Source organism: Microbacterium sp. zg-Y625, from assembly GCF_030246925.1.
In the GTDB taxonomy this organism is placed as follows: Bacteria; Actinomycetota; Actinomycetes; order Actinomycetales; family Microbacteriaceae; genus Microbacterium; species Microbacterium jiangjiandongii.
Genome location: NZ_CP126740.1, coordinates 1 through 113399, shown reverse-complemented (window position 1 = coordinate 113399; position 113399 = coordinate 1). Strand labels below are relative to the sequence as shown.

Here is a 113399-nt window from a genome sequence, read left to right as displayed (position 1 = left end):
CAGCCAGCACGCCCGTGGACACGTCGACGGTGTTGGCGGCGGGGAGCTTCGTGACCGCGATGGTCAGTGCCGGCTCGCCGTCCACGCGCGAGATCGAGGTCTGCGGGTCGGTCTCTTCGGCGACGGTGGCGACGTCCGCGATCGTCACGGTGTCGGCGCCGAACTGGTCGGCCTCGGTGGGCACGAGGGGCAGCTGCCCGATCTCCTCGACGGAGGAGATCTTCGCCCCTGTCTGCACGGTGAGGGTCTTGTCGGCTTCGGTGATGCCGCCGCCGGGGAACAGCACGCCGTTCTGGTCGAGCGCGTCGCGGATCGCCTGCTCGCTGAAGCCCGCCTGCGCGAGAGCCGCCTGGTCGGGCGTGATGGTGATGCGCTGGCCGACCCCACCCACGACCTCGGCCGCGTTCACGCCGGCGACATCCTCGAGGTCGGGGATCACCGTCGACTCCAGAAGCTCCTGGATCGCCGCCTCGTCGTCGTAGCCGGTCACCGCGAGCTGGATCACCGGGAGGTCGTCGATCGAGAGGCTGAACACCTGCGGATCGACCGATTCGGGCAGCTGCCCCTCGATGCGGTTGATCGCCTGCACGATCTTCTGCTCGGCGGTGGCGAGGTCGGTGCCGTAGGCGAACGAGGCCTGGATGATGGACGCGTTGGTGGTGCTCGTCGCCGTCGTGGACTCGAGGCCGGGCACGCCCTGGATCGCCGTCTCGATGGGGGTGGAGACGTCGTTGGAGACGACCTCGGGCGAGGCGCCCGGGTAGGTCGCGACGACCGACAGCGCGGGGAACTCGATCGAGGGGATCAGTTCCTGCTTGAGGTTCGTCAGCGCGAGGCCACCGAAGACAGCCGCGACAATGGTCACGAGGGCGATGAGCGCGCGGTTCTTGAGGCTCAGGACGGCGAGGTTGGACACGGGCTGCCTTTGCGAGCGTGGGGTGCGGGGCTACAGGATGCCGCGAGCGCGGCCGATACGCGGATGTATCGAGTCTCAGTATCCCACGCGCATCCGGGGCCGGTCACTGCGGGAGGAGGCCCCCGACGACCATGCCGGTCGCCGCGCCGACCACGGCGAGCGCGGCGGTGGCGACCAGGTTGATCAGCGCCCAGTCCCTTCTGCCGCGCTGGGCGAGCAGCACCGCATCGACGCTGACGGCACTGAAGGTGGTGAAACCGCCCAGGAGACCCACCCCGATGATCGCCCCCCACTCCGGCGAGACGAGCGCGCCGAGCCCGAGCACGAACCCGAGCGCCAGGGAGCCCGAGACGTTGACGAGCAGGATGCCGAGCGGAAACGCGTCGGTGCGCCCACGCATGACCGCGGCATCCACCGCATAGCGCGCTCCTGCGCCCACCCCACCGGCGGTGACGAGAGCGATCAGGTCCCACATGCTCATGCCGTGGCCTCCACCCCGTGCCGCGCGGCCACCTGCCTGCGCCCGATCACCAGGCCCCACGCGGCCGCCGCCGCACCGCCGGCGATCGTCACGGCAGCCAGCAGCATTCCGGTGACGGGCGCCGCCCCGAACACCTCCACCGTCTGCACCGCGAAGGCGCTGTAGGTGGTGAACCCGCCCAGCACGCCCGTGCCCGCGAAGGCCCGCAGCCGCGGCCGGCGCTCTCCGAGCCGGCCGACGAGCCAGCCCAGCGCGAGAGAGCCGCTGACGTTGACGAGCATCGTCACGCACGGCACCACCAGCGGGTGCACATCGGGGCCCCACGGCACGACGAGCGCCGCGCGGGCCGCGACGCCCAGGGCGCCGCCGAGCATCACCAGTGCAAGCGTCACCCACGAGAACCGTGCCACGCGCTCAGGCTAGGGAACGCTCTGCAGGATCAGCGCGCGGATCGCCGACTCCGGCGAGACGGAGGTGTCCAGCAGCTTTCCGGCCCGGTAGCGACGGAAGACCCGCGGGTCGATGTAGGAGCCGCGTGCCACCGTCGGGGTGTTCCCCAGCGCATTCGAGGCGCGTTTCACCGCGAGGACTTCGGCGCGCTTGCGGTCGCCCTTCTTGTCCACCGTGCCGATGCGGGCGAGCGTGTCGGCCGCGATGACCGTGCCGCGCAGAGTGCGGAAGTCCTTGGCGGTGAAGTCGCCGCCGGTGAGCGAGCGCACGTAGGCGTTGACCTCCTTCGGCGTCAGCGGCTGGCGTCGTCGGCCGCGATCCCAGGACAGCAGCGGCGACCCGGCCCTCCCGGCGGTCAGCAGTGTCAGCACGGCAGCCAGGTCTGCATCGTCGAACTCGATGAGCTGACGCTTTCCGCTCTTGCCGGGAAAGCTCAGCGTGACAGTGGATCCGTCCACGGTCGCATGACGGCGCTGCAGAGTCGTCAGCCCGCGGTTGCCCGTGCGCGCGAGATGCCTCTCCGACCCGATGCGCACCGCCGCCTGGTCCAAGAGGCGGAACGCCGCCGCCAGCACACGCTCACGACTGAGACCCTCCCCGCGCAGCGCGGCGGTGACACGTCCGCGTGCCCGCGGCAGCGCCTCGGCCAGCAGCAGGGCGCGGGCGTACTTGCCCTTGTCTCGCTTGGGCGCCCAGTCCGCGTGGTACAGATACTGGCTCCGCCCGGCCTCGTCGACACCCACCGCCTGGATGTGCCCGTTCGGGGCGGCACTGATCCACACGTCGCGCCAGGCCGGCGGGATCACGAGCGCGAGGATGCGCTCCCGGTCCTCCGCGCTGCACGGTTCGCCCTGGTGATCCACGTAGCGGAACCCCCTGCCCGAGCGCACGCGCCGAATGCCGGGATCGACCCCGGGCCGAACGCGCCGTAGGCGCGGCACCGTCAGTGGTTGCGGAGCATGTCGATCAGCTCCGCCTTGCGCTTGCCGGAGTAGCCCGAGAGCCCGAGCTCCTTCGCCCTGCCCCGGAGGTCAGCGACCGTCCAGTCGTCGTAATCGCCCGACGACCCACCCCGCTTGCCGACGCTCGCCCGACCGTCGCGGGCGGCGGCGTTGGAGATGCGCGCGGCCTTCTGCTTCGACGCTCCGTCCTCGCGCAGCTCTTCGTACAGCTCGGTATCCTTGAGACTGTTCGCTCCTCGGCCCTGCGGCATGTCGCCTCCTCGTCAGCGGGTCCCTCGACGGTAGGGGCTGGCGGATCGGCCTGCAGGGGGTTGACAGCGGGCGCGCGCACGTTCTAGCAGTCCCGCGAAGCGCTCGTCAAGACTTCGTCGGCGAACACACAGGGTGGCTAGCGTAAAGTCGAGCGCTGACCCGCGCCTCAACACCCGCTCCCCGGTGGGTGGTGGGAGACATAGCAAGGAGCCCCCATGAACATCGCACTTCTCATCATCATCGTCGTCGCCATTGTGCTGGCCATCGTCGGTGGACTCACCGAAGCGCTCAGCTGGCTGCTCTGGGTCGCCCTGATCGTCGGTGTGATCGCACTGATCGCATTCCTGTTCCGCGTGATCAGCGGCAACAAGAAGGTCTGAGGCAGCACCCCAGACGAGGGCCCGGCGCGTATCGCGCCGGGCCCTCGTGGCGTTCCGGGGTCAGAGCGTGCGCTGCGCGTACACGCGCAGCGCGTCGCGCACGAGCTCCGCGCCGGGCTGACCGCCGTAGTTCGCCGCGAACCGCGCGTCCGCGACGTACATCTCTCCGAGGCCGGTCACGTACCCCTTCAGCTGGTCTGGCGCCGTCGGCGCGCCGGGAACGCCGGTCAGCCAAGCGATGTGACGGGCCGCCAGCTGCTGCGCCTCGTCGGATTCCGGTGGGATGCCGCGCGTCGCGGCATCCGTCCAATCCGCACCCAGACGTGACGTCTCGCGCTGCCACTGCGCCCGCTCGTCCGCGTCGAGGCCCCGCCACCACGTGTCGCTCTGCGCATACGCGTCGGATCCCCAGCGCTCCACCACTTCGGATTCGTACTGCGTGTGGTCGAACCCGTCGAACATGTCCTGTGCCATGAGCTGTTCACCTCCTCTCAGTACCTCGATGGTCGATGCGACCGCCGCGATCTGCCGCGTCAGCCTCCCCTGCTCCTGCCGCAGCAGCGCCAGGTGCGTCTCGAGCGCTTCCTGCTCGTCCGCCTGGCGGGCCAGCACGTCGGCGATGTCCGAGAGCCCGAGCCCCAACTGCCGCAGCAGCAGGATGCGCTGCAGTCGCACCAGTGCCGCCTCGTCGTAGCGGCGGTAGCCGTTCGAGCCGACGCTCGACGGGGCGAGGAGGCCGATGTCGTCGTAGTGCCGCAGCGTGCGACTGGTGGTGCCGGCGAGCCGGGCGACCTCCTGAATGGACCACTCCATGACCTGCTCCTCCCTTCCACATCGACGGTAAGGGTTGACGCTGCGTCAAGGTCAAGCCCGCCGCAACCGGGGATTCTGCACGAGCGGACCTCTGGCGGGATCGAGATATATCGTGTTAGCCTCGCCGCGAACGCGATATATCGCGCCCCCGAACCCAGGAGCAGACATGGCCATCGAGAAGTGGATCATCCACCCCGGCGAGACGCGCGTGATCGATGTCGCCGACGTACGGCAGCTCAAGGTGGGCCTGGTCGGCGGGCAGGTCGACATCGTGGCCCACGACGAGCCGGGTGTGCGCATCGAGGTGCATGGCGTCACCGTGAAGGATCTGCGCATCGAGGCGACGGACGGCGCGCTCGAGATCGACCACCCGCAGCTGCGGTGGGACAACTTCGTGCAGGTCTTCCGCAACTTCGGCGCCGGGGGCCCCAAGGCCGAGGTCAGCGTCGCCGTCCCCCGGACCGTGGCCCTCACCCTGGGTGTCGTCAGCGCCAGCGCCCTGGTCAGCGGGCTGCGGACCGACGCCCGACTCAACACCGTGTCGGGCGACATCATCGTCGACGGCTTCGAGGGTGACCTCTCCGTCAACGCGGTGTCGGGCGACACGCAGATCCGCGGCCTCGTGGGCGCGCTCAGCGCCAACAGCGTATCCGGTGACATCGCGGCATCCGGGTCGCTGCGCACCGCCACCGTCGACACGGTGTCGGGGGCGATGATGATCGACTCCACCGGTCCCACCGAAGCCGTCACCATCAACACCGTCGCCGGCAACGCCACGGTGCGGCTCGACCCCGAGGTCGCCGCCAACTACGCGGTGCGCAGCGTGAGCGGCACGGTGCTCGTCGACGGCGTCACCCGCTCCGGCGGCGGCGGGGTCGGTGTCAACTTCACCGGGTCGACCGGCGAACTCAGCGGTTCGTTCGCCGACGTGCGCGCCCGCACCGTCTCGGGCGACGTCACGGTGCTGCGACGCCCGACGGCCGCCCCGGCCGACGAGGTGTCCTCCGCTCCGGACGCGGAGCAGTGGTGATGCCTCCCGTCTTCTCGCACGGCGACCTGCGCCTGTACCTGCTGAATCTGCTCGCGGAGGGGCCGCGCCACGGCTACGACCTCATTCAGGCGCTCTCCGACCGCACCGGGGGCACCTACACCCCCAGCGCCGGCACGGTGTATCCGCGACTCGCGAAGCTCGAGGAGGAAGGTCTGGTCACGAAGTACGCGGACGGTCGCAAGACGGTGTACGAGATCACCGACGCCGGCCGGGCCGAGGTGACCGCACGCGCCGGAGACCTCGAGGGGATCGAGGAGGGGTTGGCCGACAGCGTGCGCCTCATCGCCGATGAGGTGCGGGGCAACGTGCGCGAGGCCATGCGGAGCCTGCGCGCCGACCTCGCCGCCGCCGCCCGGACCGACCGCGCCTCGGCGACGCATGAGCCGGTCGACGACTCCCGCGCGGAGAGCAGGGCGCAGCTGCATCGTGCCGATGCCGCATTGACCGACTTCCGCTCACGCGTGCGCAGCAGCTTGCGCATGCACGTCGCCCGCGGCGGCGCGGTGCCGCCGGACCTCGTCGAGGACCTCACCGCCTCGCTCGACGCCGTGGCCCGCGACGTCACCCGCGCGCTGGGTGAGTGATCAGGCCTCGGGCCAGAGCTCCTCGTCGTCGCGAACCGGTTCGTCCAGCGGAACGACGAGGATCGGGCGATGCTGCCGGTGCGCCAGCCGCGCGGCGACCGATCCGGTGAAGAACTCACGGATCGACTCGCCGATGCCGCGGCGGCGCGTGCCCACGACGATGAGGCGCGCGTCGGTGCGGTCGGCCAGGTGCTTCATGGCCAGCGCCGGGTCGCCGACCAACTGGCGCACGCACCAGTCGACCCCGCTGCCCGCCAGGGCGGCCGTCGCAGCCGCGGTCACCGCAGCGAGGTCGCCCTCGCCGGTGGCGATGTTGAGGTCCAGTGGGGCGGAGTGGACGTAGCCGTCCGGATCCTCATAGGTCACGAACCGCGTCACGTCCACGTGCACGACCACGAGTGGCGCCCCGAGCAGCCCGGCATAGCGGGCCGCCTCCTTCAGGACGCGGGACGGCTGCCCGGGAATCGCGCCCACCAGGACGGCGCGTTCGGGTGTCGCATCCGCGGACTCATCGGCCATGGCGTCATCGCCCCTTCCCCCACAGGCCGGGCACGGGGCTCCGTGGTACCCTGAATGCTACTCTTCCCGGCGATCGCCGGATCGTGATTACGTCGGGCTCAGTCGCACAGCCCGCGGCTCAGACAAATGAGGGGGTCTCGCATGGGGCGTGGCCGTCAAAAGGCGAAGCACACCAAGATCGCCAGGGAACTCAAGTCGTTCAGCCCGAGCGTGAACTACGCCGCGCTCGAGCGTGAACTGGGGCACCCGGGCGATGACCAGAACGAATACGTCGACAAGTGGGCGGACCAGTACACCGACGAGTACGAGGGCGAGAAGGCATAGGCCCCCTCACCAGGGGCCGTGCCGCCTTTCCCAGTGCTCTTCGATCGTGCGCGCGCGCGTGATCACGTAGCCGGCGGGGATCGCGGCCACGATCACGCCCACGAGAACCCACAGGGGCGCCGTCCAGGCCCCCGTGACGTCGTGGAGCAGTCCGATCGCGAACGGGAACACCGCGGCGATCGCGTAGCCGATGCTCTGCACGAACCCGCTGAGCGCGACCGCCGTCTCGTGACTGCGGGTGCGCAGCCCGAGCAGCACCAGGATCATCGGGAACAGCAGCGGCGCCGCTCCGAGCAGCGCCACCCAGACCACCGGGGCGGCGGCGGGCGCGAACAGCAGGCCCAGCAGCCCCGTGACTCCTGCACCCACGGCCACGGCGATCAGCACGCGCTCCGCCCGCAGCCGCGCGACCAGCAGCGGGACGACCATCGACGCCGGCAGGCCCATCAGCGCGAACAGCGACAGCAGCGCCCCGGCCGCCTGCGGAGTGACGCCCGCAACGTCGATGAGGATGGTCGGCAGCCACCCGAACGACGTGTAGGCCAGCGTGGACGACACCGCGAAAGCGACGGCCAGCGCCCACGCGAGCGGCAGTCGCCACAGCCGGGCGAACAGGCCGGCGGTGGGCACCGGCACGTCGTCGCCGTCGGCACCCGGTGGCACCCGCGCGCCGCGCGCCAGCATGAGCACCCAGGGCACGGTCGCCACGACGGCGAACACCGCCCACGCTCCCAGCGACACGCGCCAGCCGGCGAGTTCGGCGAACGGAACGGCGACCAGCGGCGGGGTGAACGTCGCGACCGCCATCGTCGTGGTGTAGACGGCGGTGAGAAGCCCCACCCGGTGGGGGAAGTACTTCTTCACCAGCGGCGGCACCAGGATGTTCCCGACGCCCACCCCCGCGAATACCAGCGCGGTGGCGGCGAGGAGCGTGAGCGAATCGACCGCGAAGCCTCGCGCCACGAGACCCACGGCGACCACCACGATCGCGGCCACGGCCACGCGCTCGAGCCCGAACCGACGCTCGAATCGCGGGGCGAGCAGCCCGAAGACGGCGAAGCACACCGGCGGCGCGGTGCCGATGAGCCCCAGCAGGGGCGCGGGCAGCGTGAAATCGCGCGAGATGAGCGAGACCAGCGGCGACAGCGAGGCCACGGCGCTGCGCAGCGAGAATGCGAAGAGCACGATCCCCACGAGAGCCAGCGCCCCGCCCGGCCGCAGCGGGTGGAACGACGACTCCTCCGCCGCGGAGCGCGTCAAGAGACCTGCGTGCCCTCGACCCAGGCGAGGTACTCGTCCGAGACCGTCCCGGTGACATAGCGGCCGTCGAAGCAGCTCATGTCGAGATCGTCGAGGTCGGACCCCTCCAGGATGGCGGCCTTGAGGTCCTCCACCTCCTGGTAGACGAGGCGGTCGCACCCCAGCTCCGCGGCGATCTCGGGGATCGTGCGGCCGTGCGCGACCAGCTCGTGACGGGACGGCATGTTGATGCCGTAGACGTGCGGATAGCGCACCGGAGGGGCGGCCGAGGCGAAGGTCACCGTCTTGGCGCCGGCATCCCGCGCCATCTGGATGATCTCCTTCGAGGTCGTCCCCCGCACGATCGAGTCGTCGATGAGCAGCACGTTCTTGCCCTTGAACTCGCTCGACATGGCGTTGAGCTTCTGGCGCACGCTCTTCTTGCGCACCGCCTGCCCGGGCATGATGAACGTGCGGCCGACGTAGCGGTTCTTGTAGAACCCCTCGCGGTACTCGAGCCCCAGCTTGCGCGCGACCTGCATGGCGGCAGGGCGGGCGGAGTCCGGGATCGGCATGACGACGTCGATCGAACCCTCCGGGGTGTGCTTGGCGATCGTGTCGGCAAGGCGCTCGCCCATGCGCAGCCGGGACTCGTATACGGCGATGCCGTTCATGATCGAGTCGGGGCGGGCGAGATAGACGTACTCGAACGAGCAGGGCGCGAGCTTCGTCTCGGCTGCGCACTCCCGGGAGTGGAGCACGCCGTCGAGGTCGATGAAGACGGCCTCGCCGGGGAGCACGTCTCTCACGACCTCGTAGTCCCCGTTCTCGAGCACGAGCGACTCGCTCGAGACGATCCACTCGTCCTGCCCGGCTGCGGTGCGCCGGCGCCCGAGGATGAGGGGGCGGATGCCGAAGGGGTCGCGGAAGGCCAGCAGGCCGTAGCCCGCGATGAGGGCGATGGCGGCATACGAGCCCTCGACGCGCTCGTGCAACCGGGTGACGGCGGTGAACACGTCGTCGGGACTCAGCCGGTCGCCGTGGATCGTCTGCTGCAGCTCGTTGGCGAGCACGTTCACCAGCAGCTCGGTGTCGGAACTGGTGTTGAGGTGGCGCCGATCGGTGCGGAACAGCTCCTCGCTCAGCTCACGGGTGTTGGTGAGGTTGCCGTTGTGCACGAGCACGATGCCGTAGGGGGCGTTGACGTAGAACGGCTGCGCCTCTTCCTCGCTGGAGGCGGTGCCCCTCGTGGCGTAGCGCACGTGGCCGAGGCCGATGGTGCCGAGGAGGGTGCGCATGTCGCGGGTGCGGAAGGCCTCGCGCACCATGCCGCGCTGCTTGTTCATGTGCACGACGCCGCTGGGCTCCGCCGTCGCGATGCCGGTGGAGTCCTGACCGCGGTGCTGCAGCAGCAGCAGGGAGTCGTAGATGTCCTGATTGACCAGGGCGTGGCCGACGATGCCGACGATTCCGCACATGGGGTGTTATTCCGCTCCCTGCTCGCGGTACGAGCCGACCAGGCGCACCGCGCCGCCTTCGACGCCCTTGGCGCCCTGTTCGTAGTCGCCCTCCGGGAGCGCGGTGTCGTGCACGACGCCGACCTGCCAGGTGGGGATGCCCGCTGCGGTGAGAGCGGATGCCGCGGCATCCGCTCGCTCTGCCGCCACGACGGCGAGGAAGCCGACGCCGAGGTTCCAGGTGCCCTCGGTGGCGGTCAGGTCGAGGTCGCCGAGGTCGGCCAGCACGCGGAAGACCGGCGGGGGGCTCCACGTGGCCCGATCGACGTCGACCCAGGTGCCCACCGGCAGCACCCGTGCCAGGTTCGCGGCGATGCCGCCGCCGGTCACGTGGCTGAGGGAGTGCACCGCGTCGCCGAAGTCGGCGGCGAGCTGCAGCAGCGGCGTCGTGTACAGGCGCGTGGGCTCCAGCAGCACCTCGCCCCACGTGGTGCCGAAGTCGGCGGCGTTGTCGCCGTATCCGATGCCGGCGCCGGCGACGATGTGGCGCACGAGCGAGTAGCCGTTGGAGTGCAGGCCGCTCGAGGCGAGGGCCAGCACGACGTCGCCTGCGCGCACCCGCTCGGCGCCCAGCACGCGGTCGGCTTCGACGACACCGGTTGCCGCGCCCGCGACGTCGTAGTCGTTGATGCCCAGGAGCCCCGGGTGCTCCGCCGTCTCGCCACCCACGAGCGCCGTGCCGGTCTGCGCGCAGCCGAGCGCGATGCCCTTGACGATGTCGGCGATGCGGTCGGGGACGACCTTTCCGCAGGCGATGTAATCGGTCATGAACAGCGGCTTCGCGCCGACCACGACGATGTCGTCGACCACCATGCCGACGAGGTCCAGTCCGATGGTGTCGTGCTTGTCGATGGCCTGCGCGATGGCGACCTTCGTGCCGACCCCGTCGGTGCTGGTGGCCAGCAGGGGCTTGGTGTACCCGGTGAGCGCGCTGGCGTCGAACAGGCCGGCGAAACCACCCACCCCGCCCAGCACTTCCGGGCCGTGCGTGCGCTTCACGGCCGCCTTCATCAGCTCGACGGCGAGGTCGCCCGCGGCGGTGTCGACACCGGCGGCGGCGTAGGGATTGTGGGAGGGAGAGGCCACGCGTCCACCCTACCGGCGCGCGGCGGGGTGGCAGCGCGCATGACGCTGCCTGCAGAGATCCAACCGCCCCTCGGGCGGGCCGCCACCTACAATGGCCGCATGGTCGCGGGGGCTCCGGAGTGGGTGGTGCGCGAAGACGCGAGCCCGACGGTTCTCGTCGCCCTCGCCGTGCGCCAGCTGCTCGGCATCCGTTCGCCCGACGAGCTTCCGCCGCTGCGGAACCTGCCTGCGGCATCCGTCGCGCGCAGCGACCTGTCCCAGGCCGCGCTCGAGCGGCAGTGGCGGGAGTTCTGGGCGCTGACGGTGGAGCCCCTCGCCCACCCGTCCCCCGTTCCGCTTGACCTCGTGGACGGCTTCGGCCTGCTGGCCGCCCTTCCGACGGAGGGGTTCGACGAACTGCGCGACGCGATGATGCCGCACGCCGGCGCCGCCGTCGCCTACGCCGACTCCGCCCACAGCCGCTATCGGGCCGACGCCACCGCCGGTGCGCGCGTGTCGTATCGGGCCTACGCGGGGGCGATCGCCGAGCATGAGCGCCGGGTCGGGCGCCGCGCCCACTCGTTCGAGCTGAACGTGCAGGTGCTGCCCCTCGCCCAGCGCGGCGTGTGGTGGATCGGCTCACTCACGATCGCCGTCACCGACGGGCTGCGGGGTGACGTCGTCGCCTTCGACGCGGCGATCCACCCGATCATCGCCGAGCTGGCCTGAACCCGGTTCGTCAGTCCTGGGTGCGGATGTGCTCGTGCTCGATCCGCACCTCGCGGGTGCGCTTCGCGAGCACCCGGTCGAGGATGACCGCCACGATGCCGCCGACGGCGATGCCGATCGGCACGCCGAAGAGGGCGAGGAAGCCGAACACCTGAGTGGGGGTGTAGACGACGCCCGTGGCGGCGCTCTGCTCGGTGGTCCCCCCGTCGAACGCGAACGTCAGGATCAGCGCCGTCAGCAGACCCAGGGCGGCACCGAGCCCGATGAACACCGCGAACTTGGGGGTGCGGCGCACGCGTGCGGTCTCGGTCATGGTTCCATTGTCGCACCGCAGGGCCGGAGCGGGATCGGGATCGGGATCGGGATCGGGACGAGCCTCGGGCCGCCGGGGCGACCGCGATGCGATGGCCGGTGCTCAGGGGCGCAGCGGCAGCAGCGCCGACAGGTCGGCACGCGTCCCCGAGGCGTGGATACGGCCGGCCGCCGCGGCATCCGCCCATTTCTCGGCGCCCGTGGCGAGGGCCACCCAGGTGTCGGCGTCGGTCTCGACGACGTTCGGCGGCGTGCCGCGCGTGTGGCGCGGGCCCTCCAGCACCTGCACGGCCCCGAAGGGCGGTACCCGCACCTCGACGGAGTTGCCCGGTGCCTTCTCCGCCAGCAGCTGCAGCAGGTAGCGCACCGCCGTCGCGCGGTCGGTGCGAGACGGGGACTGCGCTGCGGCGAGCGCGGCGAGCGCGGCGCGTCCGGCGTCGGTGCTGATCTTTCGCGGCATGCGGCCACGGTACTCCCGCGGCGGACGAGCCCCTCTCGCTAGGCTGGCCCGGTGAAGATCCTCGTCCTCGGTTCGGGCGCGCGCGAGCACGCCATCATCCTCGCCCTGCGCGCCGAAGAGGCCGGGCACGAGCTGTTCGCCGCCCCCGGCAACGCCGGCATCGGCGCCGACGCCACCCTCGTCGACCTCGACCCGGCCGATTCCGGTGCGGTCACGGTCTACGCCAACGAGAACGCCATCGACCTCGTGGTCATCGGCCCCGAAGCGCCGTTGGTCGCGGGCGTCGCCGACGCGCTGCGCGAGCGCGGCATCCCGGCCTTCGGCCCGGGCAAGGCGGCGGCTCAGCTCGAGGGCTCCAAGACGTTCGCCAAGCGCATCATGGATGCCGCGGGCGTGCCGACCGGCCGCGCCGTGCGGGCCCGCACCCTCGCCGAGGTGGAAGCGGCCCTCGACGAGCTGGGGTCACCGCACGTGGTGAAGGCCGACGGCCTGGCCGCGGGCAAGGGCGTCATCGTCACCGAGGACCGCACGGCCGCCCTCGAGCACGCCGCGGCCTACCTGCCGGGCGGAGCGGTGCTCGTGGAGGAGTTCCTGTCGGGGCCGGAGGTCTCGCTCTTCTTCGTCTCCGACGGCGACCGCGTCGTGCCGCTGTCCCCCGCGCAGGACTACAAGCGCGCCCACGACGACGACGCCGGGCCCAACACCGGCGGCATGGGGGCGTACTCGCCGCTCCCCTGGCTCGCCGGCGCCTTCGGGGGCGAGGAGGAGTTCGTCGCCGAGGTGACGCGCACCGTCGCCCAGCCCGTCATCCGCCAGCTCGACGCCGAGGGCACTCCCTTCATCGGCCTGCTCTACGCCGGCCTCATCCTCACCGAGGAAGGCGTGAAGGTGATCGAGTTCAACGCGCGCTTCGGCGACCCCGAGACGCAGGTCGTGCTGGCACGGCTGGCGACCCCGCTGTCGTCGCTGCTCATGGCCGCGGCCTCGGGCCACCTCGAAGACGAGCCCGCTCCGGCCTTCGCCGAGGCGGCGGCGGTCACCGTGGTGCTCGCCAGCGAGGGCTATCCGGCAGAGCCCGTGACCGGGCGTGCGATCACCGGGCTGGATGCCGCGGCATCCGTCGAGGGCGTGCACCTGGCCCATGCCGCCACCGCAGAACGCGACGGCGAGCTCATCGCCACCGGCGGACGTGTGCTCAACGTCGTCGCCCTCGGCAACACCTTCTTCCAGGCCCGCGAGCGCGCGTACGAGGCGCTCGGGCGCATCGGGCTGGAGGGTTCGCACCACCGCACCGACATCGCCCTGCGCGCCGTCGAGGGCTGACGCCTCGGATCAGCGCCCGCCCCCGCGTCTGTCGAGCGCGGTTCGCGTTATCGTTGCGCGAATCGTCGAATGGCCGGGGGGCATCGGGTGGCAGAGCGCATAGGAATCATCGGGGGCGGAATCGTCGGGGTCGCGCTCGCGCGCCTGTTGGCGCAACGGGGTGCGGCGGTGACCGTGCTGGAGAAGGAAGCCCGGCTCGCGGAGCACCAGACCGGGCGCAACTCCGGCGTCGTCCACGCCGGGCTCTACTACGCGCCGGGGTCGCTCAAAGCGACGCTGTGCGCGGCGGGCCGGGTGTCGATCCGGGAGTTCTGCGAGGAGAAGGGCCTGCCGTACCGCGAGGTCGGCAAGCTGGTCGTGGCCGTGGACGAGACGGAACTGCCCGCGCTGGCCGAGATCGAGCGCCGCTCCGTCACGAACGGGGTGCCCGATCTCGTGCGCATCGACGACGCGGCCCGCCTTCGGGAGATCGAGCCCCACGTGGCGGGGGTCGCCGCCGTCCACTCGCCGCACACCGCCGCCGTCGACTACGCCACCATCACCGAAGCCATGGCGCAGGACGTCCGCGCCGCCGGCGGTGAGATCCGCCTGGGGCATGAGGTCACCGGCATCCGGATCGAGAACGGATCCGTGCGTCTCATCACGCCCGTGTCGGACCACGTCTTCGACCGCGTGATCGCCTGCGCCGGGCTGCAGTCCGATGTGGTGGCCCGGCTCGTCGGCGCGGACCCCTCGCCGAAGATCCTCCCCTTCCGCGGCGAGTACTGGGAGCTCGCGCCGGAGCGCGCGGACCTCGTCAACGGCATGATCTACCCCGTCCCGGACCCGCGGTTCCCCTTTCTGGGCGTGCACTTCACCCGCGGTGTCTACGACAACGTCCACGTCGGCCCCAACGCCGTGCCCGCCCTCGCGCGGGAGGGATACACGTGGCTGCAGATCTCCCCGAAGGACACGTGGGAGTCGCTGCGGTGGCCGGGGGCGGCATCCCTCGCCAAGCAGCACTGGCGCATGGGCGTCGACGAGATCAGCAGCTCGCTGGTCAAGCCGCTGTGGTTCCGAAAGGCCCGCCGCTTCGTGCCGGAGCTGCGGATGCGCGACCTGACCCGCAAGACCGCCGCCGGCGTCCGCGCGCAGGCCTGGGGGCGCAAAGGCGAGCTTCTCGACGATTTCGCGGTGGACCAGGTCGGCCCGGTCACCGTGCTGCGCAACGCGCCGTCACCCGCCGCGACCAGTTCGATCGCGATCGCCGAGTACCTGGTGGAGCACTACCTGTCGGCGCCGGTGGGATAACCCGCGGCGGCGGCCTGTTTCAGCTGGCCCGGCGGGTCTTTTGAGGAGTTGCGACCTCATCGCGATCGTCACCGGCCCGGGGTGCCCCCCACGGGCCCGTCGGGTGCCATGCTCGGGGCATGGCGAACCGACTTGTGACCACGTTGCGGCGCGCGCTGGCGCCGGTCACCCGCACGAAGACGTTCCGCCGCATCGCCCCGCGGGCGCTGCCGGTGGCCGAGCGGGCGCTGAAGCGCGTCACCGGCGGTCGACTGATCGTCTCGGGGATCCTCGTGCCCTCCCTCGTCCTGCAGACGACGGGAGCGAAGAGCGGGCAGCCGCGCGAGACGCAGCTGATGTACACGCCCGACGGCCACGGCGGCGGGATCGTCGCCGGCACGAGCTTCGCGCGGGAGCGGCATCCCGCCTGGACGGCGAACCTGCGCGCGCATCCGGATGCCGAGGCGGTCGTCCGCGGCCGGCGGTACCGGGTGCACGCCGAACCGATCCCCGACGGCGAGCGCGACGCCGCGTGGGCGCTGATCGAAGCCCAGTGGCCGGGCTACCGGCAGTACGAGCGGGACTCCGGGCGCACCGTGCGCCTCTTCCGGCTGACGACCGACGCCACGCCGTCGCCCTTCACCGGGCGCCTCTAGCGCGGCACAGGCGCCGGTCGCCGCAGGAACAGCACCGCGACGACGCCGAGGAGCAGCACCCCCGCCGGCAGCAGGATCGCCTGGCCCATGGCCGCAGCGAACCCCGCCACGGCCTGCGGAGGCAGCGCCCCCGCGCCCAGGCCCGCGCCGGCCTCCGCCCCGTCCATGCCCGGCAGGTTGGCCTCGAGACGTCCCTGCATCACGGCGGCGATCGCCGCGGAGCCGAGCACCGAGCCGATCGTGCGCATGGTGTTGTAGACACCGGAGCCGGCTCCCGCCTGACGCGGGTCGAGGTTGCGCGTCGCGGTCGTTGCCAGCGGGCCCCACAGCCCCGACTGCCCGATGCCCATGAGGGCGGCGGGGAAGAGGAACATCCACGTCGGGGTGTCGGGGGTCATCAGCGACGAGTACCAGACGAGCGCGGTCGCCACCGCGATCATGCCGGGCACGAGGAGCAACCGCGGGTCGGTGCGGTCCAGCAGGCGTCCCGCCAGGGGCGAGAGGATGCCGGCGGCCACCGCCGTCGGCACGAGCAGCAGCGCCGCCTCGGTGGGCGTCTGGCCCCGGGCGAGCTGCAGGTAGAACATGAACGGCAGCGACATGCTCGCCGCCATGAACCCGACGGCGGTGATCCCGATGCCCGCCACCGAGAAGTTGCGGTCGCGGAACAGCGACATCGGCACGAGCGCCTCGCTGCGGGTGCGTGCCTGCTGGGCCACGAACAGCGCCAGCACGACCAGGCCCGCGACCAGCAGCATCCACACCGTCACCGGACCCCAGATGGCGCCCCAGTCGTAGTGCTCCGCCTCTTGCAGCGCGAAGACGATGAGGAAGAGGGCCACGGCGCTGAGCAGCACGCCGAGCATGTCGAACCGGTGCGGATGGGTCGGCAGCTTCGGCACCAGCATCCATGCCAGCACGAACCCCACGACGCCCACCGGGAGGTTGACGAAGAAGATCCACTCCCAGCCCAGGCCGTCCACGAGAACACCACCGGCGAGCGGGCCGACCAGCATCGCCACGCCCGAGGTCGCGCCCCACAGCCCCATCGCGGCCCCGCGGCGATCGGCGGGGAAGGTGCGGGTGATGACGGCCATCGTCTGAGGCGTCATCAGGGAGGCGCCGATGCCCTGCAGCGCGCGGGAGGCGATGAGGCCGTCGAGGGTGGACGACAGCCCGCACCCGAGCGAGGCCAGAGTGAAGACGGCCAGCCCGATCAGGTAGATGTTCTTCGGGCCGAACCTGTCGCCGAGCCGGCCCGTGATCAGCAGCGGCACGGCGTAGGCGAGGAGGTAGGCGCTGGTCACCCATACGACGTTGTCGAGGTTGCCGCTGCCGGGATCGAGGGCCGCTTTGATCGCGGGATTGGCGACCGACACGATCGTCGTGTCGACGAGGATCATGAAGAAGCCGATCACCAGCGCCCACAGCGCCGGCCACGGGCTCGCGCCAGGCGGGGTCGGAGCTCGCCCCACGTCCCGGCGAGCGTGGATGTCGGATTCGGTCACGCCGTCAGCCTCTCTCCGCGGTCGCCGCGGTGCGGGGAGACTCTACGCCTGCCGACCGACAGCGGGGCGTGGCTCCCGTCCCGCGGCTGTGGATATTCCATCGGTGTCGTGTCTCGCGCGACTCTTCCCAGTGTCGTAGATATGTACTAGACTCAACGCCATGGAGAACGGACTCCGAGACATCGCCACAGCACTCGACGTGCTGGTCGCTGCCGGTGCAGACAGGCCACCCGCGTCGCTGACGCCAGGCGAGCTGATCGCGGTGAACGACGCCTTCGGAGCCCTGCGCCGCAGGGTGGATGCCGCCTTCGCCCCGGTGGCCGCCGAGATCGCCCGCCAATCCCGTGCCGAGCTGGGCAAGGACTCGCTCGCGAAGAAGCAGGGTCACCGGTCTCCCACCGCGCTCATCTCGGCGACGACGGGTTCGACGGCCGCCGACGCGGTGCGCCTGGTGCAGGTCGGCGAAGCCACCGCACCGCGCGTGACGCTCTCCGGCGAGCGCCTTCCCGCCAAGCACCGTCACGTGGCCGCCGCCGTGGCATCCGGTGAGCTCGGCATGTGGGCGGCATCCGCGATCATCACCCTTCTGGACCGTGTGTCGCTGCGCGCCGATGCCGGAATCCTCGACGCGATGGAACAGCGGCTCTCCGCCATGGCGCCGGGCCTGCGCCCCGATCAGCTGGGCACGCTGCTCGCCCACGCCGAGGCCCACCTCGACCCGGACGGCGTCGAGCCGCGCGAGACGGAGCGGCGCGGCGAGCGGAGCCTCACGATCCAGCAGCGCGACGGGATGGTCGTGCTGACGGCGAAGCTCGACGCCGAGACGGCGGCGCCCGTGAAGGCCGCCATCGAAGGGATCGTCACCGGGGTCCTCCGCCGCACCGAGCACGCCGACGACGTCGAGAAGGACCGGCGCAGCGTGCGTCAGATGCAGGCGGACGCCCTGGCCGACGTGTGCCGTCACGCGCTCGGGTGCACGCAGCTGCCGACCCTTCCCACGGCCACCGTCATCGTTCGGATGGATCTGGACGCCCTCAGGGACGGCGTGGGAACGGCGACCGTGGACGGCATCGATCACCCGCTCTCCGCCGCTGCGGCGCGACGGCTGGCCGCCGAGGCGGAGATCATCCCCTGCGTCCTCGGTGGCGACAGCGACATCCTCGACTGGGGACGCGCCAGGCGGCTGTTCACCGTGGCGCAGAAGCTGGCACTGGGCGAACGCGACGGCGGCTGCGCCTCGTGCGGCGCTCCCTCAGCGCGGTGCGTCGTGCATCACATCCGATGGTGGGCACGAGACGGCGGGGCGACCGACCTCGGCAACGGCATCCTCCTGTGCGTCGGATGCCACCATCGCATCCACGACGACGGCTGGAGCATCGAGGTCGAGGGGGCGGGGACACGGGCGAAGGTGTGGTTCGTCCCACCGGTATGGCTTGATCCGGCGCAGACCCCGCGTCTCGGTGGCCGACATCGCTACGACCTCGCCAGTTGACGACCCCCGGTGCGAGCGGCGGCCTACGTCCGTCGATAATGGGCGGGTGACCTCCCCCGAGCTGCCCGGCTGGCGCCACGTCTATTCCGGCAAGGTGCGCGACCTGTACGTCCCCTCCGCCGCCACCCCCGGGTCGGCGGATCGGATGCTGGTGGTCGCCAGTGACCGCGTGAGCGCGTTCGACCACGTGCTCGAGCCCGGCATCCCCGGCAAGGGGGTGCTGCTGACCACGCTGAGCCTCTGGTGGTTCGATCAGCTCGCCGGCGGCGACGGGGGCCGCGGCATCCCGAACCACTTGGCGGCGACGGCCGTGCTCGGCGACGACGACGAACCGCACTCGCTCGTGCCCGATGCGGTCGCCGGGCGCGCCATGGTGGTGCGCTCGCTCGACATGCTGCCGGTGGAGTGCGTCGTGCGCGGATACCTCACCGGCTCGGGGTGGAGCGAGTACCAGGCGCAGGGGACGGTGTGCGGCATCCCGCTGCCCGCCGGCCTCGGCGACGGAGACCGCCTGCCCGAGCCGCTCTTCACCCCGGCGTACAAAGCCCCGATGGGCGAGCACGACGAGAACATCTCGTTCGAGCAGACCGTGGAGCTCGTCGGACGCGAGCGCGCCGAGGAGCTGCGGGCGACGTCGCTGGAGATCTACGCCCGGGCTGCGGCCACCGCCGAACGGCACGGCCTCATCCTCGCCGACACGAAGTTCGAGTTCGGCCTCGACGCCAAGGGCGTGCTGACCCTGGCGGACGAGGTGCTGACCAGTGATTCGTCGCGCTACTGGGATGCCGCGGCCTGGCAGTCCGGCACGACCCCCGCCGAGCGCATGGCGAGCTTCGACAAGCAGATCGTGCGCGACTGGCTGGCGGCCCACTGGGACAAACAGGGCACTCCGCCGGCGCTGCCGGCCGACATCATCGAGCGCACCGCCGCGCGATATCAGGAACTGCTGGAGCGACTCACGGGAATCTGACGTCACACACGCAGGACTTCACAGGTTTTTCCCAGATAATGGGATTCGTCTTCCCCCCTGTTCTTCTGACCCGAGGAGTCCCATGGCAATTTGGCGCCTGCACGGTGATGGCCGCCACGTCGAACGCGGAGCCGTCGTCAAGCCCGAAGAACGTCTGAGCTGGGGCGCGACCGTCGCCATCGGCGCACAGCACGTCGTGGCGATGTTCGGCGCCACCTTCCTCGTGCCGATCCTGACCGGCTTCCCGGTGTCGACGACCCTGCTGTTCTCCGGGCTCGGCACGCTGCTGTTCCTGCTGATCACGAAGAACCGCCTGCCCAGCTATCTGGGGTCGTCGTTCGCCTTCATCGCGCCGATCACGGCGCTGAACAGCGGCCAGGCGCTGGAGACCCCCCAGCAGCTGACGCAGGCGCTCGTGGGCGTCGTCGTTGCCGGCGTGTTGCTGGCCGCGGTCGGCTTCGTCGTGCAGGCGCTGGGCACCGGGTGGATCGAGAAGCTCATGCCGCCGGTCGTGGCGGGCTCCATCGTCGCCCTGATCGGGTTCAACCTCGCGCCCGCGGCCTGGAACAACTTCACGCTGCAGCCGGAGCTCGCCACGATCACCCTCGTGGCCGTCGTGCTCTTCAGCGTGCTCTTCCGCGGGTTCCTCGGGCGCATCTCGATCTTCCTGGGCGTCATCGTCGGCTACCTCGTGGCAGCCTTCACCGGTCAGATCGACTTCACCTCGGTCAACGAGGCCGCGTGGATCGGGCTGCCGGAGTTCCACCTGGCCGGTCTCACCGACCCCGCCGCGTGGGCGCTCGTGCCGATGTTCCTGCCCGTCGTGCTCGTGCTCATCGCCGAGAACGTCGGCCACGTGCGCGGTGTCGCCACCATGACCGAGGACCCCTCGATCAACAAGCACACCGGCCGCGCGCTCATCGCCGACGGCGCCGCGACGGTGCTCGCGGGCGGCTTCGGCGGTTCGGCGACGACCACGTACGGCGAGAACATCGGCGTCATGGCCGCCACCCGCGTGTACTCGACCGCGGCGTACTGGGTGGCCGGCACCGTGGCGATCCTGCTGGCGTTCTCCCCGAAGATCGGCGCGCTGTTCAACACGATCCCCGCCGGCGTGCTCGGTGGTGTGACCACGGCGCTGTACGGCCTCATCGGCGTCATCGGCATCAAGATCTGGGTCGACAACCGCGTGGACTTCTCCCGCCCGGTGAACCAGTACACCGTCGCGGTGTCGTTCATCATCGCGATCGCCGGCTTCACGATGGACTGGGGCTCGCTGCAGTTCGGCGCCATCGTGCTCGGCACGGTCGCGGCGCTGGCGATCTACCACGGCGGCAATGCCATCGCCCGCTGGCGCCGCACCGGCGCCGACGACGGCGGCCCCCTCCCCGCCGTCGGCCAGCTGGGCGGCGACCTGCAGGAGTAGCGCGCCCCGCGCGCGCTCCGGCGCGAACCGTGAGACCGCATCTGGCGGCCGAGACAGTGGTTGTTTCCCCACGTCTCGGCCGCCAGTTGCGGTTTCAGCGACGAGGGGCGGCGAACCGCCCGGGTCAGGCGGAGTCGCGCACCACGAGCTCGGTGTCGAGCATCGTGACGTGCTGCGGCCGGCCGCCGTTGAGCAGGTCGAGCAGGATCGACGCCATCCGCTCCCCCTGCGCGTAGGACGGCTGTCGAACCGTCGTCAGCGCCGGCGTCACCGTCGTGGCGACGGGCGAGTCGTCGAAGCCGACGATGGCGATGTCGTCGGGCACCCGGATGCCGGCGCGCGCGAGCACGGTGAGCGCGCCGCGGGCCATGAGGTCGCTGGCGACGAAGACCCCGTCCACCGGCGCGCCGGACTCCAGGATCCGCGTCATCGCCCGCGCCCCGCCGTCAGGGGTGAACCCGCCGTCCTCGACCCCCGCCTCCGCCAGCCCTGCCGCGGCCAGGGCGTCGCGATAGCCCTGCAACCGGTCCACGCCGGCCGGCATGGTGAGCGGTCCGGTGATGGTGGCGATACGTCGCCGGCCACTGTCGATCAGGTGCTGCGTCGCGCTGCGACCGGCCGCCACGTTGTCGACGTCCACGTAATAGTCGCGCTCGCGCTCGCGCACCGGCCGCCCGCCGTAGACGACGGGAACGGCGGCGGCGATGCGGTCGATGAAGGTGTCGCTGGTGTGGTGCGACACGATGATCGCGCCGTCGACGGCGCCGCTGCGCAGGTAGCTGGTCGTCTTGTCGCGGGGGTCGTCGCTCGCGATGATCAGGTTCAGCACGTAGTCCGACCTGTTGATGCGGGCGTTGATGCCCGAGACGACGGCGGCGAAGAACGGGTCGCCGAAGAACCGGGTGGTGTCCTCGGGGACCACCAGCGCGATCGCGAGCGTCTGCCTGCTGGCCAGCGACCGTGCCGCCCGGTTGGGCACGTAGTTCAGCTCGGCGATGGCGCGGTTCACCGCGTCGAGCGCAGCCGGGCTGACCGCGGTCGATCCGTTCACCACACGCGAGACCGTCGACCTCGAGACCCCCGCCGCGGCGGCGACCTCCTCGATGGTCACCGTGCCGCGCAGTTCGTCCGTGCCCATGCGTCTCCCGATGACGTCGCCGCTATCCGGCGGGCGGGACGTCGAGTGCCCGCGCCGCGATGATCCGACTGTACTCGCGGCCGCTGTCCTTCACGGTTCGCGTCTGAGTCTGGTAGTCCACGCGCACGATGCCGAACCGCTTCTCATAGCCCCAGGCCCACTCGAAGTTGTCCAGCAGCGACCAGTAGAAGTATCCGCGCACATCGACGCCCGCATCCTGCGCATCGAGGATCGCCCCGAGGTGCCCGCGCACGAACTCGACACGGTCGGCATCGTGCACCCGCGTCTCGCCGTCTTCCTCCACCGCGACGTCGTCGTAGGCCGCGCCGTTCTCGGTGACGTACAACGGCATGCCCAGCCGACCGGTGTAGTCGTCCTGCACGCGCTGCAGCAGGCGGGTCAGCCCCTCGGGCTGCACCTCCCAGTGCATCGATGTGCGGGCAAGGCCACGGTCGTGCCAGTGGATGCCCTTGTGCGAGGGGAACGGCGAGGATCCCTGCCGCTCCGTGGGTGCGTCGCCACCGTCGACCGGGACGGCCGGGGGACGCCCGCCGACGTACTCGCCGTGATAGTAGTTCACACCGAGGGTGTCGATGGGCGAGGCGATGGTCTCGAGGTCGCCCGGGCGCACCGCTTCTTCGAGCGCGGCGATGGCTCCGGCATCCACCCGGCGGATGTCCTCGACGGTGTCCGCCGGGTACTCGGCGCGGAAGATCGGGTCGAGGAACCAGCGGTTGAACTGGCCGTCGATGCGTCGCGCGGCGTCGCGGTCGGCGGCATCCGCCGGGTCCACGGCATCCGCCACCGTCAGGTTCAGCGTGAGGCCGAGCTGCAGGGCGGGGTCCCGGCGGCGCAGCTCCTGCACGGTCTGGCCGTGTCCGAGCAGCAGGTGATGCGCGGCGAGCACTCCCTCGCGCACGCTCTGATGCCCGGGCGCGTGAAGGCCCGCGGTGTAGCTGAGGAACGACGAGCACCACGGCTCGTTGAGCGTCGTCCAGGCCTGCACGCGGTCGCCGAGGGCATCGTGCATGTCGAGGGCGTACTCCGTGAAACGGTCCGCCGTGTCGCGGTTCGTCCAGCCGCCCTGCTCCTGCAGCGCCTGCGGCAGGTCCCAGTGGTACAGCGTCAGCCACGGGAGGATGCCGGCATCGAGCAGCTCGTCCACCAGCCGCTTGTAGAAGTCGACGCCCGCCGGGTTGAGCGCTCCGCCGTCCGGTCGCACGCGCGACCAGGACGTCGAGAACCGGTAGGTCTGCAGGCCCATGCGCTTCATCAGCGCGACGTCGTCGCGGTAGCGGTGGTAGTGATCGCAGGCGACGTCGCCGTTGTCGGCGTTGATGACGGCACCGGGAACACGCGAGAAGGCATCCCAGATGGAGTCCCGCCGCCCGTCCTCATGGGCTGCTCCCTCGATCTGGTACGCCGCGGTGGCGGCGCCGAAGAGGAAGTCGGTGGGGAAAGGTCGAGCGCTCGTCATGAGACCAGTCTGCTCCTGGGTCACCGTGCTCATGCTCACCCCTTGACCGCCCCGGCCATGATGCCGCTGACCAGCTGCTTGCCCGCGAAGATGAACAGCAGCAGCAGCGGGACGGTGGCCAGCACCACGCCGGCGAGCACGACGGAGTAGTCCACGAAGTAGTTCGACTGCAGCAGCGACAGCGCAACCGGGAGGGTGGGGTTCTGCCGGTCGAGCACGATGAACGGCCAGAAGAAGTTGTTCCACGACCCCACGAAGGTGAAGAGGAACAGCATGGCTGCGGCAGGACGCGCCGCGGTCACGCCTACCGTCCAGAAGGTGCGGATCATCGACGCCCCGTCGACCCGGGCGGCTTCGATGAGCTCGTCGGGCACCGCTTGACGCAGGTACTGGGTCATCCAGAACACCCCGAAGGCGCTGGTGAGGGCGGGGATGATGATGGCGCCGATCTGTCCGGTCCAGCCGAGGTCGGAGAACAGGATGTACAGCGGCACGACGCCCAGCTGCTGCGGGACGGCCATCGTGGCCACGACGAACACCAGCAGCGCAGGCCCGCCGAGGAACCGCAGCTTCGCGAACGCCCACCCCGCCAAGGTCGAGGTGATCACGACGGCGGCGGCGATGAGGAAGGAGCTGTAGATCGAGTTCCACAGCGCCGGCCAGAAGTTCACGGCGGGGTTGTTCAGCACCGCGGTGGCGTTCTCGATGAAGTTGCCCAGCGGCACCCACGGGAAGGGGCCGCGCAGCGTGGTGGCGTCTCCCGAGCCGATGACGAAGGACCAGTACAGCGGGAAGACGGCCGAGAGGAAGACGGCGCCGAGGGTGCCGTAGACCCAGAACCCCGGCCGGGAGCCGCGGATGCGGATGGTCTTCGCTCCGCGGCGGCGCTTGGCCGCGTTGGGAATGCCCTCTTCGACGATCGCGAGGGGCGGAGGCGTGCCGATGCTCATCGCTGGGACTCCTTGACCTGCTTCTTGGCCGCTCGCGCGGCCCGTTTCTGCTGGCGTTTGCTGAGCCCGGACCGCATGCCCTCATCGCGCACCAGCGTGCGGGTTACGAGGAGGTTGATCAGGCCGATGCCCAGGATGATGATGAACAGGATCCATGCCATGGCCGCGGCGCGGCCGAAGTCCCACTGCCCCCAGCCGATGTCATAGAGGTAGAGGGTGATCGTGAGCCACTGCTGAGCGGACCCGCCGCGTCCGAACTGGTCGAACACGCGCGGTTCGTCGAAGATCTGCAGACCACCGATGGTCGAGGTGATGATCACGAAGATGAGCGTCGGCTTGAGCGACGGCATCGTGATGCTGAAGAACTGGCGGATGGGACCCGCGCCGTCGACGGTGGCGGCTTCGTAGAAGTCCCGGTTCACCGCCTGCATGGCGGCCAAGAGGATGAGCGTGTTGTAGCCGACCCAGCGGTAGTTCACCATCGTGGCGATGGCGACGTGGCTCCAGAAGGGGTCGACGTGCCACGGGATGGCCGAGATGCCGACCAGCTGCAGCCAGCTGTTGATGAGGCCCGACTTGTCGGCGAACATCGCGTTGAAGATGAGGCCGACCGCGACGGGGGCGACGACGTACGGCACCAGCACGCTCATGCGCCAGAACGTCTTGGCGCGGATGTTGCGGTCCAGGACCGAGGCGATGAAGATCGCCAGCAGCAGCTGCGGGACGCTCGAAAGCACGAAGATGCTGAAGGTGTTGCGCAGCGCGGTCCAGAAGTGCGGCTGCGTGAGGATCCAGACGTACTGGTCGAAGCCGACGAACTCGCCGGAGTTGCGGACGAGGTCCCAATCCATGAACGAGATGACGGCGGTGTACGCGATGGGGAACAGACCCACGATCGCGAACATGATGAAGAACGGCGAGATGTACAGGTACGGGGAGACCTTCAGATCCCACCGGCTCAGCCGGTGCGAGAAGGAGATGACCCGCGGCTGACGCGGCGGCGGGTCCGCCGCAGCGGGGCGCACCTGCGGGCGGGATTCGGTAGCGGTCACGATCGCCTTTCTTCGTCGGGGAAACGGGGTGCGGGTCACAGTGCGACCCGCACCCCGTGGGTCAGTGGGCTGATGCCGAGATCAGAAGCTGCTGATCTCGGTCTGCCACGTCTCCCAGGCGGTCTCCTTGTCCTCGAGGCCGTCGAAGACACGGGTGATCGCGTTCTGCAGGGCGTCGTGGTACTTGAAGTAGTCCGCGCCCTTGTAGGTGGACACCGTGATCGCGTTGGCGCGGTCGATGCCGATCTGCCCGGTCGGAGCGCCGTTGAAGTACTCGTTGGTGTACGAGGTGACCGCTTCGCTGTCCTGTGCCTCGATCTGGCTGGGGAAGGTGCCGGCGTTCTCGAAAGCCTTGATCTGGTTCTCGGGGGCGGTCAGCCAGTCGGCGAGCTGCTGCGCAGCCTCGGTGTTCTTTCCGTCGGCGGGGACGACCAGGTACGAGCCGCCCCAGTTGCCGCCACCCTCGGGGAACGCGTTCGCGATGTCCCAGCCGGCGACGTCGGGAGCTTCACCGGCGATGATGCCGTGCATCCACGGCGGGCACAGCATGGCGGCGAACTCGCCACCGGCCATGGCCGCGTACCAGTCGTCGCTCCACTGACCGGGGAACGCAGAGATCGGGATCGCCTTGTCTACGACCTCGTCGTAGGCGGCGCGGATGTCGGGGTTCTCGGCGGCGATGATCGTGCCGTCCGGGTCCTCGTAGGCGAGCTCGAGCTGGTTGACGAGGCCCTGCAGCACAGAGTTCGTCGAGTCGATGAAGGGGGTGCCGGTCTTCTCGACGTAGTCGGCGCCGACCTGGAAGAAGGCATCCCACGTCGGGAACAGCTGGGCGACCTCTTCGCGATCGGTGGGGAGCCCGGCCGCTTCGAACAGGTCGGCGCGGTAGCAGATGCTCTGCGGGCCCATGTCGGTGCCGTAGGCGACGAGGTTGCCGTTGGCGTCGGTGGCCGCGGCCTCCTTCCAGTCGAGCCAGCGGCCCTTGAGGTCGTCGGGCACGGGCACGACGAGGTCGGAGTACTTCATCATCTCGGTGAACCAGTCCACCTCGACGGCCTCGACGTCGGCGAGGCCACCCTTGCCGAGCTTCTGGAAGAAGTTCGCCCGCGCGTCGTTGGACGTGGCCGCCTTGTTGTGGACGACCTCGATGCCGGTCTCCTCGGTGAACTCCGCGAGAAGCTCGTCCGAGTAGCCCATGTCGTTGAACGTCGCGAGCGTGAGCGTCTGCGCGCCGTCGGCGTCGCCGCCGTCGCCGGTGTCGCCGCCGCCACCGGCACAGCCGGCCAAGACGATTGCTGTGGTCGCGACGCCGGCCAGAAGGGCGGTGCGTCGCAGTGCGCGTGTTTTCACGTGTCACTCCTTTGTGGTGGTGGGTCTTGCGGGTCCGCGGCCGTCGCCCCCTTCGGGTGGGAGCGCTCTCACCGATTGGACGTCAGGCTATGGGATCGCTCCCACGAGCGTCAAGAGAGCGCTCCCATACGCGCGATCACAGTTCTATAACGTCCCGTTGCGCGGAGTGCCGCACGCCCCCACGCGATCGGGGACCGCACCGCGGGCCGGCGCCCATAGACTGGGCGGGCACCCTTCCCGCGACATCCGGAGCCTCACCATGCCCACCATCGTCGTCGACGTCATGCCCAAGGCCGAGCTGCTGGATCCGCAGGGGAAGGCCGTCGCCGGCGCTCTCACGCGCCTCGGCGTCACGGGGTTCGGTGACGTCCGCATCGGCAAGCGCTTCGAGCTGACCGTCGAGGGCGACGTCACCGACGAGACGCTCGCCGCCGCCCGCCGCATCGCCGACGACGTGCTCTCGAACTCGGTGATCGAGGACGTCGTCGGCATCGAGGTCGTCGAATGACGGTGCGCGTCGGGGTCATCACCTTTCCCGGCTCGCTCGACGACGGCGATGCCCGCCGCGCCATCCAGATCGCCGGCGCGGAGCCGGTCGCCCTCTGGCACGGCTCCCACGACCTCGAGGGCGTCGACGCCCTCGTGCTCCCCGGCGGCTTCAGCTACGGCGACTACCTGCGCGCCGGAGCCATCGCGGCGCTCGCGCCGATCATGGCCGAGGTGAAGGATGCCGCGAACCGCGGCATGCCCGTGCTCGGCATCTGCAACGGGTTCCAGATGCTCGTCGAGGCGCACCTGCTGCCCGGCGGCCTGATCCGCAACGCCCATCAGCAGTTCATCCGCCGCGACCAGCGGCTGCGCGTGGAGAACAACGACACCGCGTGGACGAGCGACTTCGCCTCCGGCCAGGAGATCGTCATCCCGCTGAAGAACGCCGACGGCGGCTACGTCGCGGCGGAGTCCGAGCTCGACCGCCTCGAGGGCGAGGGTCTGGTGACGCTGCGCTACCTCGGGGTGAACCCCAACGGGTCGCTCCGCGACATCGCGGGCATCACCAACGAGCGCGGCAACGTCTTCGGTCTCATGCCGCACCCCGAGCACGCCGTGGAGCCCGGCTTCGGTCCCGCCACACCCCGCGCCATGCGCTCCGGGGTGGACGGCCTGCCGTTCTTCACCTCGGCCGTCGCCGCGGTCGTGGGCGCCGCAGCCTGATCGTCCGGGCCCGCGCGCCCCAGGGGTGACTATCGTCGGAGCATGACCACCGGCATCCCTCCCCTTCTCGTCAGCGTTCCGTCCGAGCAGCTCGCGGAGGACCTCACCCCGGCGCCCGACGGCGCCGAGGTTGTCCTGTGGGATCTGTCGGGCGACGCGCCCCGCGATCACATCGACATCGTCGTTCCGCCGTACATGAACGGCGACACCCCGTACGAGCTGCTGGCCGCGGTCACCCCGCGGCTCGTGCAGGGCCAGTCCATCGGCTACGAAGGCGTCGCTGAGAAGCTGCCGGAGGGCCTCGTCTTCGCCAACGCCGCGAGTGTGCACGAGACCTCGACGGCCGAGCTCACGGTCGGACTCATCCTCGCCGCCCAGCGCCACATCGACGACTTCGCCGTCGACACCCGCGACGGGGTCTGGAAGCCGCAGTTCACCCAGAGCCTGGCCGACCGCCGCGTGCTGCTGATCGGCTACGGCGGCGTGGGCAAGGCCACCGCCGCGCGGCTGCTGCCCTTCGAGGTCGACCTGACGGTCGTGGCCCGCACCGCCCGCGACGAGGACGGCGTGCGGGTGCACGGCATCGACGAGCTCGAGGCTCTGCTCCCCGAGGCCGAGATCGTCGTGCTGACGCTGCCGGGTGGGGAGGAGACCCGCGGCATCCTCGACGCCGAGACGCTCGCGCTGCTGCCGGATGGCGCGCTCGTCGTCAACGTGGGCCGCGGTTCCCTCGTCGACACCGACGCCCTCGTGTCCGAGACCTCGTCGGGTCGGCTGCGCGCGGCGCTGGACGTCGTCGACCCCGAGCCCCTGCCCGAGGGCCACCCCCTGTGGGGTACGCCCGGGGTGCTGATCAGCCCGCACGTGGGCGGCGCCTCGAGCGCCATGCGCCCTCGGATCGCGGCCCTCGTACGGCGCCAGGTGGAACGGATGCTCGCCGGCGAGGAGCCTCTCAACGTCGTCGTGCGCACCTGAGCGGCGCCGGCAGCGCACGACGCGCGACGGTCGCCCTCAGGCGGTGAAGACCGCGTAGACGTCACCCACGGCTTCGCGACCGCCGAGGCCCGGGAGCTCCATGAGCACCGACGTGCCGATGACGACCCCGCCGATCGCACCGATCAGCTCGTGAGCGGCCACCAGCGTGCCGCCCGTGGCGAGCACGTCGTCGACCAGCAGCACGCGCGTGCCCTCGGGGATGTCGTCATGCACCTCGATGGCAGCCGTGCCGTACTCGAGCGAGTACGCCACCGACGCCGCCGGCCTCGGGAGCTTTCCCGCCTTGCGGATGGGCACGAGGCCCACGCCGGCCACCGTGGCCATGGCCCCGGCGAGCAGGAAGCCGCGCGCCTCGATGCCCGCCACCACGTCGAACCGACCCTCGAAGGGGGCGATCATCGCGTCGACGACGCTGCGGAGGGCGGCGGGATCCGCCAAGAGGGGAGTGACGTCGCGGAACAGCACGCCCTGCTCGGGATAGTCGGGGATCGTGCGGATGAGCGAGTCGGCGCGCGCAAGGGCGGCGGGTTCGGGGGTCACCGGCCGATTCTACGCGCGGCGCCGCCGACCTCCCTGGGAGCAGCCGCCCAGCAACCCCGACTGTAAGCGCTTGCAGTAGCATGGCCCCATGACACTCTCCGACACCCTTCCCGGCGCCGCCGCTGCGGACTCCCGCCCCGGATCCGAGTGGTGGCGCACCGCCGTCATCTACCAGATCTACCCCCGATCCTTCGCCGACGCCTCGGGCGACGGCGTGGGCGACCTGCCCGGCGTCACCTCCCGCATCGACGACCTGCAGGCCCTCGGTATCGACGCGATCTGGCTGAGCCCCTTCCAGCGTTCCCCGCAGAAGGATGCCGGCTACGACGTGTCCGACTACTGCGACGTCGACCCGCTCTTCGGTACGCTCGCGGACTTCGACGACCTCATCGAGGCCGCGCACTCCCGTGGCATCCGCATCATCGCGGACCTCGTGCCGAATCACTCCTCCGACCAGCACGTCTGGTTCCAGGAGGCTCTGGCGGCCGCCCCCGGCAGCCCCGAGCGCGGGCGCTACATCTTCCGCGACGGCAAGGGCGAGAACGGCGAGCTGCCCCCCAACAACTGGGAGTCCGTCTTCGGCGGCCCCGCATGGACGCGCGTGACCGAGCCCGACGGCACCGCCGGCCAGTGGTACCTGCACCTGTTCGACTCGTCGCAGCCCGACTTCGACTGGTCCAACCCCGTCGTGCAGGAGGAGTTCCGTCGCATCCTGCGCTTCTGGCTCGACCGTGGCGTCGACGGCTTCCGCGTCGACGTGGCCCACGGTCTGGTCAAGGCCCCCGGCCTGCCCGACTACACCCCCGACCCCCACGGCGGCTCGATGGGCGGCGACGCCGCCGAGGTGCCCTACTGGGGCCAGGAGGGCGTGCACGACATCTACCGCGACTGGCACAAGGTGCTCGCCGAGTATGACGGCGACCGGGCCCTGTGCGCCGAGGCATGGCTGCCGACGGTGGACATCACCGCCAAGTGGGTGCGCCCCGACGAGATGCACCAGGCGTTCAACTTCGCCTACCTCGAGACCCCGTGGGATGCCGCGGAGCTGCGCACCGTGATCAGCGAGTCGCTGCGCGCCTACCCCGCCGTGGGCGCCCCCAGCACCTGGGTGCTGTCCAACCACGACGTCGTCCGCCACGCCTCGCGCCTGGCGCTGACGGCCGAGAACCCCCAGGGCCATGGCATCGGCCCGGACTCCCCCGGCCAGCCCGAGCCGGTGCTGGGCCTGCGCCGCGCCCGCGCGGCATCCACCGTGATGCTGGCCCTGCCGGGATCGGCGTACATCTTCCAGGGCGAGGAGCTCGGGCTTCCCGAGGTCATCGACCTGCCCGGCGACGCCCGTCAGGACCCGACCTGGTTCCGCACCGAGGGCGAGCGCTACGGCCGCGACGGATGCCGCGTGCCGATTCCGTGGGACGCGGCCGCGCCTGCCTACGGCTTCAGCCCCACCGGCCAGTCCTGGCTGCCGCAGCCGGCGGAGTGGGCGACCCTCGCCCGCGACCAGCAGGTGGGCGACCCGGACTCGACGCTGTCGCTGTACCGCACCCTGCTCGCCGAGCGACGCGCGCACGGGCTCGGCGCGGGAACGCTGGAGTGGCTGGACGGCTACGGCGACGACGTGCTGGCCTTCCGCAACGGCGACGTGACCGTCATCTCCAACATCGGCGAGACGCCGGTGGAGCTGCCGACGGCAGAGCTCATCGTCGCGAGCGAGCCGGTCTCCGACGGCATTCTCCCCGCCGACACCACGGTGTGGCTGCGGTCGATCTGACGCGGACCCCTGGAGACCCCACGCCATGGTGAGCATCGATGAGGTGGCACGCGCGGCGGGGGTCTCCACCGCGACGGTGTCGCGCGCGCTGAGCGGGCGGGGGCAGGTCTCGGCCGGCACCCGCTCGCGCGTGCTCGACACCGCCGCGGCGCTCGGGTACGTCGTCTCCGCGCCCGCCTCGAGCCTGGCCTCGGGCCGTGCGCGCAACATCGGGGTGCTGCTGCCGGTGGTCGACCGGTGGTTCTTCTCCACCGTGCTCGCCGGCATCGCGTCGGGCCTGCAGAGCGCCGGGTACGACATCACCCTCTACGCGCTGACCGACGATCCGGTCGAGCGGGCCGCGGTGTTCGAGACGTTCCTGCGCCGCCGGCGCGTGGATGGCGTCATCGCCATCGCGATGTCGCTCGACGCATCCGAGGTGAGCCGCCTGGCCGGCCTCGGGCTCCCCGTCGTGGCGCTCGGGGCGGCCCAGCCGCCGCTGCCGAGCCTCTCGGTCGACGACGTCGCCGTCGCGCGGCTCGCCACCGGACACCTCACCGGGCTGGGTCACCGTGCCCTCGCGCACATCGGCACCGTGCACGGCGCCGAGGACGGCACCGACCGGGAGCACATCCCGTCACTGCGCCGGCGCGGGTTCGAGCTGGCGCTTGCGGATGCCGGCATCCCCCGGTCCTCCGCCCGTCAGGAGCAGGCCGACTTCACGATCGAGGGCGGGCATGCGGCCGCCATGAGGCTGCTGGACCGCGATGACCGGCCGACCGCGATCTTCGCGGCATCCGACGAGATGGCGATCGGCGCGATGATCGCCGCCCGCGACCTGGGGCTGAGCGTGCCCGGAGACGTGTCGGTGGTGGGCGTCGACGGCCACGAGCTCTCCGGGTTCTTCGGGCTGACGACGGTCGACCAGTTCCCGCATGACCAGGGCCTGCGGGCCGCCGAGGCGGTGCTCGCCGCGCTCGAGGCCCCGACGCCGCTGGCTGCGCTGCCGTTCGAGCTCGTTGTGCGGGCGTCTACCGGGGCTCCGAGACCGGGTGCGGCCGCGTTCCGTCGCGCCGCCGGCGGCGCCCCGTAGGCTCTGGCCATGAGCATCGACCTCGAAGCCCTCTACATCGATCTGCACCGTCACCCGGAGCTTTCCTTCCAGGAGACCCGCACGGCCGGGGTCGTCACCCGGAACCTGGAGCAGCTGGGGATCGAGTTCGAAGAGGGCATCGGGCGCACCGGCGTCGCCGCGGTGATCCGCAACGGCGCGGGACCGGTCGTCTGGCTGCGGGCCGACATGGACGGCCTTCCGGTCGAAGAGCGCACCGCCCTGCCCTACGCCAGCACCGCACGGGGCATCGACCCGTCCGGTCAGGACGTCCCCGTCATGCACGCCTGCGGCCATGACATGCACGTCACCGCCCTGCTCGGCGCCCTCGAGCGACTGCAGGCGACGACGGATGCCTGGTCGGGCACCGTGGTGGCCGTCTTCCAGCCCGCCGAGGAGTACGGCGCGGGGTCCGAGGCGATGATCGCCGACGGCGTGCTCGACCGCTTCCCCCGCCCCGACATCGTGCTCGGCCAGCACCTCACCCCGCTCCCCGCCGGCCTCATCGGGGTGCGCAGCGGCACGCAGATGGCGGCATCCGACGGGCTTACGGTGACGCTTCTCGGTCGCGGCGGCCACGGCTCGCGTCCGCACGCCACGATCGACCCCGTCGTCATGGCGGCAGCCACCGTCATGCGGCTGCAGACGGTCGTGTCGCGCGAGGTCGACCCGCGCGAGATGGCGGTCGTGACGGTGGGCTCCATCCACGCCGGCCTGAAGAACAACATCATCCCCGCCGAGGCGAAGCTCGAGCTCAGCCTGCGTTACACCGACGAGCCGGCACGCGAGCGCATCATGGCGAAGGTCGAACGGGTCGTGCGAGCGGAGGCACTGGCATCCGGCGCGGAGGAGCCGCCCGTCATCGCCGTTCAGCACTCTCTGCCGCCCACCATCAACGACGTGGATGCCACCGCCCGCCTCGTCTCCGCCTTCGAGCGCAGCTTCGGCGAGGACGCCGTGATCGACCCGGGCATGTTCACCGGCAGCGAGGACGTCTCGTGGTTCGCCCGCCGCGGCGGCGCACCGCTGGTGTTCTGGTTCTGGGGCGGCGTGGACCCCCAGGTCTACGCCGCGGCCGCCGCGGGCGGGACGATCGACGAGGACATCCCGACGAACCACTCCCCCTTCTTCGCGCCGGTGCTGCACCCCACGATCGAGCGCGGCGTCGAGAACCTCGTGGTCGCAGCGCGGGAGTTCCTCTCCGCGTCCTGACGCGCGTTCCGCGCCGTCGGCTGCTGACCGCGCCGGCGACCCCCGCCACGCGCGCGCGGCGTAGCCTGGAGGGGTGAGTGCCACAATCCCCTCCACCCCCGAACGGGTCCTCGACGCCGCCGCCCTGCGCGCCGACTTCCCGATCCTCGGACAGCAGGTGAACGGCGAACCCCTCGTCTACCTCGACTCCGGCGCGACCAGCCAGAAACCGCAGGTCGTCCTGGATGCCGAGATCGACTTCCTGACCCGCGCCAATTCCGCGGTGCACCGCGGCGCACACACTCTGGCCGCCGAGGCGACCGAGCTCTTCGAAGACGCCCGCGAGACCGTCTCGGGCTTCGTCGGCGCGCAGCCCGAGAACCTCGTGTGGACCAGCGGCGCGACCCTCGCGCTGAACCTCGTCGCCTACTCGATCGGCAACGCCACCGCCGGACGCGGCGCGCCGGCATCCGCCCCCTTCGCCCTGCGCGCCGGCGACGAGATCGTCGTGACCGAGGCCGAGCACCACGCGAATCTCATCCCGTGGCAGGAGCTGGCCGCCCGCACCGGGGCGGTGCTGCGCCACATCCCGGTGCAGGACGACGGCACGCTCGACATGGCTGCCGCCGCCTCCGTCATCGGCGAGCGCACGCGGGTCGTGGCGTTCAGTCACGTGTCGAACGTGCTGGGGATCGTCAACCCCGTCATCGAGATCGTCGCGCTGGCCAAGGCGGTCGGTGCTCTGACGGTGATGGATGCCTGCCAGTCGGCTCCCCACGTGGCGCTCGACCTGCCTGCGCTGGGCGTTGACCTCGCCGCGTTCTCGGGGCACAAGATGCTCGGACCCTACGGAGTCGGGGCGCTGTACGGGCGCACCGAGGTGCTCGAGGCTCTGCCGCCCTTCCTGACCGGCGGATCCATGGTGACCACGGTCACCCTCGACGAGGCGGGATTCCTGCCCGCACCGCAGAAGTTCGAAGCCGGCACGCAGCCGGTGTCTCAGGCCATCGGACTCGCCGCCGCGGCGCGTTACCTCGACGCCATCGGCATGGATGCCGTGCACGCCCACGAGCGTGCGATCGGCCGCCGGCTGATCAGCAGGCTCGACGCGATCGAGGGCGTGCGGGTGCTGGGCGACCCCGGCGCCGACGTCGACCGCATCGGACTGGCCTCCTTCGACGTCGCCGGCGTGCACGCGCACGACGTGGGACAGTTCCTCGACGCCCGAGGCATCGCCGTGCGCGTCGGCCACCACTGCGCCAAGCCGCTGCACGCGCGATTCGGCCTGACCGCGTCGGTGCGCGCCTCGGCATCGGTGTTCACCACCGACGACGACATCGACCGCTTCCTCGACGCCGTGTCCGGCGTGCGGGCGTACTTCGGCGTGGAAGGAGCCACCGCATGAGCACCCTCGACTCCCTCTACCAGGAGCTGATCCTGGATCACTCGAAGCACCCGCACGCCCGTGGCCTTGCCCCAGAGGACGGCCGCACGGCCACGTCGCACCAGCACAACCCCATCTGCGGCGACGACATCACCCTGCGCGCGCGCGTCTCCGACGACGGCGAGACCCTCACCTCGGTCACGTGGGACGGCTCCGGCTGCTCGATCTCGCAGGCGTCGGCATCCATGCTCGCCTCGCTGGTGGACGACCGCGTCGAGGCCGACGGCGGCATGAGCCGCCAGCAGGCGATCGACCTCATCGGGGGATTCCGCGAGGTGCTGCGCTCGCGCGGCAAGCTCGAGCTCGACGAGGACGTCTACGGCGACGCCACGGCGCTCTCGGGCGTCTCGAAGTTCACCGCACGCGTGAAGTGCGCGATGCTGGCGTGGGTGGCCCTCGAGGACGCGCTGCCCCGGGCCTGACCGCGGACCGAGGGCGGCGAGCGCGGGGCTGTCAGCGGGTCGCTACGTCGCCGGCGAGCACGGACTCCAACCGGGCGTAGCTCGACTCCATGCCGTCGGCCATGCCCGTCGCCAGCACCGCGTCGCGGGTCTCGCGGTCCGGGTACGCGATGAGCACCGTGACGAGCGTGGCGCCGTCCTCCTCCTCCAGGCTCAGGTCGTTGAGGGTCGAGGGATAGTCGGTTCCGGTCATGTGCTCGGTCGTGACGGCGCGACGCGGCGGATCCGACAGCAGCGTTTCGCCGTCGAAGCCGAAGCGCTCACCGGCATCCGGGTTCACCGGCTCCCACTCGTACCGGTAGCGGCCGCCGACGGCGGGGTCCACCTCGCAGACGCTCATGCGCCAGCCGTCGGGGCCGAGCATCCAGCGCCGCAGCAGCTCCGGGTCCTGGTGCGCGCGCCACACGAGATCGATGGCGCCGTCGATGAGACGGGTGATGCGCACGCGGGTGTCGTCGAGGAGCTCCACCTGAGTGCCCCTGCCCTGCGCGTACTCGCGGAGCCCGGCCAGCACGCGGTCGAGCTGGTTCATCGCCATGGTCGAACCCTCGATCGCCCCCATGGCCACCACGGCGTCCAGCGCGTCCGCGGAGGTGAAGTGCGTGACGTTGCGCAGCCGGGAGCCGGTGGGCGTGGGCTCGAACGCGAACGTCATCCGCATCGCCGGTGGCATCCCCTCCTGCGGCTCGCCGTTCTCATCGACGAAGCCGTCGAGCACGTCGAACCCGGTGGGCTCGTTGATCGCGAGGAACTCCCAGACGCCGTGGGACTGCTCGCCGCGCGGGCTCGTCATGTGGTATCTGGCGCGACCGCCGGCGGTGAGGTCGAACGCCGTGAACGTGGCCGGCCAGCCGGGAGGTCCCCAGAAGCGCTCCAGCTGACGCGGATCGGTGAACACCTGCCAGAGGCGCTCGACGGGGGCCGCGAAGTCGGCGATGAGGGTCATCGTGAGGGCTTCGGGGTCGGTGGTGACTTCGGTGACGGGCATGTCATTCTCCTTGCGTCGTTGAGGGAGAGGTGGGTTCGGCGAGCAGCTCGTCGAGCTGGTCGATGCGGGTGCGCCAGAGGTCTTCGTAGGCCGCGAGGAGTGCGCGTGCTCGGGCGATCATGGTCGGATCCGCCCGCACGAGCCGCTCGCGTCCCTCGGCGCGTTTGACGATGAGACCGGCAGCCTCGAGCACGGCGACGTGCTTCTGCACACCGGCGAACGACATGTCGTAGGCGGTCGCGAGAGCCGAGACGGACTGCTCGTGTTCGAGCGTCCGCCGCAGGATGTCGCGCCGCGTCGCCGCCGCCAGCGCGTGGAACAGGCGGTCGGTCTCATCATCGGTCAACTCAATTCGTACAACCATTTGGTTGCACGTTAAACCCGCGAGAGGGCGGCGTCAAGACCTGGACCGGATCCCGCTGGCGCGGCGACGCGAATACTCACTCGGCGACGCGAATACTCACTCGGCGACGCGAATACTCACTCGGCGTCGCGAATACTCACTCGGCGTCGCTTCGATCCCCCGGGCTCATCTCGGTTCGGCGGCGAGGTGGAGGACGGATTCGGCGAGGGCGCGGATACCGAGGGCGACGTCCGCTGCTGAAACGGCCTCGTCGGGATGATGGCTGATGCCGTCGGGATTGCGGAGGAAGATCATTCCGACGTCGGTCACGGCGCCGAGCGCCATGCCGTCATGCCCGGCACGACTGAAGATCGTGGCGGGCGCGTCGGATCCGGGCGGCAGCGTCGAGACGATGCCCTCGCGGATGACGTCCTGCAGGATCGGCGCGCAGAAGACGGCCGGCGCACTGTGCACCTGATGTCCCGACCACCTCAGCCCGCGGCGCCCCATGATCGCGTCCAGCTCGCGGGAGATCGCCGCCCATGTGCGGTCGCGCTCACCGTCGAACTCACCCCGCAGGTCGACCGAGAGCCGAGCTTGCCCGGGAACGATGTTGACGGCGCCGGGGAAGACCTCGAGTTGGCCGACGGTCCCGATGATGTGCTGCTCCGCACGACAGATCGCTTCGATGGCGAGCGCCGCCTCGGACGCCCCGAGCAGGGCGTCGCGACGCATGTCGTAAGGCGTACCGCCGGCGTGACGGGCCTCGCCCTCCACGAGCAGCTGAAAGCGGCGGGCTCCCGCGATCGAGGAGACGACAGCGAGCGACTCCCCGCGCCGATCAAGCTCCGGCCCCTGCTCGATGTGGGCCTCGAGGTAGCCGACAAGGTCGCCGGGGCGGCGCGCCGCCTCGCCCAACCGCGTCGGATCGAGGCCGAAGTCGAGGAAGGCCTCGCGCAGGGTTGTGCCGTCGGCATCGGTCAGGCGCCACCAGTCGTCGTCCCATGTGCCCGCGAGGGCGGACGAGCCGAGCAGCGCCTTCCCGAACCGCGTCCCCTCCTCGTCGGAGAACGCAGCGACCTCGATGGCGAACGGGAACGGCGAGCGCCATGCGTCGTCAGGTGCCGGTACTCGCAGCAGGCGCACGACTTCGAGGCCCATGAGCACGCCGACGATGCCGTCGTATCGCCCGGCGTCAGGGACGGTGTCGAGGTGGGAGCCGATCAAGAGAGCCGGTGCGTCGCGGTCCGGGATCGCGCCGGTTGCCGCCTCGAGGCGTCCGATCTGGTTGCCCGCGGCATCCTGGTGCGTGGTCATTCCGAGTTCGCGCATCCATTCGGCCGCCAGCCGATTCACCCGCGCGTGCTCCGGCGAGAGGTAGACACGCTCGATCCGCCCAGGGGCCGAGGTGACGCGCGCGAGCTCCTCACAGCGGGCCATGACCCGACGGGCCGCCGTCGCGACCTGGTCGGGGGTCGCGTCGAGCCGGACGGTCACACCGCCCCCGCGTACACGGCGGTCGCGGCTTCGACGCCGCCGCCCGCGGGCACCGCGACGCCATGGCGCATCAGGACTGCCTCGAGGGCCGCGAGAGTCGTGAGGACGGCGTCCTTGCGCGCGTTGTAGCCCATCGTGCCGATTCGCCACACGCGGCCGTGGAGCGGTCCGAACGACGTGCCGATCTCGATGCCGAAGTCCTCCAGAAGGGCGGCGCGAGCGACATCTCCCGGCACCGCGTCGGGGATCTCGACCGCGACGACGTTGTTCATCTTGTGTGCGACGTCGCCGAAGACGGCGAGCCCCAGCGCACGCAGGCCCTCGAGCATGGCGCGGCCGGCGAGCTCGTGCCGCGCTATCACCGCGGAGCGGCCCTCGAGGAGCATGACCCGGGCGCACTCGCGCGCCCCGTAGAGCATCGACGTCGCCTCGGTGTGGTGATTGAGACGGCGCGGCCCCCAGTAGTCGAGGATCATGCCGAGGTCGAAGTAGTTCGACCGGACGGCGTCGGGCGCCGACGGGTCGCCGGGCTCGCGGATGCCCGCTTCGATCTTCTTCCGCGACTGCAGGATCTCGACGGCCCGGCTCGACAGCGTGATCGGTGCCGAGCCGGACGGACCGCCGAGGCACTTCTGCAGACCGGCCGTCGCGGCATCCAGTCCCCACGCGTCGGTTTCGAATTCGTTGCCGCCGAGCGATGCCGTCGCGTCGGTGTAGAACAGCACCCCGTGGCGGGCGCAGACGGCGCCGATCTCGTCGAGCGGCTGCATCATCGTCGTGGATGTGTCGCCGTGCACGAGGGCGAGGAGCGACGGACGCACGCGTACGATCGCCTCTTCGATGACCGACGGTGGGAAGACCTGGCCCCACTCGGTCTCGATCGTGTGCACCTCTGCCATCGCGCGCTCGGCGATCTCGGCGAGGAGGTGGCCGAAGCGTCCGAAGATCGGCACCAGCACACGGTCGCCGGGGCGGATGAGCGAGACGAGCGCCGCCTCGATCCCCGCGCGGGACGTGCCGTCGACGAGCAGTGTCGCCTCGTTCGAGGTCGCCCACACGCCACGGTAGAGCTGCTGTGTCTCGAGCATCGTCGTGGTCATGAAGGGGTCGTACTGCCCCACGAGCGGCGCCGACATCGCCCGCAGCACGCTGGGATAGGCCGAAATCGGTCCCGGCCCCATGAGGAGGCGGGCGGGCGGGTCGATCGGGCCGGGGATGGGCGCGTCAGTCATGGCTGCTCCGGGGAGAGGGGGTCGGCGACGAGGCGCGCGAGGCGACGCGCAAGGCGGACGAGGGCGATGTCCGTCCCCGCTCGCGAAACGAGACACACGCCGACCGGCGCGGATCCGAGCGGTGACGAGACGGTGAGGAGGGGCACCGAGATCGCAGGGAGGCCGCCGACGGCTGCGGGACTCGTCATCCGCAGGGTCGCCTGCCGCACGGCGTCGATCCGCTCACCGCCGTACGTCCGCAGGGGTGCCGGGCCCGGGACGGTGGGCATGAGCAGCACGGCGCTTTCCACGAGATGGTTGATGTGCTGGCGCAGTGGCTCGAGCGCGGAACGCGCGGATGCCTCAGCCTCGGGCGTCACACCGGATGCGATTCGGAAGCGCTCCGCGACGGCCGCCGCGACGGCGCCGGGGTTGGCCTGCAGCCATTCGCCGTTGTTGCGCCAGGCCTCAGCACCTTGCACGGTGCGGAACGGCTCGAAGAAGTCCTCGAGGCTTCCCAGCCCCACGCGCGTGAGCGCGGGGGGATCGTCGGACGCCGCGATGCGCGAGAGGAGGGAGTCGAACGCCGCGCGGGTCTCGGGCTCGGCCGCCGCGAGGATCTCCTCGGGCACGAGAAGACGCCACGGCAGGTCCGCGCCGGAGGCCCCGTAGACGCTCTGCGTCGACTCCGACCCGTCGTAGCCGAGGCACCAGTCGGCCACCCGCTGCATCGTCGCGCCGTCTCGCGTCAGCCATCCGACCGTGTCGAACGACTGTGCGAGCGGGTGCAGGCCCTGGCGTGGAACGAGCCCGTGCGTGGTGCGCAGGCCCCAGAGCCCTTGGTATGACGCAGGGACACGCACCGACCCGGCCGTGTCGGTCGCGAGGCCGATATCGGCCTGCCCCGTGCGCACGGCGGAGGCGGGGCCGCTGGAGGATCCACCCGGAAGCGCTCCGGGTACGGCTCCGTTGGGCGGCGTCCCGTAGTGAGCGTTGTCACCCGCGATGCTGTAGGCGAACTCGTCGGTACGAGCAATGCCGCGAAGCGACGCGCCCCCGCGCAGGAGGTCGCCGACGGCTGGCGCTGTCGACGTCTCGGCCTTCGCGGCATCGAGGAACGCAGGGTTGCCCGCGCCGATCCGATAGCCCTTGATCGCGAAGACATCCTTGACGGCGACCGTGAGCCCGGCGAGCGGGCCGTCCCACGCCCCCTGGTAGAGCGGGTCGCCGACCGTCCGCCACACGGACCGGTCGAGTGCCTGCGCGCGCGGGGTCACGTGCGCGGAAGTGATGAGCCAGCGCCCGTCGATCCGCTGCCACAGCTGCGTCTGCAGACCCGTGCCGCCGGACAGGTAGTGCGAGACCGAGACGAGGAGCGCGGCATCCGTCCCGAGCGCCCGGTACTCGATCCGCTCGATGGTGCGCGGCGCGACTCCTCCTCGGGCACCGCGGAACGCGCTGATGACGTCGTGTCCGACGAGCAGCCCCGCACCGTCGCCGCGCATCGTGGACGGGCTGGGGGCGAACGCCGCGTCGAGTGCTTCGAGGTCGTTCGACAGGATCGCGCGCTCGTAATCCCCGAAGGCGGTGAGGAGGTCTTCCGGAATCGTGGGGTCGGCGAGTGTCCTGCGCTGGTCAGCCACGGTGCACTCCTTCGAAATCCGCTTCGCGGATGCGGGCATGGATGCCGCACACGATGTCGACGACCTGGGAGATGTCGAAATCGGTCGCCGCGCTCAGGTAGGCGTAGGCGAGGTGCTCATCCATCCCCCAGCGGGCGGAGATGAGTTCGATCGCGGCGCGGACGCACTTGCTCATCGCGATGTCCAGGTCGGGGTCGAGTCCCGTCGGCACGAGGTACTCGGGGGTCCGCACCAGGGGGCCCGACACCTCGCCGAACTCCCGCAGCGCCTCGGCGCGCGGCAGGACGTCGAATCGCAGGGTCGCACGAAGGGATGCCTCGAGCGCGGTCAGCGCCACTTCGCCGTCGCCCTGCGCGAAGTGCGGATCGCCGACATAGGCGAGCGCGCCGGGAACCTGCACCGGAAGGTAGAGGGTCGTCCCCTGGACGAGCATCTTGATGTCGATGTTGCCACCGTGCCGACCAGGGGGGACGGAGTGCGGTCGCTCGGACCCCGCGACGGCGACGCCCATCATGCCCAGGAACGGCGCGAGGGGGAACTCGACGACCCGGTCGCCGCCGTCGACGAGGGGCAGCATGCCGACGTGCACGCCGTCCCGCTCCTCGACGGGGGTGAAGACGCTGACGTTCCCGCTCGACCGTGGCAGGACGCCGACCAGCGCGCCCTTGCCGTGCCGGTTCGAGATGACGCCGTAGGGCACGCGCGGCACGAGCCGCTCGACCGTGATCGCAAGCAGATCGCCCGGTTCGGCGCCCGCAACGAAGATCGGACCGGTCACAACGTGCGGACCGTCCACCGTGAGGTCGCGCGACAACGAGGCGGCGATCTCGATGGCGTCGTGGAGGACGGATGCCGGGTCCACGCCGTGCGCGCCGAAGTACGCGAGCGGGTCCTTCCCCTGATCCTCCAGGACGCCCTCATGACTGACCGTGTCGATGGTCACGGTCTGGCCGGCCGCGATGCGCAGGACCGGCGCATCCGTCGCACACGGGAGCCGACCCCACAGCACCGTATCGGGCGTCGAGCGGAGGTAGTGGTCACCCGGCAGGTCGCCCTCACCCGGCTGCAGGATGTTCACGCGCCGGCCCCCTTCGCCGGTGTGAAGAGACGCTGATGGCCGACCGCCCCGACGGTGGCGGTGAGCAGTGCCGCGAGGAGAAGCGGGACTGCGGGACCGAAGACCAGAAGCAGTGCCCCGATGACCGCACCGAGGAAAATGACGGCGATCGCGGCGAACCGTCGATTCCACAGGCCCTTGGCCCCCCGTTCCACCAGGGATTCGCTTGCAAGCGAGGTAAGGGTGGAGGTGACGACGACGGTGGTCATGTCGGCGACTCCCAGGCTGCGGGCCACGGCGGCTTGGACCCCCATCACGGCGGCGGTCAGCGAGGAGGCCACCAGCTCGAGGGGCCAGGAGTCCGCCCATGCGGGCACGAGGAACGCCACTCCCAAGCCGGCGAGGACCGCCGCGCCCGCGGCCAGCAGCACCGTCACGGCACCGCCCCACTCCTTCCTCCGGCGACGGAGCACAAACCCGGCCATGAACGCACCCAGCGTGAAGGTACCCAAAGCGATGGCCGGACCGAGGATCGGCAGATCGTCCGCTCCGGCGACGGCCATTCCCAGGATCACGATGTTGCCCGTCATGTTCCCCACGAACACCCGGTCCAGCGCGAGGAAGCCGACAGCATCGACGACACCGGTGACGAACGTCAACACCATCATCAGAAGGAGCGACACATCAGCGGGCGAAACGCCATCGGCTGAGCGCATCTTGTTTACCCGCACCTGGTTCCCTCCTCAGTCGATACCCATAGGGACGAGGTGTCGACCAGCGTGAGCGAGAGTCTAACCGAATTGGTCGGACCGCTCGGCGGATCGAACCCGGTCGATGACGTCACGGATCTCGGAGAGGTGGATGCGCATGGCGTAGTCCGCGGCCTCCGCGTCATGGGCGGTGAGGGCAGCCAGGATGCGGGCGTGGCCCGCGTGAGAGAGCTGACGCCCCTCGCCATCCAAGTGGGAGTAGACCCGGGCTTTGACCGTCCAGGAGGCGGTGAGTTCACCGAGGGTGGCAAGCAGCGGGTTCGCGGTGGCGTGGGCGATCGCGGTGTGGAAGCCGATATCCAAGCTGGCGGACTGCTCGGAGTCCGTTTCGCGGGCGGACCGATCCAACAGGTCACGCAGGGCGGTCAATTGCCGGTCGTCGATTCGGAGGGCGGCGAGCCGGGCGATCCGGGGTTCGATCTCGGCCCGGAACTCAGCTGAGTGCTGAAACTCCGCCGCCACGCCGTCAAGTCCTGAAGCGAGTGCTGACGCGAGGGGAATCGTGCGGCTGACGCGATTGGCGCTGCCCTGCTTGCGCTCCACGAGCCCGAGGCCATCGAGCCGGGTGAGCGCCTCCCTGAGTGCATTGCGCGAGACGCCGAGGCTGCGGGCAAGCGTCCGTTCCGGCGGCAGCGTCGCGCCCGGAGCGAGCGCGCCCGTGAGGATGAGACGCTCGAGATGGCCGACGATGTCGTCGGCTATGAGGGCATGGGTGCGTTGCAGCGGACCCATGATCGCGTCTGGGTTATCGGGCACGTTGTGGCGTCATCCCTTGCTGTTCGCGGACTGACGTGGGGGGACCCACGTTTCGGGAGTCTTTCACGAGAGCGCGGATGAGGCCCAGGGATGCGCCCAGAACGACCGAGGGTTTCTGGCCCGTTACGTGACCCGCGTCGTGTGTAAACAGTGCGTTACGGTCCTACCAATTCACCCAAAGTCGTGAGTTCTCGCTTTTACGTTGAGGTGACCGCCCGCCACCGTGAGTGGCGGCATCCCAGTGGAGGACTCGTGAAAAACACTCTGAAGAACCCAGCTCTGCAGATTGGGGTCGGTGCGATCCTTGGCATCGCCTTCGGCCTGGCGGTCGGAGAGTGGGCGGCGAACCTGAAGTTCGTCGGCGACCTGTTCATCCGGCTCATCCAGATGGCGATCGTGCCGCTCGTGATGTCGTCCGTGATCGTCGCCACGGGGGCGATGACCGGGTTGGGGATGGGCAAGATGGCCTTCCGCACGTTCAAGTGGATGATCGGGTTCTCCGTCGTCGCGGCGCTGCTCGCGTGGGGGATCAGCGCCGTCATCCGACCCGGCGCGGGGATCGACTTCTCCGGCGGCGTCGACCCCGCACTGCAGGAATCGGCAGGCGCAGCCACCGGGTGGCAGGACACCCTGCTCAACTTCGTCTCCACCAACATCTTCGCCGCCATGTCCACCGCGACGATGGTGCCGATCATCATCTTCTCGCTGCTGTTCGGTGTCGCGTTGAACGCGTACATCGCCAAGACCGGCAACCGCCTCGTGCTCGACCTCTTCGACCAGATTCAGCAGGTCGTGCTCACGATGATCCGCTTCGTGATGCTCATCGCTCCGATCGGCGTGTTCTGCTTGCTGGCGAACCTCGCTGGAACCGTCGGGTTCTCCGTCGTCACCAGTGCGCTCAAATACCTCGGCTCGACGCTCCTCGGCGTGCTGATCCTCTTCGCCCTGTTCGTACTCGTGGTGTGGATGCGCACCGGGCTGAACCCCGCGAAACTCCCCGCCAAGCTCAGCGACCAGACGATGATCGCCATCACGACCACCAGTTCCGCGGTCACGTTCCCGACCGTGCTGCGGACCGCGACCGAGAAGGTCGGCGTCAGCCAGCGGGTGGCGAACTTCACCCTCTCGGTCGGCCTCACGATGGGGTCCTACGGGGCCGTGCTCAACTACATGATCGTCGTCATGTTCCTCGCCCAGTCGGGCGCCGTCACCCTGGACCTCGGAACCATCGTCCTCGGCATGGCCCTGGCGATCCTGCTCAACGTGGGCACCATCACCGTCCCCGGCGGGTTCCCGGTCGTCGCGACGTTCCTCGCCACCTCACTCGGCCTGCCGTTCGAGGCCGTGGGCCTTCTGATCGCGGTCGACTGGTTCACCGGCATCTTCCGCACGTTCCTGAACGTCAACGGCGATACGTTCGTGGCCATGCTCGTCGCCAACGCCAGCAACGAGCTCGACCGTGACGTCTACGACGGCAAGAAGACAGGCACCACCGATTCCCTCGACCTCGGCAAGCACGAGGAGCATGGCAAGCCGAAGGAGCAGTCCGAGGCGGTCCACGCCGCCGTCTGACGCCCCACGCAGTCAGCACCGGGGCAATCGGCGAGACTCATCCCGTGGGCTCCGAGCAAGCGCTCATCGAGCGAGAGCTCGGAGCCCACGATGGTCTCACCCGGGCCGGCATCGCGAATACTCACTCGGCGACGCGAATACTCACTCGGCGACGCGAATACTCACTCGGGAGCGGGTCAGCCGAGGCCGGCCCGGTCGACGTCGGTGGCGGACGTCGCGTGCGCTGCGAACCGCCGTCAGTCGAACGTCGCGACCAGGCGGCCCTTCACCTCGCCGCGGTGCAGCCGTTCGAGGCCCTCGGCGATCTCGTCGAAGCGGATCGTCGTGGTCTCGGGCTTCAGCTGCCCCGTCTTCATGTACTCGTACACGCCGACGATGTCCTCCTTCGTACCGCCATTGGAACCCCGCAGGATGCACTGGTTGAGGATCAGCGACTTCGTGCTGATGGTGGATTCGAGCTTGCCCATGCCCACCACGACCACCGTGCCGTCGCGACGGATGGCGTCGACGGCCTGCGCCGTGGTCGTGCCGAATCCGGCGAAGTCGACGATGACGTCGAAGGTGACGTCCGGGAAATCGGTGATGGATGCCGCGACTCCCGCCGCGCCGATCTCCTCAGCCAGCGGCCAGACGGACTCGTTGACTTCGGCCACGTAGACCGTCGCGCCGGCGAGCACGGCGACGCGGGCGCCGATCTGGCCGAGCCCACCCAGCCCGATGATGCCGACCGTGTCGCCGGCCTTGACGCCGCCGTTGGTGATGACCGCGGCGTGCGAGGTCATGCCGGCATCCGTCGCCGCCGCCCCGTAGACGTCGTCGACGCCCTCGGGGATGGGGACGAGCGCCTCGGCGGCCACGGCCATCTTCTCCGCGAAGCCGCCGTCGTATCCGTAGCCGGGAGCGCCGACTGCGGTCGTCGGACACACCGCGACCCGGTCTCCCACCGCATAGTCGGTGACGCCCTCACCCACGGCCGCCACGACACCCGCGTTCTCGTGCCCCAGCGTGATGGGGAGCTTCGCGAGCATCGAGAGCCAGCCCTCGTCCTCGAGCACGCCGACGTCGGAGTGGCACAGGCCTGCCGCCGTCATCTTCAGCACCACCTCGCCGGGCCCCGGTTCGGGATCGGGCACCTCGTTCAGGACGAGCGGCTGGTGGGTTCCGGTGAACTGCCAGGCTTTCATGGCTGCTCCTTCGTGTTCGCTTCCCTTTCGGGCTGATTTCACGCTACGCCGCGCGCCTGTGAGAGGTGTCGCCGCGACCCCGGGCGAAAGCCGCGCGCGACTAGGATGGACCCGTCCGGCGCCCCGACGAATCCCTGGAGCTGAGCCGCGTGACCACCCCCTCTTCGACCTCTGTCGCCGATACCGTCGAAAACGCGGTCGCCACCCCCGACAGGGAGCAGCCGTACGCGGCTCTGGGCCTCAAGGCCGACGAGTACGCCAAGATCCGCGAGATCCTCGGCCGCCGCCCCACCTCGGGCGAGCTGGCGATGTACTCCGTCATGTGGAGCGAGCACTGCTCCTACAAGTCGAGCAAGATCTACCTGCGCCGCTTCGGCGAGAAGGTCTCCGACGAGATGAAGACCCGCCTCATGGTGGGGATGGGCCAGAACGCCGGCGTCGTCGACGTCGGCGAGGGCTGGGCGGTCACCTTCAAGGTCGAGTCGCACAACCACCCCAGCTACATCGAGCCCTTCCAGGGCGCGGCCACGGGCGTCGGCGGCATCGTCCGCGACATCATCTCGATGGGCGCCCGCCCCGTCGCCGTCATGGACCAGCTGCGCTTCGGCGCCATCGACAACCCCGACACCGCCCGCGTCGTGCACGGCGTGGTCTCGGGAATCTCGTTCTACGGCAACTGCCTGGGCCTTCCCAACATCGGCGGCGAGACGGTGTTCGACGCCGTCTACCAGGGGAACCCCCTCGTCAACGCCCTCGCGGTCGGGGTGCTCCGCCACGAGGACCTCAAGCTCGCCAACGCCACCGGCGCCGGCAACAAGGTCGTGCTCTTCGGCGCCCGCACCGGCGGCGACGGCATCGGCGGTGCGTCGATCCTGGCATCCGACACCTTCGCCGACGGCGGACCCACCAAGCGTCCCGCGGTGCAGGTGGGCGACCCGTTCGCCGAGAAGGTGCTCATCGAGTGCTGCCTGGAGCTCTACCGCGGCGAGCTGGTGGAGGCGATCCAGGACCTGGGCGCCGCCGGCATCTCCTGCGCCACCAGCGAGCTGGCCGCCAACGGCGGATCGGGCATGCGCGTCGACCTCGAGAACGTGCTGCTGCGCGACCCCTCGCTCACGCCGGAGGAGATCCTCATGAGCGAGAGCCAGGAGCGCATGATGGCGATCGTCGCTCCCGAGAAGCTCGACGCGTTCCTCGCGGTCACCGGCAAGTGGGACGTCGAGACCAGCGTGCTGGGCGAGGTCACCGGCGACGGCCGGCTGCAGATCTTCTGGCACGGCGAGGAGATCGTCAACGTCGATCCCTCGACCGTGGCCGTCGACGGCCCCGTGTACGAGCGCCCCGTCGCCTACCCGACCTGGATCGACGCCCTCCGCGAGGACTCCGCCTCGGCGCTGCCGCGCACCGACGACCCCGAGGCGCTGCGCGAGCAGTTCCTGCAGCTCGTCGCGAGCCCCAACCTCGCCGACACCTCGTGGGTCACCAACCAGTACGACTACTACGTGCTGGGCAACACCGCGCTGAGCTTCCCCGACGATGCCGGCATGATCCGCGTCGACGAAGAGTCGGGCCTGGGCTTCGCCATCGCCACCGACTGCAACAGCCGGTTCTGCCAGCTCGATCCCTACGAGGGCGCGAAGCTGGCCCTCGCCGAGGCCTACCGCAACGTCGCCGTGACCGGCGCGGTTCCCACCGCCGTGACGGACTGCCTGAACTTCGGCAGCCCCGAGAACCCCGAGGTCATGTGGCAGTTCTCGCAGACCGTCGACGGTCTGTCGGATGCCTGCCTCGAGCTCGGCGTCCCGGTCACCGGCGGCAACGTGTCGTTCTACAACCAGACCGGCGACACCCCGATCTTCCCGACTCCGGTCGTGGGAGTCCTCGGCATCATCGACGACGTGGCCCGCCGCATCCCGAGCGGCTGGCAGGATGCCGGCGAGAACATCTACCTACTCGGCGTCACCGCCACCGAGCTCAGCGGCTCGCAGTGGGCGGGCACCATCCACGGGCACCTGGGCGGTCGTCCGCCGAAGGTCGACCTCGCGGCCGAGAAGCGCCTGGCGGACCTGCTGCACGCGGCATCCCTGCAGTCGCTGGTCTCCAGCGCCCACGACGTCTCCGGCGGAGGCCTTGCCCAGACGCTCGCCGAGGGCGTCATGCGCTTCGGCGTCGGCGCCCGGGTGTGGCTGCGCGAGATCATGGAGCGCGACGGCGTGGATGCCGCGACGGCGCTGTTCTCGGAGTCGACCGGACGGGTCGTGGTGACCGTGCCCCGCGAAGACGACGTGAAGTTCCGCGGGCTGTGCGACGGCCGCGGCTACCCGGTCATGCGCATCGGCGTGACCGACGTCCCCGGCGACGGTGACGCCCCGGCGCTCGAGATCCAGGACGTGTTCACCGTGTCCGCAGCCGAGCTGCGCGAGCGGTCGCAGGCCACCCTTCCCGCCGCGTTCGGCGCGACGGTCGCCGAGCCCGCCTGACGAGGAGATGACATGAGCAGCGACGACGAGTACGGCAACTACGGCCAAGGACGCCAGCGGCGCATGAAGATCGTCGCCTGGGTCGTGATCGCCGCGCTGATCCTCGTCGGCGGCGGGTCGACCGTGATCGCGCTGCTGTTCGGCTGAACGCTCGAACGGCACCCGGAGCGGCGTCGGCGGGCCCCGGTTAGCATGGCAGGGTGGACGCCGTCCTCCTGGTTCTCGAGTCGTGGTGGTGGGTCGCTCCGGCAGCCGCCGGCGCGGGTGCCCTCGGCTACAGCGCCCTGACGACGAACCGGCGCCGCGCCCGCCGCCTGGAGCTCGACGCCGCCCGCCACGAAGAGCTCGCCTCCTACCGCGCGCTGCAGGCCGCCCGGGCGCAGCTGCGCGCAGCGCAGGCGGATGTGCTGAGCGAGAAGGCGCGGCGGGGCACTCCGTGGCTTCCCGGCCCCATGTCCGAGGCGAAGCGGGCGCTGCAGGAGGCGAAGTACGACGAGAAGCGGGCATCGCTGCAGTTGCGCGCCAGCCGCAGCCGCGTGAAGGCGATGCGCGCCCGCTACGCGACGGCGGGCCGCGACGCGCCGCTGCCGATCGAGCAGCTGACCGCCCGTCTCGACGCCGTCACCGCTCGGTGGCTGGAGTATGAGACGGATGCCGCGAAAGCGCTCGCGTTCCCACAGATGCTCGAGTCCCAGCATCCACTGACCCTGGCGTTCCTCAAGGCGCAGCGAGAGGCGCAGTGGCTGCGCCCGGCCACCCCACGTGAGAAGGTGACCCCGGAGCGGTTCGTGGCGTATCGCGATGCGGTGCATGCGGCCGAGACCGCGTTCGCTGCGGCTGAGCGCGACGCCCAGCGCGCGGCGCGGGGTGGGGTGCCGGGGATCCTGGGGGTTCCGGGGGTTCCGGGGGTTCCGGGGCTTCCGCCGCGAGGGCAGTGGCCGGTTCCGTCGCGGGATTCGAAGCCGCCCGCCGCGCAGTAGCGCGCTGTCACCGCCGGCGCCGCGGGCTAGCATGACAGAGTGGATGAGCTGGTCACCTTTCTCGGGAGCTACTGGTGGTTGGCGTTCCCGCTGGCCGGGGTGTTCGGCGGGGCATGGGAGGGGTGGCAGCGGGCGAGCAAGCGCCGGCACAAGCGGCGCCTCGAGATCATCCGCGCCAAGAGCGAGCTGAAGGCAGCGCAGGCGGCAGCCCGGGGACGTCCGGTGGCCACGGCATCCATTCCCACGGCGATCACCCGCCCATCGCCGCAGCCCAGCCAGCTCGAGCAGCTGTTCGCGCTGCACGACGGTGTGACGCAGCGCTGGCTCGACTACGAGCTCGATGTGGCGAAGCTGATCGCCTTCCCCGCCATGAGCGACGGGCGCCAGCCCCTGACGGCGGCCTTCCTGCGGGCGAAGAAGCACGCCGATCACCTGCGGCCGGAATCGGCGAATGCGAAGGTGTCGGCGGAGCAGCTCGACGAGTACCGCAGGGCCGTCACGGAGTTCGAGGTGGCGTTCGACCTGGCCGAGCGCGAAGCGCGGCGCATGCGGGATTCATCGTTCAGCGAGGTGGAGCGCAAGCGCCTGGCGACGGCGCAGCAGCTGCTGTCGGTCGCGGTGGATCAGGCGGCGACGCCCTCGGAACGGCAGCTGGCGTACAAGCGGGTGCGCGAGGAGCTCAACGGCCTGATCGCGCTGTCGGACGAGGCGATCGACGTGCTCGAGACGAAGGTGTCGCTGGAGATCACCTCCGGAACCCCCGAGTGAGTATTCGCGTCGCCGAGTGAGTATTCGCGTCGACGAGTGAGTATTCGGCAGGGCGAGTGAGTACTCGGTTCGCCGAGTGAGCGTGAACGCCGACGAGTGAGTACTCATGGAGACGCCCGCAGCCGAAGCCGCGGTCCCACGAGTACTCACTCGAAGCGACGAATACTCACTCGCGAGCGCGAATACTCACTCGCGAGCGCGCGGTCAGGAGGTCAGCGAAGTGACATACTCCTCGTTCGCGGCGATCCACTCGGCCACGATGTCCTCGTAGTCGTCGCTGTCGCTCTCGTTGAACATCGCGTTCTCGAGCGAGTACAGCGTCTCGCTGTCCATCTCGAAGGCGCTCAGCCACTCGAAGACCTCGGGGAAGTCCTCCTCGAACGTCGTCGAGGCGTACGAGTGGATGCCTTCGGCTTCGCCGAGCAGCCCCTTCGGGTCCTCGAGGTCCTTGATCGGGAACGCGTCATACGCCCAGTGCGGACGCCACAGCGTCACGAGGATGTTCTCACCGGCGCGCGTGGCCGTGTCGAGCTCGGTGAGCATCGCCGGGGTCGACGACGTCACGTGGTCGAAGGCCTCCAGGCCGTAGCCGGGGATGACGGCCTCGTCGGTGACGGTCGCAAGACCCGAGCCCGACTCGATGCCGTAGATCGTGCTGCCGAAGAGGTCGGCGTTGTCGGCGAGCTCCTCGATCGAGTCGATCGGCGCGTCCTCATTCACCGCGAAGGTGAGCTTGGCGTCTTCGTTCCACGCGCCGAGGTCGACCATGTCGTCGCCGTACTCCTCGATGTAGTCGGCGTGGGTGAGCGGCAGCCAGGTGTCCAGCGTGAGGTCGTAGTCGCCGCTGGCGATGCCGTTGTAGACGGCCGCCGGGTCGGCGTACTCGAGCTCGACGTCGTAGCCCTGCTCCTCGAGCACGGCCTTCCACAGCTCGGACGCGGCGATGCCCTCGTCCCAGCCGTTGAACACGGCGATGGTGATGGGGCGGTCTGCCGCGGCATCCCCCTCGGTGCCGGCACCCTCGTCGGACCCGCCGGCGCAGCCGGTGAGCGTCAGAGCTGCGGCGGACGTGAGCGCGAGCGCCCCCAGGAACGTGTTTCTCTTGGTCATCGTGACTTCCTCTCCCTTCGCGTGCTGTGCGCGAAGCGGTCGTTGTGGTCGGGCGCGGAATCTCCGCACCCCCCGCGAGTGATGAGCTCGCAAGTCTCAGGGCCTGAAGGCGTCAGGCGGATGCCGCGACCGGCTGCGGCTCGTCCGCCTCGGCGGCCCGCGTACCGGCTCGACCCGCGCCACGGCCGCGCGAGGCGGCGCGGCCGCCGCGACGGGACCCTCGGGCGGCGAGCGCGGAGGTCACCCGGTCGAGGATCATCGCGATGATCACCACCGACAGCCCGGCCTCGACGCCGAGCGCGATGTCGATCTTCTGCAGGCTCTGCACGACGTCGCCGCCGAGGCCGCGCGCGCCGACCATGCCGGCGATGACCACCATCGACAGGCTCAGCATGATCACCTGGTTGACGCCGGCCATGATGCTCGGCAGCGCCAGGGGCAGCTGGATCTGGCGCAGGATGCGACCGGGCGAGGCACCGAAGGCGTGGCCGGCTTCGACGACCTCGCGGTCGACGCCTCGGATGCCGAGCTCGGTCAGCCGCACGCCGGGGGCGAGGGCGAAGAGGATGGTCGCGACGATCCCGGGCACGACGCCGACGCGGAACAGCATGAGCGCGGGGATGAGGTACACGAACGCCGGCATGGTCTGCAGGAAGTCCAGCACGGGGCGGACGATCTTCGACACGGTGTCGCTGCGCGCCGCCCAGATGCCCAGCGGAATGCCGATCGCGAGCGCGATCACCGAGGCGACGATGACCAGCGCGAGCGACTGCATCGCGTTCTGCCATTGGCCGACACCCACGATGACGAGGAGCCCGACCACGGTGCCGACGGCGAGCCACACGCCCTTGGCCCACAGCGCCAGCGCGGCGAGCACGACGATGACGGCCCAGAACGGCGGTGCCTGCAGCACCCACTCGAGCGCGTCGTAGATCGCCAGGAACAGCGAGCGGAGTCCGTCGAACAGCCACCCGAAGGTGTCGATCAGCCAGCGGACGAAGGTCTCGGCGATGTCGCCGATCGGAAGACGCACGTCGTTCACGCCACTCCCCCCTTCGACGAGGCCGCCAGGTCGGCGGCATCGGCCTCGGCCGCGCCGAGCTCCGCCAGCGAGGCGGCGAGGTCGGCCGGCCGCACCGATGGCGCCGGCTCGATGATGGGCAGGGCCTGCGTCGTCGCGGGGACGTTCCCGAGCGCCGCGAGCAGGGTCACCCGCGGGATCAGGCCGACGAGGCGACCGGCGGCATCCACCACGGGCACGGGGACCGTCGTCTCGACGGCGCGCTCGACGACGTCGGTCAGCGGATCCTCGGGCGACACCGTCGGGACGGATACGTCGATGACGGCGCGCAGGTCGGTCTCGCCCGCCTTGATCGCCCGGATCACCTGGCGGTCGCTCACCACGCCCAGCAGCCTGCGGTTCTCGGTGACGAACACCGAGCCGGCCTGCAGCTCGCGCAGCGACCGGAGCGCGCCGCGCAGCCCCGCGCTGACGGGGGTCGTGGCGTGGGCGGGCTCCATGACGGCGGATGCCGTGAGCACCCGGGCCCGGTCGACGTCCTGCACGAACTGCGCGACGTAGTCGTTCGCCGGGTCGGTGAGGATCTCTTCGGGCGTGCCGTTCTGCACGATGCGCCCGTCGCGCATGACGGCGATGCGGTCGCCGAGGAACATCGCCTCGTTGAGGTCGTGGGTGATGAAGACGATCGTGCGGCCGAGTTCCCGCTGCAGCTCCACCAGCTGTTCCTGCATCTCGCGGCGGATGAGCGGATCGAGCGCCGAGAACGCCTCGTCCATGAGCAGGATGTCGGTGCCGGCCGTCAGCGCGCGGGCAAGCCCCACCCGCTGACGCATGCCACCGGAGAGCTCATCGGGCATCGCCTCGGCGCGGTCGCCCAGGCCCACCTTCTCGAGGATCTCCATCGCGCGGCGGCGGCGTTCGGCCTTGCCGACGCCCTGGATCTCGAGCGCATACGCGGCGTTGTCGAGCACCGTGCGGTGCGGCAGCAGCGCGAAATGCTGGAACACCATCGAGATCGACTCGCGACGGATGCCGCGCAGTTCCGCGGCCGAGGCCCCCGTGACGCTGCGACCCTGCACGAGCACCTCGCCCATCGTGGGCTGCAGCAGTCCGTTGAGCATGCGGATGATCGTGGACTTGCCCGACCCGGACAGGCCCATGATCACGAAGATCTCGCCCGGCTGAACGGTGAAGCTCGCGTCGATGACGGCGGCGGTTCCGGCGTCGGCCACGTCGGCCCGGCTCTGCCCGGCGCGCAGCCGCTTGACGGCATCCTTGGGGTTGCGTCCGAAGACCTTGAACAGATTCTTCGCTTCGACAGCGGGTGCAGAAGTCACGTGCTTCACCTCGGCAGCCGTGGCGTCAGGCCGCATCGGTTACGCCCGGGTGGGCGGTCATCGGCGCTGCGCACAGGCGTCGGAGATCGACGCGGCACGGCACCTCGGCGTCAGACATCGGGTCCGCCGCCCAGACCGCCGACCATACGCTCGCTCGCGCCATGCGGCCTCGGGTAGGCCGGGCGAGCGACCGCGGACTGGTCGTCGGGGCCTCACGGCCCGCGTTCAACCGTACCCAGCGGCGGCCGGATCCCGCAAAACACGCTCTCTTGACAACGACGGCCTCCGCGTTGCATGGTTAGTTGGTCAAGTAATGAACCAGCGGACGGAGCACCGTGATCGAAGACGGCCGGGCCATCTTCCTGCAGATCGCCGAGAGCATCGAGGACGCCATCGTCGACGGCAGCCTGGCGGAGGAGACGCAGGCGCCCTCCACCAACGAGCTCGCGGCCTTCCACCGCATCAACCCCGCCACGGCGGCCAAAGGAGTGAACATGCTCGTGGACAAGGGCGTGCTGTACAAGCGACGCGGCATCGGCATGTTCGTCGCCCCGGGGGCGCGCGAGCAGCTGCGCGGCGAGCGTCGCGCCGCCTTCGCGGACCGCTTCATCGACCCACTGCTGACCGAAGCCCGCGCCCTGGGCCTCGGCGCCGACGACCTCACCGCGCTCATCCAGCGCCGGTACACCACCACAGGAGAAGGGACGGCACGATGACCTCCGTCATCGAGGTGCAGAACCTCACCAAGCGCTACCGCGAGACCGTCGCGGTCGACGACGTGAGCTTTGAGATCCAGAAGGACACCATCTACGGGCTCCTCGGCCGCAACGGTGCGGGGAAGACGACGATCATGTCGATCCTCACCGCGCAGAACTTCGCCACGTCCGGCGACGTGCGCATCTTCGGCGAGGATCCGTACGAGAACGCGGGCGTCCTGCAGCGGATGTGCTTCGTCCGTGAGAGCCAGAAGTACCCCGACGACGCGCTGCCCAAGCACGCGTTCGACACCGCCCGGCTGTTCTTCCCGAATTGGGACCAGGACTTCGCCGAGCGCCTCATCGAGGACTTCCAGCTGCCGGTCAAGACCCGGATCAAGAAGCTCTCCCGTGGTCAGCTCTCCGCCGTGGGCGTCATCATCGGGCTCGCCGCGCGTGCGGAGATCACGTTCTTCGACGAGCCCTACCTGGGCCTGGATGCCGTCGCGCGCCAGATCTTCTACGACCGGCTGCTCGAGGACTACGCCGCGCATCCCCGCACGGTGATCCTCTCCAGCCATCTGATCGACGAGGTGTCCAACCTCCTCGAGCGGGTGCTGGTGATCGACCGAGGCCGCATCGTCATGGACGAGGACACCGACGTGGCGCGCAGTCGCGCAGCCAACATCGTCGGCGACAGCGCCGCTGTCGAGGCGTTCGTCGCGGGCCGCGAGGTGATCCATCGCGAGACCCTCGGGCGCGTGTCGAGTGTGACCGTGCTCGGCACCCTCACGGCATCCGAGCGGGCGCAACTGGCAGCAGCAGGCCTGGACGTGGGTCCGGTGTCGCTGCAGCAGCTGATCGTCCGCATCACCCAGCACGCCGCGGGCACCGCGTCGGCGATCGACGAAGGAGCACTGCGATGAGCCGCACCGTCAATGTCGTCCGCATGCAGCTGGCGAACCGGGCGACGTACATCTGGGTCCCGCTCATCGTGCTGGCGGGCACGCTGGTGATCACGCTGGCGATCTACGGGATCCTGGACTACGCCGGGGTGGTGGGCCCGAAGTACGGCGGTGGTGCGCAGGCGCCGCTGTGGTACTTCGCAGTGGTCGGCATCCAGGCGCTCACCCTCACGTTCCCCTTCTCACAGGCGATGAGCGTGACGCGGCGGGAGTTCTACGCCGGGACCGTGCTCACCGCGGTGCTCACCTCTGCCCTGCTGGGTCTGGTGTTCGTGATCGGTGGGCTGCTCGAGCAGGCCACCGACGGATGGGGCATGAACGGCTACTTCTTCTACCTGCCGTGGGTGTGGGAAGCGGGACCGGTCGCCGCCGGGTTCGTGTTCTTCGTGCTGGCGCTGCTGTTCTTCGTCTGCGGATTCTGGGGCGCGACGATCTACAAGCGGTTCGGCAACCTGTGGCTCACCGTGGTCCTGGTCGGACTCGCGCTCGCCCTGGTGGCCCTCGCCTGGTTCATCACGCAGACACAGTCCTGGGGTGCGTTCGCCGAATGGTTCGTCGCACAGGGGGCACTGGGCCTGGCCCTGTGGGGCGTCGGCCTCATCGCGGTGCTGGCCGTGATCTCCTGGCGGACGCTTCGCCGCGCAGTTCCCTGATCCGCCGCGTCGCGGACGCCCCGGGCTTCGGCTCGGGGCGTTCGCGCGTTGTGTCAGCGCCCGTCGGCGGCGGCGGTGTGGTGGCGGATCACCTCGGCCACCACGAACGTGAACCACTTCTGAGCGAACTCGGGGTCGAGGTCGGCCTCTTCGGCCAACCGCCGCAGGCGCGCGATCTGCTGCTCCTCGCGGGAGGGGTCCGATGCCGGCATCCCGTGCTCGGCCTTGAGGATGCCGACCTGCTTGGTGCAGCGGAAGCGCTCAGCGAGCATGAAGATGAGCGCGGCGTCGATGTTGTCGATGCTGCTGCGCAGCCGAGCCAGTGTCGTCGTCGGGTCTTCGTCGGTCATGGCATCCTCCTGCTTCCGACCCTACCGGCGCGAGGCGACCGGGCCCCTGTCCCCCGCGCCGGGCACCGACCTAGAGTGTGCCCATGACCGACCCCACCGCACGCCCGCTCGCCGCCGATGCGGCGGCCGGCACCGACTCGGGCACCGCCCCCGGCACCGCTGCGACGGCCGCGGCGCCGCCCGGAGGGTCGACCGCGACGGCGCGCGTCTTCGCCGGCTTGTCGAACCCGTTCGCGCTGGGCTTCCTGCTGACCCTCGGGGGCCTCGCGGCCTTCGTGCTGGGGCTGGCCATCTCGAACCTGTCGACGGTGCTCATCTACGTCGCGTTCGCGCTCTTCGCCGCCCTGGGACTGGACCCGGTCGTCCGCTGGCTGGAGCGGCACGGCATCCCCCGCCCCGGGGGGATCGCGATGGTCTTCGCGGGTTTCGCCGTCGCGATCGCGGGCATTCTGTGGCTCATCATCCCGACGGTCGCCGGGCAGGTCGCGCAGTTCTCCAAGGATCTGCCATCGCTCGTGTCGGACTTCCAGAAGTCGAACGTCTACTCCTGGCTGGAGACCAACTTCAGCGACCAGGTCGGCACCCTCCTCACCGACGCGCAGAACTTCATCACGAACCCGAGCAACATCGCCAGCATCGGCGGTGGCGTGCTGCAGGTGGGTGTCGGCATCGCCAGCGCGATCTCGGGCGTGGTGATCGTGCTCGTCCTGACCCTGTACTTCCTCGCATCGCTGGCGGCGATGAAGAACGCCTTCGTGCGCCTCACGCCCGCGCGCAGCCGGTCGAAAGTGGCGTCGCTGACGACCGAGATCACGGACTCGATCGGCGGCTACCTCATGGGCATGGTGGTGCTGGCGTTCTTCAATTCGATGGTGGCGCTCATCCTCCATCTGGTGCTGGGGCTGCCGTTCCCCGCACTGCTGGCCGTCATCGCGTTCTGCCTGACGCTGATACCGCTCGTGGGAACCGTCGCGTACTGGGTGCTGGCGACGGTGATCGCGCTGTTCTCCAGCCCGCTGGCTGCTCTGGTCTTCGGCATCGCGTATCTCGTCTACATGCAGATCGAGGCATACATCCTTACGCCGCGGGTGATGAACCGCGCGATCTCGGTGCCCGGGGCTCTCGTGGTGATCGGGGCTCTCGTCGGCGGCACGCTGCTCGGGCTGCTCGGGGCGCTGATCGCCATTCCCGTGACGGCGTCGATTCTGCTCATCATCAAGCAGGTATGGATCCCTCGGCAGGACGCCAAGGTCTGACTCCGCCGCGGCGCCGCGGCCGGGCCGGCGTCGGGACCGAGCATCCCCGGATTCGGCATGTGAGTTCCCGCTCACGCACCCGCAGACGGTGTCTACGCGGCCGCGCACAGCCCCATGACTGTCGACCGACCATCCGTTGATTCCGCATGTGACTTCCCGCTCACACACCCCGGCCGTACCCCAGAGGGCTGTGTGAACCGGAACTCACATGCGAAAACGAGTGGACGAAGAAAACCGGGGCACGACAGCGCCGCGACCAGGCGGCGGGCACGACCGAGGTCAGCGCAACGGCACGATGCACGTCGGCGACGGCGCCGAGGTGCGCACCCGCGGGCGGCCGGGGAGTCCCGTGCGGATGTCGAGCGTGAGTGCGGCGACGTCGCCCGAGCGCTGGCCGGCCACGAGCAGCGTATCCAGCACGACCATGTGGTGGCGGGGCCACGCCACTCCGGCCTCGGCGAGCGCCACCGGCTCGACCTGCGAGCCGTCTCCGCGCACGCGCAGCACGGCCAGGGTGTCGCTGCCGCGCACCCCGACGTATACGAACTGCGCGTCCCGCGAGAGGCAGACCTCGGCCGCAGTGTCGTCCGCCAGCGTGCCGGCGGCCAGCGGGGTGCCGGACACCAGGCGCCACGCGCCGGCGGCATCCGGGGCCAGCACGAACAACTCGCGCGACAGCTCGGTCACCACATAGAGGTGCCCGCTCGGATGCCAGACCATGTGACGCGGCCCGCTGCCGCGCGGCAGCACCACGTCGGGGAGCGCCCGCATGCCACCGCCGCCATCGCCGCCCCGCCAGAACCGCACCAGGTCGAACCCCATGTCGGCTGTCGCGAGCACGCCGCCGGGCAGGAACACGGTCTGGTGTGCGTGCGACGACCGTGCGGCGGGTGCCCCGGCGTCGGCATCCGGCCCGGCCCCGGCCGCAACCACCGGCGGCTCAGGCATGGCGTACTCCGGAACCAGGTGGGCGAACTCGTCGCCGGCGACCTGGCGCAGCGCCTCCGCGGCGGCGGTCAGGTCGAGCACCTGCGAACCCTGCTGTTCCTCGCGGGCATCATCCCCGTAGCGCTGCCCGGCCACCGCGAACGCCACGGCGTCGGAGAGGTCAGCGGCGTCGGCGGCGGCACCCGCGGCACCCGCGGATCCCTCGCGTGCATACGGATCCCGGGCGGCACCTGCGGCCGCGGTCGGCCCGGGGCGTCCCTCGGCATCCACCCGCACCCGCACCACCCGCCCGTCGCCCCAGCAGCTCGCGATGAGCGACGCGCCGTCGGGGGCCACCGCGATGTGACACGGTGCCTCGCCGACCTCGGCCGGCCCGCCGAGCCGCGTCAGCCCCATCGCACCAGACCGGCGGAACGCCTGCACGGTGCCCGCACCCTCCATCGCCGCGTAGACGACGGGCAGCGACGGATGCCACGCCAACCACGACGGCGAGCCGCCGGTGACCACGGCCTCGCCCTCGAAGGCGAGCGGACCGCCGGCGGAGGCGGCATCCGCCTCACCGGCGCGCAGCACGCCGATGCCGCGTGCGGCGCCCTGCATGTCGGCGGTGTACCCGCCGAGCAGCAGGCGCATCAGTCCACGAGGTCGTGGCGCACGATCACGGCGTCGCGGGACGGGCCCACGCCGATGACCGAGATGCGCGTGCCGCTCATGGCTTCGAGAGCGAGCACGTAGTCCTGGGCAGCCGTGGGCAGGTCTTCGAAGGTGCGAGCGCCCGAGATGTCGTCGCTCCAGCCGGGGAAGTACTCCAGGATCGGGGTCGCGTGGTGGAAGTCGGTCTGGTTGACCGGCACCTCTTCGAAGCGGGTGCCGTCGACGTCGTACGCGACGCACACCGGGATGCGGTCGAGGCCTGTGAGGATGTCGAGCTTCGTCAGCACCAGGTCGGTGATGCCGTTGATGCGCGTGGCGTACCGGGTGATGGGTGCGTCGTACCAGCCGACCCGGCGCGGACGCCCGGTCGTGGTGCCGAACTCGAATCCGCGCGAGCGCAGCCACTCGCCCTGCTCGTCGAAGAGCTCGGTCGGGAAGGGACCGGACCCGACGCGCGTGGTGTACGCCTTCACGATGCCGACGATGCGGTCGAGGCGGTTCGGTCCGACGCCCGAGCCGGTGGCGGCGCCGCCCGCGGTCGCGGACGACGACGTGACGAACGGATATGTGCCGTGGTCGACGTCGAGCATGGTGGCCTGGCCACCCTCGAACACGACGACCTCACCGGCATCCAGCGCATCGTTGAGCAGCAGGCCGGTGTCGCAGACCATGGGCCGCAGCCGCTCGGCGTACGACAGCAGGTCGTCCACGACCTCGTCGACGCTGATCGCTCGGCGGTTGAACACCTTGACCAAGAGGTGGTTCTTCTGATCGAGGGCGCCCTCGACCTTCTGACGCAGGATGTTCTCGTCGAAGAGGTCCTGCAGGCGGATGCCGACGCGGTTGATCTTGTCGGCGTACGCGGGGCCGATGCCCCGACCGGTGGTGCCGATCTGACGCTTGCCCAGGAAGCGCTCGGTGACCTTGTCGAGCGTGCGGTGGTACTGCGTGATGATGTGCGCGTTGGCGCTCACCCGCAGCCGGGAGGTGTCGAGCCCACGCGCGTTCAGCGCCTCGAGCTCGGCGAACAGCACCTCGAGGTCGACGACGACCCCGTTGCCGATCACGGCGTTCACGCCCGGGGAGAGGATGCCGGAGGGCAGCAGATGCAGCGCATACTTCTCGTCGCCGATGACGACGGTGTGGCCGGCGTTGTTGCCGCCGTTGAACTTGACGACCCAGTCGGTGCGGTCCCCGAGGAGGTCGGTGGCCTTGCCCTTGCCCTCGTCTCCCCACTGGACGCCGACGATCACGATGCCTGGCATGGCTGCTCCCCCGTTAACGGACGGTGAGACCCCATCCTATCCGGCAGGGCCGTCGGCCCCCGAGCGGGAGAGGTGCCCCGGGGGACGACACGGGGCGTAACGCGATTACCGAACCCCCGGCGCTGCAGGTTGGATCGATCCCGCCCCCGTGCCGCCGATCGGCGTGGCGCGGAGCTCTGGAAAGGCCGGAACAGTCCCCATGATCGCGCTCGAACACGTCACGAAACGCTACGGCGACCTCGCCGCCGTCGACGACGTCTCCCTCACGATCCCCACCGGCGAGGTCTACGGCATCGTCGGGCAGAGCGGGGCGGGCAAGAGCACGCTCGCGCGCATCGTGAACCTGCTCGAGCGGCCCGACGAGGGCCGGGTCATGGTCGACGGCACCGACCTCACGGCGCTGCGGGAACCCGACCTGCGCGCCGCCCGCCGCCGCATCGGCATGGTCTTCCAGCGCTTCAACCTGCTCGGCAGCCGCACGGTGCGCGGCAACGTCGAACTGGCCCTCGAACTCGACGGAACGCCGCGCGCCCAGCGACGCGTGCGTGCGCAGGAGATGCTCGACCTCGTCGGCCTCGGTCACCGCGGCGACGCGGCGGTGCACGAGCTGTCCGGCGGTCAGCAGCAGCGCGTCGGCATCGCCCGGGCCCTCGCCGCCCGCCCCAGCGTGCTGCTGTCGGACGAGGCCACGAGCGCCCTCGACCCCGAGACGACCGCGTCGATCCTCGACCTCTACCGCCGCATCAACGCCGAACTCGGCCTCACGGTGCTGCTCATCACGCACGAGATGGACGTGGTCAAGGCCGCCTGCCACTCCGCCGCCCTCGTGGAGGCGGGCCGCGTCGTCGAGAGCGGCCGGCTGGTCGATCTCATCCGCACCCCGGGCTCGCGCTTGACCGCGCAGCTGTTCCCGCTCGGCGGCGTGCCGCAGAACGTTGCCCCGGATGCCACCGTCATCGACATCACCTTCGCCGGTGGCACCGCCGACCGCCCGGTCATCGCCCGCCTCGCCCGCGAGCACGATGTGGACGTGTCGATCCTCGGCGCGCTGATCGAGCAGATCGGCGGCACGCAGGCCGGGCGCACCCGGCTCGAGATCCCCGCGCCCGCCGCGGCATCCGTCATCGCGGACCTGCGCGGACAGGGCCTTCTCGTCGAGGTGCTTCAGGAGGGTGTGCTCGTATGAACGATCAGTTTGTGCAGGTGCTGCTGGTCGCGACCGGCCAGACGCTGTACATGGTGGGCGTGGCCCTGGCCGTCACGGTGATCGTGGGCCTGCCGCTGGGTGTCGTGCTCGTCGGCACCGAGCAGGGCCGGTTTCTCGACCGGCTGTTCGGCTCGCGCACGGCGGCGATCGTCGTCAATCGGGTGCTGGATTTCGTCGTCAACCTCGGCCGCTCGGTGCCCTTCATCATCCTGATGGTCGCGCTCATCCCGTTCACGCGCCTGATCGTCGGCACCTTCATCGGCCCCACCGCGGCGATCGTGCCGCTGTCGATGGTCGCGATCCCGTTCTTCGCCCGCATGGTCGAGATCGCGATCAAAGAGGTCGACCCCGGCATGCTCGAAGTCGCCTCGTCGCTCGGCGCGAGCCGCTGGGAGCTGGTGACCAAGGTGCTGCTCCCCGAAGCAGCCGCGCCCATGCTGCTGGGGCTGTCGACCACGGTCACCTCGATCATCAACTTCTCCGCGATGGTCGGCACCGTGGCCGGCGGCGGGCTCGGCGACGTCGCCATCCGCTACGGCTACCAGCAGTACAGCTGGATCCACATCATCGCCGTGATCGTCATCATCTTCGCGATCGTGATGGCGCTGCAGTCCCTGGCCGCCTGGGGTGCCCGGCGACTGGCGCGCAGAAGTCCCACCCGGCAGCGGCGCTCCCGCGTGCGAGCCGCCCACCCCGCCTGACCCGATCGACCAACCCGACCCGCTCCGCCCGAGAGGACCCCCTATGCTCCGCAAGAACCGTCTCCCCCTGCTGGCCGCCGTCGCGGCCGCCGCCCTGGCCCTGACCGCCTGCGGCGGAGGATCCGACGCCGACACCGACGCCGCGGCATCCGACGGTCTCGGCACGCTCAAGGTCGGCGCCCTGCAGACCCCCGCCGGCGACATCCTGCAGCACATCGCCGAGAACGGCGCCGCCGACCTCGGTCTCACGATCGAGTTCGTCCCCTTCACCGACTACAACACGCCCAACACGGCGCTGGTCGACGGCTCGATCGACGCCAATCTGTTCCAGAACTCCACGTTCCTCGAGACGTTCAACGAGGCCACCGGCGGAGACCTCGTGAGCGTGGGCGAGGCGTACCTCCCGAGCGCCGCGTTCTACTCCGACAAGGTCGACAGCCTCGACGAGCTGGAGGACGGCGCGACGATCGCGATCCCGAACGACCCCACCAACGAGGGCCGTGCACTGCAGCTGCTCGCCGACGAGGGCCTCATCGAGGTCGAGGACGGCGTGGTCGACCTCACCGGGATCACGGCGAACCCCCGCGGGTTCGAGTTCACCGAGATCGAGAACGCGACCCTTCCGCAGGCGCTCCCCGACGTGGATGCCGCGTTCGTCACCATCTCGTTCGCCCTGCCCGCCGGCCTGAGCGGCGACCAGGCGATCCTGCTCGAGGGCGAGTCCAGCCCGTACTACAACGTGCTCGCCACCCGCCCGGAGCTCGTCGACGACCCCCGCATCGAGGCGCTCTACGAACTGCTGACGTCGCAGGAGGTCGCGGACTTCGAGAACGAGACCTGGGGCGGCCTGGTCGTCCCCGTCGTGGGCTGACACCCGCACCACCGAAGGCCCCGCTCCGCGCCGAGTGGGGCCTTCGCACGTGGAAGGGGGCGGCCCACCGCCGTACGCTGAAGCCATGCGCTCCCGTCTTCTCGCCCTTCCGCTGCTCGCCGCGTCGCTTCTCGTCCTCGCCGGATGCGCCGGCACCGGCACCGGCGGCGAGACCCCGGATGCCACCCCCGAAGCGAGCGCCACACAGACCGGCGACTGCACCTACCGCACCGGCGGCAGCGCCGCGGTCGAGGTCGACAACCCGCCCGCCACCCCGGAGGTGACCGGAGAGGTGTCGGCGACGCTCGAGACCTCGGCCGGCCCCATCGCCCTGACCCTCGACGCCGAGCGCACCCCGTGCACCGTCGGCAGCTTCGTGTCGCTTTCCGAGCAGGGCTACTACAGCGACACGATCTGCCACCGCCTCACGACCTCGGGGATCTTCGTGCTGCAGTGCGGCGATCCGACCGGCACGGGCCGCGGCGGTCCCGGCTACAGCTACGCCGACGAACTCGACGGCACCGAGACCTACCCGGCCGGCACCGTCGCGATGGCCAACGCCGGCCCCGACACCAACGGCTCGCAGTTCTTCCTCGTCTACGAGGACAGCGAGCTGCCGCCGTCGTACACGGTGTTCGGGCAGATGGATGCCGCCGGCCTCGAGGTCGTCCAGAAGATCGCCGCCGCCGGTGCCGAGGGCGGGGCCCCCGACGGACCGCCGGCCACGCCGGTGACCATCACCGACGTCGTCATCGGCTGAGCGTCCCGTCGCTCGGGCGGCATCCCCGCCTTCACTAGACTGGGACCCATGTCGAAGGTCCTTCAGTCCCTGCCCGTCGGCGAGCGCGTCGGCATCGCCTTCTCCGGAGGACTCGACACGTCTGTCGCCGTCGCCTGGATGCGTGACAAGGGCGCCGTCCCCTGCACCTACACCGGCGACCTCGGCCAGCCCGATGAGACCGACATCGCCGCCATCCCGGGCCGCGCGCTCGAGTACGGCGCCGAGGTCGCGCGCCTGGTCGACTGCAAGACGGCGCTCGTCGAAGAGGGCTTCGTCGCCCTCGCCTGCGGCGCGTTCCACATCCGCAGCGGCGGCCGCACGTACTTCAACACCACGCCGCTCGGCCGCGCCGTCACCGGCACGCTGCTCGTGCGCGCCATGAAGGAAGACGGCGTCGACATCTGGGGCGACGGCTCCACCTACAAGGGCAACGACATCGAGCGGTTCTACCGCTACGGGCTGCTCGCCAACCCCGCCCTGCGCATCTACAAGCCCTGGCTCGACGCCGACTTCGTCACCGAGCTCGGCGGCCGCACCGAGATGAGCGAGTGGCTCGTCGCCCACGGCTTCCCCTACCGCGACTCGGCGGAGAAGGCCTACTCGACGGATGCCAACATCTGGGGCGCCACCCACGAGGCGAAGACCCTCGAGCACCTCAACGTGTCGCTCGAGACGGTCGAGCCCATCATGGGCGTGCGCTTCTGGGACCCCGAGGTGCAGATCGACACCGAAGACGTCACCGTCACCTTCGAGGCCGGCCGGCCCGTCGCCCTCAACGGCGTCGAGTACACCGATCCGGTGGAGCTGGTGTTCGAGGCCAACCGCATCGGCGGCCGCCACGGCCTCGGCATGAGCGACCAGATCGAGAACCGCATCATCGAGGCGAAGTCGCGCGGCATCTACGAGGCCCCCGGCATGGCGCTGCTGTTCACCGCGTACGAGCGGCTCGTGAACGCCATCCTCAACGAGGACACCCTCGCCACGTACCACGAGCAGGGCCGCCGGCTCGGCCGTCTGATGTACGAGGGCCGCTGGCTGGAGCCGCAGTCGCTCATGCTGCGCGAGTCGATCCAGCGGTGGGTGGGCTCCGCCATCAGCGGCTCGGTCACCCTGCGCCTGCGCCGCGGCGAGGACTACACCGTGCTCGACACGACCGGCCCCGCCCTGTCGTACCACCCCGAGAAGCTGTCGATGGAGCGCGTCGGCGACGCCGCGTTCGGCCCCACCGACCGCATCGGCCAGCTCACGATGCGCAACCTCGACATCGCCGACTCGCGTTCGCGGCTCGAGCAGTACGCCGGCATGGGCCTCATCGGCGGCGCCACCGGCGAACTGGTCGGAAAGCTCGAGCGGGGCGGCGCGGACGAGATCACCGAGCACGCCGATCGCTACTCGGCCGAGCGCGAAGGCCTGGCCGAGGCCGTCGACGAGGCCTCGGAGTCGGCTTCCTTCGACTTCGGCGCCGACTGAGCGCCCCCCGCTCCCCCCGCGGGAGACCCGGGAACGGGATGCCCCGCGAGTAGGGATAGCATTCTGAAGCGCCGTGCTCGAAGGGGATCCGCGGCGGGACTGGGGATGCTCGATGACGACACGCGGTGCCACGACGACCGACGACGACCCGTACGGGCTGCGCGCGGCCGAGGCCGAGGCCGACGCCTCGAGCGGGCGGCAACGCCGTTCGGTGAGACGAACCGTCGGGGTGTGGGTGTTCGCAGCGGTCGCCGCGATCGTGGTGATCGCCCTCATCGCCGCAGGCACCGTGGTCTGGACGATCCAGCGCTCGTTCCCCCAGCTGGAGGGGACCGTCGCCGTCGCGGGTCTCGACGGTGAGGTGCAGGTGCTGCGCGACGAGCTCGGGATTCCGACGATCGTCGCCGATGCACCGGGCGACCTCTTCTTCGCACAGGGCTACGTCCACGCGCAGGACCGCTTCTGGGAGATGGACTTCCGCCGCCACCTGACCGCCGGGCGCCTGTCGGAGCTGTTCGGCGAGAGCCAGCTGCAGACCGACCTGTTCCTGCGCACCCTCGGCTGGCACGAGATCGCCGAGCAGGAGCTGGCCGACCTCGACGACGCGACGCGCGACTACTACGAGGCCTACGCCGACGGCGTGAACGCCTACCTCGACGACCACGACGGCGCCGCGGCATCGTTCGAGTACGCCGTGCTGGGGCTGCAGAACGCCGACTACCGCATCGAACCGTGGACGGCAGTGGACTCCATCGCGTGGCTGAAGGCGATGGCCTGGGACCTGCGCAGCAACATCGAGGTCGAGACCGACCGCGCGCTCATGGCCCGGGACCACTCCGCCGACGAGGTGTCGGCGCTGTTCCCGGCGTACCCGTTCGAGCGCAACCCGGTGATCGTCCCGACGATCACGCCCAACGCGCCCGCTGCGACGACGGATGCGGCGACGGATGCCACGGTGGAGGCCGAAGCGGAGGCCGCGACGGCGTCGATCGACTGGGTCGAGGTCGACGGGGTGATCGAGGCGGCGGCGCTGCTGCTCGGCGACGCCGGCGAAGGCATCGGCTCCAACTCGTGGGTGGTCTCGGGCGAGCTGACCGAATCGGGCATGCCGCTGCTGGCGAACGACCCGCACCTGGGCGCCTCGCTGCCGAGCGTGTGGCACCAGAGCCACCTGCGCTGCCGCACCGTGTCGGCGCAGTGCCCCTTCGACGTCACCGGATTCGGGTTCTCAGGCGTCCCCGGCGTCATCATCGGGCACAACCGCGACATCGCGTGGGGCTTCACCAACCTCACCAGCGACGTCACCGACCTGTATGTGGAGCGGGTCGAGGGTGACCAGTACTGGCGGGACGGCGTGCTCGTGCCGCTGGAGACGCGCACCGAGACCGTCGAGGTGGCGGGGGGCGAGCCGGTGACCCTCGAGATCCGATCCACCGTCCACGGGCCGATCGTCTCGGGACTGACCGGGGAGTTCACGGCCATCGCCGACGACCCGGCGACCGAGGCCGGTGCGGTGGACGCGCCCACCGGCGAGGCCGAGTACGCGGTCAGCCTGCGGTGGACGGCGCTGGATGCGGGGTCGACCGCGGCATCCATCTTCGCCCTGGACCGCGCGACCGACTTCGCCGAGTTCCGGCAGGCGGCGGCGCTGTTCGACGTGCCCGCGCAGAACCTCGTCTACGCCGACCGGGAGGGCAACATCGGTTACCAGACTCCCGGGCGCCTCCCCATCCGCGGTGCCGGTGACGGGTCACTCCCCCAGCCCGGGTGGGACTCGGCCTACGACTGGCAGGGGATGATCCCGTTCGAAGAGCTCCCCGTGGTCTTCAACCCCGACGAGGGCTTCATCGTCACGGCCAACAACGCCGTCGTCGACGAGGAGTACCCCTACTTCCTCACCGGCGACTGGGACTACGGGTGGCGAGCGGACCGCATCACCGAGCTCATCGAGCAGAAGTCCGCCGCGGGAGCGCTGACCACGGACGACATGCGTGACATCCAGGCCGACGCCCAGTTCTGGATGGGCAAGCGCCTCGCCGCCGCCTATGCCGACGTGCAGACCGGGGATGAGCAGACGGATGCCGCGCTGGCGCTGCTGCAGGACTGGGACGCGCAGAACACCGCCGACTCCCCCGCCGCGGCATACGCCAACGTGCTCTGGGACGAACTGGTCGCGAACATCTTCGTGAAGGAGCGCGATGCCCAGGTGCCGGCGGGCAGCCAATCGCGGATGTTCCTCGTCGTGGACCGCCTGCTCGAGGATCCGTCCGACGCCTGGTGGACCAACCCGGGCCTCGGTGTCGACGGCCAGCGCGACATGCTGGAGCGCACCGCCCACGACGCCGTGGAACGCCTCTCGGAGCTGCAGGGCGGTGACCCCGCCCGCTGGGAGTGGGGCGAGCTGCACGCGCTCAGGCTGACCAACGAGACCTTCGGGTCTTCGGGCATCGCGCCGATCGAGTGGCTGTTCAACCGGGGCCCCTACCCGGTCGGCGGCGGAGCGTCGGTGGTGGATGCCAGCGGGTGGGTGCTCGGCAGCGGGAGCTTCGAGACCGTGACGGTGCCGTCGATGCGCATGGTCGTGGACCTTTCGGACCTGGACGCGTCGCGGTGGAACCATCTCACCGGCACGAGCGGGCACACCTTCCATCCGAACTACACCGACCAGACCGAGACGTGGCAGCGGGCCGAGATGACCCCGTGGCGCTTCAGCGACGACGCGGTGCGCGACGCGGCGACGCATGAGCTGGTGCTCGTCCCGGCGGGCTGAGCAGGTGCGGGCGGCGGGCGCAACCCCCCGGCATCCGTCGTGTGCTCTCGCCTACGATCGGGACACCGACGACGGCAGAACCGATGGGGGGAGCCCCGCATGGCATCCGGAATCGCACGCGTGATGCGCTGCACGCCCGACGACGTCTTCGCGACGCTCTCGGACGGGTGGCTCTACCCGGTCTGGGTGGTGGGAGCCGCGCGCATGCGGGCGGTGTCCTCCGAGTGGCCCCGGCAGGGCTCGAAGCTCCACCATTCGTTCGGGGTGTGGCCGGTGCTGATCGACGACGAGACGGAGGTCGTGGATTGGTCGCCGCCGCAGCGCGTGCGCCTGCGGGCGAAGGGCGGCCCCATCGGGCGCGCCGTCGTCGCGATCGAGGTGCGCCCCCACGATGAGGGGTGCGTCGTGCGCATCGGCGAGGAGCCCGTCGCGGGCCCGACGCTGGCGCTGCCGCGTGCCCTGTGGGCGCCGATGATGCGACTGCGCAACCGCGAGACGCTGCGCCGGCTCGCCTTCCTCGCGGAGGGACGGCGCCGCGAGCGCGATGAGGGCGCACAGACGCTGCGCCCCGACGCCCCGGAGGCCTCCGACGCTCCCGCCGGGCAGGAGGCGCACGCCGACGTCGCCGCGGCCGACGAAGCCGAGAAGGGTGCGCACGAGCCCGCAACGGTGGACGCGCCGGACGCAGACGCGGCCGGCGCGGCCGCGGGCGATGACCGCGCGGACGACGCGGCGGACGCGCAGACCCCCGCGTCGACCGAGACGAGCGCGGATCGCGCCGGATGAGCGGGCTCGACGCCATCGTCGTCGGCGCCGGCCCCAACGGGCTGGCCGCGGCGGTCACGCTGGCTCGGGCGGGACTGGCGGTGCGCGTCTACGAGCGGGCATCGCAGGCCGGGGGCGGGGCGCGCACGCAGGAGCTCACCCAGCCCGGGTTCTGGCACGACGGGTGCTCGGCCGTGCACCCGCTCGCGCTGGCATCGCCGTTCTTCCGCGCGTTCGAACTCAGCCGGCGCATCGAGCTGCTGACGCCGGAGGTGTCGTTCGCCCATCCGCTGCCCGGTCGCGCCGGCGTCGCCTACCGCGACATCGACCGGACCGCCGCCGAGCTCGGTCGCGACGGCCGGGCGTACCGGCGCCTGTTCGCACCGCTCGCCGCCCGGTCGCTCGAGATCGCGCAGTTCACGGGGTCGAATCTGGTCGGCATCCCGCGGCATCCGCTGGCGGCCGCCCTCTTCGCCCTCCGCACCGCCGAGCAGGGGACGCCGCTGTGGAACGCCCGGTTCTCGGATGAGACGGCGCCGGCGATGATCACCGGGGTGTCGGCGCACGCCATCGTGCACCAGCCCTCCCTCGTGGGCGCGGGGGCCGGTCTGGCGCTGCAGGCCCACGCGCACGCGGGCGGGTGGCCGATCCCGCGCGGCGGCAGCCAGGCCATCGTCGACGCGATGATCGCCGACATCGTCGCCCACGGCGGCGAAGTGATCACCGACCATGAGGTGACGTCGCTGCGGCAGCTTCCCGCCGCCCGCGCGACGGTGATGGACGTGACGCCGCGGGCCCTGCTGCGCTGGGCCGGGGACGACCTGCCGCCGCGCTACCGACGCGCGCTGCAGGCGTTCCGCTACGGCAACGCCGCGGCGAAGGTGGACTTCGCGCTGTCGGGCCCGGTCCCCTGGTCGGATCCCCGCGTGGCGCAGGCCGGGACGGTGCACCTGGGCGGCACGCGGCGCGACATCGCGCGCGCCGAGAACGAGGTCGCCCACGGTCGCCACGCCACCGAGCCCTACGTGCTGGTGTCGCAGCCGTCGGTCCTCGACGACACGCGTGCGCCGGGCGACGCGCAGACGCTCTGGACGTACACGCACGTGCCGGCCGGCTCGACCGTGGATCAGCGCGAGGCGATCGTGCGGACGATCGAGCGCGCCGCTCCCGGGTTCCGGGACCTCATCATCGACAGCCGCAGCGTCACCGCGGCGCAGCTGCCCGACGAGAATCCGAACTACGTCGACGGCGACATCAGCGCGGGGGCCGCGACCCTGCGCCAGCTGGTGCGTCGCCCGGTGGTCTCGACCGATCCGTGGCGCACGCCCCTGCCCGGGGTGTATCTGTGCGGGGCGTCGACCTCCCCGGGACCGGGAGTCCACGGTCTGTCGGGGTGGTACGCCGCACGCTCCGCCCTGCGCGCGACCTTCGGCATCCGCAAGCCCCCTTCCCTCGCTCGCGAGTGAGTATTCCCGTCGCCGAGTGAGTATTCCCGTCGCCGAGTGAGTATTCCCGTCGCCGAGTGAGTATTCGCGCCGCCGGGTCGGAGCCGTCAGCGGGGCGCGTCAGCGCACGACCGCGCGGGCCCGGCGGCCGACTTTCCCGGCGACGTCGCGCGCGCGCGCGAGGGGCACGCGTCGCACCGCCCGGGCGGCGAGATCCCGCAGCCGCCCACCGGGCCACACCCGGTAGAACTCGACCGAACCGTCCTCGGCGGCGCGCAGCCCGCACGCCCGACCCGCCAGGAGCGGCGAGCGCTCCGCCTCGGCGAGGACCGTCGGCTCAGCGCGCAGCGGCGTCTCGAAGGTCCATCCCGCGTGGCGCACGCGAGCGACGAGGGTGCCCCCCAGCGACGCATCGTCGCGGCCGAACACGCGCAGCGGATCGAGTCGCACCCGAGCCCGCCCGGCCTTCAGGCGCCCCCGCCCCGGGATCCGCCGCTCGACGCGATGAGGCCCTTCGAGCAAGGTCAGCTCCACCCGGTCGAGACGAAGATCGCGCGTCGCATCGCGCGCGTGCGCGGAGAGGAAGTCCGAACCGAGCTCTTCCGGCGGCTTCCAGAGGGTGGCGGTCTTGGCGCTCGACGCCGCGGCGTCTGCGCCGGAGGTTTCCCTCGCACCGGCATCCGCCCCCGCCACCGCACCACCGGCATCCGCTCCCGCCACCTCCGCCCCCACCACAACCCGCTCGAAGACGAGACCGCCCTCACCGTCCTCGCCCTCCCGCCCTTCCCGCAGGAACCGCACCCGCACGGTCAGCGCGAGGCGCCCGCCGCGCGACCAGCGGGCGGATGCCACCTCGGCACGGCACACGATGCCCGCCTCGAACTCCGCGAACCGCGACAGGTCCTCACGTCGGCCGGCGCGCAGCAGCGCCGAGCGCACCCGCAACGGGAACGAGAGCCCGTCCGCCACACCGGGCCCGAAGCGCTGCTGGGCGATGGGGGTCACGACGTCGAGGAAGCGCTTGCGATACTCCGCGGGGTACCGCACCACCCGCTTGCCCTCGAGCCGCGCGAGGATCTTGCCCCGGTACCAGTGCCGCAGCAGCGTGTCGCGCAACGGCCCCGGCTCGGTGTGCTCGTCGACGAGGTCCAGCACCCGTTCCAGGTGCGGGAAGTACGTCTCCGGATCGATGCGCGCGGCGCTGGCGCTGCCGGGGTGCTTGACCCACGCGTAGCAAGGGCGGCTCGCGAGGATGGAGATCGTGTCGGCGGCGAAGTACGCCTGCATCACGAAGAGGTGGTCCTCCAGCCGCACCCGACCCTCGGGAAAGCGGATGCCGTTCTGCCGCAGGAACGACGTGCGGAACATCTTGTGCGGGGTCAGCATCTCCAGCAGGGGGTCGACGCCCAGCTGTGCGTGCGGGATGTCGCGGCGGAAGATCCCGGCCGGGATGCGACGGCCGATGCCGACCTCCTTGCCGACGATGACGTCCGACCCGTGGCGATCGGCGTAGTCGCAGAGATCCTTGAGCGCGCCGTCGAACAGCCAGTCGTCCTGGTCGACGAAGAAGACGTATTCGCCGCGGGCCGCATCGATCCCGTGATTGCGGGGTGTTCCCGGCCATCCGCTGTGCGGCAGCGTCAGCACGCGGACGTTCGGCCGCCGGCGCGCGACCTCGGCCAGGCGACTGTCCGTGGGCTCGCCCGAGCCGTCGTCGCACAGCAGCACCTCGAACTGGCGTGCGCTCAGGGTCTGCCGGTCCAGCGACGCGATGAGCTCATCGAACCCTGCGCCCGGGGTGAAGACGGGGACGACCACACTCACGCGCACCGGGGCGGTGGATGCCGCTGCCGTCATGCCGCGGCATCCGTCGCGCGGAGCCCGGGGGCACGGTCCGCACGGGCGTCATGCGCGGGGGCGTCATACGCGGGGGGAAGGGAATCGGCGTACCGTGCGGGGGCGTGCCCCGCGCGCAGGAGATCTCTTCTCATACCTCCACTCAACAGGGTGGGCGGCGAGGTCTGAAGGGGTTGCGTTCAGCCCTTCGACGTGTTGCGGCCTGCGGCCAGCGCTTCCCGCGCGACGGCTCCTAGAATCGAACCCCGCCCGGGAGGAAACCGCGATGCCCCTTGACCCGTTCTTCTCCGAGCGCCTTCGGGTGCACCGCCGATACCTGATCCAGCGCAACGTGGACGCGTTCCGCGCCCGGGTAGCCGGGTGGCTGGGGGTCTTCGGCGGCGCGGGAGCCGCCGAAGCCACCGGCACCGCGGTGCAGGCGTCGGGCAAGGCGACGGGCGCGCGCGGGGAGGCAGGCGACGGCGTCGGTGGTCGCAGCCCGGGCGCCGCGCCCGCGGCATCCGCTCAGGTTCGCCGCGCACCACAACAGGACCGCGCGCGGGCACGGGCGCGGCACCGGCGCGCCGCCCTGGCCTGGGACCGCACCGAACTGGCGACGGTGGGCACCCCCGGGCCAGACCTGCGCATCGTCGATCACAAGGTGCCGGTGGCCGGCTACCCCGCGGTGCGCGTGCGGCTGTACTACCCGGACGGCGCCGATGCCGAAACACTCCCCGCATGGCTGACGTTCTTCGGCGGGGCGTTCCGGCAGGGGGGCATCGACTACCCGACGACGGATGCCGCGTGCCGCCGCCGCGCAGCGGAGGCCGGTGTCGTCATGGTCGCGGTGGACTACGCCCTCGCGCCCGAGCACCGCTTCCCGACGCAGGTCGAGCAGGCGCACGCGGCGCTGATGTGGCTGCACGAGAACGCCCCCTCGCTCGGCGTCGACCGGGAACGCCTCGGGATCGCCGGCACCTCGGCGGGGGGATGCATCGCGGCCGCGCTGACACTGGCGAACCGCGAGCGGTCGGCCCTGCCGATCCGGCTGCAGCTGCTGGAAGTGCCGGTGACCGATCTCACCGGCGCGCACATCGACCTGGCGGCGACGCGCGCGCTCGGCATCCCGAGTTTCCTCGCGATGCGAGAGCTCCGCTCCATCGCCGGTACCTACCTGCCCCGCAAGGCCGACGGGCGCAATGAGCTGGCCTCGCCGCTGCGTGCGGCGTCGCACGCGGGTCTGCCCGAGGCGGTGATCCTCACCGCGGAGTACGATCCACTGCGGCGGGACGGCGCCGAGTACGGGGCCCGACTGCGCGCCGCCGGTGTTGCGGCAACGGTGGTGAGGTATCAGGGCGTGTCGCACGACGCGGCGATCTACACCGGGGCGCTGTCGGCTGCGCGGGAGTGGCACCGCCAGGTCGTCGGTGTGCTGGCCCGCCTGCACGAGGCCTGACGCCGGACGCGCGAGTACTCACTCGGCGACGCGAGTACTCACTCGGCGACGCGAATACTCACTCGGCGACGCGAATACTCACTCGGCAACGGGGGGTCAGCCGCCGGCTGCGGGCGGGGTCTCGCGGGACCGGGCCAGTTCGTCGACGTACAGGGAACGCCCGTCGATCGTGCCGTTGCGGTAGGCGGCGCGGCCCACCATGTGCGCCGAGAGCGGCGCCGTGGCCAGCTGCACCATCACGGTCGCGACGAGGAACGCGACCACCGCCCACGACCGCGCCGAGAGGGCCACCGCGAGACAGATCAGGATGAGCCCCAGCACCTGCGGCTTCGTCGCGGCGTGCAGTCGGCTGGGCACGTCGTGGAAGCGCAGCAGCCCGATCGCGGCCGTGAGGCACAGCACGGCGCCCAGCAGGATGAGGACGAGGGAGAGGATGTCGAGCACGGCGTTCATCGCTCGGTGTTGTCCCTTCTCGCGACGAAACGCGCGATCGAGATCGAGCCGAACACGCCGACGGCGGCGATGATCAGCAGCACCGGCAGCGTACGGGTGTGGTGGTTGATCGCCATCTCGGCCCCCAGCAGGCACATCACCAGCGTGAGAAGCACGTCCGATGCCACGGCGCGGTCGAGGATCGAGGGACCCGTGATGATGCGCCAGACCGTCAGCAGCCCGGCCGCGGCGAAGATGACGTAGATCGCGATCAGCAGCATGCTCACAGCGGTGCACCCCCTTGGCGAGGCGTGTCCACGGCCGCGGCCCGGATCTTCTCGAGCTGGGCCTGCGATCCCACGGCACGCACGATCCGCGCCTCCCACCCCTGGATGGCCTGCCGCTGCATCCGCACATCGTCGTCGCTCGAGACCCCGATGACGTGCAGATAGAGGATGCGGCGGTCTCGGTCCGCCTCGACGACGAGGGAGCCCGGGATGAGCGAGGCGGTGACCCCGACGTGCGTCATGACGAGGTCGTCGTCGGTACGCAGCGGCACGGCGATGACGGCGGTGCCCGGGTAGCGGGTGGGATTGAGCACCTGCCAGGCCACCAGCAGCGAACCCCGGACGACGGCGACGAAGAACGTGACGACGAAGACCAGACCGTGCCAGAGGTTGATCCGGCCGGAGAGCTCCACGGGCGGAAGCCGGAACACGCGGGTGACGAAGACCGCGACCACCAGGCCGCTCACCAGGCCGAGCACGGTGAACTGGCCCCACAGCAGCATCCACAGCGCGATCAGCCAGACGAAGAACGGCAGCTGCCGCCACAGCTGCGACAGCGGCGAGTGACGCTCGGGGCTCACGGCTGGCCCCCCTCTTCGAGCTGCACCAGGGTGACCGGGTCCATCAGCGACGCGCCGATGCGCGCGCACACGTCGTAGAGCGGACCGGCGAAGACCGACAGGGCGATGGTCAGGGCGACCATGCCGGTGGTCGCCGCCGTCATGATGCGCGGGATGACCCGGCGCTTGGTCTGAGCGGCTGCGGCGGGAGCGGCCCCCAGGTAGGCCAGGCGCGCCTCGTTCTCGGGCTCGCCGTGCTCCTCGTCGTCCTCGCGCCAGAAGGCCAGGTTCCACGCGCGGACGAGGGCGTACAGGGTCAGCAGGCTCGTGACGATGCCGCCGACGATGACGACCATCATGAGCGGGGTGCCGACGGAGGCAGCGGCGTCGAAGAGTGCGAACTTGCCGATGAACCCCGAGAAGGGCGGCAGTCCGCCGAGGTTGATCGCCGGGATGAAGTAGAGCACCGCCAGCAGCGGGGCGGCCCGCATGAGCCCACGCACCTTGAGGATCGACGTGGAGCCGGCGCGGCGCTCCACGAGGCCCACCGCGAGGAAGAGCGTCGTCTGCACGACGATGTGGTGCACCGTGTAGTAGACCGTCGCCCCGATGGCCGCCGGGGTGGCGATGGCCAGGCCGAAGACCATGTAGCCGATATGGCTCACCAGCGTGAACGACAGGATGCGTTTGAGCTCGGCCTGGGCAACGGCGCCGAGCACGCCGACGACCATCGTGGCGAGGGCGACGATCAGCAGCACGGTGTTGACGTCGTTCTCGCGGAAGATCTGCGTCTCGGTGCGGATCATCGCGTAGACGCCGACCTTCGTCAGCAGCCCGGCGAACACGGCGGTGACCGGCGCCGGTGCGGTCGGATACGAGTCGGGCAGCCAGAACGACAGCGGGAAGACGGCCGCCTTGATGCTGAAGGCGACCAGCAGCATCACGTGCAGCACCAGCTGGGTCTCCTGGGGGAGCTCCCCCATCCGCTGCGACAGCTGCGCCATGTTGACGGTGCCGAGGGCCCCGTAGATCGCGGCGATCGCCGAGAGGAAGAGGATCGAGGAGACCAGCGACACGACGATGTAGACCACGCCGGTGCGGATGCGCGATTCCGTGCCGCCGAGCGTGATCAGCACGTACGAGGCGACCAGCAGGATCTCGAAGCCGACGTAGAGGTTGAACAGGTCACCGGCGATGAAGGCGTTGAAGATGCCGGCGGCGAGGATCAGGTAGGAGGGGTGGAAGATCGACACCGGCGTGTCATCGTCACCGTCGGCGGCGCCCTGCCCGACCGAGAACAGCAGCACCGCGAGCAGCACGATGCTCGAGACCATCACCAGGAGCGCGGCGAGCCGGTCGACGTACAGAACGATGCCGAAGGGGATCGGCCACCCGCCCACCGAGACGGCGATCGGCAGGTCGGAGGAGTCGACGGTGACCAGCAGCACGGCGGCGATGATGCACACCAGGCTCAGCGTCAGCACCGAGACGACGACCTGCGTGCGCCGGTGGCGGCCGGCGATCAGCGCGACGGCCGCACCCAGCAGCGGAAGGGTGACGAGCAGGGGAACCAGCGCGCTCATCGGTCGGCTCCGCGGTGGGGTCGGTCGGTGGGGGCGTCGTCGCGCAAGCCGGGGACGTCCTTCGCGTGCAGCACCGTGATCGGTGCGGTCTCGACGCCGACGAAGTCCGTCGTCGCGTCGTCGTCGTCGTCGCTGACCTCGTCGTCCATCGAGTCCTCGTCGACGGCGCTGCGCTCGCGCACGGCGACATCCTCGGCGTCGTCCTCGACGGTGTCGGCCTGGCCGAGCTGCCAGGACCGGTAGATGAGAGCGAGCAGGAACGCCGACACCGCGAACGTGATGACGATGGCCGTCAGGGTGAGCGCCTGCGGCAGCGGGTCGCTCATCTGCTCGGGATCCGCCTCGCCGAAGAACGGAGCCGTGCCGGGCTGCCCCATGACGACCAAGAGGAACAGGTTGGCGGCGTTGCCCAGCAGCAGGAACCCGATGAGCACGCGGGTGAGGCTGCGCTCGAGCATGGCATAGACACCGGCGGCGAAGAGCACCGCCATGATGACGATCAGGGTCAGTGAGACATCCACGAAGCGGTCACCCCCTTGTCACGCAGCTCCTGCGTCTGACGGTCGACCTCGGCCCCCAGGCTCCGCAGCACGTCGAGGACGAGTCCGATCACCACGAGGTACACGCCGACGTCGAAGATGGTCGAGGTGACGAATTCGACGTGTCCGAGCAGGGGAAGCTCGGCCTCCCAGAAGGTGCTCGTCAGCGGCGCCTGGCCGAACAGCAGCGGCACGACGGCGGACAGGACAGCCAGCGCCATGCCGGCGCCCAGCAGACGGCCGGCGTCGGTCGGCGCTGCGGCGCCGAGCTCATAGCGACCGCCCGCGACGTACCGCATGACGAGCCCCATGCCGGCGACGAGGCCGCCCGCGAAGCCACCTCCCGGAAGGTTGTGGCCGGCGAAGAGCAGGTAGATCGACACGAGCATGATCGTGTGGAAGAGGATGCGCACGATCACCTCGAGCATGATCGAGCGGTTCTCGGGCCTGACGCGCTGACCGCCGACCAGCCAGGTGCGGGGGGCCCCGCGGTTGTCGGCGGTCTGCGGACGCGGGCCCTCGTCGGTGTCGACGAGCGGACGCCGCGTGCGCACCGACAGATTCGGCAGCGGTGAGACGGCGCGCGACAGGGTGTCGGCCCGATGCGTGACGAACACGAGGGATGCCACGCCGGTGGCTGCCAGGATGAGCACCGACAGCTCCCCCATCGTGTCCCAGCCACGGAGGTCCACCAGCGCCACGTTCACGACGTTCTTGCCGTGACCCAGCTCGTACGCCAGTTCCGGGAAAGCCGCCGAGACCGGCTCGTGGATGCGGGCGCCGGTCGCGACGACGGCGACCATCGCCATCGTGAGGCCGACCGCCACGGCCAGCACGGCGCGGGCCACCGGCAGCACCGAGGCGTTGTGCTCGCCCAGGCGGGCGGGGATGCGGCGCAGCACCAGCGCGAATGCGACGAGCGTGACCGTCTCGACGAGCACCTGCGTCAGCGCGAGGTCGGGGGCGCCGCTGGTGGCGAAGAGCACGACCATCCCGAGGCCCGTCACCGACACCAGCACCACGCCGGTGTACCGCTTGCGGGCGCGGACCGCGACGATGGCGGCGATGATCATGAGCGGGGCGACGAGCAGCTGCGTCGGCGACTGCCAGGCGTCGAGATTCATCCTCCACTCGGGCGACGCGAGCAGCGCCGTGGCCTCCGCGGCGACGAAGACGACGAAGATCGTCCCGACGTAGAGGGGCAGCGATCCTCGCTGGGTGACCGACACGGTCACGACCGCCAGCCGCGCGATGCCCCGCAGCACCAGGTTGTAGACCCCGGCCGCGGTGAACGGGAGCAGGCGCCGCGGCGCGCCGAGGCGCTTGACCAGCCAGAACAGCGCGGCCCCGCACGCGATCGAGCCCAGCGAAAGCCACAGCGCCGGCTCGAGCCCATGCCAGAGCGCGAGGTGGTAGACGTGATCGGGGGCCGGCACACCAGGGCTGGCCACCGGAGCGGCGTCGGCGTACGTCGCGAGAACACCGTCGACCAGCGGGGCGGCGAAGCCGGCCACGAGCGTGAGTCCGGCGAGCACCACGGGCGCACCGAGGAAGCCGATCGGCGGATCGGGCCATTCCGTTCGCGGCATGGGCTGCCCGGCGGCATCCTTCTTCGTCCAGAACGCCCCCCAGATGAACCGGATGCCATATGCCGCCGTGAGCACGGACCCGAGGACGAGTCCCACGAGACCGACGATCGCCCACACCTGGCCGTCGTCGCCCTCGTTCAGGAACGCGGTGAGGGCGGCCTCCTTGGCCACGAACCCGATGGTGGGGATGACGCCGACCATCGAGGCGATCGCGATGCTCGTGAACACCGCGAGTGTGGGCGCCTGCCGCCCGACGCCGGAGAGCTCCGAGATGTCACGCGTGGACAGCTGGCGGTCGATGACGCCGACCACGAGGAAGAGCGCGGACTTGAAGAGGGCGTGGCTGATGAGCAGGGCCAGCCCCGCCAGCGCGGCGTCGCGCGTGCCGTACCCCAGCACCGCGGTCAGCATGCCGAGCTGGCTCACCGTGCCGAAGGCGAGGACGCGCTTGAGGTCCGATTCCCGCAGGGCCTGCAGCCCGCCGATGAGCATCGTGAGAACGCCGAGCCCCACGACGATCGGCCGCCACGGCGCCGCCAGTGCGAACACCGGCGCGAGGCGGGCGATGAGGTAGATGCCGGCCTTGACCATGGCGGCGGCGTGCAGGTACGCGCTCACCGGCGTGGGCGCGGCCATGGCGCCGGGCAGCCAGAAGTGGAAGGGGAAGATGGCCGACTTGCTCAGCGCTCCGACCAGGATCAGCACGAGCGCGGCGTCGACCACGGAGCCGGTGGGGGCGAGCTCGAGGATGCCGGAGAGGCTCGTCGTGCCGGTGTGCACCACCAGCAGCACCACGCCGATCAGCATGACGAGGCCCCCGAGCGTCGTCACCAGCAGCGCCTGCATCGCGGCGCGACGGCTCGCTCCGCGACGGTGGTAGAAGCCGATGAGCAGGTACGACAGCACGCTCGTGACTTCCCAGAGCATGACCAGCAGAACGATGTCGTCGGTGAGCACGAGGCCGTACATGGCACCGGCGAACGCCAGCAGCACGGCGCAGAACTGGCCCACACCGTCGCGCTTGCCGTCGAAGTACCAGCGGCAGTAGACCATCACGAGCGCGCCGACGCCGGTGACGATCAGCGCCATGACCCAGCCGAGGGTGTCCATGCGCATCGAGATCGCTATGTCGAGCGCCGGGATCCACGAGAACGTTTCGAACGGGATCTCGCCCGACAGCACGGCGGGCGTCCGCGTCAGCGTGTGCACGAACGCGATCACCGGGAGCACGGCCGCAACGTAGAACGCGCGGGCACCGATGCGGCTGACCAGCCACGGCAGCGTGAGCGGAAGGATCGCGAACGCGCCGAGGACTATCAGCATGCGCGGCCTCCTCGGGGGTCGCGGCCAGAGGCACGAACGTTACGGGATCGAAACCCAGTCTACCGGGGTGCGAGGGCCATTCCGTTCGACAGGGTCATAGCCGAGCGATCGGAGCGGTTGTATTCCCTTCGTGGTACACACTGCTGAAGCACACAGACGGCGCTTGGTGACCCTCCAGCATCGCCACGATCGCCTCCCCCGCGGCGCGGCCCTTCTCCACCGCGGGCTGCACCATCGTCGTGAGCTCGAAGGGGGCCAGCCCGTCGACGTCGATGCCGTCGAAACCGGTGACGCTGAGGTCCTCGGGGACACGCAGGCCCAGTTCCTCTGCGGCACGCAGCACGCCGGCGGCGAGAAGGTCGCTCTGCGCGAGCACGGCGGTCGGGCGCCGCTGCGGATCGGCGAGGATCGCGCGGCCCGCAGCCACGCCTTCGTCGATCGAGCTGCCTGCAGCGGCGTACGCCGGGGCGTCGGGATACACCTCGCGCGCGCCCTCCAGGCGGTGACGCGTGACGTCGACGCCGATGTCGTCGTCGGCATGCAGCCATCCCGGGCGGCGGCGGATGTCGGTGGGCAGCGTGAGGAGCGCGACGTCGGTGTGCCCGAGCGAGCGGACGTGACTGGCGAGGGCCCGCTGGGCCTCGCGGTTGTCGAGGATGACCCGTGGCACGTCGGGCCCGGCGTCGCCCTCGACGACGACGACGGGGATGCCGCGGGCACGCAGCGTCTGCAGGGACTCCGCGATGACCGAGGTCCATCCCACCAGCACGGCGGCGTCGATGGGGGCGTTCGTCAGCGAGGCGCCCCCCGTGGTGCCGTCCGCGTCGTGGCGCAGCAGCAGCAGCCCGGCATCCATCGGCGCCACCGCGTCGGCGAGGCCGTCCATCATCGCCCGCACGACGGGGTCGACGAACGCGGCGCCGAGATGGCCCTGGAAGAGCACCCCGACGATGCCGGAGCGACCACGGCGAAGCGACGCGGCGCGCGGGTCGGGGCCGGTGTACCCCAGCTCCGATGCCGCCTGCAGCACGCGCTCGCGCGTGGCATCCGACACCGGGGTCTTGCCGCTGAACACGACCGACGCGGTCGACGGTGACACCCCGGCGGTGCGGGCGACGTCGGCGATCGTTGCGCGGCGTGTGCTCATGACGCCCCCGATCGTAGCCTGCGCAGATGCGAGGCGAATCGATTCGCTACGCTTGCCCGGTGGAAGCCCAGCTCACTCGAACCCAGCTCGTGCGCTGGCGCGCCGCCATCTTCGCCATCTTCACCGCGAGTGGACTGAGCATCGCCACGTGGGCCTCGCGGGTCCCGGCCATCCGCAGCGACCTCGGCATCGAGAACAGCGACATCGGACTCATGCTGCTCGGCATGGGCGTCGCCTCGATCCTGGGCCTCTCCGCATCCGGGGTCATCATCGCCCGCTTCGGCACCCGGCAGGGCATGCTCGGCGCCATGATCGTCTTCGCCATCGGCGTGGCACTGATCGGCGTGGGCACCAATCTCGCCTCGTCCGTGCCGCTCGTCGTGATCGGACTGGCGCTGTTCGGCTTCGGCAACGGCTCGGTCGACGTCATGATGAACGTCGAGGGCGCCGCGATCGAGACCCAGTCGGGCAAGACCCTCCTCCCCCTCTTCCACGCGTTCTTCAGTCTCGGCACCGTCTTCGGTGCGGGCCTGGGCGCCGTCACCGCCGGGCTCGGCGTCGATGTGTTCACGCACACCGTCATCGTCGCGGTGGTCATCCTCATCGTCGCCGTGGTCGCCTACGCGAACGTGCCGCCGCGCGAGGGCGCCGGCGACCCTGCCGCGGACGCCGCAGACGCGGCGGACGCCCCCGGCTGGCGGCAGCGCCTGGCCGTCTCCCTCGCCGCGTGGCGCGAGCCGCGCACGTACGCGCTCGGTGTCGTCATGCTCGGCATGGCGTTCGCCGAGGGCGGCGCCAACGACTGGCTCGCCCTGGGCGTCAGCGAGGACCATTCCGGCGGCCCCGCCCTGGGCGCGGCAGCGCTCATGGTGTTCTCCGTCGCCATGACGGTCGTGCGCGTGCTCGGCGGACCGCTCGTGGACCGCTTCGGACGCGTCGCCACGCTGCGCGTGCTGTCGGGGTTCGCCGCAGCCGGCATTCTGCTCTTCATCCTCGCGCCGAACCTGCCGCTGGTCTTCGTGGGCGCAGCGCTCTGGGGCGTGGGCGCGTCGCTCGGCTTTCCGCTGGGCATGTCGGCCGCCGCCGATGATCCGGCCAAGGCCGCCTCGCGGGTCAGCGCCGCCGCCACCATCGGCTACGTCGCGTTCCTCTGCGGACCGCCGGTGCTCGGCTTCATCAGCGACCACATCGGACTGCTCAACACCCTCTACGTGCTGGTGGTGCTCGTCGTGGCATCCGGCTTCGCCTCGCAGTCCGCCCGACCCCTCGCCGGCGCGAAGGTCGGGGCGGGTCACCACCCGGACCACGGTTAGGCTCGTCGGGTGCGTCTGGTCATCGCCCGCTGCTCCGTCGATTACGCGGGGCGCCTCAACGCCCATCTGCCCACCGCCACGCGCCTGCTCGTCCATAAGGGGGACGGCAGCCTGCTCGTGCACTCCGACGGCGGCTCGTACAAGCCGCTGAACTGGATGAGCCCGCCGTGCACCCTCACCGTCGAGACGCCCGACGTCGCCGGTGAGGAGGAGGAGCAGGTCGTCGAGCAGTGGCGCGTCACCCACGCCAAGTCGGGAGACTCCCTGGTGGTGCGCATCTACGAGGTGCTCCACGACTCGTCGCACGAACTCGGGGTGGATCCGGGCCTGGTCAAGGACGGCGTCGAAGCCGACCTGCAGCGCCTGCTCGCCGAGCAGGTCGGGGTGATCGGCGACGGGCTGACCCTCGTGCGGCGCGAGTTCCCGACCGCCATCGGGCCGGTCGACCTGCTGCTGCGCGACCCCGCCGGCGGCACGATCGCCGTCGAGGTCAAGCGTCGCGGTGACATCGACGGCGTCGAGCAGCTGACCCGCTACCTCGAGCTGCTCGGGCGCGATCCGCATCTCGCGCCCGTGACGGGCGTCTTCGCCGCCCAGGAGATCAAGCCGCAGGCGCGGGTTCTCGCCGCCGACCGTGGCATCCGCTGCGTGACGCTGGACTACGACGAGATGAAGGGCATCGACTCCGGCGCCCCCCGCCTCTTCTGACCCCGCTCCCGCGCCGCTCCCGCGCGGGTTGATTAGGGTGGAAGGATGCCGCTGCGCTCCCCCTTCTCGTGCGTCCTGTGGGACGTCGACGGCACCGTCGTCGACGCGTCCGAAGGCATCCTGCGACGCCTCGCGGTGGCCCTCGAGCACTTCGGGCACCCGGCGCCGACCCACGCCGAGCTCGTGCACTGGATCGGCCCGCCCATGTTCGAGTCGTTCCAGACGAACGTCGGCATGACGCCCGAGCAGTCCACCGAAGCGGTGGCGTTCTACCGCACGCTCGGCAAGGCCGACGGGTACACCACCGGCGCCCGCCTCTACCCCGGCATCGCCGAGCTCATCGCCGACCTCGCCGCGGCCGGCGTGCCGCAGGGCACGGCGAGCTCCAAGCCCGAGATCCAGGTGCGCGCGCTCATGGACCACTTCGAGCTCGCCCCGTTCTTCACCGCCATCACCGGCGCCACCTCCGACGAGCGCACGCTCGCCACCAAGGCCGACATCATCGCGGAGTCGCTCCGGCGCCTCCGTGCCGCGGGCGTCGACACCAGCCGACCGGTGCTCATCGGCGACCGCCACCACGACGTCGACGGCGGAGCCGTGCACGACGTGCCGGTCATCTTCGTGCGCTGGGGGTTCAGCTGGCCCCACGAATCAGAAGGCGCCACCGCCGTGGTCGACTCGGTGGACGAGCTGCGCGCCCTTCTCCTCGTGGCGGACGCGGGATGATTCCCCTCCCGGACACGGTCCTGGCCTGGGTGATCCCGGCGGTGGTCGTGTTCGGGGTGACGGCGGCCGCGGTCGCCGTCGCGGTGTGGTCGGTGCGCCGGGCGCGCCGCTCGCCGCGTGCCCGCGCCCGCGCCGAGGCCGACCGCACTCGGGCGGGGTCGGCTCTGGTGCGCCTCGACGACGCCGTCGGCGAGCTGGACCTCGAAGTCGGCCTCTCCGGTGCGCTCTACGACGGCGAGGCCCCCGCGGCGCTCCGCCGGGCGCGCATGATCGCCCAGCACGTGCGGGACGAGTCGTTCGAGAGCTTCCGTGGACTGGACGACGCCGATCCCGACGAGGTGCGCCGGGTGAGCGCGCGCATCCGCAGCCGCACCGAGGAGGCGCTCGGCGTGGTGGCGGGGGCGCGCGCGGCCCACGACGAGTGGATGCGCGCCCATCGATCGGCCGTGACCCAGGTGGATGCCGCCGGCGCGCGGCTGGAACGGCTGCGCACCGAGCTCGGCGACCCGGGGGCGCTCGTGGCCGACCTCTCCGGACGCTTCGACGAGACGGAATGGCAACAGGCCGCGGTCGCCGCTCGCACGGCATCCACTGCCCTCACCTCGGCGCAGCAGCACCTGGGGGCGGCGCGCAGCCTGGCGGCGGACCCGACGCGCAGCGCCTTTCCCGAGCTCGCCGTCGCGGAACGCGAACTGCGCCGGGCAGCGTCCTCGGCCCGCGCGCTGGAGGAGGCGCACCGGCTCGTGACGGATGCCGCTCTCGCCATGCCCCAGGAGATCGACGCCACCCGCGCCGCGGTGGCACAGGCCATGCGCGTGCGCGACGATCTGGAGCCGGCCGACGCCGAACGCCTGGGTCGCGAGCTTCGCGCCGTCACGGAGGAGCTCGATCGCCTCATCCCCCTCGCTGCGCGGCGTCCCACCGCCACCGTCGAGGCGATCGCGCGGCTGCGGGCACGGCTGGACCTGGCGCTCGGCGACGCACGCACGGCTCAGCAGCGACTCCGGGGCGCCCGCACCGCCCTGCCCGGGACCCTCGCCTCGGCACGCGGCGCCCTCGCACGCGCCGAGCTGGCGGTCGCAGGCGCCGGAGCGGACGCGCGGGTGCGCCTGGACGCCGCACAGCGGGAGCTCGCCGCAGCCCGCCGGTCGGACGACCCCGTCGAAGCACTGGATGCCGCGCGCCGGGCGCAGCGGCATGCCGAGGACGCCCAGGCCCTCGCCGACTACGCGCGCCTGAAGACCCCGCCCGCCGACCCGCTCGCCCGCTGACGCGGGTCGCGCCGAAGGGCGGTGCGGTGTCGGTGCCGCGCACCTAGGGTGGCCCCATGACCGAGGGCAGCCCGTCACGCCGGCATCCGCTGGTGCGCCTCGCGGCCCGCATTCCGGTGACCCTCGTGCTGGTCGGCGTCGTGCTCGCGTGCGGTGTGGTCTCGCGGGGGCTCTGGCATCCGCTGTCCGCCTCACCGCTGTGGGACCAGGTGGCCTACGGTCTTCCCGCGATCGCGGAGGGCCGGTGGTGGACGCCGGTGACAGGCACCTTCTTCAGTGACCCGCCGTGGCTGTACGTCGTGGTGATCTCCGGCTTCGCCGGGGTCGCCTACCTCGAGTACCACCGCGGGTCGCGGGTGGCGCTGGGCTGGTTCACCGCGGGTCAGCTGGTGGGCGTGCTGTGCATGCTGGGGTTCGTCGCCCTCATCTCGCAGCTGTCGTGGCCGTGGGCCGTCGCGATGGCCCACTCGCTCGACGTCGGCCCGTCGGGGGGCACCATGGCGTGCATCGCGGCATCGGCGACCGCGATGAGCTCCCCCTGGCGGGAACGGGTGTGGTTCACGGTGCTCGGCGCCTGCGCCGTGCTGCTGCTGTTCTGGGGGACGCCCGCCGACATCGTGCACGCATTCGCGGTGCTGCTGGTGCTCGCGGTGCAGCGCCCCCTGCCGGCACGGCGCTCGACGATGCGCGAGCGACGCTTACTGGGCTTCCTGGCCGCCCTCGCGATCGCCACCGCGCAGGTGCTCGTCTTCCTCTCCCCCACCAGCGGCCCGTTCGGAAGCAGTGCCGCCGGCTCGGCGCCGCTGGTCAACCTCGTCGTCGATGTGCTGGTGATCGTGCTCATCGCCCGCGGCCTGCGGCGAGGCCGTCGCTGGGCGTGGCTGGTGGCCGTGGTGCTCGCCGCGGTGAACATCGCCTGGGCCGCCGTGGTCGCGGTGGGACTGCAGATTCCGAGTCTCCCGGAGGACCTGTTCGGCGGGGACCCGACCCCCACCCTGGGCGAAGCCGGTCTGTGGGCGATCTTCCTCGGCTACCTCGTCTGGGCCCGGGCGGCCTTCCGGGCCGCCCGGCGCGGAACGATCGGCTCCTCCCCCGCGCCCACCGCCGCCGACGCTGCGGCGCTCCTGAAGGCGCACGGCGGCGGCACCCTGTCGTGGATGACGACCTGGAAGCACATGTCGTACCTGCGCACCGAATCCGGGATCGTGGCCTACCAGCGCCACGCGGGGGTGGCGATCGCACTGTCGGATCCGCTGGGTCCGCCCGAGGGACGCGCGCAGTCCGTGACCGAGTTCATCGCGGCATCCGAGCGCGACGGCCTCGTGCCGTGCCTGTTCAGCGCCGGCGAGCAGACCCGCCGTGCCGTGCCCTCGACGTGGCGGAGCCTCGTCGTCGCCGATGACACGATCGTGGACCTGCCGGGCCTGAACTTCCGCGGCAACACGTGGAAGCCGGTGCGCACCTCGCTCAACCGCGCGGCGCGGGAGGGGATGACCTTTCGCCTCACCCGCCTCGTCGACGAGCCGTGGGGGGTGCAGGCGCAGGTGCGGGTCATCTCCCAGAGCTGGGTCGGTGGCAAGGAACTGCCCGAGATGGGCTTCACGCTCGGCACGCTGGAGGAGGCGCGGGATCCGGAAGTCCGGCTGGCGCTGGCGGTGTCGCCTCAGGGCGACGTCGACGGATTCCTGTCGTGGCTGCCGGTTTACGGCGCCGACGGTCGCGTCGACGGCTGGACACTGGATCTCATGCGGCGCCGCGAACACGGCTTCGTGCCGGTGATGGAGTACCTCATCGGCTCGAGCGCACTGCAGTTCGCCGCCGAGGGCGCTCGGATCATGTCGCTCTCGGGCGCGCCGCTCACCCACCAGTACCCGCCGGATGCCGGCGTCATAGCCGCACTCAGCGAGCGCCTGGCCGAGACGCTCGAGCCGGTCTACGGGTTCCGCTCGCTCCACAGGTTCAAGGAGAAATTCCACCCACGGTCCGAGACGCTCTACCTGCTGTTCCGCGAGGGGAGCGATCTGCCGCGCATCGGCGCAGGACTCGTCCGGGCGTTCCTCCCGGACGCGTCACTGCGACAGTTCGCCGACGCGGGCTTGGAACTGGTGCGCCGCGACGGCGGATGAGGCCTCAGATGGGGCGGATGTTCTCCGCCTGCAGGCCCTTGGGGCCCTGTGCGACCTCGAACTCGACGCGCTGGTTCTCTTCGAGAGACCGGTAGCCGCTCGCCTCGATCGCGGTGTAATGAGCGAAGACGTCGGCACCGCCCTCATCGGGAGCGATGAAGCCGAAGCCCTTTTCGGAGTTGAACCACTTGACGGTGCCCTGCGTAGCCATGAATTGCCTTCGTGCTGAGGATGCCGGAGCGGTCGCCCCGACGATCCATACGCTAACGAACGGGACTCGCCGCGTCAGCCCCCGGTTTTTCGATGTGACGAAACCGTTGCACGCGCCTGTCAAGCGGGCGGGCGGGCCGATCTGGCGCCGGTAGCGTTGCGGGATGCCGCACGTGGAGCTTCGACCCCTGCAAGACGACGACCTCGACGCGATGTACGAGATGCTCATCCGCGAACCCGCCGTTGCCGCCGCTGCGCCGGGAGTCACAGTGGAGGACCCCCTGGATCGGTCGGTGTTCGATGCCTCGATCGCCGCGGAGCGCGCCTCGGACGACATCGAATCCTTCGCCGTCACCGAGAACGGCACCTTCGTGGGCACCGCCGGCACCTTCACCTTCGAGGACGAGCGCGAGGTGGTCTTCTGGATCGCGCAGGCCGCGCGGGGAAGGGGGCTGGCGACGGAGGCACTGCGGATGCTGGTCTCCCGTGAGCCGATCCGGCCGCTGTACGCGCGGGTCGCGGCCGACAACACCGCCGCCATCGCCGTGCTCGAGCACATCGGCTTCGCGGAGGTGTCCCGGGAGGCCGCGGCTCCCGCAGCCCGCGGTTCGGGTGAGCTCCTCTACGCCCTGGTCCCCGTGCTCGACGGCATCTGAACCCGCTGCCGCCGGGGAAAGAAGAAGGGCCTCCGATCCGGAGGCCCTTCTTCGTGCTGTGCGCGAGGGGGGACTTGAACCCCCACGCCCTTGCGGGCACTGGCACCTGAAGCCAGCGCGTCTACCTATTCCGCCACTCGCGCGAGCCGCGCATGCACGGACTCAACTTCCCGAGAATATCACGACTCCGAGGGTGCCTCTTGCGCGTGCACACCCGTGGAGCACGGCCGGGATGCCGCCGAAGGCCCCGATTCCTGGGCTTCCCCACCCGAAATCACGTTCTCCCAGCCGGTGCAACTAGCATGAAGCGACCGGTCTGCCTGCCTGAGGAGTCGCGTGGGACTACTTGACAGCTTCGAGAAGGGGCTCGAACGTGCCGTCAACGGCGCGTTCGCGAAGACCTTCCGCAGCGGCGTACAGCCCGTCGAGATCGCTTCGGCGCTGCGCGCCGAGCTCGACGGGAAGGCCGTCGTCGTCAGTCGCGAGCGCATTCTGGCGCCCAACACGTTCACCGTGCGCCTGGCTCCCAGCGACGAGGAGCGCATGCGCTCGCTCGGCGCCACCCTGGGCGAAGAACTCGACACCCTGGTCGCCCAGCACGCCCGAGCGCAGGGCTACTCATTCGCGGGACCGGTGTCGATCACCGTCGCTCCCGACGACCAGCTCACGACCGGCACGCTGCGCGTCGACTCCCAGACCGCGCAGGGAAGCGTCGCGTGGCGGGGTGTCATCGACATCAACGGCACCCGGCACCCTCTCGTGAAGGGCCGCACAGTGATCGGCCGCGGCAGCGACGCCGACATCACCATCCCCGACGCCGGCACCAGCCGCAAGCACGTGGAGATCCTCTGGGACGGCGAGCGCGCCATGGTGCGGGACCTCGGCTCCACCAACGGCACCAAGCTCGACGGTCGCCGCGTGACCGAGGCGCCGCTGCCTCCCGACTCGACCGTGACCATCGGCCGCACCGACATCGTCTTCCGGGTGATCGCCCAGGCCCAGCCGCCGCGGCCCGCCCGCCCGACCGACGCCACCCGCGCCTACGACGTGCGAAGGGGTGCCGGTGAGTGAGCTGACCCTGCTGCTGCTGCGCATCGGATTCCTCCTGCTGCTGTGGGCGTTCGTGTTCGCGGTCATCTACTCGCTGCGCGCGGACCTCTTCGGCGTGAAGGTGCGCAAGCTCCCCGAACCCGCGGCGGCCGCTGCCGCCCCCGGCGCCACGAACCCGGTGGCCGGCAGGCCCGCAGCCCCGGCGAGCAGCAAGCCGGTCGCGCCCTCCCCCAAGGCGGGCGGCCCCGCCACCACCGGCACCGTCACGCGCATCGTCGTCACGAGCGGCCCGAAGGCGGGACTCGAGCTGCCGCTGGGCAACGAGCCCCTCACGATCGGACGTTCCAGCGAGTCGGGCCTCGTGATCCGCGACGACTACACCTCCAGCCACCACGCACGGCTCGTGCTGTGGGGCGACCAGTGGATGATCCAGGACCTCGATTCCACCAACGGCACGTGGCACGACGGGCAGCGCGTCGCCGCCCCCGTCGCGATCAAGGTCGGCGCCCCCATCAAGGTGGGCGCGACGACCTTCGAGCTGCGGAAGTAGCGGAACCTCGGCGCATGGTCTTCCAGGGTTCGAGCGTGGCGATATCGCACACCGGCAAGGTGCGCTCCAACAACCAGGACTCCGGTTACGCCGGATCGAACCTGTTCGCCGTCGCCGACGGCATGGGCGGTCACGCCGGCGGCGACGTCGCCTCGAGCATCGCCATCAACCGCCTCGCCGCCCTCGACCACACGTACGACACCCCGTCGGATGCCGAACGGGCGCTGCGCGACGCGATCGCCGACACCGCCTCGCGACTGATCGAGACCGTCAAGGCACAGCCAGAGCTTGCGGGCATGGGCACCACGGTCAGCGCACTGATCATGGTCGACGACTATGCGGTGCTCGCGCACATCGGCGACTCGCGCGTGTACCTCTTCCGTGAGGGCACGCTGACCCAGATCACGACCGACCACACCTTCGTGCAGCGACTGGTCGACTCCGGGCGCATCACTCCGGAGGAGGCGCGGTACCACCCCCGTCGCTCCGTGCTGATGCGGGTGCTGGGCGACACCGACGCCGACCCCGAACTCGACACGTTCATCATGCCCACCCAGCCCGGCGACCGGTGGCTGCTGTGCTCCGACGGCCTTTCCGGCGTGGTCGACGACCCCCAGACCGCCAAGGCGCTCGGCCAGGGCCTTCCTCCTGGCCGCACCGCCGACACGCTCCTGCGCCAGGCGCTCGACGGCGGGGCCCCCGACAACGTCACGATCGTGCTGGTCGACGTGGGCGGGCAGCATCCGGTCTTCATCGGCACCCCCACCGTCGTCGGCTCAGCCTCGAACCCCACCGGCGTCGAGGTGCCCGCCGCCCGTCCCGCCCGTTCGGGCTGGCTGCACGCGGCTCGGCAGGCCGCCAACGAGCCCACCCATTTCGAGCCGGCCGCCGAGTTCCTCGAAGAGCTGATCGAAGAGGACCGCCGCCGCGCCAAGAGCCGTCGCATCTGGTGGGTCGTCTCCCTCGTGGGCGTGCTGCTCGCGCTGGCGGCCGGTCTGTTCGGTGCGTACTCATGGACGCAGACCAGATACTTCGTGGGCGCTGACGCCGACACCGTGGTCGTGTACCGCGGCATCCAGCAGAACATCGGTCCGATCTCGCTGTCCACGCCGTATGCCGACACCGGCATCGACCTCGACGACCTGCCGGCCTTCGTGCGCGACAGCGTCGAGCAGACGATCTCGGCGGGATCGCTGACCGACGCGCAGCGCATCGTCGCCCAGCTCCGCGAGACGTCGGAGGCCACGCCATGACCGCCTCCCCCGACGTCAAGACCGACACCACCGTCGTGAAGGCCCTCCGCAAGCTCCGGATGCCGCAGACCCAGCGCAACCGCGAGCTGTGGCTGCTGCTCTTCGCCTTCGCCCTCAACGCCGCCGCGGTCGCGCTGGTGCAGCTGGGGGCGAACGGGGCGATCGATCCCACCTTCCTCATCTACTGCGGCGGCCTCACCGCCCTGGCGCTGGCCCTGCACATCGTGCTGCGTCTTGTCGCCCCCGCCGCGGATCCGTTCGTCGTCCCCATCGCCACGGTGCTCACCGGCCTCGGCATCGCGATGATCTACCGCATCGACCTGCATTACGACACCCACGGCTGGGCCGCCACCTCGACCCGCCAGCTGGCGTGGGCGGCGATCGCCATCGCCGCCGCGATCGCGATCGTGGTGGCACTGCGCAATTACCGCGTGCTGTTCCGCTACACCTATGTGTTCGGCTTCGTCGGCATCCTGCTGATGCTGCTGCCGATCGTGCCGGGTCTGGGCGCCGACGCCAACGCCGACGTGTGGGTGGACCTCGGCATCTTCTCCTTCCAGCCGGGCGAGCTGGCCAAGATCTCCCTGGCGATCTTCTTCGCCGGCTACCTCGTGCGCACCCGTGAGTCGCTGACCTCGGTCGGCACGCGCTTCCTCGGCATGACCTGGCCGCGCGCCCGCGAGCTCGGGCCGCTGCTGGTGATCTGGCTCGCGTCACTCGGCATCATCGTGCTGCAGCGCGACCTCGGCACGGGACTGCTCATCTTCGGCATGTTCGTCGCGATGCTCTATGTCGCCACGGGCAAGACCAGCTGGGTGGTCATCGGCCTGGTCCTGGCTGCGGGCGGCGCATTCCTCGCCTCGCGCGTGCTCCCGTACGTCCGCGGTCGATTCGAGAACTGGCTGAACGCCTTCGACCCGGAGCTGTACGAAGCCGGCGCCGGCACCTACCAGCTGGCCAACGGCATCTTCGGGCTCGCACAGGGCGGGCTGCTGGGCACCGGGCTCGGGCAGGGACGTCCGTGGCTGACCCCGCTCTCGCAGAGCGACTACATCTTCCCCAGCCTCGGTGAGGAACTCGGGCTGATCGGCGTCTTCGCCATCCTGTGCCTGTACATGGTCTTCACCAGTCGTGGCATCCGCATCGGACTGGCCGGACAGGACGATTTCGGCAAGCTGCTGGCGACCGGCCTGTCGTTCACGCTGGCCCTGCAGGTGTTCATCATGGTCGGCGGCGTCACGCGCATCATCCCGCTCACCGGCCTGACGACGCCCTTCCTCGCGGCCGGCGGGTCGTCACTCGTGGCGAACTGGATCATCGTGGCCCTGCTGCTGCGCATCTCGGATGCCGTGCGCAGCCGTCCCCGGGTGGTGATCGGATGACCAAAGAGCTGCGCAGACTGTCGATGCTCGTGCTGGCGATGTTCCTCGCGCTGTTCGCGTCCACCAGTGTCATCCAGGTGGTGCAGGCCGACTCCCTCGGCGACAACCCGCTCAACCGGCGCGCCCTGTACGACACGTTCGCGGTGCAGCGGGGATCGATCATCGCCAGCGGCGCCGCGATCGCCACGTCCGTGCCCACCGACGATCTCTACGCCTGGCAGCGGGTCTATACCGACCCCGACATGTGGGCCCCGGTCACCGGGTGGATCAACCCGGTGCTGGGCACGGCGACCGGCATCGAGCGCGCGATGAACCAGGAACTCAGCGGCACCGCGGACTCCCAGTTCCTCTCCCGCATCGAGCAGATCATCACCGGGCAGCAGCCGCGCGGATCGAATGTCGTCCTCACTCTGGATGCCGCGGTGCAGCGTGCCGCCTACGACGCCCTCGGCGACCTGCAGGGCGCCGTCGTCGCCATCGAGCCCGACACCGGCCGCATCCTCGCGATGGTCTCGAGCCCCAGCTACGACACCAACCTGCTGGCCTCGCACGACACCGCCGCGGCCGAAGCCGCCTACGTCGCGCTCGAGGACGACCCCCTGCAGCCGCTGGACAACCGGGCCATCGCCGGGCGGATGAACCCGCCGGGGTCGACGTTCAAGCTCGTCGTGGCATCCGCCGCCCTCTCCACCGGCGAGTGGACCGCGCAGTCGACGCTCCCCAACCCCGCCACCTATACGCTGCCGCAGTCCTCGAGCATCGTGCGCAACGCCGGCGGCGGCACCTGCGGCGAGGGTGAGACGGTGACGATCGCCGACGCACTGCGGCTCAGCTGCAACATCCCCTTCGCCGAGCTCGCCGTGGAGCTGGGAGATGACGTCATCCGCGACGAGGCGGAGAAGTACGGCTTCGGGACCGCGTTCTCGCTGCCGCTGGGCGCGGCGGCTTCGGTCTACCCGCCCGCGCTGGACGACGCCGAGACAGCCCTGTCGGGCTTCGGCCAGGGGGACGTGCGCGCCACTCCCCTGCAGATGGCCATGGTCTCCGCCGGCATCGCCAATCAAGGAGTGGTCATGAATCCCCGCATGGTCGATGCGATCATCGCCGCCGACTTCACCGAGCAGCAGCGCTTCGACGACACCGAGCACGGTCGTGCACTCTCCGAGGAGCTCGCCGCGTCGATGACCACCATGATGGTGGCCGATGTCCAATCAGGGGTCGCGAGCGGTGCAACAATAGACGGCGTAGACGTCGCCGGGAAGACCGGCACCGCGGAAAACGGAGTGGACGATCCCTACACGCTGTGGTTCACCGGATTCGCCCCGGCCGACGACCCTGAGGTCGCCGTGGCCGTCGTGATCGAGAACGGCGGCGGGCTCGGCCAGTCAGGCAGCAGCAACAGGATCGCGGCTCCGATCGCGGCAAAGGTCATGGAGGCGGTGCTGAGCAGATGAGACCGACGCAGGGAGTGACCTTCGGCGGCCGATACGAGCTGGACTCGCGGATCGCGATCGGCGGCATGGGCGAGGTGTGGGAGGCCACCGACCACGTCATCGGCCGCACCGTCGCGATCAAGATCCTCAAAGACGAGTACATGGGCGACCCCGGCTTCCTCGAGCGCTTCCGCGCCGAGGCCCGGCACGCGGCCCTCGTCAACCACGAGGGCATCGCGAGCGTGTTCGACTACGGCGAGGAGAACGGCAGCGCCTTCCTCGTCATGGAGCTCGTTCCGGGCGAAGCCCTCTCGACCATCCTCGAGCGCGAGGGGTCGTTGCCCGTCGACAAGACGCTCGACATCGTCGCGCAGACCTCGATGGCCCTGCAGGCGGCGCACGCCGCTGGTCTCGTGCACCGCGACATCAAGCCCGGAAACCTGCTGATCACCCCGGACGGCCGGGTGAAGATCACCGACTTCGGCATCGCCCGCATCGCCGACCAGGTGCCGCTGACCGCCACCGGCCAGGTGATGGGAACGGTGCAGTACCTCTCCCCCGAGCAGGCCTCGGGACACCCGGCATCGCCCGCGACCGACGTCTACTCGCTCGGCATCGTGGCGTACGAGTGCCTCACGGGCAAGCGCCCCTTCACGGGCGAGTCGCAGGTCGCGATCGCCATGGCCCAGATCAACGAGCAGCCTCCGCCGCTGCCGTCGACGGTGCCCGCTCCCGTGCAGAACCTCGTCATGGCGATGATCGCCAAGAAGCCCGACGACCGGCCCGCGACCGCGTCGGCCGTCGCGCGTGCCGCCTCGGCGCTCCGCCGGGGCGACGTGGCCGCGGCCGCGGCGGCCGTGCCCGCCATCGCCGGGGGCGCCGGTGCCGTCGACGAGGTGACGCAGCTGCTGACGCCCGGACTGTCGACGCAGGATGCCACCCGCATCCTGCCCGCCACGACGACGATGGGCGCCGGCGCCGACGCGGCATTCGCCGCCGACGGCGAGGGCGAGGACAAGCCCAAGCGCAAGCGCAGCCCGTGGACGTGGCCCCTCATCGCCCTCATCGTGCTGCTGCTGCTCGTGCTCGGTGGCACGGTGTGGGCGCTGCTGTCCAACGGCGAGCCCGAGGAGCAGGCTCCGAGCACCTCCGCCAGCGTGCCGCCCTCACGCGCACCGTCGCCGTCGGCGTCCGCCACGCCCGACGACACCGTGAACGTCGACGCCTCGACGCTCGAGGGCCAGAGCTGCGACGACGCGTCCGCAGCGCTGGGCGCACTGGGCCTCGGCGCCACCTGCGTCGAGGGCGACGCCGCTCCCGACGAGGGCAGCCAGGGCATCGTCTACCGCGTCAACCCGACAGGGAACCTCCCCGCCGGCACCGTGGTGGAGCTCACCGTCTACGGCCCGCAGGTGGCCCTGAGCGCGCCCGCCGCCCCGTCGCTGCCCGCGACGGTCGAACCCGACGCCACCGTGCAGGTCACCTGGCCGGGATACACCTGCCCCTCGGGTCAGGGCAGCGTCAGCGCCTACACCCTCAGCGCCGTCAACGGCGTCTTCGCGGCCAACGGCCAGTCCACCGCGGACTTCGGTGGCGGGGAGCGCGCCGGCCAGCTGCGCGTGGTGGGCGACGCCGGCCAGTCCGTGATCGTGACCTACACGGTGACCTGCAGCGGCGGCAGCGCCGGACAGCGCACCACAGGCACCTCCGGCGAGGCCGTCGCCCAGATCGAGGCCCCCGCCGCACCCACACCCGAGCCGTCCACCGACAGCGACGGCGAGAGCGACACCCAGCCCTGACCTCGGCACCCGTCCAGGTTGGGCGGATGCCGAGACACTAGGCTGGATGTTCTACTCAGGGGGGTGACCGTGTCGGCTGAGCCGCGCGTGCTGTCGGGACGCTATCGCGTCGACGAACCCATCGGCCGGGGCGGCATGGCCCGTGTCTACCGGGGTTACGACCTCACTCTCGGGCGCGCCGTCGCCGTCAAGATCCTCAAGCGCGAGCTGGCCGAGGACAGTGCCTTCCGCACCCGCTTCCGGCTCGAGGCGCAGGCGGCATCCCGCATGTCCCACCCCACCATCGTGCGGGTGTACGACGCCGGCGAAGACACCGAGACCGACCCGGATGGCTCGGTGCACCCGCTTCCCTACATCGTCATGGAGCTCGTCCAGGGCGTGCTGCTGAAGGATCTCGTCTCAGAGGGCCCGCTCCCCGTCGACACGGCGGTGCGCTACGTCGACGGCATCCTCGAAGCCCTGGAGTATTCGCACCGTGCCGGTGTCGTCCACCGCGACATCAAGCCCGGCAACGTGATGGTGACCGACTCCGGCCAGGTGAAGGTCATGGACTTCGGCATCGCCCGGGCGGTGTCGGACTCGTCATCGACCGTCGCCGACACGACCGCCATCCTCGGCACCGCCGCCTACTTCTCCCCCGAGCAGGCCAAGGGCGAGCCGGTCGACGCGCGCGCCGACGTGTACTCCACCGGAGTGGTGCTGTACGAGCTGCTCACCGGGCGCCAGCCGTTCCGTGGCGAGAGCCCGGTGGCCGTGGCCTACCAGCACGTCAGCGAAACGCCCCTGGCGCCGAGCGAGGTGAACCCCTCCGTGCCCCGCGCCCTCGACGCCGTCGTGCTGCGGGCACTGGCCAAGGACCCCTTCCAGAGGTTCCAGGATGCCGCGGCGTTCCGTGAGGCGCTCGACGCGACCGTCGACGGCAAGGCGCCGTCGCGGCGCCAGGTCGACGCGCTCACCCACCAGCTGTACGGACCCGACCCGCGTCAGGCGCAGGACACCGCCCGGTCGCTCAGGCAGCTGAGCACCGACACGACGATGACGCGCACGCAACCCGGTCCGCCGGTGGCGTGGATCTGGGCGGGCGTGGCGCTCATGGCCGTGCTGCTGGTCTCGGTGCTGTTCTGGGTCGTGACGATCCCGCCCGGATCAGGCGTGCCCAGCAACGCCCGCATCGTCCCGGACGTCGTGGACATGTCCTACGACCGGGCGGAGGAGCAGCTGCTCGCCGCTGACCTGCAGCCCCAGCGCATCGATGAGAGCAGCGACAGCGTCGCTGCGGGAAACGTGATCCGCGTCGAACCGGCCGTCGGCACCTCGGTGGCGGTCGGGGAAGACGTCGACGTGTACGTCTCATCCGGCATCGAGACCACGGCCGTTCCTCCCCTGGTGGGCCTCGATCGCGCGGCGGCCGAGCAGGCTCTGGTCGACGCGGGGCTCCGCCCGGGCAGCGCGGTTCAGCGCAACGACCCGGCAGCGGCCGAAGGCCTCGTGCTGTGGGCGTCGTACGAGGCGGGCACCGACGTCCCGCAGGGCACCATGGTGAACCTCGAGGTCGCCACCGGCAGGGTGACCCTCGTCAACGTCGCCGGCTACACGCTCGAAGCGGCCACGCGCGAACTCGAGTCCGACAGCCTGCAGCTCACGGTGCTCCCCGTGGAGGACCCGTCGTGCCCCGCCACGCCGGGCGGCCCCACGGTGCTGTCGCAGTCCCTCGCTCCCGGCGACGTGCCGATCCACTCCACGGTCGAGCTGACGTACTGCACCGGCTCCTAGCCGGCCGATGCCGCCCGGTGCGGCTGCAGACCTGCCCCGCGGCCGGCGGCATCCGCCACGCCCACCCGCTCCAGCCAGTTGCCGAGCAGCCGGTATCCACCCTCGGTGAGCACGCTCTCGGGGTGGAATTGCACGCCGTCCAGGGGAAGGCGGCGGTGGGTGAGACCCATCACGATCCCGGAAGCGGTGCGGCTGGTGACCCGCAGGTCCGCAGGAAGCGTGCGCTCGGTGACCGCCAGCGAGTGGTACCTGCCGGCGATGAAGGGATCGGGGAGCCCGGCGTAGAGCGGGTCACCGTCGTGGTGCACGGCGCTGGTCATCCCGTGGACGAGTTCGGGGGCTCGCCCCACGTCCGCTCCGAAGGCGGCCGCGAGCGCCTGGTGGCCCAGGCACACGCCCAGAAGCGGCATCTGCGCCCGTGCGGCTGCCTGCACGACGGCGATCGACGCGCCGGCACGGGCGGGTGTGCCCGGACCGGGTGAGATCAGCACGCCGGCGAACCCGGCGATCGCGGCATCCGGCTCGCGGATCTCGTCCGCCTCCACCACGCGTGCCTGCGCACCGAGCTCCTGGAGGTAGCCGATCAGGGTGTGCACGAAGCTGTCATGGTTGTCGACGACCAGCACCCGCCCGCTCACTGGACCGTGACGTCCTCGGGGGCGATGAAGCCCGAGACCCACGGGAAGACGTGGAAGAACAGGGCGTAGACGACGGCGGCCGCCAGCAGGATCAGGATCACGACCCGGAGCCACCACGGACCGGGCAGAATCCGCCACAGCGCTGCGTACATCAGGCCCCTTCCGTGGATGCCAGGGAGTCCGGGGCGCCGTCGGCGCGCGGAGTGAACGACTCGAACACCGCGTACGCCGCCAGGCGCTCCGCCGTGGACCACATCGGGCTGCACGTGGTCAGGGTCAGATAACGCCCGTCCGCGGCGACCCCCGGACGCTGCGGCACCGGCTCCAGCACCGACACCTCATCCGGTCGCACGTACTCCATGTTGCGGAAGCGGTACGTGTACCACCCCTCCTCCGTCTCGAGCACGATGGCGTCGCCGATCTGCAGCGACGGCACGTTCTCGAACGGTGCGCCCTGCGTGTAGCGATGGGCTGCCAGTGCGACGTTGCCCATGTCCCCCGGCATGGCCGTCCCCGGGTAGTGGCCGACGCCGATGGGGTCGAGAACCCGCGCCTTGCTGATCCCCTCGGCCACGGGGAACACCCAGTCGTCTCCGAACCGTGGGATGTGGAGGGCACCGAAGATCTCGGCATCCCCCACCGCGGCGGGGACGACGGGCTCCGGCGCCGCCGTCTGCGGATCGGCCGAGGGAGCGGGCGTCGCCTCGGGAGTCGCTTGCTCCTGGGCCCCCCATTCCCGGGTGATCTCGCGGGCCTGCGACTGACGCTCTGCGCCGATGATCGCATCGCCGATCCACAGTTGCCACACCACGTAGAGCAGCACCACGACGCCGAGGGTGATGAGGATCTCACCGATCACGCCCACCACGCTGACGCGGCCGCGCGAGGCGGCGCGACGACGGCGCCGGAGCGGCGAGGGGGTGGGGTCGGACACGTCTGCATCCTAACGACGCGGTATGAGCAGGCGCTGCGGCTAAACTGGCCGGCATGGCATCTTCCGACAAGCCCGGCGAGCCCGTCTCCGAGCGCACCGAGGGCGACGCCGCCCCCAATCCCGTGTGGTTCAAGCCCATCATGTTCGGGCTGATGCTGCTGGGGCTGGTGTGGGTGCTCGTCTTCTACCTGAGCAGCACGCAGTTCCCCATCCCCGGGATCGGCGCGTGGAACCTCGTGATCGGCTTCGGCATCGCGTTCATCGGCTTCCTGATGACGACGCGGTGGCGCTGAGCGAACCCTCCACACCCCCTCCACACCTGTGAATTACACCGGTGTGATTCATCCCCAGGCTGGGGATGAATCTGTGGATAACTATCCGTAGACCGCCGCCGGGATGACCAGCAACGCCAGCAACCCCGCTCCGACGGCCACGAGCAGCCAGATCTGCTGTCGCCGCTGACGCAGCGCGCGCGTGCGGGCGAAGATGAACCCCACGAGTGCGCCCACAAGGCCGCCACCGATGTGCGCCTGCCACGAGATGCCGGACCCCGGCAGGAACGTGATGACAAGGTTCAGTCCCAGGAGCACGGCGATGGCCGTCACGTTCGCGCCGAGATGCCGCCCGATGACGAACATCGCGCCGAGCAGTCCCCACACGCCGCCCGAGGCGCCGACGAGCCAGGTGCCCGGCGCGAGCAGGGCGACCAGCACCGAGCCGCCCAGCGCGCTGAGCCCGTAGAGCGCGAGGAAGCGCCCGCGGCCGAGCAGGGGTTCGAGACTGCGCCCCAGTGCCCACAGCGCCAGCATGTTCAGCGCGAGATGCCAGAGGCTCGCGTGAACGAACGTCACGGTCAGCAGGCGCCACGGCTGCAGTCCGAACCCCGGGAGCAGGTACGCGCTGTTGAAGGCCAGCAGCGAGCCGACCGCGTCTCCCACCACCCCCGGGATCAAGCCGATCAACGAGATCACCGACGTGACGATCACGAGCGCATACGTCGCGAGCGGCCGGGTGTCGGTCGACCGCGAGCGGAACGCCCGCGGTCGGGACGGCATGCGCGTGACCTTCGCCGCCTGCTGCTGATCGCGCAGGCACTCCGGACAGATCACACCGACCGGCATCTGCGTCTGGCACTCGGGACAGATCGTGCGCAGGCACCGCTGGCACAGCACGAAGCTCTGCCGGTCAGGATGCCGGTAGCAGAAGTTCTCCGGATTGGTGCGGAAGTCCGGTGAGGTCACGCGCCGAGTCGGCCCGCGCTCAGACGGCCGCGATGTCGATGGAGGAGATCACGACGGGCTCGACCGGGCGGTCGCCCGCGGCGGTCGGAACCTTGGCGATCTCGTCGACCACGGCACGCGAGGCGTCGTCGGCGACCTCACCGAAGATGGTGTGCTTGCCGTTGAGCCACGGGGTGGGGTCGGTGGTGATGAAGAACTGCGAACCGTTCGTGCCCTCGGCCTTGCCGGTGATCGCGTTGCGGCGAAGGCCCGCGTTGGCCATGGCCAGCAGGTACGGCGCGCCGAAGGTCAGCTCGGGGTGGATCTCGTCGTCGAACGTGTAGCCGGGGCCGCCGACGCCCTTGCCGAGCGGGTCGCCGCCCTGGATCATGAAGCCGGGGATGATGCGGTGGAAGATCACGTCCGTGTACAGCGGACCCTCGCCGGGCTTGCCCGTGGCGGGATCGGTCCAGGCGCCGGTTCCGTCGGCCAGGCCGATGAAGTTCTGCACCGTGCGGGGTGCGTGGTCTCCGAAGAGGTTGACGACGATGTCGCCGTGGTTGGTGTGCAGGGTCGCGACCGCAGTGGGGAGTGCCATGTCGTACATTCTCGCAGAGTTATGTGCAACCCCTCCCGTCTGGGGGTGCGCACGTCTGGCAAGATATGGAGAAACGTGTCCGAGCGATATAGGGAGGGCCCCTCGTGAGCCTCAGCCGCAAGCGCAAGAAGGAACTCCGCAAGCTCCAGAAGCAGGCGAACACCCTCTGGGAAACCCAGCAGGTACTCGTCGGTGAGGCGGCCAACGTCGCCAAGGAGGCCAGCCGTCAGCTCGGCCACTACCGGCGCGAGAATGTCATGCCCGTCATCAGCGGCGCGTACGGGCAGTACGCCGCCCCGTACGTCTCCAAAGCCACGCAGGTGTCGCGCCAGGTGCTGAACGACAAGGTCGTTCCCGCTGCCGGTGCCGTCGTCGGCTCCGCGATGTCGGTGTGGGACGCCGCGAACGACACCCGTGCGCGGGTGGCCGCCGGGCGGGGATTCGCCGCTCCCGACGTGGCGCAGTACTCCAAGAAGGCCGACAAGTACAGCAAGGATGCCGCGAAGAAGCTTGCCAAGAAGCTCGCTCTCGTCGCTCCGGAGCCGAAGAAGCGCATCGGCGCCGGCAGCGTCATCGCGATCATCCTCGGAGTCTCCGCAGCACTCGGCGTCGCCTACGCCGCGTGGCAGACGCTGCGCGCCGACGACGAGCTCTGGGTTGCAGATGACCCGCTGAGCGCGCCGGACGCGTGACGACACCGTCCGAGAGTCTCTCTCGAGCCCGCGACGCCGCACAGGCGCGCGGGCTCGAGGTGTCTTTCCGGGAGCGACCTGCCGCGCGCAGCCTTGCCGAGGCCGCCGCGCTGCTCGGCATCCGCCCCGCCGACATCGTGAAGACCCTCGTGGTCAAGCGCAGCGACGACACCTATCTCTTCGCCCTCGTGCCCGGCGATCGGGTGATCTCCTGGCCGAAGCTCCGCGCCGTCGTCGGGGTGAACAAGCTGCGGCTCCCCGACGCCGACCACGCCCTCGCCGCGACCGGGTACGCGCGCGGCACGATCGTCCCCATCGGCAGCACGGTGGACTGGCCGGTGTTCGCCGATGAGCGCATCACGGGCAAGCGCATCGCCATGGGGGCCGGCGCCCCCGGCTACAGCCTGTTCGTCGACGCCGACGCGCTGATCGCGGCGTACGGTGCGACCGTGGCCGACATCTCCGTCGAAGAGCCGCCCGGAGCACCCCTCAGCTGACCTCGGCCATCTTCAGCGCGATGTCCACGAGCTTCACGCGCTGCAGCCGCGATACCCCCGGGACCGGGAACCACTGCGCACGGTCGGTCGATCCGTCCAGCTCGTCGCGCAGGCGCCCGCCCGTCACCCGGGCGGAGTACACGATCCGCAGCGTGTGGAGGGGCTCCTCGGAGTCCTCCAGCCGGCGCGAGGCCGGGATGACCCGCGAGTGGATGCCGAGAAGCTCGTCGACGGCGACCTTGTAGCCCGTTTCCTCGCGCACCTCGCGGCGGACGGCGTGCTCGGGGTCCTCGCCCGCTTCCAGGCCCCCGCCCGGCATCGTCCAGCCGGAGCGGCCGTTCTCGTTCCAGTGCGCCAGCAGCACGCGGTCGTCGTCATCCCTGACGACGGCGTAGGCGGCGACTCGAAGTTGCATGCGAGCGACTCTATCGAGCCGGCGGGGGACTGCCGGGGGCGGTCGCGGCCTGCGGTGGGCATCGGTTAGGGTACGGCCACACACCCCGGGTCCCGGCCCGCGGGGCGGTGGGGCATACGGAAAGCGCCGCCCCGGAGGACGGCGCTTTCTCGACTGTGGAGCCTAGGAGATTCGAACTCCTGACATCCTGCTTGCAAAGCAGGCGCTCTACCAACTGAGCTAAGGCCCCGGGGCTGTGTTGTGGGGCTACCAGGACTTGAACCTGGGACCTCTTCATTATCAGTGAAGCGCTCTAACCGCCTGAGCTATAGCCCCGTCTGCCGCGATTTCTCATCGGCAACCTCCAAGACTTTACCCGACGCGACCCGGTTTCACGAAACCGAGTCGCGCCCGGGCGCGTCAGTTGGAGGTGAACCCGACGAGCAGGCCGCCGGTGATCTTCACCATCAGGTTGTAGATGCCCGCCACGACCGCGCCCAGCACCGTGAAGACGATGAGGTTGAGGATCGCGATGACGGCGGCGAACGCCATCACCTGCGGGAGTCCGATGAACGATGTGAGCGAGACCGTGCCGTCGGTGAATGCCACGAAGAGCTCGTCGAGCTTCGCCAGCAGCGTGGTGGCCTCGAGCACCAGGTAGACCAGGAAGATCGACACGACCGTCACGATCGCGAGGGCCACCGAGGCCAGGAACGACAGCTTCACCGCGGACCAGAAGTCCACGTACACCAGGCGCAGCCGCACCTGCTTGGAGCTGGTCTTGCTGGAGGACTTCTTAGCCAGCTTGTCGGCTACCGTGCTCATGCGTCAGTACTCTCTTCCGGGGTCTCGGGGGAGGCGGTCCCGTCTGCGGGTCCGGCGGCCGCCGCATCGGCATCCACCGCCGCATCGGCATCCACTGCCGCCTCGGCTCGCTCGGCCAGGCCACGCTCTCCGTTGCGGGCGATCGCCAGGATGCGATCCTCGTCGTCCGGGCGTGCGAACACGACACCCATGGTGTCGCGGCCCTTGGCAGGCACCTCGGCCACGGCAGAGCGTACCACCTTGCCGCTGGCAAGAACCACGAGCACCTCGTCCTCCTCGCCGACGATGAGGCCGCCGGCCAGGTCTCCGCGGTCCTCGTTCAGCTTGGCCACCTTGATGCCCAGGCCGCCGCGGCCCTGCACCCGGTACTCGCCGATGCTCGTGCGCTTGGCGTAGCCGCCCTCGGTCACGACGAAGACGTAGCCGTCGTCGTGGGCGACGGATGCCGAGAGCAGGCTGTCGTCGCCCCGGAAGGACATGCCCTTCACGCCCTCTGTGCTGCGCCCCATGGGGCGCAGGGACTCATCGGTCGCGGTGAAGCGCAGCGACATGCCGTGCCGCGAGATGAGCAGCACGTCGTCGGTCTCGTCCACGAGCAGCGCGCTGACGACCTCGTCGTCCTCGCGCAGGCGGATTGCGATGATGCCGCCCTGGCGGTTGGTGTCGTACTCGGTCAGGCGCGTCTTCTTGACCAGGCCGCCCCGGGTGGCGAGCACCAGATACGTCGCGGCCGTGTAGTCGCGGATGTCGAGGATCTGGGCGATCTCCTCGTCGGGCTGCAGCGCCAGCAGATTGGCCACGTGCTGGCCCTTGGCATCGCGCCCGGCCTCGGGCACCTCGTAGCCCTTCGAGCGATAGACGCGGCCCTTCGTCGTGAAGAACAGCAGCCAGTGGTGCGTCGTGGTGACGAAGAAGTGCTCCACCACGTCGTCGGCGCGCAGCTGGGCGCCCTTGACGCCCTTGCCGCCGCGGTGCTGCGAGCGGTAGTTGTCACTGCGCGTGCGCTTGATGTAGCCGGCGCGGGTGACGGTGACGACCATCTCCTCTTCGGGGATGAGGTCCTCGATCGACATGTCGCCGTCGAACCCGTGGAGGATGTGCGTGCGACGCTCGTCACCGAACTTGTCCACGATGCCGGTCAGTTCGTCGCGGATGATCTCGCGCTGACGCAGAGGGCTCGCGAGGATGCTGTTGTAGTCCGAGATCTTGATCTCGAGGGCCGTGGCCTCGTCGACGATCTTCTGTCGCTCGAGGGCCGCCAGGCGACGCAGCTGCATCGACAGGATGGCATCGGCCTGGTCGTCGTCGATCTCCAGCAGCACCTTCAGACCCTCGCGCGCCTCGTCGACGGTCGGGGAGCGGCGGATGAGCGCGATGACCTCGTCCAGGGCGTCGAGGGCCTTCAGGTAGCCGCGCAGGATGTGCATGCGCTTCTCGGCTTCGCGCAGGCGGTAGCGAGTGCGCCGCACGATCACTTCGACCTGGTGCTCGATCCAGTACGAGACGAACCCGTCCAGCGGCAGCGTGCGCGGCACGCCGTCGACGATGGCGAGCATGTTCGCGCCGAAGTTCTCCTGCAGCTGCGTGTGCTTGTACAGGTTGTTCAGCACGACCTTCGCCACCGCGTCGCGCTTGAGGACGATGACCAGGCGCTGGCCCGTGCGGTCGGAGGTCTCGTCGCGGATGTCGGCGATGCCGTGGAGCTTGCCGTCACGGGCGAGGTCCCGGATCTTCGCCGCGACGTTGTCGGGGTTCACCTGGTAGGGCAGCTCCGTGACCACGAGGCACGTGCGTCCCTGGATCTCCTCCACGGAGACGACCGCGCGCATGGTGATCGAGCCGCGCCCCGTGCGCTGCGCTTCGCGGATGCCGCGGGTGCCGAGGATCTGCGCGCCGGTGGGGAAGTCGGGGCCGGGGATGCGCTGCATGAGCGCCTCGAGCAGCTCCTCACGGGTGGCTTCCGGGTTCTCCAGCGCCCACAGCGCACCGTCGGCGACCTCACGCAGGTTGTGCGGCGGGATGTTGGTCGCCATGCCGACCGCGATGCCGACCGAGCCGTTGACGAGCAGGTTCGGGAACCGGGCGGGGAGCACGGACGGCTCCTGTGTGCGGCCGTCGTAGTTGTCCTCGAAATCGACGGTCTCCTCGTCGATGTCGCGGACCATCTCGAGCGCCAGCTGCGCCATCTTGGTCTCGGTGTATCGCGGGGCTGCGGCGCCCATGTTCCCCGGAGAGCCGAAGTTGCCCTGGCCGTCGGCGAGCGGGTAGCGCAGCGACCACGGCTGCACGAGGCGCACGAGGGCGTCGTAGATCGCGCTGTCACCGTGCGGGTGGTACTGACCCATCACCTCGCCCACGACGCGGGCGCACTTCGAGAACGCCTTGTCTGGGCGGTAGCCGCCGTCGTACATGCCGTAGATCACGCGGCGGTGCACGGGCTTCAGCCCATCGCGCACGTCGGGCAGCGCGCGGCCCACGATCACGCTCATGGCGTAGTCGAGGTAGCTGCGCTGCATCTCGACCTGCAGGTCGACCTGGTCGATGTTGCCGTGCTCGTACCCGTCGATCGGGGCGGGGCGCTTGTCGTCAGTCATGTCGTCTCAGTTCCGATTCCGCTCGTGCCGCGCTCAGATGTCCAGGAAGCGGACGTCCTTGGCGTTGCGCTGGATGAATCCGCGCCGCGCCTCGACGTCCTCGCCCATGAGCACCGAGAAGATCTCGTCCGCCGCGGCGGCATCGTCGATCGTCACCTGCCGCAGAGTGCGGGTCTCGGGGTCCATCGTGGTCTCCCACAGCTCCTTGGCGTTCATCTCGCCCAGACCCTTGTAGCGCTGCACGCCGTTGTCCTTCGGGATCCGCTTGCCGGCGGCGATACCCTCGGCCATCAGGGCGTCGCGCTCCCGGTCGCTGTAGACGTATTCGTGGTCGGAGTTCGTCCACTTCAGTCGGTACAGCGGCGGCTGCGCGAGGTAGACGAAGCCGGCCTCGATCAGCCCGCGCATGTAGCGGAAGAGCAGCGTCAGCAGCAGGGTCGTGATGTGCTGGCCGTCGACGTCGGCATCCGCCATCAGCACGATCTTGTGATAGCGCGCCTTGTCGACGGAGAAGTCCTCGCCGATCCCGGTGCCGAAGGCCGAGATCATCGCCTGGATCTCGGCGTTGCCGAGCGCGCGGTCAAGGCGCGCCTTCTCGACGTTGAGGATCTTGCCGCGGAGCGACAGGATGGCCTGGCGCTCGGGGTCGCGTCCGCTCACCGCGGAGCCGCCGGCGGAGTCACCCTCGACGAGGAAGATCTCGCTGATCGAGGGATCCTTGCTGGTGCAGTCCTTCAGCTTGTCCGGCATGGATGCCGACTCGAAGACGCTCTTGCGACGGGCCGTCTCGCGGGCCTTGCGGGCGGCCAGACGTGCGGTGGCGGCGTCGATCGCCTTGCCGATCACGCGCTTGGCCTGGGCGGGGTTGCGATCGAGCCAGTCGGTGAGCTGATCGCCCACGACCTTCTGCACGAACGCCTTCGCCTCGGTGTTGCCCAGCTTCGTCTTGGTCTGGCCCTCGAACTGCGGCTCGGAGAGCTTCACCGAGATGACGGCCGTGAGTCCCTCACGGATGTCCTCGCCGGTGAGGTTGTCGTCCTTCTCCTTGAGCATGTTGTTCGCCCGCGCGTAGCGGTTGACCAGGGTGGTCAGCGCCGCACGGAAGCCCTCTTCGTGCGTGCCGCCCTCGTGGGTGTTGATCGTGTTGGCGAAGGTGTAGACGTTCTCGGTGTAGCTCGTCGTCCACTGCATCGCCAGTTCGAGCGCGATGTGGCGCACCCGGTCCTCGGACTCGATCTCGATGATCTCGTCGTTGACGACCTCGGCCTTGCGCACCTTGTTGAGGTACTCGACGTAGTCGACGAGGCCGCGCTCGTAGTGGAAGTCGTCGTGCGGCTGGTGCTCGACGGCTGTGCCGTCGGGGAGATCCACCATGTACACGGAGTCGGGACGCTCGTCGGTGAGTGTGATGCGCAGGCCCTTGTTGAGGAAGGCCGTCTGCTGGAAGCGGGTGCGCAGCGTGTCGTAGTCGAAGTGCACGGACTCGAAGATCGTGTCATCCGGCCAGAACTCGATCATCGTCCCGGTCTCGGAGGTCTCCTCGGCCTGCGCGAGGGGCGCCTGCGGGACGCCGCCGTCGCGATACGACTGACGCCACGCGTGACCCTGCCGCTTGACCTCGACCTCGAGTCGGCTCGACAGCGCGTTGACCACCGAGGAGCCGACGCCGTGCAGGCCGCCGGAGACCGCGTATCCGCCGCCGCCGAACTTGCCGCCGGCGTGCAGCACGGTGAGCACGACCTCGACCGTGGACTTGCCCTCGGTGCGGTGGATGTCGACGGGGATGCCACGACCGTTGTCCACGACGCGGATGCCGCCGTCGGGCAGGATCGTCACCCGGATGGTGTCGCAGTACCCGGCGAGGGCCTCGTCGACGGAGTTGTCGACGATCTCGTACACCAGGTGGTGGAGTCCTCGCTCGCCCGTGGAGCCGATGTACATGCCGGGACGCTTGCGGACCGCTTCGAGACCCTCGAGGACCTGAATCTCATCCGCGCCGTACGCGCTGTCCCGTGCCGGCGCCGTCCGCGATTCGGGTTCTTCGGAAACGCTGTCGGGATTCTGAGACGTCATAGGTTTCGAGCGCTCCACATCGATCGTGCGTGAGCGTCCAGTCTATCGGGTTTCGTGGCTCGTCCGCGGCCTGAATGCCCCTGTGGCGCGATGAAAATCGTCGGAATGGCCCAGATCGTGGGTCAACCGTATGTATCGCGGGGACCGCGCCCTGGAATCGCTCTGCGACCCCATTTCCAGGAGGGGACGTCCGGCCCCACGAAGCGGATGCTCGACACCCCCGCCTCGGGGAAGCGCCGCACGATCTCGGTGACGATGGTCGCGCGCATGAGGGTGAGCTGCCGCGCCCACGCGGTGGAATCGCATTGCACCGTGAGCACGCCGTCGCCCAGCGCCACCGGCGAGGCGTGGCGCGCGGTCTCCTCGCCGGCGACCTGCTCCCACTGCAGCACCAGGTCCTCGCGGGCGAGCTGCGAGTTCCATCCGGCGGCGCGGGTGAGGTCCGCGACGATGTCGCCGAGACCGTGGGGATCGCGTCCGGGGGTGAAGGGAGCGTTCTCGTCATCGGTCACGGGTCGGCGGCGACGCCGTGAGCGCTGCGTCGGCTCGAGTCCCCGCAGCCGCATGTAGGTGGCGATGGTCTCGGGAATGCGCGTCGGGTCAGTCATGCTCGGCCTCCACGATGCGACCCGCCTCGACCCGGACGGTCCGTGCGCGCAGCGCCTGCGGCACATCTTCTTCGACCGCGGCGGTGACGACCACCTGCTCGTAATCGGCGACGAGCCCGGCCAGCCGGCTGCGGCGATCAGCGTCGAGCTCGGCGAAGACGTCGTCGAGAATCAGCACGGGGTCCCCGAGCCGGGATTCCGCCCGCAGCAACTGCGCGGATGCCAGGCGCAGGGCGAGCGCCACCGACCACGATTCCCCGTGCGAGGCGTATCCCTTCACCGGCAGGCCCCGTACCCGCAGCAGCATGTCGTCGCGATGGGGGCCGGTGAGGGTGAGACCGCGCTCGAGCTCCGCGGTGCGGCGCGCGGCGAGGGCGGAGCGGAAGAGCGCTTCGACGGCGGTCGCGTCTGAGGCGGTCGCGGCTGACGCCGCATCCTCTTCGGGATCCGCGCCGTCCACCGACAATGCCCAGACGAGTTCCGGGCTGTGGTCGGCGCCGGCGATGGAGGAGTAGGCGTCGACCAGAGGCTGGGTGAGTTCGGCCGCCAATGCCAGCCGGGCGCGGATGACCTGCGTGCCGAGCGTGACGAGCTTGTCATCCCAGACGTCGAGGGTCGCCAGCGCGTCGCCGCGGACACCCCGTGCTCTCGCGGACTTCAGCAGGGCGGTGCGCTGCTTGAGCACGCGATCGTAGTCGGCGAGCACTCCCGCCATGCGCGGGCTGCGCTGGATGAGCAGCTGATCGGCGAAACGGCGGCGGGCAGAGGGATCGCCGCGCACGATCTGCAGGTCTTCCGGGGCGAACAGCACCACCTGCGCGTAGCGCGGCAGCTCTGCGGGCTTCACCGGGGCACCGTTGACCCGCGCCTTGTTCGATCCCTGGCGGTTCACCTGGGCTTCGAGCTGCACGCGTCGCTCACCGTGAGCGAGCCGGGCTCGGACGATCGCGGCATCCGCCCCGTCGCGCACCATCGGCGCGTCGTTCGAGACGCGGTGCGACCCCAGCGTGGCGAAGAACGCGATCGCCTCGACCAGGTTCGTCTTGCCCTGGCCGTTGCGGCCGACGAAGACGTTGGCCCCCGGCGACAGTGCGACGTCGGCCGCCGCGTAATTGCGGAAGTCCACGAGGCTGAGCTGCTCGACGATCACCGAATCACCTTAGTTCGCCGGTCCGACAGGCCGCCGGGCGGGCGGCGGGTCAGCGCAGGAGCAGGTTGGGCTGCAGCAGGTACTTGAACGATCCTTCGCCCGCCTTGTCCACCGACGTCTGCGCCGTGATCAGCACCGGGCTGAGCTTGTTGGCGTTCTCGCTGGAGGTGAACGTGATGCGGGTGAACTCGCTGCGGACGGCGCCGAGAGCCTCGATGAGGTACTGGGGGTTCAGGCCCAGGGTGACGTCCTCGCCGACGAGCGTGGCATCCACGGACTCGGTCGCCCGAGCCTGTTCGGTGCCTGAGGCGTCCATCGAGACGCTGTCGACCGTGAACGTGAACCGCAGTGGCGCCGAACGGTCGAGCACGAGGGACACACGGCGCACCGCTTCGACCAGATCTGCGGTGTTGACCACGGCGTGGTGCTCAGTCTGCTCGGGGAACAGGCGGCGCACCGGCGGGAAGTTGCCCTTGATCAGCAGCGATGTGACCGTCTTGTTTCCGGAGGTGAACGCGATGATCTCGCGGTCACCGGTGCCGGAGAAGGCGATCGAGATGTCGCCGGAGTGCGCGAAGGTCTTTCCGACTTCGGTCAGGGTGCGAGCCGGAACGAGCGCGGTCGTCGTTTCGTCGGATGCCGCAGAGCCGCCGTCCCACGGCAGTTCGCGCAGCGCCACGCGATAGCGGTCGGTGGCGACGAGGCTGAGCTGCGTGCCCGAGACCTCGAGCTGCACGCCGGTGAGCACCGGGGTCACGTCGTCGCGGGAGGCGGCGAAGGCGACCTGGGCGATGGCGGTGGCGAAATCGTCGGCGGGGACGAGGCCCGATTCTCCCGACACCTCAGGGATCGCGGGGTACTCCTGCACCGGCATGGACGACAGGGTGAACCGAGCCGACCCGCAGGTGAGCAGGATGCCGCCGTCTTCTTCGAGGCTCATCTGCACCGGGGCCTGCGGAAGCTTGCTGGCGATGTCGGCGAGGAGGCGCCCGTGCACCAGGATCGTGCCCGGCTCGTCGACAGTCGCGTCGATCGTCGTTCGGGCGGATGCCTCGTAGTCGAAAGCCGAGAGTGACAGGCCGGCGTCGGTGGCTTCGATGAGCACGCCCGCGAGGATCGGCTGCGGATTGCGCTGCGGCAGAAGCTTCACGACGAACGACACGGCCTCGCTGAAGACATCGCGATTGACGTGGAACTTCACAGGTGCTCCCTTGATGGCGGTAGGGCCTCCAATGCTAGCGCCACGAAGCCGCTGCCCCGGAAGACGTCGATCGCAGCGGCGTCACGGTGATGGACCCGGAATTCATAGAGAAGGTTCTGTCATCTTGTTAACAGCTGTGGAAACTGTGGATAACTTCGTCGATCCCTGTCGGCACAACCGAACTACACGCGTGTGACTTGTGAAATGGCTGCGGATTCGCGTGATTGCAAGGGCTGCAGGGCGGTGCTCGAAAACTCTTGTCATCCACAGGCCGGTCGGATCCACTCACAATCTTGTCGGCGCGTCCCACATTTATCCACAGGTTTTCCACACTGTGTAGAACCGGATGATCGGACCCCGCAGGTACCCTGTCAAGCGCCACGAGATCGCATATGCCGGGCCCGCAGACATGCGCGAGGGGGAATGAGCGCGAGCGGGCGGAGCAGGCCGCGAGGGATGCCGCGGGACGGCAGAGCGCAGCACAGGGCGCACCGGCAGGGCGCGCCGAAGCGGCCCGCTGCGACGGCTACCGCGACGCCGGGCGTCGCGGTAGCGGGAGGGCGTCGAGCGCCCGTCAGCGGCCGTTGCGACCGAGCTGCGTGGTGATCTCCGACACCTGGTTGTAGATCGAGCGCCGCTCCTTCATGAGCTCGCTGATCTTCTTATAGGCGTACATGACCGTGGTGTGATCGCGGTTGCCGAACAGCTGCCCGATCTTGGGCAGCGAGAGGCTCGTCCGTTCGCGACACAGGTACATGGCGATCTGGCGGGCGGTGGCGACGGCCTGCGACCGGCTCGACCCGTACAGGTCGTCGACCGACAGCCGGAAGTATTGCGCCGTGGCCGTGATGATGTCGGTGGGGGAGACGACATTGGCATCGTCGTGGTCCACGATGTCGCGGAGCACCGTCTGCGCCAGCGCGATGTCGAGGGCCGATCGGTTGAGACTCGCGAAGGCCGAGACGCGGATCAGGGCTCCCTCGAGCTCCCGGATGTTGGAGGACACCTTCGTCGCGATGTACTCCAGCACCTCGTCGGGCACGAGAAGCCGCTCGGACTGTGCCTTCTTGCGGAGGATCGCGATACGCGTCTCGAGGTCGGGCGCCTGCACGTCGGTGATCAGGCCCCACTCGAAGCGGCTGCGCATGCGGTCCTCGAACCCCGTGAGGTGTCGCGGGGGCACATCGCTGGTGATCACGACCTGCTTGTCGTGGTCGTGCAGCGTGTTGAAGGTGTGGAAGAACGCCTCCTGCGTCTCGGCGCGACCCTGCAGGAACTGGATGTCGTCGATGAGCAGGATGTCGACCTCGCGATACCGCGCCTGGAAGGCGGCACCGCGGTTGTTGGCGATGGAGTTGATGAAGTCGTTCGTGAACTCCTCGCTCGAGACGTACCTCACGCGGATGCCGGGGTAGAGGCTGAGCCCGTACTCGCCGATCGCGTGGAGGAGGTGCGTCTTGCCGAGCCCCGAGTCGCCGTAGATGAACAGGGGGTTGTACGCCTTCGCGGGTGCTTCGGCCACGGCGACCGCTGCCGCGTGCGCGAAGCGGTTCGACTGACCGATGACGAAGTTGTCGAAGGTGTACTTCGGATTGAGTCGGGTGTCGCTGCGCGAGGGCGGGGCGATCGGCTCCGGCTCCTCGACGATGGGGCTGCGCACGATGACGGGGGCGGGCGCCGGCTGCAGCGGGGCGGGGGCGTTCAGATGGATGTCGGCGAGCTCGGGGTTGACCACCACACGGAAGGTGGATGCCGCCGGCTGGGCGTCGACGCGGGCGAGAGCCTCCATGATCGGCGCGCGCAGACGCTTGTTCAGCTGCGCGGCGGTGAGTTCATTGGGCACGTCGAGGTAGAGGGTCCCGCTCATGACCCCCTGCGCCACGGCGAGGCTGAGGAAACCCTGCAGCTGAGGGGTGACCCGATCATCGTGGGAGAGTTCGCCGAGCACAGCTCGCCAGACGGGAACGTCTGGAAGATCGGGCTGTGACATTGCGCCTCCGGGGATCGATGCGCCGTGGCATCCGCCGCACGCGGAGGGGGCGGGCCTGTGGATAACGTGCGGGGGCAACGCTAATCAGGCAACCTCGCCT

General features: G+C 70.4%; 110 protein-coding genes and 3 tRNA genes (1 of these 113 running past the window's edge). 53 read left to right on the top strand and 60 right to left on the bottom strand.

The genetic code is table 11. The annotated features are described in order from the left end of the window. The 5 genes from QNO14_RS00565 to QNO14_RS00545 all read right to left on the bottom strand — a co-directional run. A protein-coding gene (locus QNO14_RS00565; RefSeq protein WP_257506949.1) for an efflux RND transporter permease subunit crosses the window boundary here: on the bottom strand, positions 1-916 show its beginning. Its footprint begins 2732 nt before the window's first position; only the first 916 of its 3648 coding nucleotides appear in the window; it begins with the start codon at positions 914-916; its stop codon lies beyond the left edge, outside the window. Between the two features lie 103 nt (positions 917-1019). Further along, positions 1020-1397 (bottom strand): fluoride efflux transporter FluC, encoded by a 378-nt coding sequence (locus tag QNO14_RS00560; protein ID WP_257506950.1) that lies wholly within the window; start codon positions 1395-1397, stop codon positions 1020-1022. Continuing rightward, positions 1394-1807 (bottom strand): fluoride efflux transporter FluC, encoded by a 414-nt coding sequence (locus QNO14_RS00555; protein WP_257506951.1) that lies wholly within the window; start codon positions 1805-1807, stop codon positions 1394-1396. The genes QNO14_RS00560 and QNO14_RS00555 overlap by 4 nt, the downstream gene beginning before the upstream one ends. Before the next feature lie 9 nt (positions 1808-1816). Then, positions 1817-2788: a DNA topoisomerase IB gene (locus QNO14_RS00550; RefSeq protein WP_257495314.1), complete on the bottom strand. Its 972-nt coding sequence runs from the start codon at positions 2786-2788 to the stop codon at positions 1817-1819. Between the two features lie 2 nt (positions 2789-2790). After that, positions 2791-3060: a Rho termination factor N-terminal domain-containing protein gene (locus tag QNO14_RS00545; RefSeq protein WP_257495313.1), complete on the bottom strand. Its 270-nt coding sequence runs from the start codon at positions 3058-3060 to the stop codon at positions 2791-2793. A 216-nt stretch (positions 3061-3276) separates the two neighbouring features. Between QNO14_RS00545 and QNO14_RS00540 the strand changes: the two genes are divergently transcribed. Beyond that, entirely contained in the window at positions 3277-3441 is a 165-nt protein-coding gene (locus QNO14_RS00540; RefSeq protein WP_257495312.1) for a hypothetical protein, read from the top strand. 60 nt (positions 3442-3501) lie between these two features. On the opposite strand, the gene QNO14_RS00535 is transcribed toward QNO14_RS00540, so the two are convergent. Then, positions 3502-4254, bottom strand: coding sequence for a MerR family transcriptional regulator (locus QNO14_RS00535; RefSeq protein WP_257506952.1), 753 nt, complete (start codon positions 4252-4254; stop codon positions 3502-3504). A gap of 166 nt (positions 4255-4420) precedes the next feature. Here QNO14_RS00535 and QNO14_RS00530 point away from each other — a divergent pair, with 166 nt between their 5' ends. Further along, positions 4421-5284, top strand: a complete 864-nt coding sequence (locus QNO14_RS00530; RefSeq protein WP_257506953.1) for a DUF4097 family beta strand repeat-containing protein — start codon at positions 4421-4423, stop codon at positions 5282-5284. Then, on the top strand, positions 5284-5889 hold the full coding sequence (locus QNO14_RS00525; protein WP_257495309.1) for a PadR family transcriptional regulator: 606 nt from the start codon (positions 5284-5286) through the stop codon (positions 5887-5889). Before QNO14_RS00530 ends, QNO14_RS00525 begins: the two co-directional genes overlap by 1 nt. On the opposite strand, the gene QNO14_RS00520 is transcribed toward QNO14_RS00525, so the two are convergent. Next, positions 5890-6408: a universal stress protein gene (locus QNO14_RS00520; protein ID WP_257495308.1), complete on the bottom strand. Its 519-nt coding sequence runs from the start codon at positions 6406-6408 to the stop codon at positions 5890-5892. A 141-nt stretch (positions 6409-6549) separates the two neighbouring features. Here QNO14_RS00520 and QNO14_RS00515 point away from each other — a divergent pair, with 141 nt between their 5' ends. Then, positions 6550-6732 (top strand): DUF3073 domain-containing protein, encoded by a 183-nt coding sequence (locus QNO14_RS00515; protein WP_257495307.1) that lies wholly within the window; start codon positions 6550-6552, stop codon positions 6730-6732. 6 nt (positions 6733-6738) lie between these two features. Here the strand turns inward: QNO14_RS00515 and QNO14_RS00510 are convergent, their stop codons facing one another. Genes QNO14_RS00510 through purM form a run of 3 tightly spaced genes read right to left on the bottom strand, consistent with a single transcriptional unit; the run spans position 6739 to position 10574 of the window. Continuing rightward, positions 6739-7992, bottom strand: a complete 1254-nt coding sequence (locus QNO14_RS00510) for an MFS transporter (RefSeq protein ID WP_257506954.1) — start codon at positions 7990-7992, stop codon at positions 6739-6741. Then, entirely contained in the window at positions 7989-9449 is a 1461-nt protein-coding gene (gene purF / locus QNO14_RS00505) for an amidophosphoribosyltransferase (RefSeq protein ID WP_257506955.1), read from the bottom strand. Before purF ends, QNO14_RS00510 begins: the two co-directional genes overlap by 4 nt. A 6-nt stretch (positions 9450-9455) precedes the next feature. Beyond that, on the bottom strand, positions 9456-10574 hold the full coding sequence (gene purM, locus QNO14_RS00500) for a phosphoribosylformylglycinamidine cyclo-ligase (protein WP_257506956.1): 1119 nt from the start codon (positions 10572-10574) through the stop codon (positions 9456-9458). A 99-nt stretch (positions 10575-10673) separates the two neighbouring features. On the opposite strand from purM, the gene QNO14_RS00495 reads away from it, so the two are divergent. Next, the gene (locus QNO14_RS00495) at positions 10674-11282 is read left to right on the top strand and encodes a zinc-binding alcohol dehydrogenase (RefSeq protein WP_257495303.1); all 609 of its coding nucleotides are present in this window, start codon (positions 10674-10676) and stop codon (positions 11280-11282) included. A 10-nt stretch (positions 11283-11292) separates the two neighbouring features. On the opposite strand, the gene QNO14_RS00490 is transcribed toward QNO14_RS00495, so the two are convergent. Both QNO14_RS00490 and QNO14_RS00485 read right to left on the bottom strand, forming a co-directional pair. Next, positions 11293-11595 carry a potassium transporter Trk gene (locus QNO14_RS00490; RefSeq protein ID WP_257506957.1) on the bottom strand — a complete coding sequence of 101 codons (303 nt, stop codon included), beginning with the start codon at positions 11593-11595 and terminating at the stop codon, positions 11293-11295. Between the two features lie 102 nt (positions 11596-11697). Continuing rightward, positions 11698-12054: a sterol carrier family protein gene (locus tag QNO14_RS00485; protein ID WP_257495301.1), complete on the bottom strand. Its 357-nt coding sequence runs from the start codon at positions 12052-12054 to the stop codon at positions 11698-11700. A 51-nt stretch (positions 12055-12105) separates the two neighbouring features. Between QNO14_RS00485 and purD the strand changes: the two genes are divergently transcribed. The 3 genes from purD to QNO14_RS00470 all read left to right on the top strand — a co-directional run bounded on the left by purD (position 12106) and on the right by QNO14_RS00470 (position 15302). Then, the gene (gene purD, locus QNO14_RS00480; RefSeq protein WP_257506958.1) at positions 12106-13377 is read left to right on the top strand and encodes a phosphoribosylamine--glycine ligase; all 1272 of its coding nucleotides are present in this window, start codon (positions 12106-12108) and stop codon (positions 13375-13377) included. 87 nt (positions 13378-13464) lie between these two features. Further along, the gene (gene lhgO, locus QNO14_RS00475) at positions 13465-14667 is read left to right on the top strand and encodes an L-2-hydroxyglutarate oxidase (protein ID WP_257506959.1); all 1203 of its coding nucleotides are present in this window, start codon (positions 13465-13467) and stop codon (positions 14665-14667) included. A 119-nt stretch (positions 14668-14786) separates the two neighbouring features. Further along, positions 14787-15302, top strand: a complete 516-nt coding sequence (locus QNO14_RS00470; RefSeq protein ID WP_257495298.1) for a nitroreductase family deazaflavin-dependent oxidoreductase — start codon at positions 14787-14789, stop codon at positions 15300-15302. Here the strand turns inward: QNO14_RS00470 and QNO14_RS00465 are convergent. Further along, complete coding sequence (locus QNO14_RS00465; protein ID WP_257507027.1) at positions 15299-16777, bottom strand: DHA2 family efflux MFS transporter permease subunit; 1479 nt, start codon at positions 16775-16777, stop codon at positions 15299-15301. The two genes, QNO14_RS00470 and QNO14_RS00465, sit on opposite strands and share 4 nt — an antisense overlap. A 193-nt stretch (positions 16778-16970) precedes the next feature. Between QNO14_RS00465 and QNO14_RS00460 the strand changes: the two genes are divergently transcribed. From QNO14_RS00460 to QNO14_RS00450, 3 genes are all read left to right on the top strand, one after another. Then, positions 16971-18302, top strand: a complete 1332-nt coding sequence (locus QNO14_RS00460; RefSeq protein ID WP_257506960.1) for an HNH endonuclease — start codon at positions 16971-16973, stop codon at positions 18300-18302. Positions 18303-18348: 46 nt separating this feature from the next. Then, positions 18349-19272, top strand: a complete 924-nt coding sequence (locus tag QNO14_RS00455) for a phosphoribosylaminoimidazolesuccinocarboxamide synthase (protein WP_257506961.1) — start codon at positions 18349-18351, stop codon at positions 19270-19272. 82 nt (positions 19273-19354) lie between these two features. After that, positions 19355-20698 carry a uracil-xanthine permease family protein gene (locus QNO14_RS00450; protein ID WP_257506962.1) on the top strand — a complete coding sequence of 448 codons (1344 nt, stop codon included), beginning with the start codon at positions 19355-19357 and terminating at the stop codon, positions 20696-20698. A gap of 124 nt (positions 20699-20822) precedes the next feature. On the opposite strand, the gene QNO14_RS00445 is transcribed toward QNO14_RS00450, so the two are convergent. The 5 genes from QNO14_RS00445 to QNO14_RS00425 form a co-directional block, all read right to left on the bottom strand. Next, positions 20823-21836: a LacI family DNA-binding transcriptional regulator gene (locus QNO14_RS00445; protein ID WP_257506963.1), complete on the bottom strand. Its 1014-nt coding sequence runs from the start codon at positions 21834-21836 to the stop codon at positions 20823-20825. Positions 21837-21858: 22 nt separating this feature from the next. Next, a complete protein-coding gene (locus QNO14_RS00440; protein WP_257506964.1) occupies positions 21859-23346 on the bottom strand; it encodes a GH1 family beta-glucosidase in 1488 nt (495 codons plus the stop codon). Positions 23347-23348: 2 nt separating this feature from the next. Further along, entirely contained in the window at positions 23349-24263 is a 915-nt protein-coding gene (locus QNO14_RS00435) for a carbohydrate ABC transporter permease (RefSeq protein ID WP_257495292.1), read from the bottom strand. Continuing rightward, positions 24260-25315 carry a carbohydrate ABC transporter permease gene (locus QNO14_RS00430; protein ID WP_257495291.1) on the bottom strand — a complete coding sequence of 352 codons (1056 nt, stop codon included), beginning with the start codon at positions 25313-25315 and terminating at the stop codon, positions 24260-24262. Before QNO14_RS00430 ends, QNO14_RS00435 begins: the two co-directional genes overlap by 4 nt. A gap of 81 nt (positions 25316-25396) precedes the next feature. Beyond that, entirely contained in the window at positions 25397-26665 is a 1269-nt protein-coding gene (locus tag QNO14_RS00425) for an ABC transporter substrate-binding protein (RefSeq protein WP_257506965.1), read from the bottom strand. Positions 26666-26924: 259 nt separating this feature from the next. Between QNO14_RS00425 and purS the strand changes: the two genes are divergently transcribed. Genes purS through QNO14_RS00410 form a run of 3 tightly spaced genes read left to right on the top strand, consistent with a single transcriptional unit; the run spans position 26925 to position 28852 of the window. Then, positions 26925-27173, top strand: coding sequence for a phosphoribosylformylglycinamidine synthase subunit PurS (gene purS / locus QNO14_RS00420; protein WP_257506966.1), 249 nt, complete (start codon positions 26925-26927; stop codon positions 27171-27173). Then, positions 27170-27877, top strand: a complete 708-nt coding sequence (gene purQ / locus QNO14_RS00415; RefSeq protein ID WP_257506967.1) for a phosphoribosylformylglycinamidine synthase subunit PurQ — start codon at positions 27170-27172, stop codon at positions 27875-27877. The genes purS and purQ overlap by 4 nt, the downstream gene beginning before the upstream one ends. Before the next feature lie 42 nt (positions 27878-27919). After that, positions 27920-28852, top strand: coding sequence for a 2-hydroxyacid dehydrogenase (locus QNO14_RS00410; protein WP_257506968.1), 933 nt, complete (start codon positions 27920-27922; stop codon positions 28850-28852). A 36-nt stretch (positions 28853-28888) separates the two neighbouring features. Here QNO14_RS00410 and QNO14_RS00405 read toward each other — a convergent pair whose 3' ends face one another. Beyond that, a complete protein-coding gene (locus tag QNO14_RS00405) occupies positions 28889-29413 on the bottom strand; it encodes an adenine phosphoribosyltransferase (RefSeq protein ID WP_257495286.1) in 525 nt (174 codons plus the stop codon). An 88-nt stretch (positions 29414-29501) separates the two neighbouring features. On the opposite strand from QNO14_RS00405, the gene QNO14_RS00400 reads away from it, so the two are divergent. The 5 genes from QNO14_RS00400 to sufU all read left to right on the top strand — a co-directional run bounded on the left by QNO14_RS00400 (position 29502) and on the right by sufU (position 35331). Further along, the gene (locus tag QNO14_RS00400; protein WP_257506969.1) at positions 29502-31184 is read left to right on the top strand and encodes a glycoside hydrolase family 13 protein; all 1683 of its coding nucleotides are present in this window, start codon (positions 29502-29504) and stop codon (positions 31182-31184) included. A gap of 25 nt (positions 31185-31209) precedes the next feature. Further along, positions 31210-32256, top strand: a complete 1047-nt coding sequence (locus QNO14_RS00395) for a LacI family DNA-binding transcriptional regulator (protein ID WP_257506970.1) — start codon at positions 31210-31212, stop codon at positions 32254-32256. A 9-nt stretch (positions 32257-32265) separates the two neighbouring features. Continuing rightward, positions 32266-33486: an amidohydrolase gene (locus tag QNO14_RS00390; RefSeq protein WP_257506971.1), complete on the top strand. Its 1221-nt coding sequence runs from the start codon at positions 32266-32268 to the stop codon at positions 33484-33486. Between the two features lie 73 nt (positions 33487-33559). Beyond that, positions 33560-34870 (top strand): SufS family cysteine desulfurase, encoded by a 1311-nt coding sequence (locus tag QNO14_RS00385; RefSeq protein ID WP_257506972.1) that lies wholly within the window; start codon positions 33560-33562, stop codon positions 34868-34870. Further along, positions 34867-35331 (top strand): Fe-S cluster assembly sulfur transfer protein SufU, encoded by a 465-nt coding sequence (sufU, locus tag QNO14_RS00380; protein WP_257495281.1) that lies wholly within the window; start codon positions 34867-34869, stop codon positions 35329-35331. Before QNO14_RS00385 ends, sufU begins: the two co-directional genes overlap by 4 nt. 31 nt (positions 35332-35362) lie before the next feature. Here the strand turns inward: sufU and QNO14_RS00375 are convergent, their stop codons facing one another. From QNO14_RS00375 to QNO14_RS00340, 8 genes are all read right to left on the bottom strand, one after another. Further along, a complete protein-coding gene (locus QNO14_RS00375; protein WP_257506973.1) occupies positions 35363-36358 on the bottom strand; it encodes an SRPBCC family protein in 996 nt (331 codons plus the stop codon). A 1-nt stretch (position 36359) separates the two neighbouring features. Beyond that, complete coding sequence (locus QNO14_RS00370; RefSeq protein ID WP_257495279.1) at positions 36360-36722, bottom strand: ArsR/SmtB family transcription factor; 363 nt, start codon at positions 36720-36722, stop codon at positions 36360-36362. Between the two features lie 165 nt (positions 36723-36887). Then, complete coding sequence (locus QNO14_RS00365; RefSeq protein ID WP_257506974.1) at positions 36888-38198, bottom strand: allantoate amidohydrolase; 1311 nt, start codon at positions 38196-38198, stop codon at positions 36888-36890. After that, positions 38195-39430 (bottom strand): pyridoxal-phosphate-dependent aminotransferase family protein, encoded by a 1236-nt coding sequence (locus tag QNO14_RS00360; protein ID WP_257506975.1) that lies wholly within the window; start codon positions 39428-39430, stop codon positions 38195-38197. The genes QNO14_RS00365 and QNO14_RS00360 overlap by 4 nt, the downstream gene beginning before the upstream one ends. Beyond that, positions 39427-41052, bottom strand: coding sequence for an AtzH-like domain-containing protein (locus QNO14_RS00355; RefSeq protein WP_257506976.1), 1626 nt, complete (start codon positions 41050-41052; stop codon positions 39427-39429). Before QNO14_RS00355 ends, QNO14_RS00360 begins: the two co-directional genes overlap by 4 nt. Further along, entirely contained in the window at positions 41045-42130 is a 1086-nt protein-coding gene (locus QNO14_RS00350) for an acetamidase/formamidase family protein (protein ID WP_257506977.1), read from the bottom strand. The genes QNO14_RS00355 and QNO14_RS00350 overlap by 8 nt, the downstream gene beginning before the upstream one ends. Further along, positions 42127-42792, bottom strand: a complete 666-nt coding sequence (locus QNO14_RS00345; protein ID WP_257506978.1) for a YoaK family protein — start codon at positions 42790-42792, stop codon at positions 42127-42129. Before QNO14_RS00345 ends, QNO14_RS00350 begins: the two co-directional genes overlap by 4 nt. 108 nt (positions 42793-42900) lie before the next feature. Continuing rightward, positions 42901-43635 (bottom strand): FadR/GntR family transcriptional regulator, encoded by a 735-nt coding sequence (locus QNO14_RS00340; protein ID WP_285184335.1) that lies wholly within the window; start codon positions 43633-43635, stop codon positions 42901-42903. 252 nt (positions 43636-43887) lie between these two features. On the opposite strand from QNO14_RS00340, the gene QNO14_RS00335 reads away from it, so the two are divergent. Then, positions 43888-45207: a dicarboxylate/amino acid:cation symporter gene (locus QNO14_RS00335; protein ID WP_257506980.1), complete on the top strand. Its 1320-nt coding sequence runs from the start codon at positions 43888-43890 to the stop codon at positions 45205-45207. Between the two features lie 236 nt (positions 45208-45443). On the opposite strand, the gene QNO14_RS00330 is transcribed toward QNO14_RS00335, so the two are convergent. Then, positions 45444-46391 (bottom strand): zinc-binding dehydrogenase, encoded by a 948-nt coding sequence (locus tag QNO14_RS00330; protein ID WP_257506981.1) that lies wholly within the window; start codon positions 46389-46391, stop codon positions 45444-45446. Positions 46392-46540: 149 nt separating this feature from the next. Here QNO14_RS00330 and purL point away from each other — a divergent pair, with 149 nt between their 5' ends. From purL to QNO14_RS00310, 4 genes are read left to right on the top strand one after another with little or no spacing between them, the layout of a single operon-like run. Further along, the gene (gene purL / locus QNO14_RS00325; RefSeq protein WP_257506982.1) at positions 46541-48871 is read left to right on the top strand and encodes a phosphoribosylformylglycinamidine synthase subunit PurL; all 2331 of its coding nucleotides are present in this window, start codon (positions 46541-46543) and stop codon (positions 48869-48871) included. Between the two features lie 12 nt (positions 48872-48883). Beyond that, a complete protein-coding gene (locus QNO14_RS00320) occupies positions 48884-49018 on the top strand; it encodes a hypothetical protein (RefSeq protein WP_257495269.1) in 135 nt (44 codons plus the stop codon). 53 nt (positions 49019-49071) lie between these two features. After that, positions 49072-49851: a hypothetical protein gene (locus QNO14_RS00315; protein WP_257506983.1), complete on the top strand. Its 780-nt coding sequence runs from the start codon at positions 49072-49074 to the stop codon at positions 49849-49851. Positions 49852-49890: 39 nt separating this feature from the next. Then, positions 49891-50619, top strand: coding sequence for a hypothetical protein (locus QNO14_RS00310; protein WP_257506984.1), 729 nt, complete (start codon positions 49891-49893; stop codon positions 50617-50619). Positions 50620-50823: 204 nt separating this feature from the next. Here QNO14_RS00310 and QNO14_RS00305 read toward each other — a convergent pair whose 3' ends face one another. The 3 genes from QNO14_RS00305 to QNO14_RS00295 all read right to left on the bottom strand — a co-directional run bounded on the left by QNO14_RS00305 (position 50824) and on the right by QNO14_RS00295 (position 54123). Next, positions 50824-51729 (bottom strand): glycine betaine ABC transporter substrate-binding protein, encoded by a 906-nt coding sequence (locus QNO14_RS00305; protein WP_257506985.1) that lies wholly within the window; start codon positions 51727-51729, stop codon positions 50824-50826. Between the two features lie 112 nt (positions 51730-51841). After that, positions 51842-52771, bottom strand: a complete 930-nt coding sequence (locus tag QNO14_RS00300; RefSeq protein ID WP_257506986.1) for an ABC transporter permease — start codon at positions 52769-52771, stop codon at positions 51842-51844. Beyond that, entirely contained in the window at positions 52768-54123 is a 1356-nt protein-coding gene (locus QNO14_RS00295) for a quaternary amine ABC transporter ATP-binding protein (protein ID WP_306815116.1), read from the bottom strand. Before QNO14_RS00295 ends, QNO14_RS00300 begins: the two co-directional genes overlap by 4 nt. 299 nt (positions 54124-54422) lie before the next feature. Here QNO14_RS00295 and QNO14_RS00290 point away from each other — a divergent pair, with 299 nt between their 5' ends. The 3 genes from QNO14_RS00290 to QNO14_RS00280 are packed head-to-tail and all read left to right on the top strand — an operon-like array spanning position 54423 to position 56400. Next, positions 54423-54803, top strand: coding sequence for a GntR family transcriptional regulator (locus QNO14_RS00290; protein ID WP_257495263.1), 381 nt, complete (start codon positions 54423-54425; stop codon positions 54801-54803). Next, positions 54800-55708 carry an ABC transporter ATP-binding protein gene (locus tag QNO14_RS00285; protein WP_257506988.1) on the top strand — a complete coding sequence of 303 codons (909 nt, stop codon included), beginning with the start codon at positions 54800-54802 and terminating at the stop codon, positions 55706-55708. Before QNO14_RS00290 ends, QNO14_RS00285 begins: the two co-directional genes overlap by 4 nt. After that, a complete protein-coding gene (locus tag QNO14_RS00280) occupies positions 55705-56400 on the top strand; it encodes a hypothetical protein (RefSeq protein ID WP_257506989.1) in 696 nt (231 codons plus the stop codon). Before QNO14_RS00285 ends, QNO14_RS00280 begins: the two co-directional genes overlap by 4 nt. A 53-nt stretch (positions 56401-56453) precedes the next feature. Here the strand turns inward: QNO14_RS00280 and QNO14_RS00275 are convergent, their stop codons facing one another. After that, on the bottom strand, positions 56454-56750 hold the full coding sequence (locus QNO14_RS00275; protein ID WP_257506990.1) for a chorismate mutase: 297 nt from the start codon (positions 56748-56750) through the stop codon (positions 56454-56456). A gap of 83 nt (positions 56751-56833) precedes the next feature. Between QNO14_RS00275 and QNO14_RS00270 the strand changes: the two genes are divergently transcribed. Beyond that, positions 56834-58006: an AI-2E family transporter gene (locus tag QNO14_RS00270; protein WP_257506991.1), complete on the top strand. Its 1173-nt coding sequence runs from the start codon at positions 56834-56836 to the stop codon at positions 58004-58006. Positions 58007-58285: 279 nt separating this feature from the next. On the opposite strand, the gene QNO14_RS00265 is transcribed toward QNO14_RS00270, so the two are convergent. Both QNO14_RS00265 and QNO14_RS00260 read right to left on the bottom strand, forming a co-directional pair. Further along, the gene (locus tag QNO14_RS00265; protein WP_257506992.1) at positions 58286-59587 is read right to left on the bottom strand and encodes a lactonase family protein; all 1302 of its coding nucleotides are present in this window, start codon (positions 59585-59587) and stop codon (positions 58286-58288) included. Continuing rightward, on the bottom strand, positions 59587-60873 hold the full coding sequence (locus QNO14_RS00260) for an adenylosuccinate synthase (RefSeq protein WP_257495257.1): 1287 nt from the start codon (positions 60871-60873) through the stop codon (positions 59587-59589). The genes QNO14_RS00265 and QNO14_RS00260 overlap by 1 nt, the downstream gene beginning before the upstream one ends. Positions 60874-61072: 199 nt before the next feature. Here QNO14_RS00260 and QNO14_RS00255 point away from each other — a divergent pair, with 199 nt between their 5' ends. The 8 genes from QNO14_RS00255 to QNO14_RS00220 all read left to right on the top strand — a co-directional run bounded on the left by QNO14_RS00255 (position 61073) and on the right by QNO14_RS00220 (position 70904). After that, entirely contained in the window at positions 61073-62059 is a 987-nt protein-coding gene (locus tag QNO14_RS00255; protein WP_257506993.1) for a methionine ABC transporter ATP-binding protein, read from the top strand. Then, a complete protein-coding gene (locus QNO14_RS00250; RefSeq protein WP_257506994.1) occupies positions 62056-62781 on the top strand; it encodes a methionine ABC transporter permease in 726 nt (241 codons plus the stop codon). The genes QNO14_RS00255 and QNO14_RS00250 overlap by 4 nt, the downstream gene beginning before the upstream one ends. Before the next feature lie 43 nt (positions 62782-62824). Next, a complete protein-coding gene (locus QNO14_RS00245; protein ID WP_257495254.1) occupies positions 62825-63652 on the top strand; it encodes a MetQ/NlpA family ABC transporter substrate-binding protein in 828 nt (275 codons plus the stop codon). Between the two features lie 85 nt (positions 63653-63737). Then, the gene (locus tag QNO14_RS00240) at positions 63738-64412 is read left to right on the top strand and encodes a peptidylprolyl isomerase (protein ID WP_257506995.1); all 675 of its coding nucleotides are present in this window, start codon (positions 63738-63740) and stop codon (positions 64410-64412) included. Between the two features lie 48 nt (positions 64413-64460). Continuing rightward, entirely contained in the window at positions 64461-65903 is a 1443-nt protein-coding gene (argG, locus tag QNO14_RS00235) for an argininosuccinate synthase (RefSeq protein ID WP_257495252.1), read from the top strand. 112 nt (positions 65904-66015) lie between these two features. After that, positions 66016-68673, top strand: a complete 2658-nt coding sequence (locus QNO14_RS00230; protein ID WP_257506996.1) for a penicillin acylase family protein — start codon at positions 66016-66018, stop codon at positions 68671-68673. Positions 68674-68772: 99 nt separating this feature from the next. Next, the gene (locus QNO14_RS15305; RefSeq protein WP_306815117.1) at positions 68773-69459 is read left to right on the top strand and encodes an SRPBCC family protein; all 687 of its coding nucleotides are present in this window, start codon (positions 68773-68775) and stop codon (positions 69457-69459) included. After that, the gene (locus tag QNO14_RS00220) at positions 69456-70904 is read left to right on the top strand and encodes a phytoene desaturase family protein (protein ID WP_257506997.1); all 1449 of its coding nucleotides are present in this window, start codon (positions 69456-69458) and stop codon (positions 70902-70904) included. Before QNO14_RS15305 ends, QNO14_RS00220 begins: the two co-directional genes overlap by 4 nt. Positions 70905-71003: 99 nt before the next feature. Here the strand turns inward: QNO14_RS00220 and QNO14_RS00215 are convergent, their stop codons facing one another. Next, positions 71004-72740, bottom strand: coding sequence for a glycosyltransferase family 2 protein (locus QNO14_RS00215; RefSeq protein ID WP_257506998.1), 1737 nt, complete (start codon positions 72738-72740; stop codon positions 71004-71006). After that, positions 72737-72874 carry a hypothetical protein gene (locus QNO14_RS00210; RefSeq protein ID WP_257506999.1) on the bottom strand — a complete coding sequence of 46 codons (138 nt, stop codon included), beginning with the start codon at positions 72872-72874 and terminating at the stop codon, positions 72737-72739. Before QNO14_RS00210 ends, QNO14_RS00215 begins: the two co-directional genes overlap by 4 nt. Positions 72875-73005: 131 nt before the next feature. Here QNO14_RS00210 and QNO14_RS00205 point away from each other — a divergent pair, with 131 nt between their 5' ends. After that, positions 73006-74175 (top strand): alpha/beta hydrolase, encoded by a 1170-nt coding sequence (locus tag QNO14_RS00205; protein WP_257507000.1) that lies wholly within the window; start codon positions 73006-73008, stop codon positions 74173-74175. A 96-nt stretch (positions 74176-74271) separates the two neighbouring features. On the opposite strand, the gene mnhG is transcribed toward QNO14_RS00205, so the two are convergent. From mnhG to QNO14_RS00170, 7 genes are all read right to left on the bottom strand, one after another. Continuing rightward, positions 74272-74628 (bottom strand): monovalent cation/H(+) antiporter subunit G, encoded by a 357-nt coding sequence (mnhG, locus tag QNO14_RS00200; protein ID WP_257495247.1) that lies wholly within the window; start codon positions 74626-74628, stop codon positions 74272-74274. Further along, positions 74625-74888, bottom strand: a complete 264-nt coding sequence (locus QNO14_RS00195) for an MrpF/PhaF family protein (protein WP_306815136.1) — start codon at positions 74886-74888, stop codon at positions 74625-74627. Before QNO14_RS00195 ends, mnhG begins: the two co-directional genes overlap by 4 nt. A gap of 2 nt (positions 74889-74890) precedes the next feature. Further along, the gene (locus QNO14_RS00190; protein ID WP_257495245.1) at positions 74891-75475 is read right to left on the bottom strand and encodes a Na+/H+ antiporter subunit E; all 585 of its coding nucleotides are present in this window, start codon (positions 75473-75475) and stop codon (positions 74891-74893) included. Further along, positions 75472-77037 (bottom strand): Na+/H+ antiporter subunit D, encoded by a 1566-nt coding sequence (locus tag QNO14_RS00185; protein WP_257495244.1) that lies wholly within the window; start codon positions 77035-77037, stop codon positions 75472-75474. Before QNO14_RS00185 ends, QNO14_RS00190 begins: the two co-directional genes overlap by 4 nt. Next, on the bottom strand, positions 77034-77558 hold the full coding sequence (locus QNO14_RS00180; RefSeq protein ID WP_257495243.1) for a Na(+)/H(+) antiporter subunit C: 525 nt from the start codon (positions 77556-77558) through the stop codon (positions 77034-77036). Before QNO14_RS00180 ends, QNO14_RS00185 begins: the two co-directional genes overlap by 4 nt. Next, positions 77543-80488 (bottom strand): Na+/H+ antiporter subunit A, encoded by a 2946-nt coding sequence (locus QNO14_RS00175; protein WP_257507001.1) that lies wholly within the window; start codon positions 80486-80488, stop codon positions 77543-77545. Before QNO14_RS00175 ends, QNO14_RS00180 begins: the two co-directional genes overlap by 16 nt. A 94-nt stretch (positions 80489-80582) precedes the next feature. Continuing rightward, positions 80583-81635 carry a LacI family DNA-binding transcriptional regulator gene (locus tag QNO14_RS00170; protein ID WP_257495241.1) on the bottom strand — a complete coding sequence of 351 codons (1053 nt, stop codon included), beginning with the start codon at positions 81633-81635 and terminating at the stop codon, positions 80583-80585. 59 nt (positions 81636-81694) lie between these two features. Here QNO14_RS00170 and QNO14_RS00165 point away from each other — a divergent pair, with 59 nt between their 5' ends. From QNO14_RS00165 to QNO14_RS00145, 5 genes are read left to right on the top strand one after another with little or no spacing between them, the layout of a single operon-like run. After that, on the top strand, positions 81695-82948 hold the full coding sequence (locus QNO14_RS00165) for an MFS transporter (protein ID WP_257495240.1): 1254 nt from the start codon (positions 81695-81697) through the stop codon (positions 82946-82948). Between the two features lie 9 nt (positions 82949-82957). Continuing rightward, entirely contained in the window at positions 82958-83656 is a 699-nt protein-coding gene (nucS, locus tag QNO14_RS00160; RefSeq protein WP_257507002.1) for an endonuclease NucS, read from the top strand. A gap of 45 nt (positions 83657-83701) precedes the next feature. Continuing rightward, on the top strand, positions 83702-84382 hold the full coding sequence (locus tag QNO14_RS00155) for an HAD hydrolase-like protein (protein ID WP_257495238.1): 681 nt from the start codon (positions 83702-83704) through the stop codon (positions 84380-84382). Further along, positions 84379-85653: a hypothetical protein gene (locus QNO14_RS00150; protein ID WP_257507003.1), complete on the top strand. Its 1275-nt coding sequence runs from the start codon at positions 84379-84381 to the stop codon at positions 85651-85653. Before QNO14_RS00155 ends, QNO14_RS00150 begins: the two co-directional genes overlap by 4 nt. Before the next feature lie 56 nt (positions 85654-85709). After that, the gene (locus QNO14_RS00145; protein ID WP_257507004.1) at positions 85710-87779 is read left to right on the top strand and encodes a bifunctional lysylphosphatidylglycerol flippase/synthetase MprF; all 2070 of its coding nucleotides are present in this window, start codon (positions 85710-85712) and stop codon (positions 87777-87779) included. A gap of 4 nt (positions 87780-87783) precedes the next feature. Here the strand turns inward: QNO14_RS00145 and QNO14_RS00140 are convergent, their stop codons facing one another. Continuing rightward, positions 87784-87990, bottom strand: a complete 207-nt coding sequence (locus QNO14_RS00140) for a cold-shock protein (RefSeq protein ID WP_257495235.1) — start codon at positions 87988-87990, stop codon at positions 87784-87786. 163 nt (positions 87991-88153) lie between these two features. Here QNO14_RS00140 and QNO14_RS00135 point away from each other — a divergent pair, with 163 nt between their 5' ends. Continuing rightward, a complete protein-coding gene (locus tag QNO14_RS00135; RefSeq protein ID WP_257507005.1) occupies positions 88154-88645 on the top strand; it encodes a GNAT family N-acetyltransferase in 492 nt (163 codons plus the stop codon). Positions 88646-88704: 59 nt separating this feature from the next. Here QNO14_RS00135 and QNO14_RS00130 read toward each other — a convergent pair. Further along, positions 88705-88788, bottom strand: a tRNA-Leu gene (locus tag QNO14_RS00130). 193 nt (positions 88789-88981) lie between these two features. Between QNO14_RS00130 and QNO14_RS00125 the strand changes: the two genes are divergently transcribed. From QNO14_RS00125 to pknB, 7 genes are all read left to right on the top strand, one after another. Continuing rightward, the gene (locus QNO14_RS00125; protein ID WP_257507006.1) at positions 88982-89716 is read left to right on the top strand and encodes an FHA domain-containing protein; all 735 of its coding nucleotides are present in this window, start codon (positions 88982-88984) and stop codon (positions 89714-89716) included. Then, positions 89709-90245: an FHA domain-containing protein FhaB/FipA gene (locus QNO14_RS00120; protein ID WP_257495232.1), complete on the top strand. Its 537-nt coding sequence runs from the start codon at positions 89709-89711 to the stop codon at positions 90243-90245. The genes QNO14_RS00125 and QNO14_RS00120 overlap by 8 nt, the downstream gene beginning before the upstream one ends. Before the next feature lie 14 nt (positions 90246-90259). After that, on the top strand, positions 90260-91498 hold the full coding sequence (locus QNO14_RS00115; RefSeq protein ID WP_257507007.1) for a PP2C family protein-serine/threonine phosphatase: 1239 nt from the start codon (positions 90260-90262) through the stop codon (positions 91496-91498). After that, complete coding sequence (locus QNO14_RS00110) at positions 91495-92880, top strand: FtsW/RodA/SpoVE family cell cycle protein (protein WP_257495230.1); 1386 nt, start codon at positions 91495-91497, stop codon at positions 92878-92880. Before QNO14_RS00115 ends, QNO14_RS00110 begins: the two co-directional genes overlap by 4 nt. Then, positions 92877-94334 (top strand): peptidoglycan D,D-transpeptidase FtsI family protein, encoded by a 1458-nt coding sequence (locus QNO14_RS00105; RefSeq protein ID WP_257495229.1) that lies wholly within the window; start codon positions 92877-92879, stop codon positions 94332-94334. The genes QNO14_RS00110 and QNO14_RS00105 overlap by 4 nt, the downstream gene beginning before the upstream one ends. Next, the gene (locus QNO14_RS00100; RefSeq protein ID WP_257507008.1) at positions 94331-96112 is read left to right on the top strand and encodes a serine/threonine-protein kinase; all 1782 of its coding nucleotides are present in this window, start codon (positions 94331-94333) and stop codon (positions 96110-96112) included. The genes QNO14_RS00105 and QNO14_RS00100 overlap by 4 nt, the downstream gene beginning before the upstream one ends. 69 nt (positions 96113-96181) lie before the next feature. Next, on the top strand, positions 96182-97885 hold the full coding sequence (pknB, locus tag QNO14_RS00095) for a Stk1 family PASTA domain-containing Ser/Thr kinase (RefSeq protein ID WP_257495430.1): 1704 nt from the start codon (positions 96182-96184) through the stop codon (positions 97883-97885). On the opposite strand, the gene QNO14_RS00090 is transcribed toward pknB, so the two are convergent. From QNO14_RS00090 to QNO14_RS00080, 3 genes are read right to left on the bottom strand one after another with little or no spacing between them, the layout of a single operon-like run. Beyond that, a complete protein-coding gene (locus QNO14_RS00090) occupies positions 97882-98511 on the bottom strand; it encodes an anthranilate synthase component II (protein ID WP_374114018.1) in 630 nt (209 codons plus the stop codon). The genes pknB and QNO14_RS00090 overlap by 4 nt on opposite strands. An 8-nt stretch (positions 98512-98519) precedes the next feature. Then, positions 98520-98675, bottom strand: coding sequence for a hypothetical protein (locus QNO14_RS00085; protein ID WP_257495226.1), 156 nt, complete (start codon positions 98673-98675; stop codon positions 98520-98522). Continuing rightward, complete coding sequence (locus tag QNO14_RS00080) at positions 98675-99457, bottom strand: class E sortase (RefSeq protein WP_257507010.1); 783 nt, start codon at positions 99455-99457, stop codon at positions 98675-98677. Before QNO14_RS00080 ends, QNO14_RS00085 begins: the two co-directional genes overlap by 1 nt. Positions 99458-99510: 53 nt before the next feature. On the opposite strand from QNO14_RS00080, the gene QNO14_RS00075 reads away from it, so the two are divergent. After that, entirely contained in the window at positions 99511-99750 is a 240-nt protein-coding gene (locus QNO14_RS00075; protein ID WP_257495224.1) for a cell division protein CrgA, read from the top strand. Positions 99751-99831: 81 nt separating this feature from the next. On the opposite strand, the gene QNO14_RS00070 is transcribed toward QNO14_RS00075, so the two are convergent. Together QNO14_RS00070 and QNO14_RS00065 are read right to left on the bottom strand one after the other, a co-directional pair. Further along, the gene (locus tag QNO14_RS00070) at positions 99832-100698 is read right to left on the bottom strand and encodes a rhomboid family intramembrane serine protease (protein ID WP_257495223.1); all 867 of its coding nucleotides are present in this window, start codon (positions 100696-100698) and stop codon (positions 99832-99834) included. A 19-nt stretch (positions 100699-100717) separates the two neighbouring features. Next, entirely contained in the window at positions 100718-101275 is a 558-nt protein-coding gene (locus QNO14_RS00065; protein ID WP_257495222.1) for a peptidylprolyl isomerase, read from the bottom strand. 104 nt (positions 101276-101379) lie between these two features. Between QNO14_RS00065 and QNO14_RS00060 the strand changes: the two genes are divergently transcribed. Both QNO14_RS00060 and QNO14_RS00055 read left to right on the top strand, forming a co-directional pair. Then, entirely contained in the window at positions 101380-101967 is a 588-nt protein-coding gene (locus QNO14_RS00060; protein ID WP_257495221.1) for a DNA helicase, read from the top strand. Beyond that, positions 101964-102464: an aminoacyl-tRNA deacylase gene (locus QNO14_RS00055; protein WP_257495220.1), complete on the top strand. Its 501-nt coding sequence runs from the start codon at positions 101964-101966 to the stop codon at positions 102462-102464. The genes QNO14_RS00060 and QNO14_RS00055 overlap by 4 nt, the downstream gene beginning before the upstream one ends. Here the strand turns inward: QNO14_RS00055 and QNO14_RS00050 are convergent. The 10 genes from QNO14_RS00050 to dnaA form a co-directional block, all read right to left on the bottom strand. Continuing rightward, complete coding sequence (locus QNO14_RS00050) at positions 102457-102879, bottom strand: NUDIX hydrolase (RefSeq protein WP_257495219.1); 423 nt, start codon at positions 102877-102879, stop codon at positions 102457-102459. The genes QNO14_RS00055 and QNO14_RS00050 overlap by 8 nt on opposite strands. Positions 102880-103035: 156 nt before the next feature. Then, positions 103036-103108 (bottom strand) — tRNA-Ala (locus tag QNO14_RS00045). 12 nt (positions 103109-103120) lie between these two features. Further along, positions 103121-103194: transfer RNA gene (locus QNO14_RS00040), tRNA-Ile, on the bottom strand. Between the two features lie 84 nt (positions 103195-103278). Continuing rightward, entirely contained in the window at positions 103279-103683 is a 405-nt protein-coding gene (locus QNO14_RS00035) for a DUF3566 domain-containing protein (protein ID WP_257495218.1), read from the bottom strand. Further along, positions 103680-106277 carry a DNA gyrase subunit A gene (gyrA, locus tag QNO14_RS00030; protein ID WP_257495217.1) on the bottom strand — a complete coding sequence of 866 codons (2598 nt, stop codon included), beginning with the start codon at positions 106275-106277 and terminating at the stop codon, positions 103680-103682. Before gyrA ends, QNO14_RS00035 begins: the two co-directional genes overlap by 4 nt. 33 nt (positions 106278-106310) lie before the next feature. Then, entirely contained in the window at positions 106311-108350 is a 2040-nt protein-coding gene (gene gyrB, locus QNO14_RS00025) for a DNA topoisomerase (ATP-hydrolyzing) subunit B (protein WP_257495216.1), read from the bottom strand. Between the two features lie 122 nt (positions 108351-108472). Next, entirely contained in the window at positions 108473-108958 is a 486-nt protein-coding gene (locus QNO14_RS00020; RefSeq protein WP_257495215.1) for a DciA family protein, read from the bottom strand. Next, positions 108951-110108 (bottom strand): DNA replication/repair protein RecF, encoded by a 1158-nt coding sequence (gene recF, locus QNO14_RS00015; protein WP_257495214.1) that lies wholly within the window; start codon positions 110106-110108, stop codon positions 108951-108953. The genes QNO14_RS00020 and recF overlap by 8 nt, the downstream gene beginning before the upstream one ends. A 49-nt stretch (positions 110109-110157) precedes the next feature. Then, complete coding sequence (gene dnaN / locus QNO14_RS00010; protein ID WP_257495213.1) at positions 110158-111309, bottom strand: DNA polymerase III subunit beta; 1152 nt, start codon at positions 111307-111309, stop codon at positions 110158-110160. A gap of 574 nt (positions 111310-111883) precedes the next feature. After that, complete coding sequence (gene dnaA / locus QNO14_RS00005; protein WP_257495212.1) at positions 111884-113299, bottom strand: chromosomal replication initiator protein DnaA; 1416 nt, start codon at positions 113297-113299, stop codon at positions 111884-111886. Positions 113300-113399: the final 100 nt, after the last annotated feature.

Bases quoted from the DNA above. Each gene is read 5' to 3' on its own strand.
- QNO14_RS00560 (WP_257506950.1), bottom strand. From the start codon at position 1,397: ATGAGCATGTGGGACCTGATCGCTCTCGTCACCGCCGGTGGGGTGGGC.
- QNO14_RS00545 (WP_257495313.1), bottom strand. From the start codon at position 3,060: ATGCCGCAGGGCCGAGGAGCGAACAGTCTCAAGGATACCGAGCTGTAC.
- QNO14_RS00540 (WP_257495312.1), top strand. From the start codon at position 3,277: ATGAACATCGCACTTCTCATCATCATCGTCGTCGCCATTGTGCTGGCC.
- QNO14_RS00535 (WP_257506952.1), bottom strand. From the start codon at position 4,254: ATGGAGTGGTCCATTCAGGAGGTCGCCCGGCTCGCCGGCACCACCAGT.
- QNO14_RS00530 (WP_257506953.1), top strand. From the start codon at position 4,421: ATGGCCATCGAGAAGTGGATCATCCACCCCGGCGAGACGCGCGTGATC.
- QNO14_RS00525 (WP_257495309.1), top strand. From the start codon at position 5,284: ATGCCTCCCGTCTTCTCGCACGGCGACCTGCGCCTGTACCTGCTGAAT.
- QNO14_RS00520 (WP_257495308.1), bottom strand. From the start codon at position 6,408: ATGGCCGATGAGTCCGCGGATGCGACACCCGAACGCGCCGTCCTGGTG.
- QNO14_RS00515 (WP_257495307.1), top strand. From the start codon at position 6,550: ATGGGGCGTGGCCGTCAAAAGGCGAAGCACACCAAGATCGCCAGGGAA.
- purF (WP_257506955.1), bottom strand. From the start codon at position 9,449: ATGTGCGGAATCGTCGGCATCGTCGGCCACGCCCTGGTCAATCAGGAC.
- QNO14_RS00495 (WP_257495303.1), top strand. From the start codon at position 10,674: ATGGTCGCGGGGGCTCCGGAGTGGGTGGTGCGCGAAGACGCGAGCCCG.
- QNO14_RS00490 (WP_257506957.1), bottom strand. From the start codon at position 11,595: ATGACCGAGACCGCACGCGTGCGCCGCACCCCCAAGTTCGCGGTGTTC.
- QNO14_RS00485 (WP_257495301.1), bottom strand. From the start codon at position 12,054: ATGCCGCGAAAGATCAGCACCGACGCCGGACGCGCCGCGCTCGCCGCG.
- QNO14_RS00470 (WP_257495298.1), top strand. From the start codon at position 14,787: ATGGCGAACCGACTTGTGACCACGTTGCGGCGCGCGCTGGCGCCGGTC.
- QNO14_RS00460 (WP_257506960.1), top strand. From the start codon at position 16,971: ATGGAGAACGGACTCCGAGACATCGCCACAGCACTCGACGTGCTGGTC.
- QNO14_RS00450 (WP_257506962.1), top strand. From the start codon at position 19,355: ATGGCAATTTGGCGCCTGCACGGTGATGGCCGCCACGTCGAACGCGGA.
- QNO14_RS00445 (WP_257506963.1), bottom strand. From the start codon at position 21,836: ATGGGCACGGACGAACTGCGCGGCACGGTGACCATCGAGGAGGTCGCC.
- QNO14_RS00440 (WP_257506964.1), bottom strand. From the start codon at position 23,346: ATGAGCACGGTGACCCAGGAGCAGACTGGTCTCATGACGAGCGCTCGA.
- QNO14_RS00435 (WP_257495292.1), bottom strand. From the start codon at position 24,263: ATGAGCATCGGCACGCCTCCGCCCCTCGCGATCGTCGAAGAGGGCATT.
- purS (WP_257506966.1), top strand. From the start codon at position 26,925: ATGCCCACCATCGTCGTCGACGTCATGCCCAAGGCCGAGCTGCTGGAT.
- purQ (WP_257506967.1), top strand. From the start codon at position 27,170: ATGACGGTGCGCGTCGGGGTCATCACCTTTCCCGGCTCGCTCGACGAC.
- QNO14_RS00410 (WP_257506968.1), top strand. From the start codon at position 27,920: ATGACCACCGGCATCCCTCCCCTTCTCGTCAGCGTTCCGTCCGAGCAG.
- QNO14_RS00400 (WP_257506969.1), top strand. From the start codon at position 29,502: ATGACACTCTCCGACACCCTTCCCGGCGCCGCCGCTGCGGACTCCCGC.
- QNO14_RS00395 (WP_257506970.1), top strand. From the start codon at position 31,210: ATGGTGAGCATCGATGAGGTGGCACGCGCGGCGGGGGTCTCCACCGCG.
- QNO14_RS00390 (WP_257506971.1), top strand. From the start codon at position 32,266: ATGAGCATCGACCTCGAAGCCCTCTACATCGATCTGCACCGTCACCCG.
- sufU (WP_257495281.1), top strand. From the start codon at position 34,867: ATGAGCACCCTCGACTCCCTCTACCAGGAGCTGATCCTGGATCACTCG.
- QNO14_RS00375 (WP_257506973.1), bottom strand. From the start codon at position 36,358: ATGCCCGTCACCGAAGTCACCACCGACCCCGAAGCCCTCACGATGACC.
- QNO14_RS00370 (WP_257495279.1), bottom strand. From the start codon at position 36,722: ATGGTTGTACGAATTGAGTTGACCGATGATGAGACCGACCGCCTGTTC.
- QNO14_RS00360 (WP_257506975.1), bottom strand. From the start codon at position 39,430: ATGACTGACGCGCCCATCCCCGGCCCGATCGACCCGCCCGCCCGCCTC.
- QNO14_RS00330 (WP_257506981.1), bottom strand. From the start codon at position 46,391: ATGAAAGCCTGGCAGTTCACCGGAACCCACCAGCCGCTCGTCCTGAAC.
- QNO14_RS00320 (WP_257495269.1), top strand. From the start codon at position 48,884: ATGAGCAGCGACGACGAGTACGGCAACTACGGCCAAGGACGCCAGCGG.
- QNO14_RS00305 (WP_257506985.1), bottom strand. From the start codon at position 51,729: ATGACCAAGAGAAACACGTTCCTGGGGGCGCTCGCGCTCACGTCCGCC.
- QNO14_RS00295 (WP_306815116.1), bottom strand. From the start codon at position 54,123: ATGCGGCCTGACGCCACGGCTGCCGAGGTGAAGCACGTGACTTCTGCA.
- QNO14_RS00285 (WP_257506988.1), top strand. From the start codon at position 54,800: ATGACCTCCGTCATCGAGGTGCAGAACCTCACCAAGCGCTACCGCGAG.
- QNO14_RS00280 (WP_257506989.1), top strand. From the start codon at position 55,705: ATGAGCCGCACCGTCAATGTCGTCCGCATGCAGCTGGCGAACCGGGCG.
- QNO14_RS00275 (WP_257506990.1), bottom strand. From the start codon at position 56,750: ATGACCGACGAAGACCCGACGACGACACTGGCTCGGCTGCGCAGCAGC.
- QNO14_RS00270 (WP_257506991.1), top strand. From the start codon at position 56,834: ATGACCGACCCCACCGCACGCCCGCTCGCCGCCGATGCGGCGGCCGGC.
- QNO14_RS00265 (WP_257506992.1), bottom strand. From the start codon at position 59,587: ATGCGCCTGCTGCTCGGCGGGTACACCGCCGACATGCAGGGCGCCGCA.
- QNO14_RS00260 (WP_257495257.1), bottom strand. From the start codon at position 60,873: ATGCCAGGCATCGTGATCGTCGGCGTCCAGTGGGGAGACGAGGGCAAG.
- QNO14_RS00255 (WP_257506993.1), top strand. From the start codon at position 61,073: ATGATCGCGCTCGAACACGTCACGAAACGCTACGGCGACCTCGCCGCC.
- QNO14_RS00250 (WP_257506994.1), top strand. From the start codon at position 62,056: ATGAACGATCAGTTTGTGCAGGTGCTGCTGGTCGCGACCGGCCAGACG.
- QNO14_RS00245 (WP_257495254.1), top strand. From the start codon at position 62,825: ATGCTCCGCAAGAACCGTCTCCCCCTGCTGGCCGCCGTCGCGGCCGCC.
- QNO14_RS00240 (WP_257506995.1), top strand. From the start codon at position 63,738: ATGCGCTCCCGTCTTCTCGCCCTTCCGCTGCTCGCCGCGTCGCTTCTC.
- argG (WP_257495252.1), top strand. From the start codon at position 64,461: ATGTCGAAGGTCCTTCAGTCCCTGCCCGTCGGCGAGCGCGTCGGCATC.
- QNO14_RS00230 (WP_257506996.1), top strand. From the start codon at position 66,016: ATGACGACACGCGGTGCCACGACGACCGACGACGACCCGTACGGGCTG.
- QNO14_RS15305 (WP_306815117.1), top strand. From the start codon at position 68,773: ATGGCATCCGGAATCGCACGCGTGATGCGCTGCACGCCCGACGACGTC.
- QNO14_RS00220 (WP_257506997.1), top strand. From the start codon at position 69,456: ATGAGCGGGCTCGACGCCATCGTCGTCGGCGCCGGCCCCAACGGGCTG.
- QNO14_RS00215 (WP_257506998.1), bottom strand. From the start codon at position 72,740: ATGACGGCAGCGGCATCCACCGCCCCGGTGCGCGTGAGTGTGGTCGTC.
- QNO14_RS00210 (WP_257506999.1), bottom strand. From the start codon at position 72,874: ATGAGAAGAGATCTCCTGCGCGCGGGGCACGCCCCCGCACGGTACGCC.
- QNO14_RS00205 (WP_257507000.1), top strand. From the start codon at position 73,006: ATGCCCCTTGACCCGTTCTTCTCCGAGCGCCTTCGGGTGCACCGCCGA.
- mnhG (WP_257495247.1), bottom strand. From the start codon at position 74,628: ATGAACGCCGTGCTCGACATCCTCTCCCTCGTCCTCATCCTGCTGGGC.
- QNO14_RS00195 (WP_306815136.1), bottom strand. From the start codon at position 74,888: ATGCTGCTGATCGCGATCTACGTCATCTTCGCCGCGGCCGGGCTGCTG.
- QNO14_RS00185 (WP_257495244.1), bottom strand. From the start codon at position 77,037: ATGAGCGCGCTGGTTCCCCTGCTCGTCACCCTTCCGCTGCTGGGTGCG.
- QNO14_RS00175 (WP_257507001.1), bottom strand. From the start codon at position 80,488: ATGCTGATAGTCCTCGGCGCGTTCGCGATCCTTCCGCTCACGCTGCCG.
- QNO14_RS00170 (WP_257495241.1), bottom strand. From the start codon at position 81,635: ATGAGCACACGCCGCGCAACGATCGCCGACGTCGCCCGCACCGCCGGG.
- QNO14_RS00155 (WP_257495238.1), top strand. From the start codon at position 83,702: ATGCCGCTGCGCTCCCCCTTCTCGTGCGTCCTGTGGGACGTCGACGGC.
- QNO14_RS00150 (WP_257507003.1), top strand. From the start codon at position 84,379: ATGATTCCCCTCCCGGACACGGTCCTGGCCTGGGTGATCCCGGCGGTG.
- QNO14_RS00145 (WP_257507004.1), top strand. From the start codon at position 85,710: ATGACCGAGGGCAGCCCGTCACGCCGGCATCCGCTGGTGCGCCTCGCG.
- QNO14_RS00140 (WP_257495235.1), bottom strand. From the start codon at position 87,990: ATGGCTACGCAGGGCACCGTCAAGTGGTTCAACTCCGAAAAGGGCTTC.
- QNO14_RS00135 (WP_257507005.1), top strand. From the start codon at position 88,154: ATGCCGCACGTGGAGCTTCGACCCCTGCAAGACGACGACCTCGACGCG.
- QNO14_RS00115 (WP_257507007.1), top strand. From the start codon at position 90,260: ATGGTCTTCCAGGGTTCGAGCGTGGCGATATCGCACACCGGCAAGGTG.
- QNO14_RS00110 (WP_257495230.1), top strand. From the start codon at position 91,495: ATGACCGCCTCCCCCGACGTCAAGACCGACACCACCGTCGTGAAGGCC.
- QNO14_RS00105 (WP_257495229.1), top strand. From the start codon at position 92,877: ATGACCAAAGAGCTGCGCAGACTGTCGATGCTCGTGCTGGCGATGTTC.
- QNO14_RS00100 (WP_257507008.1), top strand. From the start codon at position 94,331: ATGAGACCGACGCAGGGAGTGACCTTCGGCGGCCGATACGAGCTGGAC.
- QNO14_RS00085 (WP_257495226.1), bottom strand. From the start codon at position 98,675: ATGTACGCAGCGCTGTGGCGGATTCTGCCCGGTCCGTGGTGGCTCCGG.
- QNO14_RS00075 (WP_257495224.1), top strand. From the start codon at position 99,511: ATGGCATCTTCCGACAAGCCCGGCGAGCCCGTCTCCGAGCGCACCGAG.
- QNO14_RS00065 (WP_257495222.1), bottom strand. From the start codon at position 101,275: ATGGCACTCCCCACTGCGGTCGCGACCCTGCACACCAACCACGGCGAC.
- QNO14_RS00050 (WP_257495219.1), bottom strand. From the start codon at position 102,879: ATGCAACTTCGAGTCGCCGCCTACGCCGTCGTCAGGGATGACGACGAC.
- QNO14_RS00035 (WP_257495218.1), bottom strand. From the start codon at position 103,683: ATGAGCACGGTAGCCGACAAGCTGGCTAAGAAGTCCTCCAGCAAGACC.
- gyrA (WP_257495217.1), bottom strand. From the start codon at position 106,277: ATGACTGACGACAAGCGCCCCGCCCCGATCGACGGGTACGAGCACGGC.
- gyrB (WP_257495216.1), bottom strand. From the start codon at position 108,350: ATGACGTCTCAGAATCCCGACAGCGTTTCCGAAGAACCCGAATCGCGG.
- QNO14_RS00020 (WP_257495215.1), bottom strand. From the start codon at position 108,958: ATGACTGACCCGACGCGCATTCCCGAGACCATCGCCACCTACATGCGG.
- dnaA (WP_257495212.1), bottom strand. From the start codon at position 113,299: ATGTCACAGCCCGATCTTCCAGACGTTCCCGTCTGGCGAGCTGTGCTC.